This is a genomic window from Leminorella grimontii ATCC 33999 = DSM 5078 (assembly GCF_000439085.1).
In the GTDB taxonomy this organism is placed as follows: domain Bacteria; phylum Pseudomonadota; class Gammaproteobacteria; order Enterobacterales; family Enterobacteriaceae; genus Leminorella; species Leminorella grimontii.
In genome coordinates, this window is sequence record NZ_KE392227.1 from 1 (window position 1) to 115,343 (window position 115,343).

At 54.1% G+C, this 115,343-nt stretch carries 104 protein-coding genes, 2 tRNA genes and 2 pseudogenes (1 of these 108 running past the window's edge); 39 read left to right on the forward strand and 69 right to left on the reverse strand.

Annotated elements, in window-relative coordinates; genetic code table 11:
• From G544_RS21925 to rpsO, 6 genes are all read right to left on the reverse strand, one after another.
• A partial coding sequence (locus G544_RS21925) for a transposase (protein ID WP_170943895.1) occupies nt 1-93 on the reverse strand: 93 nt, incomplete at its 3' end.
• Between the two features lie 200 nt (nt 94-293).
• Nucleotides 294-2,162, reverse strand: a complete 1,869-nt coding sequence (locus tag G544_RS0118880) for a DEAD/DEAH family ATP-dependent RNA helicase (RefSeq protein WP_027276022.1) — start codon at nt 2,160-2,162, stop codon at nt 294-296.
• The gene (gene yrbN / locus G544_RS22795) at nt 2,155-2,232 is read right to left on the reverse strand and encodes a protein YrbN (RefSeq protein ID WP_134389279.1); all 78 of its coding nucleotides are present in this window, start codon (nt 2,230-2,232) and stop codon (nt 2,155-2,157) included. The genes G544_RS0118880 and yrbN overlap by 8 nt, the downstream gene beginning before the upstream one ends.
• 97 nt (nt 2,233-2,329) lie before the next feature.
• Nucleotides 2,330-3,220 carry a lipoprotein NlpI gene (gene nlpI, locus G544_RS0118885; RefSeq protein ID WP_027276023.1) on the reverse strand — a complete coding sequence of 297 codons (891 nt, stop codon included), beginning with the start codon at nt 3,218-3,220 and terminating at the stop codon, nt 2,330-2,332.
• A gap of 159 nt (nt 3,221-3,379) precedes the next feature.
• Nucleotides 3,380-5,491: a polyribonucleotide nucleotidyltransferase gene (gene pnp / locus G544_RS0118890; RefSeq protein ID WP_027276024.1), complete on the reverse strand. Its 2,112-nt coding sequence runs from the start codon at nt 5,489-5,491 to the stop codon at nt 3,380-3,382.
• Between the two features lie 282 nt (nt 5,492-5,773).
• A complete protein-coding gene (gene rpsO, locus G544_RS0118895) occupies nt 5,774-6,043 on the reverse strand; it encodes a 30S ribosomal protein S15 (protein WP_027276025.1) in 270 nt (89 codons plus the stop codon).
• Nucleotides 6,044-6,475: 432 nt separating this feature from the next.
• Here rpsO and G544_RS21100 point away from each other — a divergent pair, with 432 nt between their 5' ends.
• Genes G544_RS21100 through G544_RS0118930 form a run of 7 tightly spaced genes read left to right on the forward strand, consistent with a single transcriptional unit; the run spans nt 6,476 to nt 14,154 of the window.
• Nucleotides 6,476-7,291, forward strand: coding sequence for a BPSS1780 family membrane protein (locus G544_RS21100; protein ID WP_071783431.1), 816 nt, complete (start codon nt 6,476-6,478; stop codon nt 7,289-7,291).
• Nucleotides 7,292-7,341: 50 nt separating this feature from the next.
• Nucleotides 7,342-8,031 carry an RDD family protein gene (locus G544_RS0118905; protein WP_036024658.1) on the forward strand — a complete coding sequence of 230 codons (690 nt, stop codon included), beginning with the start codon at nt 7,342-7,344 and terminating at the stop codon, nt 8,029-8,031.
• Nucleotides 8,028-9,023: a stage II sporulation protein M gene (locus tag G544_RS0118910; protein WP_027276027.1), complete on the forward strand. Its 996-nt coding sequence runs from the start codon at nt 8,028-8,030 to the stop codon at nt 9,021-9,023. The genes G544_RS0118905 and G544_RS0118910 overlap by 4 nt, the downstream gene beginning before the upstream one ends.
• A complete protein-coding gene (locus G544_RS0118915; protein ID WP_027276028.1) occupies nt 9,013-10,536 on the forward strand; it encodes a DUF4129 domain-containing protein in 1,524 nt (507 codons plus the stop codon). The genes G544_RS0118910 and G544_RS0118915 overlap by 11 nt, the downstream gene beginning before the upstream one ends.
• A 3-nt stretch (nt 10,537-10,539) precedes the next feature.
• Complete coding sequence (locus G544_RS0118920) at nt 10,540-11,832, forward strand: DUF4350 domain-containing protein (RefSeq protein WP_027276029.1); 1,293 nt, start codon at nt 10,540-10,542, stop codon at nt 11,830-11,832.
• The gene (locus G544_RS0118925; RefSeq protein WP_051155841.1) at nt 11,822-12,853 is read left to right on the forward strand and encodes an AAA family ATPase; all 1,032 of its coding nucleotides are present in this window, start codon (nt 11,822-11,824) and stop codon (nt 12,851-12,853) included. Before G544_RS0118920 ends, G544_RS0118925 begins: the two co-directional genes overlap by 11 nt.
• Nucleotides 12,850-14,154, forward strand: a complete 1,305-nt coding sequence (locus tag G544_RS0118930) for a DUF58 domain-containing protein (RefSeq protein WP_051155842.1) — start codon at nt 12,850-12,852, stop codon at nt 14,152-14,154. Before G544_RS0118925 ends, G544_RS0118930 begins: the two co-directional genes overlap by 4 nt.
• An 87-nt stretch (nt 14,155-14,241) precedes the next feature.
• Here G544_RS0118930 and truB read toward each other — a convergent pair whose 3' ends face one another.
• The 6 genes from truB to G544_RS0118960 form a co-directional block, all read right to left on the reverse strand.
• Entirely contained in the window at nt 14,242-15,192 is a 951-nt protein-coding gene (gene truB, locus G544_RS0118935) for a tRNA pseudouridine(55) synthase TruB (RefSeq protein WP_027276032.1), read from the reverse strand.
• Complete coding sequence (rbfA, locus tag G544_RS0118940) at nt 15,192-15,593, reverse strand: 30S ribosome-binding factor RbfA (protein ID WP_027276033.1); 402 nt, start codon at nt 15,591-15,593, stop codon at nt 15,192-15,194. The genes truB and rbfA overlap by 1 nt, the downstream gene beginning before the upstream one ends.
• Before the next feature lie 90 nt (nt 15,594-15,683).
• Nucleotides 15,684-18,359, reverse strand: coding sequence for a translation initiation factor IF-2 (gene infB, locus G544_RS0118945; RefSeq protein WP_027276034.1), 2,676 nt, complete (start codon nt 18,357-18,359; stop codon nt 15,684-15,686).
• A 23-nt stretch (nt 18,360-18,382) separates the two neighbouring features.
• The gene (gene nusA, locus G544_RS0118950) at nt 18,383-19,870 is read right to left on the reverse strand and encodes a transcription termination factor NusA (protein ID WP_027276035.1); all 1,488 of its coding nucleotides are present in this window, start codon (nt 19,868-19,870) and stop codon (nt 18,383-18,385) included.
• 19 nt (nt 19,871-19,889) lie between these two features.
• Complete coding sequence (rimP, locus tag G544_RS0118955) at nt 19,890-20,342, reverse strand: ribosome maturation factor RimP (protein WP_027276036.1); 453 nt, start codon at nt 20,340-20,342, stop codon at nt 19,890-19,892.
• A gap of 208 nt (nt 20,343-20,550) precedes the next feature.
• Nucleotides 20,551-20,627: transfer RNA gene (locus tag G544_RS0118960), tRNA-Met, on the reverse strand.
• A gap of 220 nt (nt 20,628-20,847) precedes the next feature.
• Between G544_RS0118960 and G544_RS0118970 the strand changes: the two genes are divergently transcribed.
• Nucleotides 20,848-21,747, forward strand: a complete 900-nt coding sequence (locus G544_RS0118970) for a LysR family transcriptional regulator (protein ID WP_027276037.1) — start codon at nt 20,848-20,850, stop codon at nt 21,745-21,747.
• A gap of 57 nt (nt 21,748-21,804) precedes the next feature.
• Here the strand turns inward: G544_RS0118970 and G544_RS21455 are convergent, their stop codons facing one another.
• The 12 genes from G544_RS21455 to norV all read right to left on the reverse strand — a co-directional run bounded on the left by G544_RS21455 (nt 21,805) and on the right by norV (nt 35,399).
• On the reverse strand, nt 21,805-22,662 hold the full coding sequence (locus G544_RS21455; RefSeq protein WP_051155843.1) for a dimethyl sulfoxide reductase anchor subunit family protein: 858 nt from the start codon (nt 22,660-22,662) through the stop codon (nt 21,805-21,807).
• A 1-nt stretch (nt 22,663) separates the two neighbouring features.
• On the reverse strand, nt 22,664-23,215 hold the full coding sequence (locus tag G544_RS0118980; protein WP_027276038.1) for a DMSO/selenate family reductase complex B subunit: 552 nt from the start codon (nt 23,213-23,215) through the stop codon (nt 22,664-22,666).
• 2 nt (nt 23,216-23,217) lie between these two features.
• Nucleotides 23,218-25,803, reverse strand: coding sequence for a molybdopterin-dependent oxidoreductase (locus tag G544_RS0118985; RefSeq protein WP_027276039.1), 2,586 nt, complete (start codon nt 25,801-25,803; stop codon nt 23,218-23,220).
• A 66-nt stretch (nt 25,804-25,869) separates the two neighbouring features.
• Entirely contained in the window at nt 25,870-26,571 is a 702-nt protein-coding gene (locus G544_RS21110; RefSeq protein ID WP_051155844.1) for a TorD/DmsD family molecular chaperone, read from the reverse strand.
• 11 nt (nt 26,572-26,582) lie between these two features.
• A complete protein-coding gene (locus tag G544_RS0118995) occupies nt 26,583-27,905 on the reverse strand; it encodes a radical SAM protein (RefSeq protein ID WP_027276040.1) in 1,323 nt (440 codons plus the stop codon).
• Between the two features lie 12 nt (nt 27,906-27,917).
• Nucleotides 27,918-28,850, reverse strand: a complete 933-nt coding sequence (locus tag G544_RS0119000; protein ID WP_071783432.1) for a 4Fe-4S binding protein — start codon at nt 28,848-28,850, stop codon at nt 27,918-27,920.
• A 506-nt stretch (nt 28,851-29,356) separates the two neighbouring features.
• Nucleotides 29,357-31,453: a TonB-dependent receptor gene (locus tag G544_RS0119005; protein ID WP_027276042.1), complete on the reverse strand. Its 2,097-nt coding sequence runs from the start codon at nt 31,451-31,453 to the stop codon at nt 29,357-29,359.
• 419 nt (nt 31,454-31,872) lie between these two features.
• The gene (locus G544_RS0119010) at nt 31,873-32,055 is read right to left on the reverse strand and encodes a DUF1869 domain-containing protein (protein WP_027276043.1); all 183 of its coding nucleotides are present in this window, start codon (nt 32,053-32,055) and stop codon (nt 31,873-31,875) included.
• A 2-nt stretch (nt 32,056-32,057) separates the two neighbouring features.
• A complete protein-coding gene (locus G544_RS0119015) occupies nt 32,058-32,411 on the reverse strand; it encodes a TehB family protein (protein ID WP_027276044.1) in 354 nt (117 codons plus the stop codon).
• Nucleotides 32,412-32,442: 31 nt separating this feature from the next.
• On the reverse strand, nt 32,443-32,769 hold the full coding sequence (locus tag G544_RS0119020) for a TehB family protein (RefSeq protein ID WP_027276045.1): 327 nt from the start codon (nt 32,767-32,769) through the stop codon (nt 32,443-32,445).
• A 51-nt stretch (nt 32,770-32,820) separates the two neighbouring features.
• Entirely contained in the window at nt 32,821-33,954 is a 1,134-nt protein-coding gene (gene norW / locus G544_RS0119025; RefSeq protein WP_027276046.1) for an NADH:flavorubredoxin reductase NorW, read from the reverse strand.
• The gene (norV, locus tag G544_RS0119030) at nt 33,951-35,399 is read right to left on the reverse strand and encodes an anaerobic nitric oxide reductase flavorubredoxin (RefSeq protein WP_027276047.1); all 1,449 of its coding nucleotides are present in this window, start codon (nt 35,397-35,399) and stop codon (nt 33,951-33,953) included. Before norV ends, norW begins: the two co-directional genes overlap by 4 nt.
• A gap of 187 nt (nt 35,400-35,586) precedes the next feature.
• Between norV and norR the strand changes: the two genes are divergently transcribed.
• Together norR and G544_RS21115 are read left to right on the forward strand one after the other, a co-directional pair.
• Nucleotides 35,587-37,101: a nitric oxide reductase transcriptional regulator NorR gene (gene norR, locus G544_RS0119035; RefSeq protein WP_027276048.1), complete on the forward strand. Its 1,515-nt coding sequence runs from the start codon at nt 35,587-35,589 to the stop codon at nt 37,099-37,101.
• Between the two features lie 414 nt (nt 37,102-37,515).
• The gene (locus G544_RS21115) at nt 37,516-40,254 is read left to right on the forward strand and encodes an autotransporter outer membrane beta-barrel domain-containing protein (RefSeq protein ID WP_051155845.1); all 2,739 of its coding nucleotides are present in this window, start codon (nt 37,516-37,518) and stop codon (nt 40,252-40,254) included.
• A gap of 87 nt (nt 40,255-40,341) precedes the next feature.
• Here G544_RS21115 and G544_RS0119045 read toward each other — a convergent pair whose 3' ends face one another.
• The gene (locus tag G544_RS0119045; protein WP_027276049.1) at nt 40,342-40,824 is read right to left on the reverse strand and encodes a DUF4822 domain-containing protein; all 483 of its coding nucleotides are present in this window, start codon (nt 40,822-40,824) and stop codon (nt 40,342-40,344) included.
• Nucleotides 40,825-41,096: 272 nt separating this feature from the next.
• On the opposite strand from G544_RS0119045, the gene cptA reads away from it, so the two are divergent.
• Entirely contained in the window at nt 41,097-42,824 is a 1,728-nt protein-coding gene (cptA, locus tag G544_RS0119050; RefSeq protein WP_027276050.1) for a phosphoethanolamine transferase CptA, read from the forward strand.
• A 133-nt stretch (nt 42,825-42,957) separates the two neighbouring features.
• Here the strand turns inward: cptA and cueP are convergent, their stop codons facing one another.
• The 5 genes and pseudogenes from cueP to G544_RS0119075 form a co-directional block, all read right to left on the reverse strand.
• Nucleotides 42,958-43,500, reverse strand: a complete 543-nt coding sequence (gene cueP / locus G544_RS0119055) for a copper-binding periplasmic metallochaperone CueP (RefSeq protein ID WP_027276051.1) — start codon at nt 43,498-43,500, stop codon at nt 42,958-42,960.
• A 395-nt stretch (nt 43,501-43,895) separates the two neighbouring features.
• Nucleotides 43,896-44,057: pseudogene (locus tag G544_RS22295) on the reverse strand (deaminase); the annotation flags it as partial.
• A gap of 1 nt (nt 44,058) precedes the next feature.
• Nucleotides 44,059-44,646 (reverse strand): cytochrome c3 family protein, encoded by a 588-nt coding sequence (locus G544_RS21120; protein WP_036024662.1) that lies wholly within the window; start codon nt 44,644-44,646, stop codon nt 44,059-44,061.
• Nucleotides 44,647-44,660: 14 nt separating this feature from the next.
• On the reverse strand, nt 44,661-45,080 hold the full coding sequence (locus tag G544_RS0119070) for a cytochrome c3 family protein (RefSeq protein ID WP_027276052.1): 420 nt from the start codon (nt 45,078-45,080) through the stop codon (nt 44,661-44,663).
• A 23-nt stretch (nt 45,081-45,103) separates the two neighbouring features.
• A complete protein-coding gene (locus G544_RS0119075; RefSeq protein ID WP_027276053.1) occupies nt 45,104-46,696 on the reverse strand; it encodes an FAD-dependent oxidoreductase in 1,593 nt (530 codons plus the stop codon).
• 178 nt (nt 46,697-46,874) lie between these two features.
• Between G544_RS0119075 and G544_RS0119080 the strand changes: the two genes are divergently transcribed.
• The gene (locus G544_RS0119080) at nt 46,875-48,674 is read left to right on the forward strand and encodes a sensor histidine kinase (protein ID WP_027276054.1); all 1,800 of its coding nucleotides are present in this window, start codon (nt 46,875-46,877) and stop codon (nt 48,672-48,674) included.
• Entirely contained in the window at nt 48,674-49,300 is a 627-nt protein-coding gene (locus G544_RS0119085) for a response regulator transcription factor (RefSeq protein WP_027276055.1), read from the forward strand. Before G544_RS0119080 ends, G544_RS0119085 begins: the two co-directional genes overlap by 1 nt.
• Before the next feature lie 123 nt (nt 49,301-49,423).
• On the opposite strand, the pseudogene G544_RS22550 reads toward G544_RS0119085, so the two are convergent.
• Nucleotides 49,424-49,850 (reverse strand): annotated as a pseudogene (locus tag G544_RS22550) (multidrug ABC transporter permease/ATP-binding protein); the annotation flags it as partial.
• A 342-nt stretch (nt 49,851-50,192) separates the two neighbouring features.
• Between G544_RS22550 and G544_RS0119090 the strand changes: the two are divergent.
• On the forward strand, nt 50,193-51,566 hold the full coding sequence (locus G544_RS0119090; RefSeq protein ID WP_027276056.1) for a diguanylate cyclase: 1,374 nt from the start codon (nt 50,193-50,195) through the stop codon (nt 51,564-51,566).
• Between the two features lie 289 nt (nt 51,567-51,855).
• Here G544_RS0119090 and G544_RS0119095 read toward each other — a convergent pair.
• The 9 genes from G544_RS0119095 to rlmE all read right to left on the reverse strand — a co-directional run bounded on the left by G544_RS0119095 (nt 51,856) and on the right by rlmE (nt 60,401).
• Nucleotides 51,856-51,942 (reverse strand) — tRNA-Leu (locus G544_RS0119095).
• A gap of 42 nt (nt 51,943-51,984) precedes the next feature.
• Nucleotides 51,985-52,317, reverse strand: coding sequence for a preprotein translocase subunit SecG (gene secG / locus G544_RS0119100; protein ID WP_027276057.1), 333 nt, complete (start codon nt 52,315-52,317; stop codon nt 51,985-51,987).
• Nucleotides 52,318-52,611: 294 nt separating this feature from the next.
• Complete coding sequence (locus G544_RS0119105) at nt 52,612-53,256, reverse strand: hypothetical protein (RefSeq protein WP_147654619.1); 645 nt, start codon at nt 53,254-53,256, stop codon at nt 52,612-52,614.
• A gap of 274 nt (nt 53,257-53,530) precedes the next feature.
• Nucleotides 53,531-54,271 carry a glycoside hydrolase family 25 protein gene (locus tag G544_RS0119110; RefSeq protein WP_081650840.1) on the reverse strand — a complete coding sequence of 247 codons (741 nt, stop codon included), beginning with the start codon at nt 54,269-54,271 and terminating at the stop codon, nt 53,531-53,533.
• 73 nt (nt 54,272-54,344) lie between these two features.
• Nucleotides 54,345-55,685 (reverse strand): phosphoglucosamine mutase, encoded by a 1,341-nt coding sequence (gene glmM / locus G544_RS0119115; RefSeq protein ID WP_036024665.1) that lies wholly within the window; start codon nt 55,683-55,685, stop codon nt 54,345-54,347.
• Between the two features lie 9 nt (nt 55,686-55,694).
• Nucleotides 55,695-56,528, reverse strand: coding sequence for a dihydropteroate synthase (folP, locus tag G544_RS0119120; RefSeq protein ID WP_027276061.1), 834 nt, complete (start codon nt 56,526-56,528; stop codon nt 55,695-55,697).
• A gap of 78 nt (nt 56,529-56,606) precedes the next feature.
• Nucleotides 56,607-57,545, reverse strand: coding sequence for a hypothetical protein (locus G544_RS0119125; protein WP_027276062.1), 939 nt, complete (start codon nt 57,543-57,545; stop codon nt 56,607-56,609).
• Nucleotides 57,546-57,766: 221 nt separating this feature from the next.
• Nucleotides 57,767-59,719 carry an ATP-dependent zinc metalloprotease FtsH gene (gene ftsH, locus G544_RS21125; protein WP_071783433.1) on the reverse strand — a complete coding sequence of 651 codons (1,953 nt, stop codon included), beginning with the start codon at nt 59,717-59,719 and terminating at the stop codon, nt 57,767-57,769.
• Between the two features lie 52 nt (nt 59,720-59,771).
• A complete protein-coding gene (gene rlmE / locus G544_RS0119135; RefSeq protein WP_027276063.1) occupies nt 59,772-60,401 on the reverse strand; it encodes a 23S rRNA (uridine(2552)-2'-O)-methyltransferase RlmE in 630 nt (209 codons plus the stop codon).
• 122 nt (nt 60,402-60,523) lie between these two features.
• Between rlmE and yhbY the strand changes: the two genes are divergently transcribed.
• Nucleotides 60,524-60,817, forward strand: coding sequence for a ribosome assembly RNA-binding protein YhbY (gene yhbY / locus G544_RS0119140; protein WP_027276064.1), 294 nt, complete (start codon nt 60,524-60,526; stop codon nt 60,815-60,817).
• Between the two features lie 89 nt (nt 60,818-60,906).
• On the opposite strand, the gene greA is transcribed toward yhbY, so the two are convergent.
• Nucleotides 60,907-61,383, reverse strand: a complete 477-nt coding sequence (gene greA / locus G544_RS0119145; protein WP_027276065.1) for a transcription elongation factor GreA — start codon at nt 61,381-61,383, stop codon at nt 60,907-60,909.
• Between the two features lie 312 nt (nt 61,384-61,695).
• Between greA and dacB the strand changes: the two genes are divergently transcribed.
• Nucleotides 61,696-63,129, forward strand: coding sequence for a serine-type D-Ala-D-Ala carboxypeptidase (gene dacB / locus G544_RS0119150; protein WP_036024667.1), 1,434 nt, complete (start codon nt 61,696-61,698; stop codon nt 63,127-63,129).
• 57 nt (nt 63,130-63,186) lie between these two features.
• Here dacB and cgtA read toward each other — a convergent pair whose 3' ends face one another.
• The 4 genes from cgtA to rplU form a co-directional block, all read right to left on the reverse strand.
• A complete protein-coding gene (gene cgtA, locus G544_RS0119155) occupies nt 63,187-64,371 on the reverse strand; it encodes an Obg family GTPase CgtA (RefSeq protein WP_027276067.1) in 1,185 nt (394 codons plus the stop codon).
• A gap of 100 nt (nt 64,372-64,471) precedes the next feature.
• The gene (locus G544_RS0119160; RefSeq protein WP_027276068.1) at nt 64,472-65,434 is read right to left on the reverse strand and encodes a DMT family transporter; all 963 of its coding nucleotides are present in this window, start codon (nt 65,432-65,434) and stop codon (nt 64,472-64,474) included.
• A gap of 148 nt (nt 65,435-65,582) precedes the next feature.
• Nucleotides 65,583-65,840: a 50S ribosomal protein L27 gene (gene rpmA, locus G544_RS0119165; protein WP_027276069.1), complete on the reverse strand. Its 258-nt coding sequence runs from the start codon at nt 65,838-65,840 to the stop codon at nt 65,583-65,585.
• A gap of 19 nt (nt 65,841-65,859) precedes the next feature.
• Nucleotides 65,860-66,171 (reverse strand): 50S ribosomal protein L21, encoded by a 312-nt coding sequence (gene rplU / locus G544_RS0119170; protein ID WP_027276070.1) that lies wholly within the window; start codon nt 66,169-66,171, stop codon nt 65,860-65,862.
• A gap of 262 nt (nt 66,172-66,433) precedes the next feature.
• Here rplU and ispB point away from each other — a divergent pair, with 262 nt between their 5' ends.
• Nucleotides 66,434-67,405, forward strand: coding sequence for an octaprenyl diphosphate synthase (ispB, locus tag G544_RS0119175; RefSeq protein WP_027276071.1), 972 nt, complete (start codon nt 66,434-66,436; stop codon nt 67,403-67,405).
• A 43-nt stretch (nt 67,406-67,448) separates the two neighbouring features.
• Here ispB and G544_RS21130 read toward each other — a convergent pair whose 3' ends face one another.
• Complete coding sequence (locus G544_RS21130) at nt 67,449-67,835, reverse strand: DNA-binding protein (protein ID WP_051155847.1); 387 nt, start codon at nt 67,833-67,835, stop codon at nt 67,449-67,451.
• A gap of 34 nt (nt 67,836-67,869) precedes the next feature.
• The gene (locus G544_RS0119185; protein WP_027276072.1) at nt 67,870-68,244 is read right to left on the reverse strand and encodes a DNA-binding protein; all 375 of its coding nucleotides are present in this window, start codon (nt 68,242-68,244) and stop codon (nt 67,870-67,872) included.
• A 573-nt stretch (nt 68,245-68,817) separates the two neighbouring features.
• Here G544_RS0119185 and G544_RS0119190 point away from each other — a divergent pair.
• On the forward strand, nt 68,818-69,084 hold the full coding sequence (locus tag G544_RS0119190; protein WP_027276073.1) for a helix-turn-helix domain-containing protein: 267 nt from the start codon (nt 68,818-68,820) through the stop codon (nt 69,082-69,084).
• A gap of 82 nt (nt 69,085-69,166) precedes the next feature.
• On the opposite strand, the gene mdh is transcribed toward G544_RS0119190, so the two are convergent.
• Complete coding sequence (gene mdh / locus G544_RS0119195; RefSeq protein WP_027276074.1) at nt 69,167-70,105, reverse strand: malate dehydrogenase; 939 nt, start codon at nt 70,103-70,105, stop codon at nt 69,167-69,169.
• A gap of 287 nt (nt 70,106-70,392) precedes the next feature.
• On the opposite strand from mdh, the gene argR reads away from it, so the two are divergent.
• Nucleotides 70,393-70,863 carry a transcriptional regulator ArgR gene (argR, locus tag G544_RS0119205; protein WP_027276076.1) on the forward strand — a complete coding sequence of 157 codons (471 nt, stop codon included), beginning with the start codon at nt 70,393-70,395 and terminating at the stop codon, nt 70,861-70,863.
• A gap of 72 nt (nt 70,864-70,935) precedes the next feature.
• Here argR and mpl read toward each other — a convergent pair whose 3' ends face one another.
• Complete coding sequence (gene mpl, locus G544_RS0119210; RefSeq protein WP_027276077.1) at nt 70,936-72,309, reverse strand: UDP-N-acetylmuramate:L-alanyl-gamma-D-glutamyl-meso-diaminopimelate ligase; 1,374 nt, start codon at nt 72,307-72,309, stop codon at nt 70,936-70,938.
• Between the two features lie 249 nt (nt 72,310-72,558).
• Between mpl and fbp the strand changes: the two genes are divergently transcribed.
• The 3 genes from fbp to ppa all read left to right on the forward strand — a co-directional run bounded on the left by fbp (nt 72,559) and on the right by ppa (nt 75,323).
• On the forward strand, nt 72,559-73,566 hold the full coding sequence (gene fbp, locus G544_RS0119215; protein WP_027276078.1) for a class 1 fructose-bisphosphatase: 1,008 nt from the start codon (nt 72,559-72,561) through the stop codon (nt 73,564-73,566).
• Between the two features lie 152 nt (nt 73,567-73,718).
• Nucleotides 73,719-74,465: a sulfite exporter TauE/SafE family protein gene (locus tag G544_RS0119220; RefSeq protein WP_027276079.1), complete on the forward strand. Its 747-nt coding sequence runs from the start codon at nt 73,719-73,721 to the stop codon at nt 74,463-74,465.
• 327 nt (nt 74,466-74,792) lie between these two features.
• On the forward strand, nt 74,793-75,323 hold the full coding sequence (gene ppa / locus G544_RS0119230; RefSeq protein WP_027276080.1) for an inorganic diphosphatase: 531 nt from the start codon (nt 74,793-74,795) through the stop codon (nt 75,321-75,323).
• Nucleotides 75,324-75,409: 86 nt separating this feature from the next.
• Here ppa and G544_RS0119235 read toward each other — a convergent pair whose 3' ends face one another.
• From G544_RS0119235 to tamA, 4 genes are read right to left on the reverse strand one after another with little or no spacing between them, the layout of a single operon-like run.
• On the reverse strand, nt 75,410-75,766 hold the full coding sequence (locus tag G544_RS0119235) for a hypothetical protein (RefSeq protein WP_027276081.1): 357 nt from the start codon (nt 75,764-75,766) through the stop codon (nt 75,410-75,412).
• Nucleotides 75,756-76,106 (reverse strand): gamma-glutamylcyclotransferase family protein, encoded by a 351-nt coding sequence (locus G544_RS0119240; RefSeq protein ID WP_027276082.1) that lies wholly within the window; start codon nt 76,104-76,106, stop codon nt 75,756-75,758. Before G544_RS0119240 ends, G544_RS0119235 begins: the two co-directional genes overlap by 11 nt.
• Nucleotides 76,107-76,108: 2 nt before the next feature.
• Nucleotides 76,109-79,873 carry an autotransporter assembly complex protein TamB gene (gene tamB / locus G544_RS0119245; protein WP_027276083.1) on the reverse strand — a complete coding sequence of 1,255 codons (3,765 nt, stop codon included), beginning with the start codon at nt 79,871-79,873 and terminating at the stop codon, nt 76,109-76,111.
• Nucleotides 79,870-81,621, reverse strand: coding sequence for an autotransporter assembly complex protein TamA (gene tamA / locus G544_RS0119250; protein WP_036024670.1), 1,752 nt, complete (start codon nt 81,619-81,621; stop codon nt 79,870-79,872). The genes tamB and tamA overlap by 4 nt, the downstream gene beginning before the upstream one ends.
• Before the next feature lie 165 nt (nt 81,622-81,786).
• Between tamA and msrA the strand changes: the two genes are divergently transcribed.
• Together msrA and paeA are read left to right on the forward strand one after the other, a co-directional pair.
• Nucleotides 81,787-82,425 carry a peptide-methionine (S)-S-oxide reductase MsrA gene (gene msrA, locus G544_RS0119255; protein ID WP_027276085.1) on the forward strand — a complete coding sequence of 213 codons (639 nt, stop codon included), beginning with the start codon at nt 81,787-81,789 and terminating at the stop codon, nt 82,423-82,425.
• A 214-nt stretch (nt 82,426-82,639) separates the two neighbouring features.
• Nucleotides 82,640-83,977 carry a polyamine export protein PaeA gene (paeA, locus tag G544_RS0119260; RefSeq protein WP_027276086.1) on the forward strand — a complete coding sequence of 446 codons (1,338 nt, stop codon included), beginning with the start codon at nt 82,640-82,642 and terminating at the stop codon, nt 83,975-83,977.
• Nucleotides 83,978-84,065: 88 nt separating this feature from the next.
• Here the strand turns inward: paeA and G544_RS0119265 are convergent, their stop codons facing one another.
• Both G544_RS0119265 and cysQ read right to left on the reverse strand, forming a co-directional pair.
• Complete coding sequence (locus tag G544_RS0119265; protein WP_027276087.1) at nt 84,066-84,272, reverse strand: DUF1107 domain-containing protein; 207 nt, start codon at nt 84,270-84,272, stop codon at nt 84,066-84,068.
• A 243-nt stretch (nt 84,273-84,515) separates the two neighbouring features.
• A complete protein-coding gene (gene cysQ, locus G544_RS0119270; RefSeq protein WP_036024673.1) occupies nt 84,516-85,295 on the reverse strand; it encodes a 3'(2'),5'-bisphosphate nucleotidase CysQ in 780 nt (259 codons plus the stop codon).
• Between the two features lie 321 nt (nt 85,296-85,616).
• Here cysQ and dcuC point away from each other — a divergent pair, with 321 nt between their 5' ends.
• On the forward strand, nt 85,617-86,924 hold the full coding sequence (gene dcuC / locus G544_RS0119275) for a C4-dicarboxylate transporter DcuC (RefSeq protein WP_027276089.1): 1,308 nt from the start codon (nt 85,617-85,619) through the stop codon (nt 86,922-86,924).
• A 55-nt stretch (nt 86,925-86,979) separates the two neighbouring features.
• The gene (locus tag G544_RS0119280) at nt 86,980-88,251 is read left to right on the forward strand and encodes an amidohydrolase (protein ID WP_027276090.1); all 1,272 of its coding nucleotides are present in this window, start codon (nt 86,980-86,982) and stop codon (nt 88,249-88,251) included.
• A 73-nt stretch (nt 88,252-88,324) separates the two neighbouring features.
• Here the strand turns inward: G544_RS0119280 and bamJ are convergent, their stop codons facing one another.
• Both bamJ and G544_RS0119290 read right to left on the reverse strand, forming a co-directional pair.
• Nucleotides 88,325-88,945, reverse strand: coding sequence for a BamJ family beta-barrel-assembly machinery protein (bamJ, locus tag G544_RS0119285; protein WP_027276091.1), 621 nt, complete (start codon nt 88,943-88,945; stop codon nt 88,325-88,327).
• A gap of 85 nt (nt 88,946-89,030) precedes the next feature.
• Nucleotides 89,031-90,245, reverse strand: coding sequence for an MFS transporter (locus G544_RS0119290; RefSeq protein ID WP_027276092.1), 1,215 nt, complete (start codon nt 90,243-90,245; stop codon nt 89,031-89,033).
• Nucleotides 90,246-90,467: 222 nt separating this feature from the next.
• On the opposite strand from G544_RS0119290, the gene G544_RS0119295 reads away from it, so the two are divergent.
• Complete coding sequence (locus tag G544_RS0119295; RefSeq protein WP_051155848.1) at nt 90,468-91,166, forward strand: LysM-like peptidoglycan-binding domain-containing protein; 699 nt, start codon at nt 90,468-90,470, stop codon at nt 91,164-91,166.
• A 6-nt stretch (nt 91,167-91,172) separates the two neighbouring features.
• On the opposite strand, the gene G544_RS0119300 is transcribed toward G544_RS0119295, so the two are convergent.
• The 8 genes from G544_RS0119300 to G544_RS0119335 all read right to left on the reverse strand — a co-directional run bounded on the left by G544_RS0119300 (nt 91,173) and on the right by G544_RS0119335 (nt 95,638).
• Nucleotides 91,173-91,532, reverse strand: coding sequence for a DUF488 domain-containing protein (locus G544_RS0119300; RefSeq protein WP_027276094.1), 360 nt, complete (start codon nt 91,530-91,532; stop codon nt 91,173-91,175).
• Between the two features lie 126 nt (nt 91,533-91,658).
• The gene (gene rplI / locus G544_RS0119305; RefSeq protein WP_027276095.1) at nt 91,659-92,111 is read right to left on the reverse strand and encodes a 50S ribosomal protein L9; all 453 of its coding nucleotides are present in this window, start codon (nt 92,109-92,111) and stop codon (nt 91,659-91,661) included.
• 35 nt (nt 92,112-92,146) lie between these two features.
• The gene (gene rpsR, locus G544_RS0119310; RefSeq protein WP_000135199.1) at nt 92,147-92,374 is read right to left on the reverse strand and encodes a 30S ribosomal protein S18; all 228 of its coding nucleotides are present in this window, start codon (nt 92,372-92,374) and stop codon (nt 92,147-92,149) included.
• Between the two features lie 4 nt (nt 92,375-92,378).
• Entirely contained in the window at nt 92,379-92,699 is a 321-nt protein-coding gene (priB, locus tag G544_RS21135) for a primosomal replication protein N (protein WP_036024676.1), read from the reverse strand.
• Between the two features lie 6 nt (nt 92,700-92,705).
• Complete coding sequence (gene rpsF, locus G544_RS0119320; RefSeq protein WP_027276097.1) at nt 92,706-93,107, reverse strand: 30S ribosomal protein S6; 402 nt, start codon at nt 93,105-93,107, stop codon at nt 92,706-92,708.
• A gap of 192 nt (nt 93,108-93,299) precedes the next feature.
• Nucleotides 93,300-93,704, reverse strand: coding sequence for a RidA family protein (locus tag G544_RS0119325; RefSeq protein WP_027276098.1), 405 nt, complete (start codon nt 93,702-93,704; stop codon nt 93,300-93,302).
• Between the two features lie 116 nt (nt 93,705-93,820).
• Complete coding sequence (locus G544_RS0119330; protein ID WP_027276099.1) at nt 93,821-94,957, reverse strand: threonine synthase; 1,137 nt, start codon at nt 94,955-94,957, stop codon at nt 93,821-93,823.
• Between the two features lie 165 nt (nt 94,958-95,122).
• Nucleotides 95,123-95,638: a YbaK/prolyl-tRNA synthetase associated domain-containing protein gene (locus tag G544_RS0119335; RefSeq protein WP_027276100.1), complete on the reverse strand. Its 516-nt coding sequence runs from the start codon at nt 95,636-95,638 to the stop codon at nt 95,123-95,125.
• 76 nt (nt 95,639-95,714) lie between these two features.
• Here G544_RS0119335 and G544_RS0119340 point away from each other — a divergent pair, with 76 nt between their 5' ends.
• From G544_RS0119340 to G544_RS0119350, 3 genes are all read left to right on the forward strand, one after another.
• On the forward strand, nt 95,715-96,371 hold the full coding sequence (locus tag G544_RS0119340; protein ID WP_051155849.1) for a helix-turn-helix transcriptional regulator: 657 nt from the start codon (nt 95,715-95,717) through the stop codon (nt 96,369-96,371).
• 195 nt (nt 96,372-96,566) lie between these two features.
• Nucleotides 96,567-97,523: an AEC family transporter gene (locus G544_RS0119345; RefSeq protein WP_027276102.1), complete on the forward strand. Its 957-nt coding sequence runs from the start codon at nt 96,567-96,569 to the stop codon at nt 97,521-97,523.
• Between the two features lie 81 nt (nt 97,524-97,604).
• Entirely contained in the window at nt 97,605-98,294 is a 690-nt protein-coding gene (locus tag G544_RS0119350) for a glutathione S-transferase family protein (RefSeq protein ID WP_027276103.1), read from the forward strand.
• Between the two features lie 48 nt (nt 98,295-98,342).
• Here the strand turns inward: G544_RS0119350 and rlmB are convergent, their stop codons facing one another.
• The 3 genes from rlmB to nsrR form a co-directional block, all read right to left on the reverse strand.
• A complete protein-coding gene (rlmB, locus tag G544_RS0119355; RefSeq protein WP_027276104.1) occupies nt 98,343-99,074 on the reverse strand; it encodes a 23S rRNA (guanosine(2251)-2'-O)-methyltransferase RlmB in 732 nt (243 codons plus the stop codon).
• Nucleotides 99,075-99,148: 74 nt separating this feature from the next.
• Nucleotides 99,149-101,572 carry a ribonuclease R gene (gene rnr, locus G544_RS0119360; RefSeq protein WP_027276105.1) on the reverse strand — a complete coding sequence of 808 codons (2,424 nt, stop codon included), beginning with the start codon at nt 101,570-101,572 and terminating at the stop codon, nt 99,149-99,151.
• Between the two features lie 3 nt (nt 101,573-101,575).
• Nucleotides 101,576-102,034, reverse strand: a complete 459-nt coding sequence (gene nsrR, locus G544_RS21140) for a nitric oxide-sensing transcriptional repressor NsrR (protein ID WP_051155850.1) — start codon at nt 102,032-102,034, stop codon at nt 101,576-101,578.
• Nucleotides 102,035-102,597: 563 nt separating this feature from the next.
• Here nsrR and G544_RS21930 point away from each other — a divergent pair.
• The 3 genes from G544_RS21930 (at nt 102,598) to G544_RS0119380 (ending at nt 105,528) form a co-directional block, all read left to right on the forward strand.
• On the forward strand, nt 102,598-102,708 hold the full coding sequence (locus G544_RS21930; protein ID WP_304364268.1) for a RebB family R body protein: 111 nt from the start codon (nt 102,598-102,600) through the stop codon (nt 102,706-102,708).
• Between the two features lie 370 nt (nt 102,709-103,078).
• The gene (locus G544_RS0119375) at nt 103,079-105,268 is read left to right on the forward strand and encodes a hypothetical protein (RefSeq protein ID WP_027276106.1); all 2,190 of its coding nucleotides are present in this window, start codon (nt 103,079-103,081) and stop codon (nt 105,266-105,268) included.
• Nucleotides 105,269-105,324: 56 nt separating this feature from the next.
• The gene (locus G544_RS0119380; RefSeq protein WP_027276107.1) at nt 105,325-105,528 is read left to right on the forward strand and encodes a hypothetical protein; all 204 of its coding nucleotides are present in this window, start codon (nt 105,325-105,327) and stop codon (nt 105,526-105,528) included.
• Between the two features lie 114 nt (nt 105,529-105,642).
• On the opposite strand, the gene G544_RS0119385 is transcribed toward G544_RS0119380, so the two are convergent.
• On the reverse strand, nt 105,643-106,941 hold the full coding sequence (locus G544_RS0119385; RefSeq protein WP_027276108.1) for an adenylosuccinate synthase: 1,299 nt from the start codon (nt 106,939-106,941) through the stop codon (nt 105,643-105,645).
• A gap of 998 nt (nt 106,942-107,939) precedes the next feature.
• Between G544_RS0119385 and G544_RS21145 the strand changes: the two genes are divergently transcribed.
• The 6 genes from G544_RS21145 to G544_RS0119405 form a co-directional block, all read left to right on the forward strand.
• Nucleotides 107,940-108,527, forward strand: coding sequence for a fimbrial protein (locus G544_RS21145; RefSeq protein ID WP_051155851.1), 588 nt, complete (start codon nt 107,940-107,942; stop codon nt 108,525-108,527).
• 89 nt (nt 108,528-108,616) lie between these two features.
• Nucleotides 108,617-111,250 (forward strand): fimbria/pilus outer membrane usher protein, encoded by a 2,634-nt coding sequence (locus tag G544_RS0119395; protein ID WP_051155852.1) that lies wholly within the window; start codon nt 108,617-108,619, stop codon nt 111,248-111,250.
• 25 nt (nt 111,251-111,275) lie between these two features.
• Nucleotides 111,276-112,016: a fimbrial biogenesis chaperone gene (locus G544_RS0119400; RefSeq protein ID WP_036024680.1), complete on the forward strand. Its 741-nt coding sequence runs from the start codon at nt 111,276-111,278 to the stop codon at nt 112,014-112,016.
• The gene (locus G544_RS22300) at nt 112,016-112,273 is read left to right on the forward strand and encodes a hypothetical protein (protein ID WP_134389205.1); all 258 of its coding nucleotides are present in this window, start codon (nt 112,016-112,018) and stop codon (nt 112,271-112,273) included. Before G544_RS0119400 ends, G544_RS22300 begins: the two co-directional genes overlap by 1 nt.
• Before the next feature lie 87 nt (nt 112,274-112,360).
• Nucleotides 112,361-112,549, forward strand: a complete 189-nt coding sequence (locus tag G544_RS22800) for an IS1/IS1595 family N-terminal zinc-binding domain-containing protein (RefSeq protein ID WP_420864727.1) — start codon at nt 112,361-112,363, stop codon at nt 112,547-112,549.
• A gap of 224 nt (nt 112,550-112,773) precedes the next feature.
• On the forward strand, nt 112,774-115,343 hold the start of the coding sequence (locus tag G544_RS0119405) for an autotransporter outer membrane beta-barrel domain-containing protein (protein WP_027276111.1). 3,061 nt of this gene lie beyond the right edge of the window; the window shows 2,570 of its 5,631 coding nt (coding positions 1-2,570); the start codon lies at nt 112,774-112,776; its stop codon lies off the right edge, out of view.

Here is a 115,343-nt window from a genome sequence, read left to right on the forward strand (position 1 = left end):
TCCGTAGAAGGCTTGTCTTCGGTATTTGGGCGCAAATACTATGTGATATTTACAGTTCCATCGGGTATGCGCTAAGCTCTTTTCGTCCCCCATTGGGACCCCCTTTTGATTTCTTGTTTAACTTTTGCAGTTGCCAGACCGCAACATGTTTTAACAAATCAAAAGGGGTTTATATAACTGATTTAAAGCTGAAAGCTTTCCAGAACCCCCAGCCTAGCTGGGGGTTTTCTATATACAAAAAATACCCCGCCTTTCGGGCGGGGTATGGCGTTTACGCATTCGCGATATCGATATTACTCACCGTCAGAGTAAGAACGGCGGCGCGGAGTGCGAGGCGCACTGTCGCGATCCGACGGCTTGCGATCGCGCCCGCCGAAGGAGCGGCGATCGCCGCCTGAAGGACGACGATCGTTAAAACCGCCTTCGCGACCACCTTCACGACGGCCGCTTGGACGACGAGAGTCCCCTGCGGTGGCAGGCCCCATCAGCTGCATATTCAACGGCTTGTTGAGCACGCGCGTTTTGGTGAAGTGCGAAAGCAGCTCGGTCGGCATCCCTCTGGGCAGCTCGATCGTCGAGTGGGTAGCGTACAGCTTGATGTTGCCGATATAGCGGCTGCTGATGTCCCCTTCGTTAGCGATCGCACCGACCAGATGGCGAACTTCAACGCCGTCGTCGCGGCCAACTTCCACGCGGTACATGTCCATTTCGCCAACGTCGCGACGCTCGCGCTTGGGCGCGCTGTCGCGATCGCGTTCGCCACGCTCACGACGACCAAAGCGATCGTTATTGCGATCGTCACGTTCGCGAGGCTCGCGACGCGGACGACGGTCAACAGGCGCTTCCGGCGGCAGAATCAGCGGGCGTTCGCCCTGCGCCATTTTCAGCAGCGCTGCGGCCAGCGTCTCGATATCCTGCTCTTCCGCAGGCTGTAGTTTGGCCAGCAGAGCGCGATACTGATCCAGATCGCTGCTTTCCAGCTGCTGATTGACGCGCGCAGAGAACTTCTCCAGGCGACGCTTGCTCAGAAGCTCGTTGGCCGGCAGATCCACCTCAGGAATGGTAATCTTCATCGTACGCTCGATGTTACGCAGCAGCCGGCGTTCGCGGTTTTCCACAAACAGCAGCGCGCGACCGGCGCGACCGGCACGACCGGTACGGCCAATGCGGTGAACGTAGGATTCAGAATCCATCGGGATATCGTAGTTGACTACCAGGCTAATGCGCTCAACGTCCAAACCGCGAGCGGCGACGTCGGTTGCGATCAGAATATCCAGGCGGCCGTTCTTCAGCCTGTCCAGCGTTTGCTCGCGCAGCGTCTGGTTCATGTCGCCGTTGAGCGCGGCGCTGTTATAGCCGCTGCGCTCCAGCGCTTCGGCCACTTCCAGCGTGGCGTTTTTAGTGCGCACGAAGATGATGGCGGCGTCAAAGTCTTCCGCTTCCAGGAAGCGCACCAGCGCTTCGTTTTTACGCATGCCGTACACCGTCCAGTAGCTCTGGCTGATGTCAGGGCGGGTCACCACGTTAGACTGGATGCGGATCTCCTGCGGATCTTTCATGAAGCGGCGAGTGATGCGGCGAATCGCTTCCGGCATCGTCGCTGAGAACAGCGCGGTCTGATGCTCGGCCGGGATCTGCGCCATGATGGTCTCAACGTCTTCAATAAAGCCCATGCGCAGCATTTCGTCGGCTTCGTCCAGCACCAGCCCTTTCAGTTGGGACAGGTCCAGCGTGCCGCGCTTAAGGTGGTCTAAAAGACGCCCAGGCGTACCAACGACGATCTGCGGCCCCTGACGCAAAGCGCGCAGCTGTACGTCATAGCGCTGGCCGCCGTAAAGCGCAACCACGCGTACGCCGGACAGATGTTTAGCATAGTCGGTGCAGGCTTCCGCCACCTGAACCGCCAGCTCGCGGGTCGGGGCCAGTACAAGCACCTGCGGGCAAGACTGCTTAGGGTCAATGTTGTTTAAAAACGGCAGCGAAAAGGCGGCCGTTTTACCGCTGCCGGTCTGCGCCATGCCAAGCACGTCGCGACCTTCCAGCATGTGAGGAATACAGGCAGCCTGAATGGGGGAAGGTTTCTCAAACCCCAAATCCGCCAGCGCTTTTAATAACGGTTCTGATAAGCCTAAATCGGCAAAAGAGATTTCAATCTCAGACATATAAACAAGCCTCGTTGACAATAGCGGCCAGTCTACATACCTCATTGAAATGATACTCAGTCATTTTCATTTAAAAGTGTGAACCAGCTCAAATTGGATTAAAAAACGAACGGAAACGCCGCCCCGAGCACCATGTGCCGCCAGGCCGCGTTAACGCATTCGCCAGTCTATTTTTTATCCGATTCTGATAGGTCGTCTTGTTCTAACCCTAAAAGGGCTAATTCCAACAGCGCATAGCGGTTCTCAACAAAGTTGTGAACGTTGTTGGCTACCGCCAATTTGAACAACGCAACTGCGTTATTCTCATCCCCCAGACTTAGGTAGTGCTTACCTAAATAGAAGTCAGTTTCACTGAGATGCTCAGCGAGCGAAGTGTTATCCGTCGCTTCTTCCTGCAGGCGAGAGAGTAGCGTTTTTTCGCTAATCTTGCCGAGGTAGAATTCCACTATATTCCAGCCCCACGCTTTTCCGCGCTCAGCGTTGGCGTATCGCTCAGAGAGCGCTTTCATCGCCTTCGATGAGTTCAGTTCCCGCTCGATGAGGTAAAGCCACAGCGTGCGGAAAGGATCGTTGGGGTCGTCATGATAAAACGCCAGCAGATCATCTTGCGCCAACTCGTAACGACCGCCGTAATACAGGGCGATCCCACGGTTTAAACGCGCATAACTGTAAGTTGGATCAAGCTCTAAAACAGAATCAAACGCATCATAGGCGGCGTCGAAATTACCGCCCTGCGTCAGATATATCCCTAAGTAGTTAAACGCCTCTGGAATATCGGGACGAATCAGCAATGCCTGAGAAAAGTCATTGCGCGCCAGAGCCCGAAGGCCCAGGCTGTCAAACAGCACGCCGCGCTCATAAAGCAGCTGCGCGCGCTCGTCGCCCGATAGCACCTGACTCGCAAGGATCTGCTCCATGCGCGCCAGCATCACTTCCTGCTGCAGCGTAGGCTGCAGTGGAATTGCCAAAACGCCATATTTACGCCCTTCAAGGCTGCCGCATCCTGCAAGCAGGAGAGCCGTGGCAACGATGTAGCACCAGCGCAAAAGAGGCTTCATTTCAACTCCCGGAGACAAACATGGGATAGGCATCCTGCCTTCCACTTGCTTTTACACAAGAACACCCTGTCCCAGTCATACAACTCGACGCCCGTTAGCGTTACCGCCAACCGACGCCGCGTCATCATTTTTTGCGGCCCGAAGGCCGCCGCGTTACGACTACTCAGCAGCAGCCGGCGCGTCAGAAGCGGCCATCGCTTCTTTAATGCTCAGGCGAATACGGCCCTGGCGATCGACTTCCATCACCTTGATCTGTACTTCCTGACCCAGCTGCAGATAGTCGGACACTTTCTCTACGCGCTTGTCGGCGATTTGAGAAATGTGAACCAGGCCTTCTTTGCCGCCGACGATGGAAACGAATGCGCCGAAGTCAACGATGCGAGTAACCTTACCGGTATAGATACGGTTAACTTCTACGTCAGCCGTGATCTCTTCGATGCGGCGGATAGCATGCTTCGCCTTGTCGCCGTCGGTCGCCGCGATCTTCACTGTGCCATCGTCTTCGATCTCGATAGTCGTACCGGTTTCTTCCGTCAGCGCGCGGATAACGGCGCCGCCCTTACCGATAACGTCTTTGATCTTCTCAGGATTGATCTTGATAGTGTGGATACGCGGAGCGAACTCGGAAATATCGCCGCGCGGCGCAGAGATAGCCTGCTCCATCACGCTCAGAATGTGCAGACGCGCACCCTTGGCCTGATTCAGCGCGATCTTCATGATTTCGCGAGTGATGCCTTCGATCTTGATATCCATCTGCAGCGCGGAGATACCGTCACGGCTACCGGCAACTTTAAAGTCCATGTCGCCCAGGTGGTCTTCGTCACCCAGAATGTCTGACAGAACGACAAAGTTATCGCCTTCTTTTACCAGACCCATCGCGATACCGGCAACGGCCGCCTTAACGGGAACGCCTGCATCCATCAGCGCCAGAGAGGCGCCGCACACGGAGGCCATGGAAGAAGAACCGTTGGATTCGGTGATTTCAGACACAACGCGTACGGTGTACGGGAACTCTTCCTGACTCGGCATCACGGCCAGAACGCCGCGCTTAGCCAAACGGCCGTGACCAATTTCGCGACGCTTCGGAGAACCCACCATACCGGTTTCCCCTACGGAGTACGGAGGGAAGTTGTAGTGGAACAGGAAGCTGTCGGTGCGTTCGCCGGTCAGTTCGTCGATGTTTTGCGCGTCGCGAGCGGTACCCAGCGTCGCGACGACCAGCGCCTGAGTTTCACCGCGGGTGAACAGCGCAGAACCGTGAGTGCGAGGCAGTACGCCGGTGCGAACGTCCAGGCCGCGGATCATGTCTTTTTCACGACCGTCAATGCGCGGTTCACCGCGAAGCACGCGGCTGCGAACGATGTTTTTCTCAATGCTGCCCAGCATATCGCCGATTTCGTCGCCGTTAAGGGTCGCATCTTCAGCCAACAGCGCCGCAATAACGTCTGCTTTGATAACGTCGATTTGCGCATAGCGCTCTTGCTTGTCGGTAATGCGGTAAGCGTCGCTCAGGCGGCCGTTAGCCAGCGCGTCAACGCGAGCGTACAGCGCCTGGTTGGTTTGCGGCGCCTGCCAGTTCCACTTAGGCTTGCCGGCTTCGGCCACCAGCGCTTTGATATTGTTGATAACGACCTGCTGCTGCTCGTGACCGAACATTACGGCACCCAGCATTTGTTCTTCGCTCAGAAGCGCGGCTTCTGATTCAACCATCAGCACTGCGCTTTCGGTACCGGCAACAACCAGATCCAGCTGGCTTTCTTTCAGCTCGTCCATCGTCGGGTTCAGCACGTAGCTGCCGTTGATGTAGCCAACGCGAGCGGCGCCGATCGGGCCGTTGAACGGAACGCCGGACAGGCTCAGCGCGGCAGAGGCGCCAATCATGGCGACGATGTCAGGGCTAACCTGAGGGTTAACGGATACAACCGTCGCAATAACCTGAACTTCATTCAGGAAGCCGTCGGCGAACAGAGGACGGATTGGGCGGTCGATAAGGCGGGCAATCAGCGTTTCGCCTTCGCTTGGACGACCTTCACGACGGAAGAAGCCGCCAGGGATGCGGCCAGCCGCGTAAGTACGCTCCTGATAGTTAACGGTCAGAGGGAAGAAGTCCTGACCTTCTTTCATTTTTTTCGCCGCTACGACGGTAACAAACACCGCCGTACCTTCGATATTAACCATAACTGCGGCAGTAGCCTGACGGGCCATCATGCCGGTTTCTAACGTAACGGTATGTTGACCGTACTGAAATTGACGAACAATCGGATTTAACAAACTGTGTTCCTTTTTTAATCTGAAGCTCGGAGTTCATTACCTGCGAGCGACTATTAACAACATCTTCCGAGTGCATCCTCACGACTAATGAAAGCGCTATCGCGCCTTTAAAGTACAGTTCTTGAGATAAGGTGGAAGAAACTGACTTAAACAACGCTTTCATTAGCCGCGCAACGCTGCACCGGAAAAACCCAAAATCGAACTATTATGATACTGCTTATTACTATCTAATCATAGAAGAAAGGGGCCAAATCGGCCCCTTTCCCCTGAAACTCGTCGGACTTAGCGACGCAGGCCTAGGCTTGCGATCAGTTGAGCGTAACGAGCGTTGTCTTTACGCTTCAGGTAGTCCAGCAGCTTACGACGCTGAGATACCATACGCAGCAGACCACGACGGCTGTGGTGATCTTTCTTGTGCTCGGCAAAGTGACCCTGCAGGTGGTTAATTTGTGCGGTCAGCAGGGCAACCTGAACTTCCGGTGAACCACTGTCGTTCGCGCCACGACCATACTCTGCAACGATTTTAGCTTTTGCTTCAACGCTTAGAGACATTCTAAACTCCACTTCTATTTTGACTATAAAAAACAGGCGCCGATCTCTAATTCAGCCACCCAATACATAAGCCGACGTATTCTACTCCTCTCCCTTTAAAATCGCAAGTAACAAGCTATTGATGTAAGGAATAAACAGCTAAACAGTTAAAAAATTGCTAAAGGAAGAAGAGTGCTGCGCTAAGCCGTTTTTTCTTAACTTATTAACTATAGACAATATATAAAAACGCGGCGTAAAAGTGGGGAAAAATATCCGTAAACTACTTTCCATTATAAAGAGAAGTCAGTATCATCAACCCTTCGAAGCCCTATGGCAGAAGGATGCCATCTTAATTCAGGCTTCTACCATTGGATAAAATTCAAATAAATAAAGGACGCGGATGAACCACCTTGGTTCCTCCTAATATCTCCCCTAAGGAAAGAGAAACATACCATGACCGATCAACAAGAGCCCCGTAACCCCTATACTCCCCCTGAAGCAAGCGTTAGCGACGTTTCGGTCGTTCTGGACGAAGGCAATGAATCCTTTGTTCCTGGCGGTCAGGCCGTACCCGCTGGCGTTGGCGTAAACTGGATTAGCGACGCTTGGAATCTGATTAAGCCTAAGTTAGGCATGTGGATCCTAATGGGCATCATTCTGCTTGGCATCCTGATGGTTATTCAGTTCATTCCGCTGGTTAGCCTGCTGTCTTCCGTTATCATGCCTATTTTCGTTGGCGGCATTATCACCCTGTGTGAAAAGCAGCGTACAACGGGTGAATTTGACCTCGGCCTGATGTTCTCCGGCTTCCAGAACAACCTTGGTAGCCTGATCGGCGTCGGCGCCGTGATGTTCGGCATCACCATTCTTGCCGTTATCGTTATGTTTATCGTCGGCGGCAGCGCGATGCTGGGCCTGGCGATGGCTGGCAACGGCGGAGATCCGTCAATGGCGCTGGCTGGCGCGAGCGGCGGTATGATGTTCCTTTCTTTCATACTGATGTTCGCTATTATCATGTTCGGCTATGCGCTGACCTGGTTTGCTCCTGCGCTTATCGTTGTTCACAAGCTGCCTTTGGGCCAGGCTCTCTCCATGAGCCTTTCCGCCGTGAAGAAAAACCTGCTGCCTGGCTTGGTGTATTTCATCGTCATCAGCATCATCATGATTGTCGCCTCAATTCCGTTCTTCCTGGGGTTGCTGGTCGCCATGCCGCTGATGCTGGCCACTTACCACTCCAGCTATCGCAGTCTGTTTATCGTTAAAAGCTAATTATTCAGGAACAAAGCCGGGCCTAGCCCGGCTTTTTTAAAGCAATAGTTATGCTTGATACCGTACGTGACGTTACCACGCCTGAGCTGATTGAAATTCAGCTCCATCCTGCGGGCTTTTTGTCCCGCGGCTTCGCCTTTTTTATCGACACGCTTATTCGCTGGGCCATTATCGCCATTTTGTCTATTCCTGCCCTGTTCATGGGTAAAATGGGGATCGGCATCGGCCTTATCGTTTTATTCCTTATTGAATGGTTCTATCCGGTATTCTTTGAGGTGCTGTTTAACGGCAGAACGCCGGGCAAGCGCCTGGCCGGACTCAAGGTTTTACACGACAACGGTACGCCGGTAGGACTCAGCGCGTCGATTATTCGCAACTTTCTGCGCTTCGCCGACTTTCTGCCGCTGTGTTACCTGTTTGGCCTGCTGTCAATGCTTATCAATAAGGAGTTCCGCCGTCTGGGAGACATCGTAGCCGGAACTATTGTTGTCTACAGCGTGCCGCCGACCTCCTATTTCAACGTTCCTCAGGCGCCGCCGCTTCAGCCGGACCTTCCGCTATCCAGAGAAACGCAAAAGGCCGTGGTCTCTTTTGCCGGACGCTCCTCAAGCCTGACCGGGCCGCGTCAGGAGGAGCTCGCATCGCTTCTACCCACGCTTTCCAAGCCGGAGGGCAGTGAGGTTCAGGGAGCAGCCAGGCTGATTGGCATCGCCAACTTTCTAATAGGCCGGAAACCATGAAGCAGACAAGTTTTGAAGCTATTCATGAAGCCGAGTGGGCAGAATTCGAAGGCTGGCTGGCCCGTAAACTGGCAAATGCATCCAGCGCCAACCGCACGGCAACATCGGCGTTTCCCGACTATGACATGCCGTCCCGCTACCGCAATATCTGCCAGCACTTGGCGATTGCCCGCGATCGCGGCTATAGCCTGCTTCTTATCGACCGGCTTCACGCTATGGTGCAGCAGGGGCACGACGTGCTTTATCGCGCCAACAGCGGCATCAGCCAGAGAATGTATGACTATGCCGTCGGCGGATTCGCCGCAGACCTGCGCGCTAACCTGCGCTGGGTAATGCTGTCATTTATGCTGATTGCGCTGCCCTGGATAGCCATGATGGTGATAATCCGAATTTGGCCGGATTTCGTCTTCGTCGTCATGCCTCAGGACACCGTATACTCGCTGGACGCCATGTACAGCGATGAAGACGCGTTTGACTATGGTTCCAGCATCTTCCGAGAAGCGGGCTCCAACTGGATGATGTTCGGCTTTTATATTTACAACAACATCAGCATCGCCTTTCGCGCCTTCGCCGGAGGCGTTTTGGCCGGCATCGGTACGGTGTACACGCTTATATTTAACGGCATTCACATGGGCGCAGCGGAAGCGCGGTTGATTAATATCGGCGCAGGCCGCAACTTCTACTCTTTCGTCAGCGGGCATTCGGCCTTTGAAATAGGCGGCATCATTATTGCCGGCGCCACTGGCCTAAAGCTCGGCTGGAGCCTGATTGCCCCCGGCAGACTAACGCGCCTGGACGCGCTGCGGATAGCCGGGCGCTCGGTGCTTGGGCTTATCTGCGGCAGCGGCGTCATGCTGCTTATCGCCGCCATGATTGAGGCCTTTTGGTCGCCGCACAACTTCCCCTTCGCCTTAAAGATTGGCGTCGGCATTTTCAACCTGCTGCTGATCCTGGCCTACTTTACCTTTACGGGGCGACGTCATGCAGCTTGAAAAACTCGCTATTTCGCTTCGCCCCCGCCACCCGAACGAGGCGATAGACCTGGGCATCCGCATGGCGATGCACTGGTTCAAACCGCTGTACGGCGCCTGGTTTTGCCTGGCCCTGCCGACGGCGCTCCTGCTATTCGTTCTGGGCCGCTGGCTGGACATGAGCTATTGGGCCATCAGCTTTATGATTTGGTGGATAAAGCCCGCGTGGGACAGAATGGCGGTTTTCGTCATGGCTCGCGTCGTCTTTGGCGAAGCGCCTACGCTCTATCAGTGCGTAAAGGCGATCCCCACCCTGCTGTTTAAAACCAAGCTTATTCGCGCCTTAACCTGGGCTCGCTTCACGCCCTATCGCTCTTTGACGCTGCCGATAGACGTTCTGGAGGGCGTTAAAGGGCCGGTAGCCCGCGCGCGCAGGCGAGCCGTCTCAAGCTATATCGGCTTTAACGCCATGGTGCTGACGTTCGCCGGGGTGATAATAGAGACGCTGTTCCCGATTTGCGTTATGGCCCTGTTGGTCATGCTCTCTGTGGACGGCAGCACGCTCGCTCCGGACGTTTCGCTTAATATCTGGGATTATCTGACAAACGATTTTTCTCTCATGGACCTGTGCATCTATTCTCTGGGCATGCTGCTGTGGGAACCTGTCTACGTCACTGCCGGGTTCGCGCTTTATTTAAAGCGCAGAAGCGACATCGAGGCCTGGGATCTGGAGCTGCGCTTTCGCAATATTGAGAAAAAGCACCGCGCAACGCCTACCGCGCTGTTTGGCCTGATATTGGCCGTGGCTTCCGTCGGGCTGTTTGGCTATGCCGACGGCGCCGTCGCGGCAACGACAGCGGACGCTTCGCGCCAACAGGCCATCGAGAAAGCGCCGCAAACGCTGCAGGACATACTCAAACAGCCGGAATACGGCGGCAAAACCACCAAGAGAACGCCCAAGCTGCCTGAGTTTAGCGCTAAAGAAAAAAAGAAGGAAAAGCCGAAAGAGAAGCCCCGTAAGGACTACTCGTCGTCGACCTCCTCCGGCTTTGCCGGCGTTAGTCAGGGCGCACTGTGGATCCTGCTTGCCCTGACGGTAGCCGCGCTGCTTTACGTCATCATCGTGCGCCTGCCGGTGATAAGAGGGCGGTCCAAGGTAGACTACCAGCCGCCGATTCAAATCGCCGGCCTCGACATTCAGCCTGAATCATTACCGAAAAACATCGCTGAAGTGGCGCTGAAGATGATCCGTGAAGGCGATCTTCGCGCGGCGCTCAGCCTGCTGTTTAGAGGCTCGCTGTCGGTACTGGCGCACCGGGACCGCATCGTCTTTCGCTCATCGGATACCGAGCAGGACTGCATTCGGCGCGTCAAGCGCAGCGAACACCCCAGCAGCGAATTCTTTGTCCGACTGACTCGCCTGTGGCTGGCCCAGGCCTACGCCCACAGAGCGCCGGACGTCATGGAATTGGAACGGCTGTGCCTTGAGTGGCCAACGCACTACGATCACCAGTCTCAGTGGGAGGCCAGCTAACCTATGTCCGCTGAAAAAAATCCTGTTGGAAAAAGTAAAGTCGGTGCGTCCCTTGGCGTTATTCTCGCCATCGTGCTGGGATTTCTGGTGACTATCTCCGTACTCCTGTACCAAAAGCTTGAGTGGGTAGAGCAGGAGGTTGACCTTCCTCCCAGCCTCAAGGTGTTGACCAACCGCTACTACACGGCGGAGCAGCTTCTGGTGAAGTCCGACTATAAGGTCCGCCACGCTAACGACGGCTTCGTGTTGGACAAGCTGCCGCCGCAGGCGACGCTGGTGCTGTTCAATACGTCGGTGCTTAAAGACAAAGGCCAGAGAAGCAAGCTTGTCTCTTGGGTAGAAAAAGGCGGCCATCTGGTGCTGTCCCCCCGCGTGGATGAAAACAGCACCGAGCTGTTTGACCTGATATACGTTTACGTCAAGGGCGCCTACTGTGAGGATGACGACAAGTCGTGTCAGCGCAAGCTAAAGGCCAAGCGAGAAGCGCTGGAAGAGAGCGATGCCTCTTCGGATGGCGCATTGGATACGCCGAAAGAAACCAAGCCCGCATCAACCGCCGGCATGACTATCCAATTTGAGGGCGACAGCCTGAACGCCGATCTGGCGAGCACCCAGCGTTTCTACGTAGACAGGGACTCAGAGGAAAGCGTCGTCGAAGCCGACAACAGCGACTGGGAAGTCATCAGTCGGTTTAAGGTTAAAAAGGGCAAGGTAACGATAGTGCCGCTGGAGCTTTTCTCCAACTCCGCCATCAAGCGCTACGACCACGGCAAGCTCTGGCTGCATGTGACGACGCTGCCCGGCAGAGACGACACCGTTTATCTGGTGCGCTATATCTCATTTCCCAACCTGATTCACTGGCTGTCGGACAAAGCGCCGTACACGCTGCTGGCGCTGATACTGTGTATTTTGCTTATCCTTTGGCGACACGTTCCTCGCTTCGGCGCGCTGATTCCAACGCCGCCGCCGGTACGCCCGAGCCTGACGGAGCACCTGAAGGCGGTCGCCGCCTTCCTGCTCAGAAACCGTAACTATAACCGGCTGCTAGGCAACCTTCGGGAAGAAACGCTGCAGCTGTTGCAGCCGCTCAAGATCCACTATCCCGGCAGCCGCAGCGATGCCGAACTGCTTGCGCAGCTCACGCAGTACGACATTGACCTTATCACTCAGGCTTTTGAAACCAACGTTCAACAGCTCAATGAATTTACCCAGCATGCTCAAACGCTTTGCGGGCTTATCGATCGTTTAAACGCACTGCAGCGCAGCGCGAGTAGGAGATTTAACTATGGAATATAGCTCTACCGACAGTTTCTTTAGCGACGCAACGCTTCCTGTAGCTTCCACGCCCGCTGTTCCAACCACGCCGCAGGAAGCGGGCGAAGTCGTACAGCAAATTAAAAGCCAGATCCACCGCGTGTTTGTCGGTCAGGAGCAGGTAGTAGAGCAGATACTCTGCGCACTGCTGGCCGGCGGTCACGTTCTGCTGGAAGGCGTACCCGGACTGGGAAAGACGCTGTTGGCCAAGGCGCTGGCTCAGGCGTGCGGCTGTCAGTCATCGCGCATTCAGTTTACGCCGGACCTGATGCCGGCGGACGTCACCGGCCACATGTTCTACGACACCAAGGCAACGGAGTTCATCATTCGCCGGGGCCCGGTATTCGCAAACCTGGTACTGGCGGACGAAATCAACCGCGCACCGGCAAAAACTCAGGCAGCCCTGCTGGAAGTGATGCAGGAAGGCCAGGTTACCATTGAGGGCGAAACGCTGATGCTTGAGCCGCCTTTCCTGGTTATCGCCACCCAAAACCCGATTGAACAGGACGGCACCTATGCCCTGCCGGAAGCGCAGCTGGACCGTTTCCTCCTGCACGCAGTTATTGACTACCCGACCGAAGCCGAAGAGCGCGATCTGATCGCCGCCATCACCTTTGAGCGCGTCGGCGATCGTCTGGACGTAGAAAATGTCGCCACGGTCGCCAGCCAAGAAGCGATCGTCGCGCTACAGAAAATCACCGCCTCCGTGCGGGTTGACGACAGCGTGCTGGACTACGCGCTGCGCATCGTGCGGGCAACCCGCAACTGGCCGGGCATCGCTACAGGCGCAGGGCCGCGCGGCGGCATCGCGCTTATCCGCATCGCCCGTGCCAGCGCTATCCTTGACGGCCGCGACTTCGTTACGCCGGACGACGTGAAGCAGCGCGCCCTGGCGACGCTCCGCCACCGCATCGCGCTTTCACCGGACGCCGAGATCGAAGGCCTGACGGAAGAGCATATTATTAATCGCCTGCTGGAACAGGTAGAGGCGCCGCGCAGATGATTCTGCCATCCAACCGGCTGCTGACTATCGGCGGGGTCTGGTTTGTTGCCTCCATCCCCGCCGCGATAGCCCCCGCCTTGCTTCCGCTCTGGCTGGCGCTGGGCGTCGCGCTGCTGTTGGTCGTGACGCTGGACGCCGCGCGTCTGGTGCGCCAGCCGCTTCCGGAAATACGGCGAGAAGTCGCGGGCAGCCTGCCACAGGCGGTATGGAGCGACGTAAAGTTATACCTGACGACGAGCGTGCCCGCCGGGCAACGTATCCAAATCAAAGACAGCCCGCCGGAAAAATGCGAATACAACGACGGCACTGTCGATACGCGGTTAATTCCCGGCCAGCAGGCGGAAATCGCCTATAGGATCCGTCCCCTGATGCGAGGTGACCTGTCGTTCGAACAGGCGCACCTGCGCCTTGAGTCGCCCTGGCGCCTCTGGCAGCGACAGGCGTGGATTGGCGAGCGGCAAAAGGTCAGCGTTTACCCCAACTTTGCTCCCATTACCCAGATGGCGCTTCAAACGACCATGACGCAGGTCGGTATGGGATTCCACAAGTTTCGCAAACGCGGTCAGGGCATGGAGTTCGAACAGCTGAGGGAGTATCGCAGCGGCGATTCCCTTCGCCAGATCGACTGGAAGGCCACGACCCGCATGCGCAAAATGATCTCCCGCGAGTATCAAGACGAGCGCAACCAGCGGATTTTCATCATGCTGGACTGCGGCCGCCGCATGGGTGCCGGCGAAGGGGAACTCACCCACTTCGATCACACGCTGGACGCGGTCCTGCTGCTTTCCTACGTCGGGCTGCGCTACGGCGATTCCGTCGGGCTGATGAGCTTTGGCGGACCGGAGAGGCACCTGCCGCCCGTTCGTTCGGTTAACGCCATTAACCGCGTGCTGCACGAAATTTACGATCTGCAGCCCACGCTTTCCAGCAGCGATTTTGAAACTGCGGCGCAGTCGTTGGTCAGCCGCGAACGCAAGCGCTCTCTGGTAGTGCTGTTCACCAATCTGCGCGACGAAGATGAGCAAAGCCTGTTAGGCGCGGTCAGGCTGCTCGGCAAACGCCATTTGGTGTTAGTCGCTAGCCTGCGCGAAGCAGAGTTGGACGAAGCGGCCGGGTTGCCGATAAACAGCGCACAGGACGCGGCTTTGCGCGCTACCGCCGCGAGCTATCAGGCCAGACGCAAAGCGGTGCTGGCGCGCCTGCGCAACGCGGGCGTTCTCTGTCTGGACGTTCAGCCGAAGGAGCTGGCGGTAGAAAGCGTTAACCGCTATTTGGCGATTAAGGCAGCGGGCAGGCTGTAAATGAATCAGCCGTGAGGCGGCCGACATAATTAAAAAGGGGAACGAATCACGTTCCCCTTTTTACATTCCGGCCAGACGCAAGCGGCATCAGTCGTTCATCGCCGGATCGACCACCAGACGGCGCGGCGCGACCATGCCGTCGTCGTTAATCTGCCCTACGCCGATAAACTCTCTTTCTTCACCGACCGTCAGGCGGACCATGCCGCTTTTCGGCGCTTCGGCGACGCGGACGGCCTGGCCCTGTTTAACATAGCCGCCAACGCTCGGCAGCAGGTTAACCTCAGGGAAATCCTCGACCGCAGTGTCCATCGGCAGCAGCAGTGGGTCCAGCAGCTCGGCCAGCGGACGTTCCTCCGTCTGAGCCTGCGCAACCAGCGCTTCAAGCTGCGCCAGCGTCACCATTCTGTCGGCAGGATAGCGGGCCACGTTCAGCCTGCGCAGATAAATCACGTGGGCGCCGCAGCCAAGCATTTCGCCAAGATCGTCAACGATCGTGCGAATGTAGGTGCCCTTGGAGCAGTGCACTTCAAGCTCCAGTTCGTTATCCTGCCAGCGGATGAGCGTCAGCTCATAGACGGTAATATTTCGAGCCTCGCGCTCAATCTCGATGCCCTGACGCGCGTACTCGTACAGCGGCCTACCCTGATGCTTCAGCGCGGAATACATCGAAGGCACCTGTTTTATCTCGCCGCGAAACCCTTCAAGCGCTTCATCCAACCGGGAGGCGTTAAAGGCAATCGGACGTTCTTCGACCACTTCACCGTCGGAATCGGAGGTGTTGGTTCTCTGCCCCAGACGGGCAATCACGCGATAGCGCTTGTCCGCATCCAGCAGGAACTGGGAAAACTTGGTCGCTTCTCCTAGGCAAATCGGCAGCATGCCGGTCGCCAGAGGATCCAGCGCGCCGGTATGCCCCGCCTTATTGGCCTGATAAAGGCGCTTTACCTTTTGAAGAATGTCGTTCGAGCTGGCGCCCGTAGGCTTATCCAGCAGCAGCACGCCGTGAACGTCGCGACCGCGACGGCGAGGACGGCCCATTACGCCTCGCCCTCGTCGCCATCGGCGGCGGCGCGGCGCTCTTTATCATTCTTCACGACGTTGCTGACCAGGTTAGACATCCTCATGCCTTCAACCAGCGAGTTGTCGTAGGCAAAGGTCAGTTCAGGAATAACGCGCAGGCGCATTGCTTTGCCCAGCAAAGAGCGGATAAAGCCGCTGGCGTCAGTCAACCCTTCAAGGCCCGCTTTGATCGACGCTTCGTCGTTATCGTTCAGAAACGTGACGAACACTTTGGCATAGGCTAAATCGCGGGAAACCTCTACGCCGGAAACTGTCGCCATGCCGATGCGCGGATCTTTCACTTCTCGCTGAAGAATGATTGCGATCTCTTTTTGCATCTCTTGCGCAACGCGCTGAGTACGGCTGAATTCTCTCGCCATAATAATTCCTCCAAAAATAAGGGGGCATAACCGCCCCCTAATAATGCAATGTCGGCTCGGCTATGGAAGCCGGGCGCTAGCCTTCGAGCGTTAAGCGATAGTACGCTGAACTTCGATGACTTCAAACACTTCGATGATGTCGCCCACGCGGACGTCATTGTAGTTCTTCACGCCGATACCACATTCCATACCGTTGCGGACTTCGTTAGCGTCATCTTTAAAGCGGCGCAGGGATTCCAGCTCGCCCTCATAGATAACAACGTTGTCGCGCAGTACGCGAATCGGGTTGTGACGCTTCACTACGCCTTCCGTAACCATACAGCCGGCAATAGCGCCAAACTTCGGAGAACGGAATACGTCGCGCACTTCGGCCAGGCCGATAATCTGCTGCTTGTATTCAGGTGACAGCATGCCGCTCATCGCCTGCTTCACTTCATCAATCAAGTCATAGATGACGGAGTAGTAGCGCAGATCCAGGTTTTCGGCCTCGATAACCTTACGCGCAGACGCGTCGGCACGGACGTTAAAGCCCAGAATGATAGCGTTGGACGCCGCGGCCAGCGTAGCGTCGGTTTCAGTGATGCCGCCCACGCCGGAGCCGACAATTTTCACCTTCACTTCATCGGTAGACAGTCGCAGCAGAGATTCAGTGATCGCTTCCGCAGAGCCCTGTACGTCTGCCTTCAGTACGATATTCAGTTCGGCGACGTCGCCTTCTTCCATGTTGGCAAACATGTTCTCCAGCTTGGACTTCTGCTGGCGAGCCAGTTTGACTTCACGGAATTTGCCCTGGCGATACAGCGCCACTTCACGCGCCTTCTTCTCGTCGCGTACGACGGTTGCTTCGTCGCCTGCGGCCGGTACGGCCGACAGCCCGAGAATCTCAACCGGAATAGACGGACCGGCTTCGGTAATTTCTCGACCCAGTTCGTCGCGCATCGCGCGCACTCGACCGTATTCGAACCCGCACAGAACGATATCGCCCTTGTGCAGAGTACCTTCCTGAACCAGTACGGTAGCAACAGGACCGCGCCCCTTATCGAGGAACGACTCAATCACTACGCCGCTGGCCATGCCGTCGCGAACGGCCTTCAGTTCAAGCACTTCAGCCTGCAGCAGAATAGCGTTCAGCAGGTCGTCGATACCCGTTCCGGCTTTGGCCGATACGGGAATAAACTGAGTTTCGCCGCCCCACTCTTCCGGCAGAACGTCGCGCTGAGCCAGCTCGTTTTTAACTCTGTCGAGATCCGCTTCCGGCTTATCGATTTTGTTAACGGCTACGACTAACGGCACCTTGGCCGCCTTGGCGTGCTGGATAGCTTCGATGGTCTGAGGCATCACGCCGTCGTCGGCTGCGACAACCAGAACCACGATATCCGTCGCCTGAGCGCCGCGAGCACGCATAGAGGTAAACGCGGCGTGGCCCGGGGTATCCAGGAAGGTGATCATACCGTTGTCGGTTTCAACGTGGTATGCGCCGATGTGCTGGGTAATACCGCCCGCTTCGCCAGAGGCCACCTTCGTTGAACGAATGTAGTCCAGCAGCGAGGTTTTACCGTGGTCAACGTGACCCATGATGGTAACAACCGGTGCGCGAGGCTCCAGCGCCGCATCGGTATCGCGATCGCTCATCAGCGCTTCTTCCAGCTCGTTTTCACGACGCAGAATCACCTTGTGGCCCATCTCTTCGGCCACCAGCTGCGCGGTTTCCTGATCGATAACCTGGTTGATCGTCGCCATAGCGCCAAGCTTCATCATGGTTTTAATAACCTGAGAGCCCTTGACTGCCATCTTGTTGGCAAGTTCGGCTACCGTAATGGTTTCACCGATGATGACGTCGCGGTTAACGACCTGAGCCGGCTTGTTAAAGCTGTGCTGCAGCGAACTTGGCTTACGCTTGCCCTTACCGCCGCGAGTCGCCGCGCGGGCTTCTTCACGATCGGCCTTGGATTCGGAAAGCTTGTTGCCCTTCTTGGCGCGACCGGACTTGCCGCCGCGTGAACGACGTTCGCCTTCGACCTTACGGTCATTTTCATCTTCCGCTTCGCGCGCGTGGTGAGAGGTCGTCACGTGATAGTCGGTGGTATCCTCTTCCTGTGCGGGAGCTGCCCAGTTGGCCTCATTCTCTGCGGCCATGCGACGAGCCTCTTCCGCTACGCGATGAGCGTCCGCTTCGACCTTACGGCGAGTTTCCTCTTCTACCTTGCGCTTAAGCTCGGCAGCTTCCGCTTCGCGACGAGCCTTTTCGCTCTGTTCAGCTGAAACCTTTTCCGTCTTCGCCGGAGCCGGTTTAGCGTTCGCTACCGCTTTAGCCTTGTCTTCCTCGGATTTTTTCTCTGCCGCTTCGCGCTTGGCTTTTTCTTCCGCTTCGCGCTTAGCCTTCTCTTCGGCTTCACGCTTGGCTTTTTCTTCCGCCTCGCGACGAGCCTGTTCTTCAGCTTCGCGCTTGGCCTGTTCTTCCGCTTCGCGGGCTTCCTGCGAATCACGGTTTACGTAGGTGTGCTTCTTACGCACCTCAATCTGAACGGACTTATTCTTTCCGCCGGTGCTTGGGATGCTCAGCGTGCTGCGCGTTTTGCGCTGCAGCGTCAGCTTGGCCGGCGCGCTACCCTTGTTAAGGTGCGCCAACAGCGTTTCTTTTTCCTGCTGCGTCACAGAGTCTGCGGCAGATTTCTTGATGCCCGCATCAGCAAACTGCTGTAACAGGCGATCTACCGGAGTTTGGATCTCCGCGGCCAGCGATTTTACGGTTACTTCTTCTGACATGCTGTTCCTTCCTGCTACAGTAATTACTCTTCATTGCCAAACCAGCAAATATTGCGCGCGGCCATAATCAGCTCGCCGGCTTTCTCGCTGGTCAGGCCTTCAATATCGGTAAGATCGTCAACGCCCTGCTCGGCAAGCTCTTCAAGATTGCATACGCCCTTGGCGGCAAGCTTGTAGGCAAGTGCGCGATCGAGGCCGGGTAGGCTCAGCAGATCCTCTTCCGGCTTTTTACCACCCAGGCTCTCTTCCTGTGCCAGCGCCAGCGTCGTTAACGCATTCTTGGCGCGTGAACGCAGCGCTTCGACGGTGTCTTCGTCCAGACCGTCGATTTCCATCAGTTCCTTCGCGGGAACGTAAGCCAGCTCTTCCAGCGTTGAGAAGCCTTCCTGCACCAGCACGGCAGCAAAGTCTTCATCAATGTCCAGATATTTGGTAAACGCGTCGATCGCAGCAAAAGCTTCAGCCTGATGCTTGGCCTGCAGATCTTCGGTTGTCATCACGTTCAGCTCCCAGCCGGTCAGCTGAGCGGCCAGGCGAACGTTTTGACCGTTGCGGCCGATGGCCTGCGCCAGGTTGCTGGCTTCGACGGCGATGTCCATCGTGTGCTTGTCTTCGTCAACGACGATGGAGGCAACGTCGGCGGGCGCCATGGCGTTAATCACGAACTGCGCCGGGTTGTCGTCCCAAAGCACGATGTCGATACGCTCGCCGCCCAGCTCGCCGGATACGGCCTGAACGCGCGCGCCGCGCATGCCGACGCAGGCGCCGACCGGGTCGATACGCTTATCGTTGGTCTTCACGGCAATCTTGGCGCGTGAGCCCGGATCGCGAGCGGCAGCCTTGATTTCGATAACTTCTTCGCCGATTTCCGGTACTTCGATACGGAACAGCTCTACCAGCATTTCCGGGCGGGAACGGCTGATAAACAGCTGAGCGCCGCGCGCTTCAGGGCGTACGATATACAGCACGCCGCGCAGGCGGTCGCCAGGGCGGAAGTTTTCACGCGGCAGCATGTCTTCACGGTTAATCACCGCTTCAGCGTTGCTGCCCAGATCGAGAATGATGCTATCGCGGTTGACCTTCTTCACCACGCCGGTGACGATATCGCCTTCGTATTCACGAAACTGCTCCACCACCATGGCGCGCTCGGCTTCACGCACTTTCTGCACGATAACCTGCTTGGCCGTTTGGGTCGTAATGCGGTCGAAGGTGACAGATTCAATCTGGTCTTCAACGTAGTCGCCGAGCTGCATTGCCGGATCTTCGAACTGGGCCGCTTCCAGCGTGATTTCACGCGTAGGTTGAGTGACTTCCTCAACGACCAACCAGCGGCGGAACGTATCGAAATCGCCGGAACGGTGATCGATGCTGACGCGCACGTCGATATCCTGCTCATACTTTTTCTTGGTTGCCGTTGCCAACGCCGTTTCCAGCGCCTCGAAAATCTTCTCACGAGGAAGCGACTTTTCGTTAGAAACCGCCTCGACAACAGCCAGAATCTCTTTATTCATCTAGTTGCCTCATATGAGCTTAAAAGTGGGGAACAATGTTCGCTTTCTGAATATTGCTCAGAGCAAACATCTCATCTTTACCTTCGACGTTCAGAGTGATGGTTTCACCCTCAACGCCTTTAATCGTACCGACCCATCTGCGGCGATTTTGTACGCCCATGCGCAGGGTCAGGCTGACTTCTTCACCGATAAAGCGCTCGTAGTGCGCGGCGGTGAACAGCGGTCTGTCCAAACCGGGGGACGAAACCTCCAGGTTATAGGCCGTCGTGATGGGATCTTCCACGTCCAGCACTGCGCTAACCTGATGGCTGACGTCCGCACAGTCGTCAACGGAAATACCGTTTTCGCTGTCAATATAAATGCGCAGCGTCGACATGCGGCCGCGAATAAATTCAATACCGACCAGCTCAAAGCCCAGTGCTTCAACCGGTGCGCTAATCAGTTCCGTTAACTTTTGCTCTAGCGTGGCCAATCCCACCCCCAAGACATAAAAAAAGGGCCTTATAGCCCAGTGATTTTGCCGTCAAATAACAAAAAACCCCGCTTTACAAGTCGGGGCTTTTTGCAACTGGACCCTGTAAATGACTCAACGCCGTCGCGCTAAATCAGTCTAGTCTCTTTTCAAATAAAAGCAGCGATACGCCAAGAAGTTTATTATTTAAAAAGAGACCAAGGAAAACTGGTTGCGGGGGCCGGATTTGAACCGACGACCTTCGGGTTATGAGCCCGACGAGCTACCGGGCTGCTCCACCCCGCGTCCGAACGATGCGTATAATACGCGACTCGCCTATAAAACGCAAATGTTGATAAAGTCGACTCCCTTTGAAAACGCCCTGAAGAAATATTTGGCATAAAAGAGCGGATAATATTCGTACTGCGACCGGAATGCGTTATACAAGGCCGCGTTCGGCCCGGTTTTCAGCACCGAAGCGTAATGATAGTATGACTTCACCCATCTTTTATTTTTGGCGCCCTCAATGTCCTTTACGCTTCGCCAACTCGAATTTTTCGTTACGCTTGCCGATACGGGGCAAATATCAAAAGCCGCGCTGCGCTGCAACGTGTCGCAGTCGTCAATGACCGTATCTCTCAAAAATCTGGAAGAACAGTGTGAAAGGCAGCTATTTACTCGGCACGCGAAAGGCATTCGATTAACGAGCGAGGGGGAGCGGCTTTTACGCCACGCTCGGCAAATTCTAAATTCGGCCCAGCTGGCCGTAGCGGACGTTCGTATGCCTTCAAACGAGCTGCAAGGCCCGCTTCGCTTGGGCGTTACGGAGACGCTGTCGGCCTACATGCTGCCGACGCTGCTCAGCGACATCGCTGCACGCTTTCCCTCTTTGGAACTTGAGCTGCTGGAGCTACCCTCTACGCCGCTGTTTCAGGCGGTAGAAAACGGCGATGTCGACTTCGCCATTATGCTGATATCCAACATTACGCTGCCCAAGCGCTGCGAAACGGAGATCTTCTTTCGCTCAACCCGCCGCCTGTGGACCTGCGCGGGCCATCCGCTACAGAACGCGCCGACCATTACGCTAAAAGACGTGGCGCAGGAGGACTACCTGCTGCTCGATATGGACGACCATATTCCCATCGTCAACAGCTACTGGGGGAAACAGGGATTGAATCCCAAAGTCAAATTCGAATCGAGATCGATAGAGGCGGTCAGAAGCATGGTCGCGCTGGGCCTTGGCGTCACGATTTTGTCCGACTTCGTTTATCGCGCCTGGTCGCTGGAAGGCAACCGCATTATCCGCCGCGACGTAAGCAACGTCATTCCCTCGATGGATATCGGCGCTGTATGGATGAAGGATCGCCCGCTGTCGGGTCAAGCGAGGATGATGATTGATTTTATACGAGACCAGAGGATTTACTGAATTTAGAAAAAGAATGGGCCGCGCAAGCGGCCCATGAATAACAAAGGGATATAGACCTCAACCGCCTACGCTAAAGAAAGCGTAGCGACCCAGAAGCTCTCCCACAACGGTGACGACCAGCGCCAGAGACAGCAGCCCGCCCGGCAGCGCCTGACGCTTTTTAACGGCGTAGTTAACCGTAAGCAGCAGCGCAACCGCCAGCAGCACGTAGCGCCCTATCGTCAACGCTTCGACGTTTGCCGCAGCCGCTGTGCTGGTAATCCCGACAGACAGGCTGGACGTCAGGCCAGAGGTAGCAACGGCCAGCATTGCAATCACTGCAAGCGTCGCCAGCAAAATCCCCACGATGAACAGGCGAAGCAGCGACACCGTCAGGCCCGCATCGTCGCTTTCAGCCAACCGGCGCAGAGGCGACTGCATGCAGAGCGCGCCAAGCAGGCTACCCATCATGAGCGCCGAGCCGTAGAACCCGGCGTAGGTGCCCCAGCCCTGCCACAGGATAAAGCGGCTGTTGTCGTAAATAGCGGACATCACGAAGATATCCGCGACGCCCGCCAGCGCCGTCAGGGCCAGCAGCGCCGTAGGCACCTTCTTCTTCACCAGCACGACGACCGCCGTTAAAAACAGCAGCGCCATAAACAGCGCGGTGAACAGGATCTCGCGGCTCATCCACGAACTGGCGACGTGGCTTAAGGTATACAGCGCGTGCATCGGGTTGCCCAGGTGGGTCATCGACGCTAAAAGCCCTATAGCCCCAATCACCAGCGCGCACAGAATCGCCGGCCTGGCGACGGCCAGCCGCTTGTCGCCGTCCATCCCGCTAAGGGCGAACGTCTGGCAGTACCAGACGGTGACGACGCACCCTATCGCAAGCTGCATCAGCAGCGTAAAAATAACTAATGGCCATTCATGCATCTCAGTATCTCCGCTGTTTTTTATCGCCAACGACCAGGTTGGGATGGGTAATTGACGAATCGGGCAACCCTTCGATATTGGCGTTGTCTCCGTACTTTTTGCGCAGCTCGCTGATAGGACCGAAGTCCAGCGCCCGCATCGGACAGGCGTCCACGCACGCCGGGTTTTCTCCCTTGGCGCGCAGGCTCAGGCAGGTGTCGCACTTGGTCATCATGCCCAGCGCTTCGTCATACTGAGGCGCTTCATAAGGGCAAGCCCAGGTGCAGTAACGGCAGCCGACGCACAGGCTGTGGTCGACGACGACGACGCCGTCCTCTTCGCGCTTATGCATCGCCTTGGTCGGGCAGTGGCTGACGCAGGCCGGCTCGTCGCAGTGGTTACAGGAAATGGAGAGGTGCCAGCGTCTCGGCTTGGGATAGCTTCCCTCTTCAAAGTCATAAACCCGACGGAAGTTGCGGCCAACTTCAAGGTCATTCTTATCTTTGCAAGCGATGACACAGGTTTTGCAGCCGATGCATTGCGCGGCGTTAAAATAAAATCCGACCTGTTCCATACTTATTGCTCCTCACCAAAAATAATACGCTGCGGTCTCGCTACGTCCGCAATTAGCGCTTCGCCATGCCACTTCTCTACGTTGCACAGCACGGTATTCCAACCGGACGTGCCTAAACCGGTGGCGACCTGCTCGGTAATCGCGTTATCCGCGCCCGCCAGATCGACGCCGTTCTTCTCATCCAGTTCGAACCAGCTACCGTGCGGCAGGGCGACGACGCCGGGCTTGAGCGTTTCCGTTACCCAGGCCGGGCGCAGCGTTTTACCGGAGGCGCTGGTGATAAGCACCGTTTCGCCGTGCTTGATGCCTAAACGAACCGCGTCGGACTTATTAAGGTAGACGGGAGAAGGCCACGCCTCTCGAAGCCACGGAACGTTGTCCAACGTGCTGTGAGAACGCCTCAGGTAGTGAGGGTTATAAACCTGGAAGGGGTATTTGCTTTTGACCTTGCCCTTCCAGTCGGCGAAGCTTGCTTCGTATCCTTTAGCCTTCGGCGTATAGGCAGGGATCGGCGGTACTTCGCTCCAGTTGAATTCCTTACTGGCCTTGGTCAGCGCCGGACAGTAGATTTCAAACTTGCCGCTGCCGGTCTCGCGCGGATGGCCCTCGGGATCGCGCACAAAGTCTTCATAGGCGATGTAACCGTAGTTGTCGCCCTCTTTGCGCATAATCTGATAGCTGCCCTTTTCAAGGAACGCCTTCAGCGTAATTTTGCCCTGCTGCGCACGTCCGGAGACGCCCCATTCGGCCAGATCCTGCTCGGTGATGGTCAACAGCGGCACCTTGGTCTTGCCGTCTTCGTCGATGACGTTGGCGCCCTGCAGCGTGTTGAAGAACTGCTGCTTCTCTGAAATCGGGAAGATTTTATCGACGTCGAGGCCAAGACGCTTGCCGATCTCTTTGGCTACCCACTGGTCGCTTTTCGCTTCATACAAAGGTTGTACGATATTCACCGCCACGATCAGAACTTCGCGGTTGCTCGGATTAAGGATGGTGCCTTCACGCTCCCACTCGGTGGTCACCGGCAGCACAACGTCAGAATACTTGGCGCTGGTGTGCAGTACGTAGGTCGGGGATACGATAAACTCCACCTTCTCTCTAAGCAGTGCGATGCCTTCGGTAATGTTGGCGCGAGTTTGCATCGTGGCATTGAAGGTATGGAACATCATCTGAACGTCGATGCGCTTATCGCCCGCGCCGCGTTGACGGCATACGCCCTCTTTCAGCACTCGGTTGATTTCATTATGGTTAATCGACGTTTTTATCGGATTGGGGAACGACGGTAGGCCGGTGCCTCCGCCGTTTACCAAACGAGGCCCGCCGTTGCCGGCAGCGTAGTGGCAGCTGACGCCGGTCATTCTGCCCGGACGCCCCATGTGGCCGGTCATAAATCCCAGGGTTGAAAACGCATGTACCCAGCCTTCGCCGTCATGAATGCGCGCGGGCGCCCAGCCGGTCAGCATCGCGACGCGCTCGGTGCCGCCGATCTGTCTTGCCAGGCTGCGGATATCTTCAGGCGATACGCCGCAAATTTCAGACGCCCACTCCGGCGTTTTAGGCTCACGGGTGAAAGTGCCCAGCAGATAATCTTTAAAGTTATCGTCCGGATTTGCGCCCGCGGGCATATGGTCTTTATCGAAGCCCACGCAGCAACGGTTCAAGAAGTCCCAGTCGATCAGCGGATTGGTAGTCGGCTCATCTTCTTCCAGCAGGGCGTACATGATGCCCAGCGCCAGCGCGTGGTCCGTTCCCGGGTTGATGGGAACCCACTGCGCGTCAAGCAGTTCACTGGTAGCGGTGTAACTCGGGTCGATGCAGATAAAGCGAGCGCCGGCCTTCCTGGCCTGCAGGTAGTTATAGGACGGGCTGCCCGGGCTGCTCCATGCGGGGTTAGCGCCCCAGAGCACAACCAGCTGCGACTTGCGCAGATCGATACGATCGTTGGCGCCGAACTTGTACCAGCCGTCGTGTACGCCGAGATAGGGGGACGTATACAGCCAGGCGCCCCAGGAGGTGGTTCCCCAGTCGGACGTATAGCCGCCGTAGTTGGCGTAGACGTTAAAATAGTTGGCCCCGCTGCCGCCGGTCAGCCAGATGGATTCGTTGCCGTACTTCTCTTTTATCCGCTTGGTTTCGCTCGCAACGATGTCCAGCGCTTCGTCCCAACTGATGCGAACCCACTGGTCGCGGCCGCGCAGCGATTTATCGCCGCCGCCCGGCGCCCAGTTTTTACGCTTCATCGGATAGCGGATGCGGTCCAAACCAAACACCTGCTTACGCTGAGAGCGCCCGCGCAGACAGCCGCGCTGCTGCGGGGCATCGGCGGAGTCAGTGTGCGTATCGTCCGTTTTTTGCCGTTCAACGACGCCGCCAACCACCAGCGCCTTGTTAAGGCAGCGACCGCCGCAGTTATGCCAGCATGCCGCCGGCTTCCAGACGCCAGCCTTATCCGCCGCCGCAGAAGACGGCGCTGCTGCGGTTTCCGCCCTCAGCCCTCGGCTTAGGGGCAGCGACGCGATTGCCGCTGCGGCAGTGCCCAGCTGTATAAACGTGCGCCTGCTGATACCTGAACGTGATTTATTTGTCATTAGATACTCCTAACATTGCTTATTGCTCGCTATGTTTTCCATCGTCGTTCTCGTTATTGTTTACTATCATCGTTTACCGTCGAGGTCGGCTTCCTTCGCCCAGGCGTCATTAAGCCGCCGGGCGTCGTGCTTTAAGAACGGGGGCAGCAAAAGCGCCACGCCGCGATAAAAATCGGTTTGTGCGTGAGTCTGAATGTTTTGGCAAAACTCATCACAGAACGCCAAAAGATGCTGCGAAAGAAAATCGCACTGCGCGCGCAGGCGCGCGACGGCGCCGTTGAGGGAAACGCCTCTGTGCAAATCTTCGGCAACGCTTTGGCTTTGCTGAAACATAAAGTCCAGCTCATAGCCAATGTGGTCCGCCGCTTCGTTTTCACCTTCTTCCATCATCCAGCCGAAAGACTGATAAACGGCCTTTACCTCACGGGTACAGTGCTGAAAAAGCAGCTTATCCTTTGATACGTAGACCGACTCCCAAGGCGGTGCGGGAGGCGTCTCCGGCCCGATAAACAGGCGGGTGAAGTCCCAGTGCAGGTCTTCAAACGCGGCGTCTCCCGCCGTAAACGCGCTCTGCGACAGCGCGTTTTCTATCATTGTCAGCGCCGCGTTGAATTCCGCATCCGCTACGGGGGGAAACAGCGATTCGAGATCCTGTTCCCGTAAGAAATTCAACAGTTCCGGCGTCGGCTCCTCGATCAGAAGCCGCCGAAGGACGTCATAGCCCATCGGGCGCTGTGTGAGATAGTCGTGAACGTCTGAAGTGTTCATGGTCGTATCCTTTAAATCTCTGAAAATACGAAAGTGGACGGCGTGGCGTACTGCAACTGCACTTCTTTGATATCGAACTCGGTGGCCGAGTACTGCTCGATAACGTTAAGAGAAAGGCAGATTTCTACGTCCAACCGTTCGAGTAAAGCGATAGAAGAGGGATGAAACTGTACGAAGCCGCGCTTAACGTCGCGCCTTATGGGCCGTTTATGTTCGGTAAGAATGGCCGCCACGCCGTCGGCCTGTCGGCCAAAAACCTTGGCGCACTTCAGGAAATAGTCTTTCTCGGAGAAGAAGTAGGTATCGCCGACGTCCGCATCGACGTTTTGCTGATAAACCTGCCCGGTATGCTTATTTTCCAGGGAGCAGTAGTGGACGCCTATCGATAGCCCCTTCTCCAGCGTAAACAGCATGAGCCTGAGCGCCGCGTTTTCGCTATCCGCGATAGCCAGACCGCCGGCGTACCAGTAGTTGTAATACACCTGATACGGCGGCGACTTCAGGGAAAATCCACGTTCACGAAACGCCTGCGCGTTGTTTAACGGAAAGCAGAATTCCAGCAGGTTAATGCCGTCGACGCCAATATCATCAAGCTCGCACAGCAGATCGCGCATTCTGTCGTCGCTGCCGGGGATAATGGGCATCTCCACCATCACCGAAGGGATATGCGCTCTGGCCAATCGAATACGCCTGAGCACCCGCGCCTGCTTTTCTAACGAGTCGTCAATTTTTATGCTGAAGCGGATCTCGTTTAGGCCCGACGCCTTTAGCCGCTCTACCGTTTCAAGATCGAGCGGATCGCCTGCGGTATAAAGGCGGGAATGGATATTCGGAAAGCTGTCGCGCAGGCGGTTAAAAAAGCTTACCGTCGCATCCTTATACAGCAAAGGCTCGCCGCCGGTCAGCGCGCCGTAGCTCAGCACGGCTCCGCTTTCGGCGATGTGCTGGACTTCCTGCTCCGCCTGACGAAAGTGGTTTTGGTAGTAGTCGTAGTCCTGCTGGTTGGGGTTAAAGCAGAAATAGCAGTCGCGATGGCACTTCAAAGAGAGAAAGGTGGTATGACTAGCTTCCCCGGTTCGACAGGCGATGCAGGCATCCGAAATCCAGTTAACGTGAATGCTTTTATCGCCGTTGGCAAAAACGGCGCCCTCGGCGCGCAGCCGTGCCCGAAGCGCTGCGTTCTCACGGGCCGAGGCCTCCGGCATTTCAAAATCAAGGCCGAATTGCTCCACGGCCTTAAGCGTATTCTTTTCGATATCCACATACTGCCTGGCATAGTCGGCAAAGTCGGGATCTTTGATACAGTCAAAGGAATCAAGGTGAATGGCTTTCATTTTATTCCTCCGTCACTGTGGGAAATTGAGGCTGTTCATGCCGATGCGCTGGGTCGAAAAGCGCAGCCGCTCGCGCACGACGCAGGCCGGGCAGAGATGTTCATCGGGGCTCAACGACGGGTAGCGCCGCTGACAGCGCGGGCAGAGCGCCGCATGGAACGCGTACGATGAGACGGCGCTTTCCTTAACGTCCGGCCGAACGCTCAGCGCCTCTTCAGGGCAGCTCGCTTCGCAAAGCCGACACCCGACGCATTTCCCCGTATCGACAGAGAACTGCCGGTCCTGGTAATGAAACACGCCCGCAGGGCATAGCTGCAGGCAGCTGCCGCAAAGGGAGCAGCGCTCGGTAGAGACGTCGATACTGAACTGCTGGTAGGGTTTAAAAACCTCCGCCAGCGAAATATTTTTAGGCAGTTCGTCCTGCTTTAAATATCTCTGGATTAATCCAATGCCGAGTAAACGACGTCGTTTTATTGCGCTATCCTCTCGTTTAAAATAAGAATCATTATTATTTAAGGAGGGAGAAATAATGGAAAATGGCGGCTTGTTTATAGAATGTAAAAACGTGTTGGCTTCTTCGACAATATTCATCCATGACGGATGGCTTTCGTCGAGAATAAGGGTGCGATAGCCTTCATGATAATAAAGCAGCAGCTCTTTTAGCGAAGGAATGGATTCACCGTCCTGATATAAACGCTCATCCTCGGCGCGACGCTGCGGCATTGGCCCTTCTATGGCCATCACCGGACAGGCGAATACGCATCCGCCGCACCGGGTACAGGCTTCCGCCTTCACCGCTACGGTTTCATTTTCCGTAAGAGACAGGGCATGATGTTCACAATAATCAATACACTGCCGACAGGTTGCGCGTTTACTTTTATGCCGAATACAGTCTGATGTGACTAAAACCGTACCGCTTAGAAACGTGTTGATAGCATACTCCACGGCGCTGCTTGGTAATATAAACTGTTATAAAAATAAAAAATAAAAGCTAATTAAAATTAACTTTTTTAACAATGAAGGCGTATAATTAATTATTATGTTATTAAAATGTAACGATGGCTATTTATTACAATAACTCTATCGGGGGAATACTATTCTCGCACTTTTCGTAATGCCAATATAATTTTCACATATTGCATTATTTATTTTATCTATATTGCGATCTGGGTATTTACTTGTAATTGACGGTAAGAAATTATGGCGGCAGGCTGAGGTATAATTCTTCATCGATTAAAAGCTCTGCCTCCTCTTTGAGTAAGCGGCAGAGCCTGAGCGCTTAGAACGAGCGTTGGACGCAGTAGCGATCTGAAAACAATCGCGGAATACAATCCGAGTTCGGATTCATATCTCTCGTATTTTGAGCTACTGTATTAATGACGAATCGCCCCTTTCCAAGCGGGCGATTTTTAACGGCCGGGCGTTAAAAAAACAGAACGCTACACGTCCGCCTAGAAGCCGACGCTAACCGACACCCAGTAGTTACGCCCCGGCATCACGTGGCCCGTAGTGGACTGAGCGGAAGTGAAATAGTCCCCAGCCGTCGTTGTGCCGCTGCCGACCTTATACACATAGGTTTTGGTGAAGTCCTTATCAAACAGGTTATTCACCGCGCCGTTTAGCGTGACGTCTTTAGAGATCTTGTACGATCCGCCCATGTTGAAAACGGTATAGGACTTAAAGTTTTCTCCCAGATTGTCGTGAACCACCTTATTAGCGGCGCTCAGGTTCTCATAGTTCTGAGTAAAGCGCGCCATTTTCCCCCGGTATTCCGCTTTAAACCAGGTGGAAAAACGATCGTTGACGTTCCACTTCAGGTTAGCATTCGCCATATGCTTCGGCGTGTTGGTCAACGGCGCGCCCTGGTTATCGCCGTCCTTCTGCTCGCTGTCGGTATAGGTGTAGTTCAGGTTAAGCATCAGGTCTTTGGTCCACAGCGGAATGCCGGTCGCAAGCTCCAGGCCCTGCGTGGTCGCCTTGCCGACGTTGGTGTAGGTGCTGGTGTTGCTGTCGATAGACTCACTGACTATCTTGTTCTTAAAGCGGTTGTAGAACACGGTCGCATTCGCGCCAAACCCGCTGTCGTGCTCGTAGTAGGCGCCAAATTCGGTGTTAACGCTCTCTTCAGGATCGAGATTCGGATTGCCGATGGTGGTGATCGTCCCCTGCCCCGTCACGCCGCTGATGCCGTTATGTAACTGGGCAAGAGAAGGCGTTTTATAGCCGGTGCTGACGCCGCCTTTGAGGGTCAGCTCATCGAGCGCGTTCCAGACTAAGTACGCGCGCGGGCTGACGTGCCCGCCGAAGGTGTCCTGATATTCATAGCGAGCGCCGTAGGTTAAGGCCAGCGAATCTATAAGGTGCCATTCGTCTTCGCCAAACATCGACCAGGAGTCCTGTTCAAACTTGCTGCCGCCGTTGGCCAGCACGATCCCGTCTTTCATCTGGGCGTTCCAATACTCACCGCCGACGGTGAGCAGATGGCTTTCTCCGACGGGCATCAGCAGGTTGGTATCCACGATGACGTTGGTGTTTTTCAGCAGGCGCTTATCGCCCACCTTGTCAGAACCTGCAGGAACCGACGACTTGGTGATAAGCCGCCCTTTATTTTCCGTTTCGTTATACGAGACGGTGGAATTCCAGGTCGCAAAAGAGAGCTGGTTCGTGCTGCCTAACGTCGCCTTGCGGCGCTGGTAGCGCAGGGTATCCTCATAGCCGCCGGAAGCGCCTATCGTGCCAAGCTGACCGTCGCCGTTGTCGTATTTTTGGTTGGCGATTTCGCCGTCAAGCCAAAGGGAATTATTCTCATCCCACTGCCAGGTCATCTTGGAACCCAGATTGTAATTGTCAGACTTGACCGGGTTAGGCCCGCGGTTGCTCAGCTCCGCGCCGGTCGATGAGGACTCGACGTGAGAAGCGTCGCGACGGAATATCGTGCCGCGCAGGGTAAGCCCCAGCTGGTCTTCCACCAGCGCACCGCCGGAATAAAAGGAGAATTTGGAGCTGTCGCCATAGGCGGTATATTCCTGAAAGGTATGCTCAAGCGTCGCCGAGCCGGACCACTCCTTGGGCGCTTTCTTGGTAATGATGTTAACCACCCCGCCCATCGCGTCAGAACCGTAGAGCGTCGACATCGGTCCCCTGATGACCTCGATACGCTCAATGGCGGATATCGGCGGCATAAAGCTGGTATTCATAGCGCCGAAGCCGTTGGGCGTCACGTCGGAAGTCCCGTTTTGTCGAATGCCGTCGACGAGGATCAGGGTATAGCTGCTGGGCATGCCTCGAATACTGATATCCAGCCCGCCGGTTTTGCCGGTAGTGCTGTTCACGTCAACGCCTTCAACGTCGCTTAACGCTTCGGCCAAATCAGAATAATTACGCTGGCTTAGATCTTCCTGGCTGACGATTGAAACGCTTGCCGCCGCGTCTTTAAGCTTCTGCTCGTACCCGGATGCGGTCACGACCATAACGCTGTTATCGTCAGCAGAAACGGCGGGAGCAGAGGCGATGGCCGTTAACGTTAGGGCCATTGTTTTCTTTAACATTTTTATATTCTCTCGCTGTGGTTGAAAAAGCATTTAATGCAACGCATGTCCATAAGTCCGTCTGATTATATATTTCAGTAAATAAATGTAAATAAAAATCATTACCATTCTCAACTATAATAACTTATAAAATAAAGGGTTTTTACTGGGTGATGTTCATGGATGAGCATAAATACGGTGAAAAAACGCTCTACGGCTCTTTTTTCGCCTTTAAATAAAAGCGTTGCATTCGGTGCTTTTTGAGGGCTGACGTTATTATGAGAAGAATTAACGCCAAGCGAATTTATATGAAAAATCCGACGTCGGCAGATAATGAAAAAGAGAAACTGCGGCTGGGTGCCAGGCAAGAATACGGGGCCGGAGCGGCCCCGCATATGCTGACTAATACGTCAGAGATACGGCTATTTTCAGCGCGGCAATCACCAACCACAAACCTCATTTTCACCTTCCATATCGTAGGCGCGCACCGTATTCACCAGGTCTTTAAGGACGTCGGCGGCCACTTCCGGCACCAAGAGCGCAAGCGGCGTCTCAGTTTTGTAGTCAACGGAAACGCCGCTGTCGTTATTGGTGACTGTCACCGTATAGGTTGATGTGCTCATGGTTACCCCCTGTGAGTATTCACTACTTTTCCAAGGCCTGCGCCGCTGAGATCCGAATCCGGTTGCGCGAAAAAATCGATGTTGAAATAGGTGTCTTCCGTCAGCAGCTCGATTCGGTGCCACTTCTGCGGCGGCGAAATGCCAAAAGAACCGGCCTCAATAACGAGCTCCAGATCCGGCTCCGCCGCATCGGCGTCAGAAAAGCCAAAATACTTCACGGCGCCCCGCATCACAGAAAGCCGCCCATAAACGCCCGCTTTCGTATTGTGATGGGCAAGAAGCGCCTTCGGGACGGTATCTTTATCCCAGAAGGGCGTTGCTCGCGTGTGCATAAAATTTTCAGGAATACGTGTCATAACTTCACCTCCGTTTTAAACGGTTAAAATCTCACGCCGACGTCAAGACTGTCGGGTCGACAAAAAAATCGATGTTGAAACAGGCATCATCCGTTAAAAGCGCAATGCAGTGCCATTTTTCAGGCGGGAATACGCCGAAGCGCCCGGCTTTAATGACCATTTCGCATTCAGGCGTTGCGCACTGCGCGTCTGAATATCCAAGATATTTCACAGCCCCCCGCATCACCGACAGGCGAGGATAAACTCCGGGCCGGGTTCCCTTATCAAGATGGCGCAGGAAAAGCCCCTCGGGCGCCGTCGCTTTATTCCAAAACGGCGTAGAGCGGGTATGAATAAAGTGGCTCGGGATGCGTTCCATAGTGAATCTCCTACGTTTTAGTGAGAAACGGGCGCGGCCTTCATGAGGCATTCAGGCGGGCATCGCCTTCAGTAATGCAAACGCCTCTTTCATGCGATCTTCGCTGACGACAAAGGCGCGAAGCTGACCCTGCGCATCAAGGCCTTTGGCCACCATCCCTTCCAACTCAGCGCTGATTTGCCAGCTCAGGTCGCGGCGGCTGGTTTCTCCCGCCAGATGCAGCGGCATAGCCGGCGTTTTTACCTTCACCAGCATGGCCGGCAGTTTGAGCGGCGCCTCGCCCCCCAGCAAATTCTTCGCCAAATACATTGCGCTAAGCTGAATGGGCTGAAGGAAGGGCAGCACCTGGCCGTTGATTTCCGCACAGTCGCCCAGCGCATAGATATCCGGGCAGCTGGTTTGCAGGAGACTGTTCACGACGATGCCCCGATTTACCTTTACCCCCGCGCCTTGGGCCAAAGCGACCCGCGGGCGCAAACCGGTCGCTGCAATCACGACGTCAACCTCAACGCTGCGGCTGCGGTCAAATGTGGCGACGACGCCGGTTTCCGTTTGCGCTAACGACCGCAGCTGCGAACTGAGCAACAGATGAACGCCCATTTCCGTAAGGCGATGCTGTAAGCGTCCGCTCACTTCCGGCAACATCAGCGATGCCAGAATGCTGGCGGCGCTGTCCACAACGGTCACCGCTTTTCCGGCCCGACAGAAATCCATGGCAAGTTCAGAACCAATCAGCCCGCCGCCGACAATCAGCACCCGCTGCGCATTCAGCAGACGAGACTCGCAGTTGCGGTATTCCGTCTGGCTGTTCAACGTCAATATCAGCTCATGGCCCGGAACCGGCGGCACGCAGGCGCTGGCCCCTGTTGCCAACACCAGCCTGTCGAATTTCCACTTTTGCACCTGCCCTATGACTTCGCGGGCGTCGGCGTCAATTCCCATTACTCGAGTAAAGGGAAAGAGCTGCAGGTTGTACTGTGTGGCGAACTCGTCCGCCGTTTGGCGGGTAAGATCGTCCGCGTGCTGGCCCAGACTGATAACGTGGCTAAGATCGGGCTTGTTGTATTCATCGATGCTGTCGTCGGCGATCACCGTAACGGGGACGTCCGTATCCTGTTTGCGGATATTTTTCACCAGCTGGCGGGCCGCAAAGCCCGAGCCGATAATCACAATGCCGTTGTTCATTTTGCCTCCGAAGCCAGCTCGTCAAAGACCTCTTTTCCCAAAGAACACTCTGGGCACAGGAAGCCGTCCGGCACCTCGCTCCACGGCGTTCCCGGTTCAACGCCCTGCATCGGTTCGCCTTTCGCAGGATCGTAAATCCACTGGCACACGCTACACTGCATGCGGGGCCCTAGCTGAGCCGCGGCGGCGCAGGCACATCCGCCCTGAGATGCGGCTTCGGCCTGCGCATCGGTCGTTTCCTGCAGCGGTGAAAGCGCCCACTGGCGGGCAACCTCTCGGCCGTGCTCCCGGCATACTTCCAGCGTGTCTAAATCCGGGCGCCACTTGGCTTTCAAAGAAATGGTGGTTTCAAAGCCGGCGTCCATCAGGCGAGTCTGGATACGGTCTACCGCGCCGCCGTTCCATCCGTAGCTGCCGAAGGCCGAGGCCTTTTTATTGCGAAAACGCAGGCCGGCCATTTCCTCCAGCATGCCCGCCACTTTAGGCATCATGACGTTGTTCATGGTGGAAGAGCCCACCAGCACGCCCTTAGAGCGAAATACGTTCGTCAGGACGTCGTTCTTGTCACTGCGGGAAATATTAAAGATCTTTACCGCAACGCGCGGATCCACGTCGTTGATCCCCTGCGCAATCGCGTCCGCCATCATGCGCGTATTGTTAGACATGGTGTCGTAGAAAATCGTAATTCGGTCTTCCTGATAGTCGTTCGCCCACTCAAGGTAGCGTTCAACGATCTGTAGCGGATTATCGCGCCACACCACGCCGTGGGACGTTGCAATCATATCGACCGGCACGTTAAGACCGAGCAGCTCGTTCACTTTCGGCGCCACCAGGCGGCTAAACGGCGTCAGGATGTTCGCAAAATAGCGCTGACACTGTTCAAACAGCTCGATCTGATCCACTTCATCGTTGAACAGGCGTTCGTCACAGTAGTGCTGGCCGAAGGCGTCATTACTGAACAGTACGGCGTCGCCCGTAATATAGGTCATCATACTGTCGGGCCAGTGCAGCATCGGCGTTTCAATAAAGATAAGCTTTTTGCCGTTGCCGATATCCAGACTGTCGCCGGTTTTCACGACGTTAAAATTCCACTCCGGGTGGTGGTGGTGGCCGTTAATGGAGTCAATGCCGTTAGCGGTACAGTAAATCGGCGTATTCGGAATGTAGGACATCAACTCCGTCAGCGCGCCGGCATGGTCTTCCTCCGCGTGGTTGATAACGACGTAGTCAATGTCTTCCAGATCGATTTCCGCACGCAGGTTCTGTACGAACTCGCGGCTAAACTTATGGTCGACGGTGTCTATCAGTACGTTCTTTTCTTCACGGATGAGGTAACTGTTGTAGCTGCTGCCCCGCAGGGTCTTATATTCGGTTCCGTGAAAATCACGAACCTCCCAGTCACGCTGTCCGACCCAGTGGATATTGCTTTTTACATGGATAGTCATAACGGCCTCATCAATAATTAAGATTTATGGAACAGATACATGTCTATAATCAACATCCGTGCCAAACTTTTAATTAATTGATTTACATGAATATATTAAGTTTCTGGTCTTTAATGACTGTCAAAATGACTTTTAAGAAAATAGTCAATATGACATTATTGCGGTCATATTGACTATGGAGACATCGATGAGCTTTTCAGTAAACGCACTGGCCAAAATCGCTATTGAGCTGCAAAGCAACGTCGGCCATCAGGACCGCTTTCAGCGCCTGATAACGACGCTGCGCCAAATCCTAGGCTGCGATGCCTCCGCTCTCTTACGCTATGAAGACCGACAGTTTATCCCCCTCGCGATTGACGGGTTGGCAAAGGACGTTCTGGGAAGGCGCTTTATCATTGAACAACATCCACGCCTTGAGGCGATAGCCCGCGCGGGAGATGTCGTACGCTTCCCATCGGACAGCGACCTACCCGACCCTTACGACGGCCTGATCCCTGCACAGGAAAACCTTAAGGTTCACGCCTGCGTAGGCCTGCCCCTGTTTGCCGGACAGAACCTTATCGGCGCGCTGACCCTCGATGGCCTGGAGCCAGAACGGTTTGACGCCTTCAGCGACGAAGAGCTTCGTTTAATCGCCGCATTAACCGCCGGCGCGCTAAACAACGCCCTGTTGATTGAGCAGTTGGAAAATCAGAATTTGCTGCCGGGGCCAACGGCGCCGTCTTTCGGCAGCGGCAGCCATACGGAAACGATCGGCCTGTCGTCCGGCATGATTGATTTGAAAAAACAGATCGATATCGTCGCTGCTTCCGATCTGAACGTATTGATTATCGGCGAGACCGGCACCGGTAAGGAACTGGTCGCTAAATCCATCCACGAGCTGTCTCCTCGAGCAGTAAGCCCTCTGGTCTACCTTAACTGCGCGGCGCTGCCCGAAAGCGTGGCGGAAAGCGAACTGTTCGGCCACGTTAAAGGCGCCTTTACCGGCGCAATAAGCAACCGCAGCGGCAAGTTTGAAATGGCGGACAACGGCACGCTGTTTTTGGATGAAATCGGCGAACTAAGCCTCTCACTTCAGGCTAAGCTGCTGCGCGTACTCCAATATGGCGATATACAGCGCGTCGGTGACGATCGCAGCCTGCGGGTGGACGTTCGGGTGCTGGCAGCGACAAACCGCGACTTAAGAGAAGAGGTTCAGGCAGGCCGATTCCGAGCAGACCTTTATCATCGCCTGAGCGTTTTCCCCTTAATTCTGCCGCCGCTGCGCGAACGCGGAGAAGACGTAATTTTACTGGCAGGATTCTTTTGCGAGCAGTGCCGCGCGCGGCTTGGCCTGTCGCGAGTGGTGCTAAGCCAGACCGCGCGCGCCAAGCTAATCAACTACGACTGGCCCGGCAACGTGCGCGAACTGGAACACGCGGTTTATCGCGCGGTTATTCTTGCCCGAGCAGGAAAACCCAAAGACGAAATATTACTGGAACCGGCTCACTTTACTCTGCAAAACGAACCGACGGCCAGGCCTGAAACCCCTGAAGCTCCGGCGCAGAACGTCAATCTTCGAAACGCAACGGCGGATTTCCAGCGCCGGCTGATTACCGACGCCCTGAAACAGCACGACCAGAACTGGGCGGCCAGTGCGAGGGCGCTGCAGACCGACGTTGCAAACCTGCATCGCCTTGCTAAAAGGTTAGGGCTGAAGTAGAGAAGCTCTCCTCGTTAGCGTGCGATCCCCGTATGAATACCAATCATTTAAGGTGCTGCCTTACAAAGGCGGCGCCGGTTTTATCTCATTTAATAGATCACGTTTCGGTCATCTCCGCTTTTCCTAATGCCTCCTCCCCACCCAATTGCTCTCTGCAAAATTAAAAATGCAATGCATTTAAAAACATAAAATACAAAATAAACAACGCGTTAATTATTAATTAATCTTATAAGGAAAAGCAAAAGAACACTCAAAAAAGTTGTAATATCAAGAGAAACGCCTGCATACTAACCTTGCGCGACAGAGTCGTGAAATCAGCCTTCGATATTAGCAATTAATATACCGAGATCTTAAGGAATTGCGGCGCCCCCACTTTTATCGCCGTCAGGACAAATAAAGGAACTTAATAAGGATATGAAGATAACTAATAATGCGCTAATAAATAGTTCAATATGCACAACGGCATTATTTTTATTCAGCACGACAGCATACGCAGCCTCAATAAACCTTGTTGACGGCCAAGAGCATTACCTCAATAACGAAACCTATACCGACGGCGGACAAGGCAGCGGGGCCCTCAGGGTCTTTGGCCAGGGAACCACCGCGATAGGCGATTCGCTAACGCTTCTACCCACGTCATACAGTTCCGGCGGCGCATACGCGGGAAGCGGCGGAAAAATCGTTCTTACCAACAGTACGGTAACGTCAGACAACGCCAATGACTCCTTCGTTTATGCTCTGTGGGCAAGATGGGACAACGGTAACGCCCAATCCACCATTGAAGCAGCGCAGACAACGGTAACCACCGCCGGCTCAAGCAGCCACGCCGCCGTTGCTCAAAGTGGCGGCTACATAGCGTTACGCGACAGCCATCTGACAACGTCAGGTTCCGGAGCCGCCGGCATTTTCTCTACCGGTTCAGGGACGTATACCGGGCTCCCTTCTTTGGTAGACGCTGACAATGTGACTATCGAAACCACCGGCAGTTTAGGCTTCGGCGCTCAGCTTACCGACGGCGGACGCCTTACCTTCCGCCAAGGAGAAATTAAAACCCAAGGGCAGCAAGGCGTCGGCGTAATGACTTATGGAGCCGGCTCCGAGGCTCGCGTCATCGACAGCAACATTACCACATCGGGCGAGGACAGCGTCGGCATAGCGGCCCAGCTTAATAGCGCCATCACGATGACCGGAGGGAAGATTGAAATACAGGGTGGCGGCGCAACGGCAATCGCACTCGCAAAAACCGGCTCGACGATACGTCTGAGCGCAGTAGACGGCCTCGCTTCACGCGATGCGGCTGTTGGGCTATCGGTGTTGACCGGCGGAACGATGACGGCCTCAGACGGTAGCCGAATTCGGGTCACGGGTGTTGGCAGTACCGCGCTCAGCGTTAAAAACGGCGGAGACATCACCATACGCTCAAGCGCGGTAGAAGCTCTGGGGCAAGGCTCTGTAGGACTCTCCGTTAAAAATGACGACATGACCACGCAGGCTCAGCTTACGCTGACGGACAGCACGCTAAGGGCGGAAAAAGCCGCGTTTGAGATTGAGAGCGGAAACGCAAAACTATCCCTGAATAATGCTTCCGTTGAGGCTCAGTCCGGCATTATTCTCGATCTCGAAGGTAAGGCCCCTGGTACCGCCTCTGCCGTCATCGACAGTGCGGCTTCTCGGCTAAGCGGCGATATTCGAGGCGCATCGCTCGACCTGAACATGAGTTCAGGCTCCGTTTGGGCAGGAAGCGCCCACGGCGACAGCATAAGCGGCCGCTCGCCAAACGTCGTGATAAGCGACAGCCGCTGGAACCTGACCGGTAGCTCTGGCCTGGATAAGCTGACGCTCAACAATTCTACGGTCGATCTTTCCCATGCGCAGTCCGGCAGTGGCTACTCTACGCTGAGCGTCGCCCATCTGAGTGGCAACGGCTCGTTCGTTTTACGTACCGACATTGTCGGTGACGGTATCAACAACGCGGGCGACAGGCTGGTAGTGACGGAAACCAGCGCTGGAAACCACTTATTAACCATAACGAACCGCGGCAGCCTGGCGACCACCGGCAATGAGGTATTAACGGTAGTGGAAACAGCAGACGGCGCCGCAAGCTTCACGTCCACCTCTCAGGTGGAATTGGGAGGCTATCTGTACGACGTGCGCAAGAACGGCAACAGCTGGGAGCTGTACTCTTCCGGCGCTTATATTCCACCAACGGATCCAACTCCGGAGGAAAAGCCAAAACCGCCCGTCACAACAACGGCGGACGCCGGCGGTAACTACCTGAACGTCGGCTATCTGTTGAACTATGCCGAAACCCAGACGCTGATGCAGCGTATGGGCGACCTGCGTCAAAGCGGCGAGCGGGGTAACGCGTGGATGCGCGGGTTCGGCGGTAAGTTCGACGCCTTCGCCAGCGGCAAGCTGAGCGGATTTGACATGACCTATAGCGGAACGCAGCTGGGCTTCGATAAACGCGTTTCCGCCGAAACGCCTCTGTACATCGGCACGTTTATGGGCCTGACCCGCGGTTCACCGGACTACCGTAGCGGAGACGGCACAGTGCAGTCTCACCACGTGGGCCTTTACGCAACCTATATGGCGGATAGCGGTTTCTACATTGACGGCATCGCCAAGCTTTCCCGCCTGAAAAACTCGTTCAGCGTGATGGACAGCCAAAGTAATAAGGTCAGCGGCAGCGGTAGCTCAACGGGCGCCAGCGCTTCGGTAGAAGTCGGGCAGAGGCTCAGTCTTAGCCTGCCGGGCAACGGCTTCTATATTGAGCCACAGGCTCAATTCACCTACGGGCATCAGACCGCAGCGCACATCAACGCCAGCAACGGCCTGAGGATCCGTCTTGGCAGCTACGAGTCAATGATTGGCCGCGTCGGCACGCTGTTTGGCTATGAAACAGCGGTAGGTAATAGCAAAGTTGACGTTTACCTGAAAACGGGGCTAGTCAGAGAGTTCGACGGCAACACGGCCTATAGGCTGAACGGTTCACGCGAAGCGCACGGCTTCAAGGGAAACTGGTGGAACAACGGATTGGGGGTTAGCGCCAGCATAAATGATGCCCATGCGCTTTATGTGGAAGTTGACAGCTCAACGGGCAACCGATTCGACCAGCGTCAAGTTAACGGCGGATACCGCTTTAGTTTCTGACCGTTCCCCGTAATAATCGCCCGTTAAAGCGGGCGATTATCTTTATTCTCAACCTTTAGGCGATGGCGAAACGGCGTTGAGAATCAGTCATTTTTTTACTCTATGAACGATGTCGAAATAGTCGTTTTTATTGCCCTGCTCAGGATAGATCCTGTAAGTATATTCCTCAGGAGTTACCTTGACGTTTTCAACCACGCGGGTAAACAGAACGTCGCCTTTGTCATTCTTTGCCGTCAGTGAACGGCTTTTACCATCGTCGCTGAATGACCAGTCGCCCTGCATCTTAGGCTTGCCGTCAAGGGTGGTCATTTTAAACGTGCCGTCGGGATAGTATTCCGCTACGCCAAAAAAGTTGGTAACCCGCTTGTCTTCCGCGCTTACGCTTTTCTTATCCTGATTCAACGCTTCGGTCGTTACCCAAACCTTACCCACCATAATTTGCTCATAGGAATTTAGCTTGCTCTGCGCGGCCTTTTGCTGGCTCTCTGTCTGAGAGGAAGCAGCATGAACCGTAAAGGCCGTAACGGATGAAATAGCCAACAGCGCAGGGATTAATATCTTTTTCATCATATCTCCTAAGTGGATATACAAAATACACATGCAACGCTTTTATGGTTTAGAGTATATAACCCGCATCAATAATAACAATATCATTACATTCATTTACATTTAAACAACATTATCTTTCTTAAGGTTGTATTAATAATTAGGTTCTAACCTACCGGAGAAAAGCATTTCCTTGGGCATAGCCCCGGCATTAGCTGTAGCTATTCTTTTGCATTCGGGCACTTCGCTGACGCTATTTAGCCTGACAGCCTGATAACCTTAAGGTATTTATATTTATGCTTGCGACATTCAGCGCCAACCCTTTGTTCAGCTGGAGTGCCTTAGGATGGGCGTTGCTCTATTTTTGGTATTTTTCTACCGTCCTACAGATAGTCGTGGTGCTTCGCCGCCAGAGCGGTGGAACCGGTTTTCGCGATTCGCTCCTATACAGCACGCTGTGGTTGATCCCTGCGCTGTTATTTCCTGACTATATGGCGCCGCTGGCAGCGGTCATCGGGGTGATCCTATGGGTCGGCTCCGTTGGCGCGTTGGTCTACTACATGATTTACGGCAGCGAATTCTCGCAGAGCGTGCTGTTTATCATGTTCGAAAGCAATCCGGCGGAAGCCGGCGAGTACTTTAAACAATATTTCCGCTGGCCGATTGTTGTCGTCCTGCTGGCTTATACTGCCGTTGCCGTGTATCTATGGAACCAGCTGGAGCCCATTTATCTCTCTCCCGGCTGGAGAATCGGCGTCAGCCTGCTGATCCTCTACGTGCTGTTTGGTGAGAAACTGCGTCGCAGCCTGCGCGCACGCTGGCCGTGGCGGCGAATTATGGCCCGACTGATGGAGCGCATGGAACCCGCAGCGCCATGGCAGCTGGTTATCGCCTACTGCCAGTACCGCGCACAGCTGGCTAATTTGCAGCAGCAGTTGGACGGCAACAGCGCCATCGCGCCGCTGGAAGATTTGCAGGATAAAAACGGCGACACGCCGCGAACCGTGGTGCTGGTGCTAGGTGAGTCCACCCAGCGCAACCGCATGAGCCTGTACGGCTATCACCGGCAAACCACGCCGGAGCTTGACGCTCTGGCCGCCAGCGATCCGAACCTGACGGTATTTACCGACGTGGTCTCTGCCCGACCGTATACGATTGAGATCATGCAGCAGATCCTCAGCTTTGCCGACGAAGAAAACCCGGATCTCTACCTAACCCAGCCGTCGCTGATGAACATGATGAAGCAGGCCGGCTATACCTCATTCTGGATAACCAACCAGCAGACCATGACCCAGCGTAATACCATGCTGACCGTATTTTCGCGCCAGACCGACCATCAGTATTATCTGAATAACCAGCGGCGCCAAAAAAGCCGGCAATACGATGAAGTGGTGCTGGCCCCGTTTGCCGAAGCGCTAGCGCATCCGGCAGAGAAAAAATTTATCGTGGTGCATCTGCTCGGCACCCATCTCCACTATAAGTACCGCTTTCCGGAAAGTTACGCCCGGTTCAGCGGCAACGAAGGTTTACCGCCCTCCCTTGACGCCGGGCAAATAGAAGCCTGGAACGATTACGACAACGCCAATTTATACAATGACTTTGTGGTTTCAAGCCTGGTAAAAACCTTTCGCGACAGCTCTCCGAACGGCCTGCTGGTGTTCTTTTCCGATCACGGCGAAGAGGTGTTTGATACCCCGCCGCATACCCAACAGGGGCGCGACGAGTACGCGCCGACGCGCCCGATGTATGAAGTGCCGTTTTTTATCTGGCAGTCTCCACAATGGGCGGCCCAGCAGCAGGCTGACCTTAAACAGTTCACCGACCGCAAGCTCAGCCTGACGGAGTTTATTCACGGTTGGTCGGAGCTGGTTGGCGTGAGCTATCGCGGCTGGCAAGCAGATAAAAGTCTGATAAACCCGGCGTGGCAGCCTCGTCCGCGCTGGATTGGCGACCCGTATCAGAAAAATGGCTTGCGGGAGTTCGACAGTTTGCCAAAGACCGTTAAACCTGGAGCTGAGTGTTAAAAGCGCTCAATGTCTAGATTGATAATACGCAATCAAATACCCCCAAGAGCGATGCCGTTGGGGGTTTTTGCTGCCTGTTATTTTGTCACGCGGGTGTTGTCAGAACCTTTTAACGGATAGAGATTGTTGAATATCAGCCAGCGGCCCTTAGCTGTAGGGAGGTCAGACAGGTTTGGCTATCGCTGGCCGTTTGAATAGGAAATGCCGCCACTTTTCCGCCGCGGCTAACTTCAATGACGCCTTCTATATTGCGCGGTAGCCATACGCCGACAAAGCCGTTTTGATAGCTTTTCATTTCCCTATTTACCAACACATTTCCCTGCTTGTCGGTGACTTTTACATTAAACAGCGTGTTCGGCATTTCCCCTTGGCAGCCAGAAAGGCTGTGATTGAAGCAGGGGTGCGTCTGCCGCTCATAGGGGGCAAAAGAGAGGTAAAACTTATCGCCGAGCGGCAAGGTATAGCTTTGATTGCCTGAAGATAATTTCAACGCAGTGCCCGTCACTGAAGCTGAGTACCCCAGAGGGCGGGCCTGAGGATTTTGATCGATAGCATCGATGATTTGCTCAACGGATTTCCCCGCAAGCCCGTGTTCGGCTAAAAACTCAGCCTCGGTGGCCGAAAGAACGCTCCCGCTGAATAAGCTGAAAAATAAAAATAATATCGCCTTTTGCATAATGACCTCTTTAAATAATAGTTAATGACGTGATTATTATTCAAGCCATTATATTAACGTTAAGCCGGCACAATAAACCGCAGTAAATAACGCCCGGCACTCATTCTGATAAACATGTTCAGCCATTTTTTTCTGCTCAAGTTTACCCTTTCGTTTTTTACTGTCGGCAAGTGATTAAAACAATAACGCTGAAAATTGCAATGCAAAAAGGCAAAATTATTATGTTACCGCCGCGCTTTTATAAACAAACCCGACGCCTTACCATCGCAAGAAAATAAGGCCGGGGTATTGGTCGCTATTTCAGAAAAGCCCGCATGTTAGCCATAAATGCGGGCATTCCTGATGCGCTGTATCTGCCTGAGGAAGAGCCAGTTCTTCAGGTGTCCCCACACCATCTACCCCTTATGGAACGTTGCGACGCACGCAACGGCTTCGGCAGAGCAGGAAGCGTCCACCAGCATAAAGCTGACGTCGTCCTGCTCTTTCGGCCATATGCGTTCCCCTTTGTCGTTTAGCGGCAGCACGTCTCCTGTCGCAAAAGAAAGCGCGCACGAAATCCTATTCGCCTTTCTTGCTGAGCAGCTCCTCTAAAAACTTATATTCAGGCTTGGTTTGGTTTAACTCACCGCGAAGCGCGCCGGCGTGACCGACGGTAACGTGGCATGAAACGCACTGAACCGGCGTATCCGTCTGCTGCATGTCTTTATAGTGCTGATGCATTTCTAAAGATTTAGGATTAGAGGCTTCGGCCTTATCCAGCAGTTTGCTGTGACAGCCGAGGCACCCCGAGTCATAAACATAGGCCTCACGCTGTTCTCGGCGGGCTATCCAGTCTATTTTAGACGTATCGGTAAACGCGCTTTTGAAGGCGTCGTTAGCCCCCTGCGCGCCCTTTGAAACCAGATAGTCCAGCGTATTGGTATGCGGAAGATGGCAGTCCACGCATTCTGCGCTAAACCCGTGCGGGTTATTGCCGCCGTGGATATCCTGCCTGAACGTTTTCACCATCGGCTGCATTTCGTGGCAGCTCCCACAGAAGCTTTCGTCGCCGGTATTTCTTACCACTTCAGCGCCAAGCAGGCTTATGCCAATGCCGACCAGGACGGTGACGCAAGCCAGTAAAAAGATAAAGCGTATTCTACTCATGTCATTTTCCTTCTCTATGGCGTTGGCCCAAACCAGTCTCGGGTATTGTCGTGGCAAGTCTCACAGAGATTGCTCGACGGCCTGTGCTCGGCGTGGCACTCGTAGCAGTCCAGGTCGAGCCCATCGTGTAAGGAGCGATGGGGATTGGTTTGGTTGACGTCCATAAATCCGGTGCGCTTGGCGACCTTCTCGGCACTGCCGTGGCAGGTCAGGCAGTCTTTCGTCGCCAGCGGCTTATATTCGGCAACATCCTGCTCTTTATGGCAGGCCGAGCAGGGTAAATTCAGCTTTTGATGATGGGCCTTTAGCGCATACTTGTGCGAATCATCAACCGTACTTTTCGATTCTACCGCCGCGCTCTGCTCCGGCCCTGACAGCGCGTAAGGCGAGAAAAACAGGTAAAGCGCGGCCAGTATTAACGAGAACTTTTTCATTGTTATTTCCTACGGTTAACCGATTATTCCCAAGGGGTTTCCCTGCCGGCGTTTTCTCCGGCAATCATGCCGAAAACGCCGCAGTCTAGGCTGCCGCAGGCGGTAAGGCGGATATACCCGTAGCTCCCCGCAGAGGCTTCGCCACAGACAAAGACGCCGGGAATAGGCTGCTCGGTAACAATATCGAGGGGGCGCGCTTCGGTGTTGATCATCGCTCCGCCCTGGCTGTAGTTGTAGCGGGGGTTCAGCCACATCGCGTAGTACGGGGCTTTACTGATAGACGTCGACGACTTCATTAAGCGCTTAGGCTTGCCAAACTTATCCTTATCGTTAGCCATGTCGCGATTGTATTCGTCGATCGTTTTCTCTAATTCGGCCACGTCCATATTAAAGTTGCTGGCCAACGCCTCAAGCGAGTCAAATTTCCACATCGTGCCCTCAGTGCCGTTTTTTCCTTCAAGAGACAGGGTTAGACGCTGTTTATCGTGGTAATTATCGATCCCGGTTTGGTCATAGATCAGAATGATTTGTTCGCCGTCTATCTTCATGCGTTCTGAGAGTATTTTTAGCCCCAGCCCCTGACGGTCGTTGTTGTTATATTCATCGACGAAGCGCTTACAGGTTCTTGGATTAACCAAAATACCCCATAGAATGTCTTCGGTTGGAATAGGAAAGGCGAATCGAAACAGGGTCATGTGGATAGGCTTAAAGCCCGCTTTAATCATGGCCTTTAGAGCGCCAGCCGTTGCGCCCGGGTTGGCGGTCGAGACGGAGTTATAGAGAGCGCCGACCTCGTCGCCGCGAAACTTACGGTCCTGGTTATAGCCGCCTGTGGCCATAACGAGCCCCCGCTTTACCTTGTAGTAGCGAGGGCTGCCGGTACTGTTAAACGCAGGACTATCGTTTAGACCGAAGTCTTTAACGTCACGGTTAAAGATATAGTTCTCTCTCACCCGTACGCCGATAACCCGCCCTTCATCGTTGCGGATAATCTCTTCCAGCAAAACCTGTTTGCGGATTTCAACATTAGGAAGCTTTTCCTGAACGTACTTTTGCAGGCTTTTTACAATTCCACTGCCGCCGTGAACCGGCCATACGCAGCGGGCACGGGAGTGGCCGCCGAGCGACTTGATGCCCGTTCCATCGCCGATGGACTTATCAAACTCAACGCCGTGATCGCATAAGAAATTAAACAGGGACAGAGTATTCTGGGCAATTGTCCTGGTAAGCTCTACGTGGCTATATCCTCGAGACTCTTTTTCTATATCGGCTAATAAGAGCTCCCATGAGTCATCCGTGACGCCGGCTTCTTTTTGCCACGGCGATCCCACAACGGCCATATTCAGGCCGGATATTAATGACGATCCCCCCAGTCGGGACATCTTATCGGCCAGAACGATTTTCAAATTGGGCGTCGTTTCCGCCGCCTTGATGGCGGCGATAAAGCCGGCCATGCCCGTCCCCAGGACGAGAACGTCCATCTCTTCATCCCAATGGATGCTTGATGCGTTCTCTTTAGCATCGGCACTAAACGGGAGCATTGCCGCCAGCGGCGCAACGGCAGCAGAGGTGAGGCCTAAACGAAGAAACTGACGTCTGGAACTGTTGTTTTTCATATCAATACCTTTTTATAGTTATGACGGCTATTGATACGGTGCAATAACGGCTTTTATTCCTCTATAGTGGTTTACCGCATACCTTTTGGCGGTTTGATATATATCAATACCGGGATCGGCGTTAAGACTAGTGTGTCATTAGTACAAATAGCTAAGCGTGGCGGGCATGGTATTAAAATTGGACAGACTAATCAGGCTAATAATTGGATTATTACTCATCCTGCTCACTGCACCGATACTGAAAGCGGAAACCTACCAACAGCGCTATATCATACGCGTTGGCGTATTATCGTTTGATGACGCCAATAAGGGCGTTTATCGCTGGCAGCCGACGATAGACTATTTGAATCAGCGCTTCCCTCAGTATCAATTTATTCTTATTACTGGCGACATTAAGAGTATCGATCAGCTGGTGGCCAGCGGAACTATCGACTTTGCCATTACTAACGGCGTCAAGTTATTACAGTATCAAAGCGAATATGACGCCGTCCGGATGCTCAGCTTAAATCCTATATACGGTGAGCCTCGATACGCGATAGGCTCTACGGTGATTGCCCGCAGCGATATGCCCGATATGACCCGCTGGGAAGAGATTAAAAACAGGCGCATTGTTATTACAACGCCGCAGGCGTTCGGCGGCTTTCAAATCATCGAGAGAGAGTGGCTAAAAGAGGGAATCGATCCAATAAAGGATTTTACCCGGCTGAGCTTTGTCGGACTGCCGCAGGAAAACTTATTATCTCAATTGGCTAACAATGAAGCAGATATTGCCGTACTGCCAACCTGCGTATTGGAACTGGCGATTAAATCAGGCCGCTTTGACGCCGGCCAGTTTAAGGTGATTAAAGCCTATCCGCAGACGGCGTTGCCCTGCCTTAGCTCAACCCCGCTTTACCCTCACTGGACGCTTTCCCGAATGCAGCACGTTCACGAACAGCTGGCTCGGGAAATCGCCCAGGCGCTGTTATCAATAAAGCCCGACGATATGCCCGCTCTTCAGGGAGAATATCGAGGATGGACCGTACCCATTAACGACAAAAGCGTTGTTGAACTCATGCAAGACATTGGGCTATCGGACAGTGGCGGCCATCTTAAGGTACTATGGCAAAAGTATCGGGGATGGCTGTTCATCGTTATGGGATACGGGCTGCTACTGGTCGGCTACCATTTGCGGGTTAACTATCTGGTCAAGACCAGAACGCGCAAGCTGCAGCAAATGATGGAACTAAATCAGGCGTCCTCAGAATGGCTCCGCACTCAGCAGGAACAGTTCTATTCCGCCCAGAGGATTTTGCTGTCGGGCGAGATGGCGGCAGGGATGGCCCACGAGCTCAACCAGCCACTCATGGCGATTAATAACTACGTTGTCGGATGCAGGATGCGCTTGCAGCAGCGACCTTTGGATATTGCCGCCCTAGACAACGCGCTTGAACAGGCCATTCGGCAAACGGCAAACGCGAAGAGCGTGATTCAACACGTTCGATTTTTTATTAAGCGCCACCCGGAAAAGCAGGAAGAAATTTGTTTAAACCTGGTTATTGCCAACGCGCTGTCACTGTTTTCAAACGAGCTAAAGCGCGGCGGCATTACGGTTGCCGCACCAGAAGCGCCGGAAGTCGTGATTCTCGCCGATGAGATTCTTATCCAGCAGGTCTTGGTTAACCTCATTCGCAACGCGCTGGACGCGATTAAGCTGCGGGAACCTCTGGTACGCGATCCCCAGATTACCTTTGAAATCGTCCCGTCGTCTTCTAAAGCCACGCTGAAAATTCGCGATAACGGCGTTGGGCTAACCGAGACGCAAATAGAGCGACTGTTCGTTCCGTTTGTCACCAGTAAGGACAGCGGCCTCGGCTTAGGAATGGCGATTTGCAAGCGTATTATCGAGGCCCACGGCGGGCGCATCTGGGCCGAAAGCCAGCCGGTCGGCGCCTGTATCTGCATTACGCTGCCGCGGATAAACGGAGTAACGCAATAATGTTAAAAGCGATCTATTTAGTTGATGACGATCCCGCGATTCGGGATTCCCTTATCTGGCTGTTAGAGGCGGCGGGCATCAGGTTGATTAGCTTTTCATCCGCCGATGCCTTTTTACAGCAGGTCGACGTCACCCTGCCCGGCTGCGTACTGTTAGATATTTGCATGCCGGGAATGACGGGCGTGGAACTGCAGGAGCAGCTAATGCGTCAGGACAATGTGCTGAGCGTTATTTTTCTCACCGGCCACGCGGACGTGCCTACCGCCAGCAAAATCTTTAAAAACGGCGCGTTTGACCTACTGGAAAAGCCGGTGGATATCGATGAACTGCTCCGGGTTATCCGCCAGGCGCTGATAAACAGCCAGAGGAAGTTTGAGTGGTTTGAGAAACACTATCAGCTGCGCAACGCGTGGGAGCAGCTAACGGAAAGAGAGAAACAGATCCTTGCGCTGGTATTGGAGGGGCTTTCAAATAAGGTTATCGCTGACCGCCTCTATCTGGCGCTGCGTACAGTGGAAATCCACCGTCATAATATGATGAAAAAGATGGGAAGCGATTCGCCTATTCAGCTGGCTCATGCGTTATCGAAGTATATGGACGTTAATAGTTTCACCGATAGAGAATAAAGCGTCCCCCACCAGAGCCTACGCTATTCCGTTGACGAGCTCGGGGCGTCAAGCCATCGCTCACGCCTATTATTCATCTAATGCCGTTTCCAATTGCTGATCACGATACATATTCCGATATCACCCGGCCGGCGGCACCAGCGCCGCATAGGCGCCTTGCTGGGCTATGCGCCCCTCCTGCAAAACCAAAATTTCATTGGCATACCGCAAGCCGGAGAGGCGATGTGTACAGAGAATCAACGTTCGCCCCTTCCCCCACTGGCGCAAACTCTGCAAAATACGACGTTCAGTACGGTCACCTACTGCAAAAAGCGCTGAATCGAGAATCACTATTAACTAACAGGGCTAGAGCGATGGCAATTCGCTGTTTCTGAGCGCCGGATAACATAACGCCGCGTACGCCGACTTCGGCTTGGTACCCCTGCGAAAAACTCAAGATGTCTTCATGTATACAGGCCAATGTGGCCGCCTGCTCAATTTTATTTTGCTTGGCCTGCGGATACCCTAGCGCAATATTTTCGGCAATCGAAGCAGAAAAAATGTCAGGCGAACCTTATGTTCATCATCTCATTCAGCTAAGACCGGAGAGATAAACCCTAATCCGTTGTCCAAACGTAGCATCATCGGATGGCGGAAGATCTCTAGCTGTAAATGGCACTTTTATGAGGGGCGATTACAATTACAGGGAGCAGAACCTCTGCGGCGGTTCATGATCGGAGTGATCCAGGACGTGATTGTTTCCTCGAGTTACGGCCCTTATTTACCGGGTGGCGTCCTAAAAGAAAAGTGCCAAATATTTTGAGTAAGCAGCCAATCATCTGGATTGTTAATCCCCGTAAGCGCTCAGTCCGCCGAGTATCTTTGCCCAATCTTTATTGTATAAGGGTGCAATATGAAAACTTACCTCAGTAAAATGAAGCAGGAATGGGCTGAGCTGATTGAGAGTACCTCTCCAGAGGTTCTGTCACTTGCGGCTAAGATTGCGCGTGAACACGCTGTGCCACTGAGTCAAACATTCTATGAAATTATGCTTGACGATCCTGAAGCGGAAGTCTTTCTGACAAATGAGCAGGTAGAGAAATATCTCAAACCGGCGCTGGCCGAATGGACGGAAAATGTGCTTACCTGTACTCAGGATAACATTGATCAGATGATATCCGTACAGCAGCATGTCGGAGAGGTGCATGCCCGGATAGGAATACCCGTACAGCTTGTTGAGATGGGCGCACGAACGCTGAAAAAACTGCTCTTTCCCCTTATACAGACTATGGAGTATGACTGTACTGACCGCGATCGGGTGGCACTGTGCCGCTTTGCAGTAGTCAGTATCGACCTTGCTATGGAAATCATGTCACGGGTATTTTCATTCAGTGACAATAGCGCTTCCCGAGAAGATGAGAACTACCGGATTTTTTCACTACTTGAAAACGCAGAGGAAGAGAAAGAGCGCCAAAGCGCCAGTCTTCTCTCTTGGGAGAATGACCTGATTTACAGAATTATGGTAGATACCGACATGGAAAGCGTACGACCACTGAGCAGGGCTGATTTTGGTCTGTGGTTTAATCATAAGGGGCGCCACTATTTCAGCGGACTACCGGAAACGGGCTACATTGCCAAGCAGCTGCAGGAACTGGATGAACTGGTCATCCGTACTCAGAACACACCCAAAGCGCTTGCCCGACGCGAGCAGCGGGTAAGCCTGTTGCTTCAGGTGAAAAGTGCACTGCTTCAGATAAGTATTTTTTTAAAAGCCCTGTTTGATGAGGTATCAAGGCATGAAGTGGGAATGGATGTTCTCACCCGGTTGCTAAACCGCCGTTTTCTTCCAACCATATTCAAACGTGAAATTGCCCAAGCAAACAGAAACGGAACCTCTCTGTCGGTTCTGATTATTGATGTAGATAAATTCAAACAGATCAACGACAGCTACGGGCATCAGATTGGGGATGAGATCCTTTGTAAGGTCTCACAGGTTTTCTATAATAATGTTCGCAGCAGTGACTATGTTTTCAGGTATGGTGGCGATGAGTTTCTCATTGTGTTGACTGAAGCATCGAAACATGAAGTCCGGCAGGTTGCAGAACGAATCCGTGCGATGGTCAGTAAACAAACGGTAATGGCCCCTAACGGGCAGCGCATCGTGCTGTCTCTGTCCATCGGTGGTGCAATGTTCAGTGGTCACCCCGATTACGAACGTCTGATTCAAGCGGCCGACGAGGCGCTGTATCGGGCCAAAACGCTTGGGCGTAACCGGGTAGAAATGTAAGAGTTGGGGTGAACAAAAGGAGCCTCCCATTGCCATCAGATAGCTTTACTGGCTTATTACCTGATTTGACAGTTCTTACCTTAACATCCGTGAGTGCTATAGGGTTTCCTCCATCCGCTGGCGCAGGGTTTACCTTTACGAAGGTTGTACCAACATTTACCAACAAGGGTTAATTGATGTCGATTGAATTGTGCTGACGTCAGGAAAGGATAAATCGAGGGAAAAGCCAGTAATTACGCGGATTTCAGATACAAAAATGGACGTCGGTTGACGTCCATTTTTTAAATATTGGTACCGAGGACGGGACTTGAACCCGTAAGCCCTAATGAGCACTACCACCTCAAGGTAGCGTGTCTACCAATTCCACCACCTCGGCACGGACCGACGGGATTAACCCATCGGTTTAAAACTCGTTCCCTTATTTAGGGATATCGCTGCTCGGCGTATTTGGCTTCACCGGAGCGGTTTGTTCAACCTTAACCGGTGCGCTCAGATCGTCGAATTCGCCGACTTTCTTTTCCTGACGGCTGCTCAGGTTACCCAGCGCCAGACTGATAATGAAAAACAGCGTGGCCAGAATCGCCGTAGTACGGGTCATGAAGTTGCCTGAACCGCCGGAACCAAACAGCGTTGCGGAAGCTCCGGAACCGAAAGAGGCACCCATGTTGGCCCCTTTGCCCTGCTGCAGCATAACCATACCGATCAGACCGATGGCCACCAGCAGGAAAATAATAAGAAGCGCTTCGTACATATTCTTGCCTGTAATCCTTGCGGGATACCCCGTCGTAAAGCTTGCTGGTTCAAAAGAGGGAGAAACTAACGATTTTCTCAACCTAACCAGAGCGGGTGTGAATACTAACGAAAGCCACAAAGAGGTGCAAGCGCATTTTTATTCATCGTGCGCATTTGTAGAAAAAACCAGCGTTTCCGGCGTGCTCTTGCGGCTTATCTTGATCATTATAAGGGAAAGTCCCCGGTCTTATCCATCTCTAATATAGGCGAGTGCCGCCATTCTTCTCTTTGCGGAAAATGGCGGATTTAGCGCCTACGCCCCATAGTAATCGATGGTTCTTTCCTGCGTAAAACGGTTCTCCTGTGGCCCCCACTCGGCGTGTAGCCAGTTAGCGTGGTGATCGTAGCGACTATAGTGCTTTTCACTCCGCCTTTTATGCTTCGCGTAAAACTTAGCCTCGGCAATAATTCGCTGAAGAATATTATTCTCGTTGTAGTCAAAGTAGTAAGAGGACTCATAGCTGCTGTCGCGAGAAAGAGAATCGCTTCTGGCCAGTAACCCGTTGGGATTATAGTGATAGCGTTTTACCGTATACCCTTCAGAATACTCTTTTTCCACCTGCGATTTTTCGATGACTTCGGTCAGTTGCCCTTCGATGTTGTAAATAAACTGCCTCATCCATCCGCTGTTCATAAGTTCGCTTTTAACGATACGACCCTGTCCGTCCTGCTGGTAGCGCACGACGACGTTTCCTACGCTGCTCAGCTGGCCGTTTATTATCCAGTTAATGCTCTTCACCCAGCCCTGACTGTCTTTATAAACATAAGTGACGGACTCGCCGCGGCGGTTCTTTTCGCGCCGCTTAACCCGTACGACGTCGCCTTCGGGGCTGTAGTCAATCTCGCTGGAAATAATCCGCTCGCCGTTACGAAAGGTCACTTCTTTCAGCTTTTTCACGCGAAGCGGCGCAGGAGAAAAAGCGTGAGCCGAGTTTTCGGTTAACGCCAGATTAAAGGAAAAAATAGCTTTGTCTTTTGAGCTAAGCGGAGTGCTGGCATAGGAAAGACAAGAAAAAGCGAACAGGCATATGAGTAAAAAATAATGGGTAAAAAACGCCCTCATCGTCACCACCACACCCTATATGTTATTGCTAAATTCCATTCGGGCAGGATTTTAGCACCATAAAACAGTGTGGAACAACAATTATTGCCCACATGAACGATTGCCTATATTAATTATTTATAAGCGTTTCAAATTTATCTTTTTTTCCGTTAAAAACGTTGAAATCAACAAACGTTTCTATGCCTTCCAGCTTCCCGCGGTTGGCGTATTGCCAAAATAACCAGTCCCTGTTATCAGGCTGGAGCCCAGGCTTGCGATAAACGTCCCGTAGCCAAATCGCGCTTTTCGGCATTTTGTCTATCAGGAAGTCATCATAAAACTCTCTGGTTACATACAGGATAGGCCTCTGCCCATACGCCTTTTCAAGCCGATCGGACAACACCTCAACCTCTTTAAGCACCTCCAACCTGCCGGAGGTTAACTGACAATTGCCGCCGTACTCGAGATCGATAACCGGAGGCAGAGTCCCCTTTTCAACCGGCACAGAGGAAATAAAGTTATCGGCCTGTTCATCTCCGCTGCTGCAAAAGGTAAAAAAGTGGTAAGCGCCGACGACAAATCCCCTTTGACGGGCGTCCTTCCAATTAAGGTGGAAGCGTTTGTCTTTAAAATTTCCCCCTTCCGTCGCTTTGATAAAAATAAACTGGATCTCGGCAGTATTAAGCCTGTCCCAATCGATCTCTTTTTGATGATGGGAGATATCGATTCCCTGAATAGGGAACTCTTCCCGGGATGGGTAGTTAAAGCGGATAACCCCCTGATAGAGGGCAAAAACCATAAAAGCGGCAAGCGCCGCTATGCTGCATGCTATTGCGAGTAAAAGCCTTATGCGCATAATATCCCTGTTCATTCATCCCTGTCGTATGCGAAGTAAAAGGGCGGATAAATCCGCCCCGCTTTTCCTCATTGGCCCGTTAACGCCGCTAGCCTGCGGCTTTAACTGCATCGGCAATGCGATTTGCCAACGCCAGAACCTGCTGTTCGTCTTCACCTTCGACCATCACGCGGATCAGAGGTTCAGTGCCGGATTTCCGCAGCAGAACTCGACCGCGTCCCGCCAGAGCCTCCTCCGCTTCCAACGTAGCCTGCTTCACACTCTCCGTCGCCAGCGGATCGTGCTGCCCAGAGAAGCGAACGTTAACCAGAATTTGCGGCAGCAGCTTCATTCCGCTGCACAGGTCGTGCAGGCTCATCTGGTTGCGCACGACGGCGGCCAGAACCTGCAGGCCCGCAACGATCCCGTCTCCGGTCGTGGTCTTATCCAACAGGATAACGTGCCCGGAGTTTTCCGCGCCGATGGTCCAGCCTAATTCGTTCATTTTCTCCAGAACGTAGCGGTCGCCCACTTTCGCTCTGGCAAACGGGATGCCCAGCTGCTTAAGCGCCAGCTCCAATCCCATGTTGCTCATCAGGGTGCCAACGGCGCCCCCTTTAAGCTGCCCTTTGCGCAGCGCTTCGCGGGCGATGATGTACATGATTTGGTCGCCGTCGACCCGGTTGCCGAGGTGATCCACCATAATGACGCGGTCGCCGTCGCCGTCAAAGGCGATGCCCAGATCGGCCTTCTCGGTGAGAACGCGCTCTTGCAGCGCACGCACGTCGGTTGCGCCGCACTGCTCATTGATGTTCATGCCGTCCGGCTCGCAGCCGATGGTGATAACCGTCGCTCCCAGCTCGCGCAGCACGCTGGGAGCGATGTGGTAAGTCGCGCCGTTTGCACAGTCAACAACGACTTTAAGGGAACTCAAGCTCAGTTCGCTCGGAAAGCCGCCCTTACAGAACTCGATATAGCGCCCGGCGGCGTCGTTTATCCGGCTGGCCTTACCCAGCTCGGCAGACGTCACGCAGGTCAGCGGTTTTTCCATCTCGGCTTCAATGGCTTCTTCAACCGCGTCGGGTAGCTTGGTGCCGTCTATCGAGAAGAACTTGATGCCGTTGTCGTCAAAGGGGTTATGAGACGCAGAAATTACGATACCGGCCTCTGCGCGGAACGTCCTCGTCAGATAGGCCACCGCCGGCGTCGGCATGGGGCCGGTAAATGAAGCCGACAGCCCTGCGGCCGCCAAACCGGCTTCAAGCGCGGATTCCAACATATAGCCGGAAATACGGGTATCTTTACCAATAATTATCTTTCGCGAGCCGTGGCGAGCCAATACCTTACCTGCGGCCCAGCCCAGCTTGAGAACGAAGTCAGGCGTAATCGGATGCTCACCCACCTTGCCGCGGATGCCGTCAGTACCAAAATATTTACGTGTGCTGCTCATGATGTTTTTTTATCCCCTTGCGCCAAGCGTAGCTTCCACAATTCGCATTGCTTCCACCGTTTCTTTAACGTCGTGTACGCGAATAATTTGCGCCCCCTGCATTGCAGCGATAGTCGCGCAGGCGATGCTTCCAACCAGCCGTTCTGAGGGCGGTACGTTCAACAATTGCCCAATCATTGACTTACGCGACATTCCGATCAGCAGCGGCAGTCCGAAACGGTGAAATTTGGACAGGTGAGCCAGCAGCTGATAGTTATGTCGCAAATTTTTACCGAAACCAAAGCCGGGATCGAGCACTATTTTTTTTCGTTCAATACCGGCCTGTTCACAACGCGCGATCTGCTCGGCCAGAAAGGCGTCAACTTCAGCAACGACGTCATGATAGTGCGGTTCCTGCTGCATCGTTCGCGGCATACCCTGCATGTGCATCAAGCACACGGGCAACCCGCACTCGGCCGCAGCCTCCAGAGCTCCGGGCTCCTGAAGCGCGCGAATATCATTAATAAGATGAGCACCCGCTCGGGCGGATTCACGCATCACTTCCGCCTTGGAGGTATCAACGGAGATCCAAACGTCAAAATTACGGGCAATGGCTTCAGTTACTGGAATCACTCGTTCCAGCTCTTCCTCAACCGATACGTCAGCAGCGCCCGGGCGGGTAGACTCGCCGCCAATATCGATAAGCGTCGCGCCTGCCTGAATCATCTCGTTAGCGTGGCGCAGCGCGCTGTCAATCTGGCTATAGCGTCCGCCGTCGGAAAAGGAATCCGGCGTAACGTTAAGGATCCCCATGACTTGAGGATAATTGAGATCCAGCGTGAGCCCTCGGCTTTCTAACTTCATGATGATTCTTCAACCTCTCATCGCGTCAAAAAAATAATACGCGCCGCCGGTATCCCTCAACGACGGCATAACCCGGCCTTATTTATTTACCGTCAGGCCATGAGCAATTTGGCGAAACTCCGGCAAAAACTGCTCGCTAAGCTCGCTCTTCACAATCCCTTTAATGACGTAATATCCATCGGAGGAAACGATGATGGCCTGATAGACCTTAACCGGCTTATGGTTACGCGCATCCTCCGCATTAGCCTGAAGCTCCACGGCATCCAAACCGCCTATTTTCAGGCTTTTTACGCTGTCTTTCACGACTTCCGCTTCAATTAGCGACGAAGTGCTTTTTAAATGCTTTTCGGCAAATGAGGCCAAGTCGCCGATTTCAACGTTATTAAACGACGGGGCTATAACCAGCAACGGCTCTGCGCTTTCCGACGGGAAGGGGTCACCAGGACGCGTCATGGCAAGCGCGCTGTTCATACGCTTGGTTATCTTAAGGTTTTCCGTTTCTTTTACCGTATAGCTCAGGCCGTCCAGACTTACCTTATTTCTCGCCTCGTCTTGAACTTCCAGACTTAGCAAGGCGTCTTTAATCTTTGCGCCTTCAGTGCTTTCATTCGCTGCCTGATAGGTTCCAACCATCATCAGCGAACCCTTACCGTCGCCCTGCAGCAGGATCCACTTATGGTAGTCCACGCTGCCGTCGCTTTGCGCTATCTTATACAGCCACAGCTTTTTCCCCTGACGCTCCGCCTGCTCTGAACCCAAAACGCGAACACCCTTTACGGTCAGCAAGTCGGGAATGAATCCGTGCTGCACTTCTTCCAGCGGGGATGACATTTCGGTCGCCATAATGGAAGCGCCGCTCTTTTCATTGAAATAGCCAGAAAACTGCTTTGACTGAGCAAAGCCTTCAGGCGGATTAATCGACGCGGCAACGCCAGGGATTTTTTCTATCGCCTGAGCGCCACTTGCCAGGCCAAAAAGGGAAAACAGCAGTGCCGTTGCTAAACGATGCATCTTCATAGCGCAATATAACTCCGTGATGTAATTAAACGTCCCTGGGCGCAAACAGCATCGTAGTAAAATCATCCTTTTCTATCGATGTCACTTATCAACAAACGTCGCGATACGGCCCAATATCCGGACGTCACAATATCATATTGCGCCCCTTGTCGCTGCCGTTTCTTGACGTAAAAAAACGGCCCTCCGTTTGGAGGGCCGCTTAGCGTTAAACAACGTTTTAATTACATCGCCGGCTTGTCGCTGGGTTCGTTTTTATTGAACTCGGGCGACGACGGCTTTTCTTCTGAAGCCGGAGGCGGATTTTGCGCGCTGCCGGCCGGCGGCTGCTTCATGCCGCTGCTCTGGGTATCATCCCATCCGGCAGGAGCGCGAACTTCGCGGCGCGCCATCAGGTCGTCGATTTGCGGAGCGTCAATCGTCTCGTACTTCATCAGCGCGTCTTTCATGGCGTGCATGATGTCCATGTTCTCTTCCAAAATCACCCTTGCGCGCTGGTAGTTGCGCTCAATAATGGCCTTCACTTCCTGGTCGATAATGCGCGCCGTTTCGTCAGACATGTGCTTGCTCTTCGAGACGGAGCGCCCCAAGAACACCTCGCCCTCTTCTTCCGCGTACAGCAAAGGCCCCAGCTTCTCGGAGAAGCCCCACTGGGTCACCATGTTGCGAGCGATAGAGGTCGCCACTTTAATGTCGTTAGAAGCGCCGGTAGAAACCTTTTCCGAACCGTAAATCAGCTCTTCGGCCAAACGACCGCCGTACAGCGTTGAAATACGGCTTTCCAGCTTCTGGCGGTTTTCGCTGATGGCGTCGCCTTCCGGCAGGAAGAACGTCACGCCCAGCGCGCGGCCGCGAGGAATAATCGTGACTTTATGCACCGGATCGTGCTCCGGCACCAGACGACCGATAATCGCGTGGCCCGCTTCGTGATAGGCGGTAGACTCTTTCTGCTCTTCCGTCATCACCAGAGAACGGCGCTCGGCGCCCATCATGATCTTGTCTTTGGCCTTTTCAAACTCCACCATCGACACTACGCGCTTTTTCGTGCGAGCGGCGAACAAGGCGGCTTCGTTGACCAGGTTAGCCAGATCCGCGCCGGAGAAGCCCGGCGTACCGCGAGCGATAACGGATTCGTCTACGTCAGGCGAAACCGGCACGCGGCGCATGTGCACCTTCAAAATCTGAGCGCGACCGCGAACGTCCGGCAGGCCAACGACGACCTGACGGTCAAAGCGGCCAGGGCGCAGCAGCGCGGGGTCAAGCACGTCAGGGCGGTTAGTTGCAGCGATAACGATAACGCCTTCGTTGCCTTCAAAACCGTCCATTTCAACCAGCATCTGGTTCAGCGTCTGCTCACGTTCATCGTGACCACCGCCTAGACCGGCGCCGCGTTGACGGCCAACGGCATCGATTTCATCGATAAAGATAATGCACGGGGCCGCCTTCTTGGCCTGTTCAAACATGTCGCGAACGCGAGATGCGCCCACGCCGACGAACATTTCAACGAAGTCGGAACCGGAGATAGTGAAGAAAGGCACCTTCGCTTCGCCAGCGATAGCCTTCGCCAGCAGCGTTTTACCGGTACCCGGAGGCCCTACCATCAGTATGCCTTTCGGGATCTTGCCGCCCAGCTTCTGGAAGCGGCTCGGCTCGCGCAGAAACTCAACCAGTTCGCTTACGTCTTCTTTCGCTTCGTCGCAGCCCGCCACGTCGGCAAACGTGGTCTTGATCTGCTCTTCGGTCAACATGCGCGCCTTGCTCTTGCCGAACGACATGGCGCCTTTACCGCCGCCGCCCTGCATTTGGCGCATAAAGAATATCCAGACGCCGATAAGCAACAGCATCGGGAACCAGGAAATAAAGACCTGCTGCAGGAAGCCCTGCTGCTCCGGTGGCTCACCAACAGTCTTCACGTTATTTTTCAATAACATGCTAAGCAACAGAGGATCTTCCGTCGGCATATAGGTCGTACGCGCGGCGTCGTCCATCATCTTGTACTTGACTTCACGCCCGCTGATTCTGGCCTCTTTCACCTGCTTATTGCTGACCTGTGTCATAAATTCGGAATAGTCAGTACGGCTTCCGCCGGGCTCACTGGTTCCGAAACTCTGGAACACCGTCATCAGGACAACAGCAATGACCAGCCAGAGAATTAGGTTTTTCGCCATATCACTCAAGGAATTAACCTCATATTACAATGGTGTTAACGTAACAATACGCGTTAGGGTACTATAGTTTGCGCCCAGTCGCTACAATGTATACTTCACGCGAACGAGCCCGAGAAGCATCAGGTTTACGAATCTTTACTTTTGTAAACATTGAACGGATTTCACGTAGGTATTCGTCGAACCCTTCCCCTTGGAAAACTTTAGCGACAAAGCTGCCCCCTGGCGCCAGTACGTCTTTACACATCTCCAGCGCCAGCTCCACCAGATACATCGCTCTGGGGATATCAACCGCAGGCGTACCGCTCATGTTGGGCGCCATGTCGGACATCACAACCTGAACTTTGCTTTCCCCGACTCTTTCCAACAGCGCCTTGATCACCATCTCATCACGAAAGTCGCCCTGAAGGAAATCAACTCCGACGATAGGATCCATAGGCAAAATGTCACAGGCGATGATACGCCCCTGATTGCCGATTTGCGTTACCGCATACTGCGACCACCCGCCGGGCGCGGCGCCCAAATCGACGACGGTCATACCGGGTTTAAACAATTTATCGGTCTGCTGTATTTCGTCGAGCTTAAACCATGCGCGAGAGCGAAGCCCTTTTTTCTGCGCCTGCTGGACGTATTTGTCGCTAAAGTGTTCCTGTAGCCAGCGCGTTGAGCTGGCTGAACGCTTTTTATTACCCATTCGGTATTCCAACTGTACTAATATTAGGGTGTATTTCAGCTTCACGCCAAGTTGGTGCTAAGTATTAGATGGCGGTAGAATATGCCGTTTTCAACCCTTAACCGCAAATTGACATTAAGACAATGAACCTATCTAACAAACAAAAGCAGCACCTGAAGAGCCTGGCTCATCCACTAAAGCCAGTCGTCATGATCGGCGCAAACGGCCTGACAGAGGGCGTTCTTGCTGAAATCGAACAGGCGCTAGAGCACCACGAGCTGCTCAAAGTCAAGATTTCAACCGAAGAGCGTGAAACCAAAATGCTGATTGTCGACGCTATCGTTCGAGAAACCAAAGCGTGCAACGTGCAGGTTATCGGTAGCATGCTGGTGCTTTACAAGCCGAGTAAAGACAAGAAAATCGCACTTCCTCGATAAACTCGAAGGAAAAAGGTGATGCACGGCTGTCACCTTTTTCACTTCTTTACACTTGGTCAAATAAAGACCGCCCCGCCTTGGCGTAGCGTTTAGACGTACTCAACGCTAAGAATTTCAAACTCAATATCGCCGCCGGGCGCCTTAACGATAACGACGTCGTCGGCCTCTTTGCCAATCAAACCGCGCGCCATCGGCGAGTTGACGGAGATCAGATTCTGTTTGAAATCAGCCTCGTCGTCACCGACGATGCGATATACCACTTCTTCTTCCGTATCCAGATTCATCACCTTTACCGTCGCACCGAAAATTACGCGGCCGTTATTGGCCATCTTGGTAACGTCGATAATCTGAGCGTGGGAAAGCTTGGCCTCAATCTCCTGGATCCTGCCTTCACAAAATCCCTGCTGTTCGCGCGCCGCATGATATTCCGCATTCTCTTTCAAATCACCGTGAGCTCTGGCTTCAGCGATATCTGAAATAATTTTAGGTCGACGTACGTTTTTCAAATACTCCAGCTCTTCACGCAGCCTTTCTGCGCCAAGCAGCGTCATCGGAATTTGTCGCATACTACTATCCTTCTAAAGCCGCCGAGTCGTTGTGTTCGGCAACCGTTTAAAGCCTTATCATCGGACCGCCGCCTGTGCGCTTTAAGAGCAAAAACGGCCCGACCCGGTTAAATTTCCAGGCCAAACGGCGATCATGGGAAGCCGCTATTTTACCTGAGACTTCCCCCGGGGTCATCGTTTAGTTTTCTCATCTTCTGCCTACGGCCTTTTGCCAAATGGCAACTGCGGTATAAATTAGCCGGTTAAAGCGTGATACACTTTAACCGTTTTTTCGCCTTTTTCTATTTGCAGGTATGCAGGTAATTACCCACTATGCGTTTATTGAAAATTTTCGGCGCCGCACTTTGTGCTCTCAGCGCCGCTGCCCAAGCCGCTGAAGTCGATAAGTACACCGGCCTGCTGCCGGAAGGCGCGTCTCTCTCTCTTATGGTGCAAAAAGTGGGCGCACGGTCCACCGTTCTTGACTATCAGGATAAGCAGCTTACGCTGCCCGCCAGTACGCAAAAGGTCGTCACGGCGCTGGCTGCGCTGCTCCAGCTTGGGCCGGACTTCCGCTTCACTACGACGATTGAAGGAGGTGGAGCGATAAATAACGGCGCGCTCAACGGGGACCTGATCGTGCGCTTTAGCGGCGACCCGACGCTCACTCGCCAGCAGCTACGAACGATGATCCAAAGCCTCAAACAGCAAGGCGTGCGCAAAGTATCCGGCGGGCTGACTATCGATACTTCCGTATTCGCCAGCCACGACAAAGCGCCGGGCTGGTCCTGGAACGATATGACTCAGTGCTTTAGCGCCCCGGCCTCCGCAGCCATTATCGATAAAAACTGCTTCTCCGTTGCGCTACAGACCGCCAAACAGTCGGGCGGAACGGCCACGGTTCAGGTCGCCTCTTATTACCCGGTACAGGTCATAAGCCAGGTGAAAACCTATCCGCGCAACGCGCCCGAAGGCCGCTTTTGCGAATTTGACGTTACGGCAGGAGAAAACCAGCGCTATACCTTGACCGGCTGCCTGACGCCGCAGGAAAAGCCCATTACCCTTTCCTTCTCCATTCAAGACGGAAGCGACTACGCGGCAAAAATAATAAAAAGCGAGCTGAGCCAGGCCGGCATTCAAATTGGCAACGCTGTACGCTATCAGACTACGCTGACCAAGCCAGGCCGCGTTCTGGCCCAAACTCAGTCGGCTCCGCTGCACGACCTGCTGAAAATAATGCTTAAAAATTCTGATAATACGATCGCCGATACGGTCTTTCGCACTATGGGCTACAGGCAGTACGGCGTGCCGGGAACCTGGCGTTCCGGCTCCAACGCAGTAAGACAGGTTCTGCTTAAGCAGGCGGGGATCAATCTTGGCAACACGGTCATGGCAGACGGTTCCGGACTCTCGCGCCATAATTTGATTGCAGCCGATACCATGATGCAGATCCTTCAGTACATCGCGCAACACGACCAGCAGTTGGACTTTATCTCCATGCTGCCCACCTCCGGGCAAGACGGCACGCTTCGGGCGCGCAGCGGCTTTAAAGAAGCCGGCCTTACCGGAAAGGTCTCGGCCAAGACGGGGGCGCTACAGGGCGTTTACAACCTCGCAGGCTTTATGACGACCGCCAGCGGAGAGAGGGTCGCTTTCGTTCAGTTTCTATCCGGCTATGCGATGACACCGCAGGAGCGAGGAAACGGTAAAAAGACGCTATCTGGCTTTGAAAGCACGCTCTATCGGGATATTTACAACGCGAACTAGCAATAAATGAAAGAAAAAAGCCGCGAATAGTTTCGCGGCTTTTTCGTTTCGGAAAGATTAACGCTCGTAAATAATCTCTACGCCATCGTCATCTTCTTCGTCCCAGTCGTCGTCATCCCAGTCATCATCGTCGTCAACAACGTGTGCCTCTGGATTATTCAACTGGTCGCGATGATAATCGTCCCACATGAACTCGGCCTTCTCCGGCCCGGACTCTTCTTCTTCAAGCGCTTTAGGGTTCGCGTTCAGGAACGCCATGACGTCCCAGCAGAGCGCCGTTACCCCTTCGCGATTAGCAGCGGAAATCAGGTAATACTTATCTTCCCACCCCAGCGCATCGGCAATCGCCTTCGCGCTGGCTTCCGCCTCGTCCTTATCAAGCAGGTCAACCTTGTTGAACACCAGCCAGCACGGCTTTTGCGCCAGCTTTTCGCTGTACTGCTGCAGCTCATTGAGGATGATGTGCGCATTCTCAATCGGATCGGACTCATCAACTGGCGCAATGTCGATAAGGTGAAGCAGCACGCGGCAGCGTTCCAGATGCTTAAGGAAGCGGATCCCCAGCCCTGCGCCGTCGGATGCGCCTTCAATCAGGCCGGGAATATCGGCGACAACGAAGCTTTGTTCGTTATCCATCCGAACGACGCCCAGGCTCGGCACCAGCGTAGTAAACGGATAGTCGGCCACTTTCGGCTTAGCGGCAGAAACGGCGCGAATAAAGGTAGATTTACCCGCGTTCGGCAGGCCCAGCATGCCGACGTCCGCAAGCAGCATCAGCTCAAGCAGCAGCTCACGCTTGTCCCCCGGCGTGCCGTTGGTTTTTTGGCGAGGCGTACGGTTAACCGACGACTTAAAGCGCAGGTTGCCCAAGCCGTGGAAACCGCCTTTGGCCACCATCAGCTTTTGCCCATGGCGGGTCAAGTCGCCCAGCACCTCTCCCGTTCCCTGATCCAGAACGCGCGTACCGACCGGCACCTTAATGGTGATGTCCTGACCGCGACGACCGGTACAGGCCTTACTTTGGCCGTTCTGCCCACGCTCGGCGCGGAAGCTTTTTTCAAAGCGATAGTCGATCAGCGTATTGAGGTTTTCATCGGCGACCATAAACACGTCACCGCCGTCACCGCCGTCACCGCCGTCCGGGCCGCCCTTAGGAATATATTTTTCTCGGCGAAAGCTCACACAGCCGTTGCCGCCGTCGCCAGCCTCAACTCGGATAGCGGCTTCATCAACGAATTTCATTCTTACTCTCCACTCATTCGCCCGACGCCGTCGGGTCGCTTACTGTCAGTTTATCCTATTTATACGCTGCCGCACGCTATCGCGGGCGCAATAGATAAACCTACTTGATAGATAGGCCCGGCTTCTTATCCGAGCGGCGGGGAAACAGACGATGCCCCGCGGCAGAAAACATTGCGCCCAGCACCACAATAACGGCGCCGCTATAGCCCATAAAATTCAACACCATCATAGAGAACGTTTCCGGCCACATTAGCGCTAACAGATCGGAAAACAGCAGCGTAAACAGCGGCGTTAGCGTAATCAGCGCGCTAACCTGAGCGGCCTGCCAGCGTGCCATGGCTTCTCCCAGCGCGCCGTAGGCTACCAGCGTGTTCAAACCACAAAACGCCAGGCACGCAAGCTGCCAGGCGTTCAGATTAAAAATTTCTGACGGCGCCGCCAATGGCGTAACAAAAACGGCGCTTAACACATACAGCAAAAACAGAATTTGAGACGCAGAAAGCCTACGCTGCAGCACCTTCTGCGCAACGGCGTAGGCAATCCAAACCAGAGACGCGCAAACGCCGAGCAGCACGCCCATGGTGTAATCCGTCAGGCGCGTAAAAATCTCAACCAGATTAGTGTTAAAAAACATCACGATGCCGATCACTAGCGTAACCGCACCGATAATCTGCGTAATTCGCATCGTCTCTTTTAATATCAGCACGCTGGCAAACAGCATACCGATTGGCGAAAGCTGGCCAATAACCTGAGAAGCGGTCGGCGTCAGATACTGAAGCGCAGAGCTGAAAAAGATAAAGTTTCCCGCCAGCCCCAGTGCGGCTATCAGCAGAACGATAAGCCAGCGCGGGCGACGAAAAAGCCCTAATCTGGGCAGCTTACGCTGAAACGCCAGCACCAGCCCAAGCCCTACCGATGAAATAACGAATCGATACCAAACCAGCGTGTATGGCGTCATGTCAGGAAAAACCTGCTTCATCGCAATCGGCACGGCGCCCCACAACACGGCGGTGATTAAGGCGAACGTAACGCCTAATGCCATACTCTGCTTAACCTGAGACATTGCCCAACAGCTCCGGAATAAAAAACGATGCGCTATCCGTCAGCCTTGATGCCAAGCTGACGTTTTTTTCAACTAAGGGTAACATAAACCGCAAATAAAAAGCCCCGCAATCACATTGCAGGGCCTTAAGTCTGTAAAGCTCGAAAACTTATTCAGCGACAATGCTGATGAATTTACGGTTTTTCGGGCCTTTTACTTCAAACTTGACTTTGCCGTCGATCAAAGCATACAGAGTATGGTCACGACCGCAGCCAACGTTGGTGCCAGCGTGGAACTTGGTGCCACGTTGACGAACCAGAATGTTGCCAGCCAGAATAGACTCACCGCCGAAGCGCTTTACGCCAAGACGTTTGCTTTCAGAATCGCGGCCGTTTCGTGAGGAACCGCCAGCCTTTTTATGTGCCATTTATCCGCTCTCCTATACCTTAAGCGCTGATACCAGTGATTTTAACATCAGTAAACCACTGACGGTGGCCCTGTTGCTTACGGTAGTGCTTACGGCGACGGAACTTAACGATCTTAACTTTCTCGCCACGACCGTGCGCCACAACTTCTGCCTTAATCTTGCTGCCGTCTACGAACGGAACGCCGATTTTAACGTCATCGCCATTCGCAACCATCATCACCTGATCAAACTCGATAGTTTCACCAGTTGCGATGTCCAGCTTTTCCAAGCGAACGGTTTGACCTTCGCTTACTCGGTGTTGTTTGCCACCACTTTGGAAAACCGCGTACATATTAACTCCGCTTTCCGCGCACTTACCGCCAAATCTATAAAATGTGCAAAGCGCGCTATAAAATATTCACAATAGGGCGCGAATTCTACGCAAAAATCCGACCGTTGACAAGCTAAGAATCAGAGAAGAAATACAAGAAAATGATCGAGCGCTTTTTATGGCGTTCATCTATGCTAATTTTCGAGTACAATCACCCGGGTTACGGTTCTGTAAACAGAGGCGGGACGGCGCCGATTTAAAACGATAAAACAACAAACACACTATGAATATTGAACAGATTACGCAGTTAGCGGAAAAGGACATGGCCGCGGTGAACGCCGCGATACTCGCGCAGTTGAACTCTGACGTTGTACTCATCAACCAGTTGGGGCACTACATTATCAGCGGCGGCGGAAAACGCATTCGTCCCACGATCGCCGTTTTGGCGGCCCGAGCGCTGAACTATGAGGGTGATGGACACATTACTTCAGCCGCGCTGATTGAGTTCATCCATACTGCAACGCTATTACATGACGACGTTGTGGACGAATCGGATCTTCGCCGAGGAAAAGCGACGGCCAACGCCGCATTTGGCAACGCCGCCAGCGTACTGGTCGGCGACTTCATCTATACCCGCTCTTTTCAGATGATGACCAGCCTCGGCTCGCTCGAGATTCTTAAGCTCATGTCGGCCGCAACTAACGTGATCGCAGAAGGTGAAGTCATGCAGTTAATTAACTGCAACGATCCCGACATCACTGAAGAAAACTACATGCAGGTAATTTACAGCAAAACCGCTCGTTTATTTGAAGCGGCTGCGCAGGCGTCTGCCATTCTGGCTAACGCTACGCCAGAACAGGAAAAGGCGCTGCAGGAGTACGGTCGCTATATTGGCACCGCTTTCCAACTGATAGACGACCTGCTGGACTACAGTGCGGACGGTGTTCGTTTGGGGAAAAACCTGGGTGACGATCTGAACGAAGGCAAGCCCACTCTGCCGCTGCTGCACGCCATGCACAACGGAACGCCGGAGCGCGCAGCGCAAATCCGCGGCGCAATTGAGCAGGGCAACGGTCGCCACCTGCTGGAAGAGGTGCTGGAAACGATGCGTCAGTGCGGCTCGCTTGACTACACTCAGCGGCGCGCCGAAGAAGAGGCCAACAAGGCTATCGCCGCGCTGGCCTGCCTGCCGGATACGCCTTATAAAACCGCGCTCGAATCCTTAGCGCGACTGTCCGTACATCGCGATACTTAATCCATTCGCTTCAATACTAAACGGGCGCCAAGCGCCCGTTTTTTTATGCCTCAACCACGTCGTTATCTATTAAGGCAACGCTGTCCGGGGTATTCACCTTGTCCATAAGCCCGGCAATCCCTCTGCGCATAAGCAGAGAAACTATTTTATCCCGCTCCTGCGACGTTAGCTGGTTATACGCCGTTACCCAGATAGTAAAAGGCTCGTCGGTTTGAGTGTTGTACAGCGCACTGTCTTCCATTGCGCGAAGAACGTGCTGCACGCCGACAGGTATGCTGTCTATGTGATACTCCACCGCCTTGCCCTGTACGCCAAGACGACGTCGACGAATCCACAGCTCTCTTTTAGCCTTTTGGTTAATTCCCTGAGCAGTGCCTGGAAGACCGCCAATGCCAACCAGCTCTTTTGCTGAAAACCATTCTTTTTTCATATGTCATCCGTTACAAAAGCCTGAGTGATTAAACCTATACTACTTCTGCCATATCCGTAGATACGCCAATCCTTTCCATAAGCCCCGTAATGCCGTCACGGACAATAAGGGAAACAAGACGCTCTCTTTCCGTCACCGTAAGCTGGTTATAGGCAGTAACCCAAACGGCAAAAGGATCGTTGGCCGGCGCGTTCACGGTATACTTCCCACCGTCTTCATTAGCCAATAAAACGACCTTCGCCTTATCCGGAACGCTATCAATATGGTATTCAAGCGCTTTACCCTGAACGCCGGTTCGTTTTCGGCTTTTCCACTTTTCGCGTCTCGCTTTCTGATTAATTCCCTGAACCGTAGTGGGCAGCCCCCCTACGCTGGTTAATTCATGCGTTGAGAACCATTCCTTTTTCATATAAAGACCCCTACCTAGATCTTAATACCTGCACATAAACATTAACCCTTCGTCAATGTTTATCGTTTCCATAAAATAGATTTATGTCTCGCGTAGACAACAATCTCATCCGGCTATATTCATTATATTTAAATTGGTAACAAGTTTATGTTAGTTAATTTAATAAAAAAACCTAAATATTTAAAATATACCCTGTCTTTTAAGACAGTAAGACCGGTGAGAAAACCTGCCCAATGCGTTAATCACCTTACATCAAGGTATTGATAATAAATATATTTCATTATTGAAAAGCGTAAAGATTGATAAGAAGAAAGGCCCAAATTCACTTTCTTAAAAATAAATTAATAATAGAATTTTTAAGCAAAAATCTTATAATAAAATGACTAATGAGAATGAATAATTTAAAAATAATTATAAAATTCAATATATATAGCATTTCATAGCGAGCCAAAATTGTTCAGAAAAAATTAAAAATCATCATTATTAAGAAAATATTTTCTATTACCCGTTTATGTAATCGACTTAAATCCTATTTATCAAATTTATGTAAAACATCTAAAAAGGAGGGAACGAATGGACGAAAGGAAAGAAGACTGGCACTCTGCTGATATTATTGCCGCCCTGCGTAAACGAGGGACGACGCTAGCCGCGCTGTCGCGTCAATCGGGATTAAGCTCATCAACGCTGGCAAACGCTCTCGTTCGTTCATGGCCAAAAGGCGAGTGGATCATCGCAGAAACGCTGGGGGTCCACCCAAGCGAAATCTGGCCTAGCCGCTATTTCGACCCCATAACCCATCAGCTCAAGGCTAACCGCACAAGGCGACAAAGCGACGACTAGCCGCATCTTATCCAATAGAAAGGATAATAAAAAACCGCTGTAGGCCTTCACCAACAGCGGCTTTCATCAAACGCGCACGGGATTATCCCTGAATAAATTTCTCGCCCAGTTCAATATCCTTGTGCAGCACGTCCAGCATGCCTTCCAGCGCTTTTTGCTCATATGCGCTCAGCGTGCCGATATCTTTAATACTCTCAATGCCGTCTTTACCCAGCACTAAAGGTTGTGCAAAGAAGCGGGCGTACTTGCCGTCGCCTTCAACATAGGCACACTCGACGACATTCTTCTCGCCCTGCATCGCGCGAACCAGAGAAAGCGCGAAGCGCGCGGCCGCCTGAGCCATAGAAAGCGTAGCTGACCCGCCGCCGGCTTTGGCTTCTACTACTTCGGTGCCAGCGTTCTGGATGCGCTTGGTGAGAGATTCAACTTCTGCATCAGTAAAGCTTACGCCCGGGATCTGAGAAAGCAGAGGCAGAATAGTAACGCCAGAGTGGCCGCCAATTACGGGGACAACAACGTCCTGCGGCTGCTTGCCTTTCAGAGCGGCAACGAAAGTGCTGGAACGGATGATGTCCAGCGTCGTCACGCCAAACAGCTTGCTCTTATCGTAAACGCCGGCCTTCTTCAGGACTTCTGCCGCGATAGCGACCGTCGTGTTGACCGGGTTGGTGATAACGCCGATGCAGGCTTTCGGGCACGTCTCGGCGACTTGCTGAATCAGGTTGCGGATGATGCCCGCGTTGATGTTAAACAGGTCTGAACGATCCATGCCGGGCTTACGGGCAACGCCCGCAGAGATAAGAACGATGTCAGCACCTTTCAGGGCAGGGCGCGCGTCTTCTCCGCTAAAGCCAACAATCTCAACCGCCGTAGGAATATGGCTCAAATCGACGGCAACGCCCGGAGTGACTGGCGCAATGTCGTAAAGAGCAAGCTCGGAATTAGCGGGCATTTGCGTTTTTAACAGCAGGGCCAAAGCTTGGCCAATGCCACCGGCTGCACCGAGAACGGTAATTTTCATTCTGAACTCCTTTTTGTATCTATCTTTGATGTATCGAGCAAAACATAGAGTGAAGCTTAGAGGATTGTGAGCACAATCACCAATCCTTAGAGTAAAGTTTGAGATATGCTGCAAAAAATAGTCGATTAAAAACTTTTTGTTCATCAAAATGAACAATTAAGAACATTTTGGTCGTAAGCCAAGAGAGAAAAAACGTCGTTATCACAAGAACAGGCAAAGGTTTTTTGAGTCCTGCTCCATTTTTATTCATAATGACATTATGATTATTTAAAAACTGACGGTACACCATGCGAAATCCAACAAAGCAAGAAGATCTGGTTAAGGCGTTCAAAGCCCTGCTAAAAGAGGAAAAGCTCAGCTCGCAGAGCGAAATCGTGCAGGCCTTGCAGGACGAAGGGTTTGAAAACATTAACCAGTCGAAGGTTTCACGGATGCTGACCAAGTTTGGCGCAGTGCGAATTCGCAACGCCAAAATGGAAATGGTTTACTGCCTGCCGACGGAGCTGGGCGTTCCTACCGCCACCAGCCCGCTGAAAAATCTGGTGCTCGACGTCGACTACAATGACTCGCTGGTCGTTATCCACACCAGTCCCGGCGCGGCTCAGCTGCTGGCTCGCCTGCTTGACTCAATGGGAAAATCGGAAGGGATCCTCGGCACGATTGCCGGTGACGACACGATTTTCACCACCCCGGCCAGAGGTTTTAGCGTCAAGCAGCTGTATGAAGCGATTCTAGAGCTGTTTGAGCAAGAGCTGTAGTTCGTTTTCAGCTCTCCGGCCAAAAAAATGCCGTACATAGATAGTACGGCATTTTCTTATCCAAACTTGCTATCAGTACGATGCCAGAGCCTTTTTCTCCAGCGCTTCCAGCAATTTGCCGTGGATACCGCCAAAGCCGCCGTTGCTCATAACCAGAATATTATCGCCCGGCTGTGCGCTGTTGACGATCATGCTGACCAGCATATCTACGTCGCCCGTCCAGTGCGCGGGCTGAATGCAGGCGTCGGTCACGTCGGAAACCTGCCACGCCAGCGTCGGCGGCTGCAGAATAAACACCTCATCGGCACGGCCGAAAGCCGGCGCCAGTTCGTCCTTACTGACGCCCATCTTCATCGTATTGGAACGCGGCTCCAGAACGGCCAAAATGCGCGCGGTACCGCCAACCTTGCTGCGAAGCGCTGCCAGCGTGGCGAGAATCGCGGTCGGGTGATGGGCGAAGTCATCGTAGACTGAAACGCCGTTCACTTCGCCCTTAAACTCCAGACGACGGCGAGCGTTGATAAATCCGCCCAGGGCGCGGCAGGCATCCTCCGGCTTCACGCCGACGTGGCGCGCTGCGGCTACCGCCATCAGACCGTTGTGCATATTGTGTTCGCCGACTAACGACCAGTTAACTTCGCCGACCACTTGGTCGTCGAACAGCACTTCAAACTGCCCGGCGTCCGCCGTCAACTTATTGGCAGACCAGCGCTGGCCGACGCCGCTGGTCTCCAGCTCGCTCCAACAGCCCATGCTCAGCACCTGCTTTAGATTGGCGTCGTTCTCGGGTAGGATGATTTTTCCCTTGCCCGGCACCAGGCGAACCAAATGGTGGAACTGCTTTTGGATAGCGTGCAGATCTTCAAAAATATCCGCATGGTCAAACTCCAGATTGTTCAGCACCAGCGTACGCGGGCAGTAATGAACGAACTTGGAGCGTTTATCAAAGAACGCCGTATCGTATTCATCCGCCTCGATAACGAAGAAGGGGCTGTCTCCCAAACGGGCCGACACGTCAAAATTCCCCGGCACGCCGCCGATGACAAAGCCGGGATTGTAGCCGCAGCTTTCCAAAATCCAGGTCACCATGCCCGAGGTCGTGGTTTTCCCATGAGTACCGGCAATGGCGATAACCCAGCGCTCGCGCAGGACGTTATCATGCAGCCACTGCGGCCCGGAGGCGTAAGGTATCCCCTCTTCCAACACCGTTTCAACGCAAGGGTTGCCTCTTCCCATCGCGTTACCCACGATGACAAGGTCAGGGCGCGGCGTAAGCTGAGAGGGATCGTAGCCTTGAATCAGGTCGATGCCCTGCTTTTCCAGCAGCGTGCTCATTGGCGGATAAACGTTGGCATCTGAACCGGTGACCTGATGTCCCAGCGACCGGGCCAGCATGGCGATGCCGCCCATAAACGTCCCGCAAATACCAAGAATATGAATATGCATTATATTTCCAACGGTTGATGTATCGAGTTAGCTCTCATTCTAACGCCTAAGTTCGGGCGTAACAAAGGGAATAGCCTATCAATTTTCTTAACGTTTGGTTAAAATCTCCATGCTGTGTCCCTCAATTATCCATATGCGTCAACCCCGTACCAAAAGCGTGTGATGACGTAGAGCACAGCCTAATTTATCGCGAGACGGCGCGTAGGCATACTGCGGCCGTCATCCCTTTGCTCGATTCAGGAACCGTTCATGAAAACGTTAGGCGAATTTATCGTCGAAAAGCAACAAGACTTTCCCCACGCGACGGGCGAACTGACTTCACTGCTCTCCGCCATTAAGCTCGGCGCAAAAATTATTCACCGCGACATCAACAAGGCCGGTCTGGTTGATATTCTCGGCACCAACGGCGTTTCCAACGTTCAGGGCGAAGTTCAGATGAAGCTGGATCTGTACGCCAACGAGAAGCTCAAAGCGGCCCTGAAGGCGCGTGGAGAAGTTGCCGGCATCGCCTCGGAAGAAGAAGACAACATCGTCGTCTTTGAAGGCGAACGGGCCACTAACGCCAAGTACGTTGTGCTGATGGACCCTCTGGACGGTTCTTCTAACATTGACGTTAACGTTTCTGTTGGTACGATTTTCTCAATTTATCGTCGCATCACGCCAATCGGCCAGCCCATTACCGAAGCTGACTTCCTGCAGCCCGGCAATCGCCAGGTCGCTGCGGGCTACGTGGTGTACGGTTCATCCACCATGTTGGTTTATACCACCGGCGTCGGCGTTCACGCCTTTACCTACGACTCATCCATCGGCGTTTTCTGCCTGTCTCACGAGAAGGTGCGCTTCCCGGCTACGGGCAACATGTACTCCATCAACGAAGGCAACTACATCAAGTTTCCTCAGGGCGTGAAAAAGTACATCAAATATTGCCAAGAGCAGGACGAAGCCACTAAGCGCCCGTATACGTCGCGCTATATCGGTTCTCTGGTCGCCGACTTCCACCGTAACCTGCTTAAGGGCGGCATCTATATTTATCCAAGCACCGCGTCGCACCCGAAGGGCAAGCTTCGCCTGCTGTATGAATGCAACCCGATGGCGTTTTTAGCCGAGCAGGCCGGCGGTCGCGCCAGCGACGGCTTCCGCCGCATTCTGGACATTGAGCCGGAAACGCTGCACCAGCGGATGCCGCTGTTCGTCGGCACGGAGTCAATGGTGAAAGAAGCCGAACGCTTTATGCACGACTATCCCGATGAGCCATAGTCGATAGCGTATCGATAAAGCATCACGAGAGGGCGACATCGCCCTCTTTTTTATTTCTTTTTCTTCCCGCATTCGCGTTTACATTTCAACGCACCTCTCCTACGCTTTCTTAAAATATTTCGAATAAAATAAATAGACGGAAAGGGATCACGATGCTGGAACACCTTCAGTGGTTGGACGTCCTGATAATGACCGTCGGAATAACGATTACCTACGTTATTTTCGGCATTACCGGATTCGGTACGGCGCTTATCGCCAGTTCGCTGCTGGCCTTCTTCATTCCAGTCGATAAAATCGTTCCGATGCTGGCGCTGCTTGACTGTTCAGCGGCGGCAGCCAACGTGATGAGAGATCGCCGCAGCGCCGTCATGTCAGAGGTTAAACGCGTTGTTCCGCTAATGATCTTAGGCAGCCTGGTCGGCGCTTCCGTTCTGCTCTATAGCGATCCCCAGCGGCTTTTAGTCTATCTGGCGGCGTTTGTTATCGCCTACTCGCTGTATTCTCTCAGCGGCTTTAAGCCCGACGCCGAGTTCACGCCGCGCGCCGTTTATCCCTTCGGCTTTATCGGCGGCATTTTCAGCGCGCTGTTTGGCAGCGGCGGATTTATCTATGCGATTTACCTGTCGGGAAGGCTTAAGGACAACAACAGTATTCGCGTTACGCAAAGCACGCTTATTGGCTTTAGCACGCTGACGCGCATCGTCATTTTTCTGCTGGCGGGCGTATATGCCGACCTTTCGCTGCTGCTGTTGGTTCTCATCCTTCTGCCGGGCATGCTGCTCGGCGTCTATATTGGGCGACGCATCACGCTTGCGCTGTCTCGAGAGAGTTTTCTCAAGATAGTTAATCTCGTCGTTTTGCTTTCAGGCATATCTTTACTGATTAAGGCATTCTCTTAGCGATGATATTGTTTACAATTTAAAAACATTTATAATAAAAAGTATTCACACTACGAGATAGGGGAATCGCAATGAACGGTTCGTTCAACAAAGGCGTCATCGCCCTGATTTCACTCTGCGCCCTTTCCGGCGTCGGCGGCGTTATTATCGCCGGGTTACTGATTTACACCCGAGCCATTTCCTAGAAACGACTAATGCAATCTGTATTAGGCTAAAAAGCCCTCGTCGACCGCCCTTTGCCTGCAAAAAATTGCGGATTCCCGTTTAGACTCGGCTATAATGAGGGCACTTTTCACACTTACGCTATTGAACAAAAGGAAAGAGCTGATGGGCCTTAATTCCGTTCCGGCAGGAAAAGATCTGCCAGAAGACATTTATGTAGTCATTGAAATTCCGGCCAATGCCGACCCGATCAAGTACGAAGTGGATAAAGAAAGCGGCGCCGTTTTCGTTGACCGCTTTATGTCGACCGCCATGTTCTACCCTTGTAACTACGGCTACATCAACCACACCCTCTCTTTAGACGGAGATCCGGTTGACGTGCTGGTCCCGACCCCGTATCCGTTACAGCCTGGCGTCGTTATTCGCTGCCGCCCGGTTGGCGTGCTGAAAATGACCGACGAAGCGGGCGAAGACGCCAAGCTGGTCGCCGTACCGCACAGCAAGCTGTCCAAAGATTACGACCACATCAAGGACGTAAACGACCTGCCTGAGCTGCTGCGCGCTCAAATCGCCCACTTCTTTGAACACTACAAAGATCTGGAAAAAGGCAAGTGGGTTAAGGTCGAAGGCTGGGATAACGCCGCTGCAGCGAAAGCTGAAATCATCGCTTCCTACGAGCGCGCTCAGAAGAAGTAATCCGCGTTCAGCAGGCTTATAAACGCAAAACCCCCGCGAAAATTCGCGGGGGTTCTTTTTGCATTAAGGAAAAATGCCGTAGCCTATTAACGCTTTTTACGGCCTCTTTTATTGCCTTCTGGCGCCATCGGCTGGCTGGCCTCTTCCAAAAGCTTCAGGCCAACCATTCGCTCCCTCAGAGCACCAAATTCATCAGGAGAAAGCCCTTTAACCGTCAGTAACAGCGAGTGAAACCAGGGGTTTTCATGAGAGCTGTCGATATCCATCTCATAGTTAACACCGCCGCAGCTTCCTCCGCTGTCCCACACGGCCTGAGCGATGTCCTCTTCGGAAGCATCAAAATTGCCCGGTCCATAAATTCGCTCTATTGAAGAGAGGGGGATGCACAACGTATAGCCGTCGTCATCAGCCCCCTTACGTTGAATAGGTCGGCTATTTCCCATCGTTTTTACGGTTTACCCAGTCGCCGCTGTCAATGCGCTTTAGTCCCTCTACCGAATGCAGGTAAAGGTACATCCACGCGCTGCCGTAGGGCGTCTGAACCAGCTCGCGCCTGTAGTCGCGAGTATCGTGCTTGAGATCGTCAAGCTCCGCCAAGATGGCGGAATCAATGCGGTAGACTTCACAGTCGATTTCACCAGAGCCCTTGATGACGGCAGGGTAATGCCCCAAATCGTACAGCTCGTAGCCCGCAATGCGATAATCTCCCAGCCACTGGGCGTTGGTCATCCAGTGGCTATTGCCCTGCCCTTTCCTTAAACTTCCATAAACAATGATTCGCATAATCAAAACTCAAACTGATAGAGCACGTCCAGCGCCTGATCGATACCGGATACCGCCTCCAGATAGAGCCGCGGCATCAGTCTATAGCGCAGCGTCAGCGTCGCCAGCGAATCAAAAATACCTACGCCGTACTTCACCTGTAACCCCGGCATGATGTAGCCGCTGACCACGACGGAAGAGCTGTCGCCTACGCCCTGCGTATCCAAAGACAGGTTCTTAACGCCAAAGGCCTCACCGATTTGACCAACCAGTTTACCGCTCTTGGCGACGCCCATCCCGATAAGCATTGAGGTCATCATATCACTGTCACCACCGCTGCTGTCCAGCCCCTGCCCGCGCAGAAGGTAGGAAAGCGCTTCCTGCTGGGACATTGCAGGATCGGAGAAGATCTCCACCTTGGGTTCAGTCGCAAGGCCGGTAACCCTGACGCCGGCGGTGACGTCATTTTCCGTCGAATCCGGATTTCGAATCGCTTCCAGATTCAGCGACGGCTGATCCGGCGGCCCGGCAAACTGAATCACGCCCTTGCGTACGATAAGATCCTGCCCGTAGGCGTGAAACTGACCGCTGGGAATATTAACCTGCCCGTTAAGCCCCAGCCCCTTCTTATCCTGCACGACCTTCAGGTCCCCCTGCAGGCGCGCCTTCAGCCCGAAGGCGTTGATAGACACGTTGTTTCCGATGTTGATAGTCAGGTTGCTGCTGATGGGAATCGACGCCGTTTTAGGCTCGATAGGCTTAAGCGAGCGATCCAGCATGACTTCGTCTGAAGAAACGCCGGTGGCGCTGGCGGGAACTTCCTCTACCACGATCCGCGCCCACGGAATGCTTACCGAACCGTTCAGCGTCAGAAGGTTAGGAGAAGCCTCAAAAACGATATCCGGAGAAACGTCCAGCGCCACTGTCGGCGGCATAGCAATACGGATCCTGTCGCCCTTGGCGGTAATCGCCGCGCGCCAGGCGTCCGGATTACGCCAGTCTGCGTTGCCCCCCAGCGTCAGCGAACCTTTTTCCGTCTGGATAGCGCCGTTCAGGTCCGAGCGGGTGCCGCTAAAGTTCATCGCTAGCCGCCCCTCCGTCACGACCAGCGGCGCCCACTGGGTATTGAGCCTAAGCCTTTCCAGCGCCAGCTGCCCCAGAATGCGGGGGCTTTGCGCCGTCCCGGCAATCTTCAGATCGGCGTTAAGTGCGCCTTCCGCCCGCTCTTTTTTACCCAGAACCGGTTTAAGCAGATCCAACGAAACGCCGTCAATTTTTATCAGGCCCGACAGCCCGCGGCTGCCCTGCGGATCGCTCACCTGCACCTTCCCGCTCAGGCTGCCGTTATTGGCTATTTTCATCAGCCAGCTAAGCTCGGCCCGGTTGCCTCTGGCCTGCGCGTCAAGCGTCAGCGTGTCGAGCGCTATCGGCATCCAGCGCCCGGACACCATCTGATTCACCGTCACGCCGTTGCCGCGAAGCGCGACCGTTGCCTGCGGCATACCGCCGCCGGCGCTCCAGCTTACGTCAGCATTGCCGGTAAAGACGCCCTTAGCCTTGGTTTCTCCCCCAAGCATCGGCGCCAGCATGGCCAAATCGAACCGATTAAGCACAATGCTGGCTTTGCCGCTGGGGCCAGCTTCAATCGTTTTGGGAATACAGACTTCGGCGTTAGGGTTCCGCCAACAGTGGCTACCGACGGAGACCGTTTGCTGAAGGTTGCGGTAGCCCAAAGCAACGTCCTGAGACGGGCGCCACTCTCCTACCGGCGTATTAAATCGCGTATTGCTTAGCGTACCTTTCCAACTTTCGGAAGCGCGATCGAAGCTGCCGCTCAGCGCCAGCCCGCCGGAAACGGGTTCACCGCTAATATCCAGGCGCAGCTGGTGCCGGCTCTCGTTGCCGTCCGCGTCCAGCACCAGCTGGGAGATGTGCATATCCCCCTGCCTTAGCTCCTTCACCTTCAGCGAAAGCGTTCCCTTAATCTGGGAAGCTGAAGTGACGTCGCCGTTAAGCGCAACGTTGCCAACCTGCATATCCTGCCAGCCTAGGCCGTTTGCCGTCAGATCCGCCAGCAGCTGAGGGGCTTTTGCATTTCCCCTAAGGCGCAGGCTGCCCTTGGCCGTACCGCTCAGCCCCGGCAGCATGCCGGTCAGCTTCGGCGCGTTGATATCGGCATCAAGGTTCCAATCCTTGGCCAGAGAGCCTTTCGCCTTCACGCTGTTAGGACCAAGCGACAGCGTGAAACCGGGGATAGTCCACTGGCCCGAATCGTTGCCCTTCAGCGCCCCTTGGACGCTTAGGCGATTTTGCTTCACCAGGCCGTTTAAATCGATCTCAGGCACGTCCAGCTGCCAACTTCCGCCGTAGAGGCTGCCCTTGGTAGAAACTTTACCGTTAAGCGTTGCCGGCCACTCAGGCCACTGCTTCGCCGTATTGATGCCGTCAACGTTGAGCTGCGCGCGCCAGCTTACCGCGTTGCTCCAGTCAACAACGCCGTTCACCTCCGCCTTTCCCTGTAGTGCGCTCAGGCGCAGGCGGGAAAGCGTAAACGCCCCCTCATTTCCCTTACCGTCGAGCAGAAGCTCAGCGGGAGGAATATCGGTCCCTTCCACCGAAGCACGCAGTGAAAGAGCGTAGTCCAAGGCCGATCCCGTCAGGCGCAGGCGCGTATTGTTAACCCGATAGTCGCCTTTTCCACTCAAAGGCCACTGCACGCGCGGGCTCTCAAGGGTTAGCGCCACCGGCAGACCGGCCGTCGACAGCGAGGTTTGTGCCGTGAGCGTCGCGCCAATCGGCCCTGAAGCGTTAAGGTCTACCGTTAGCTGTCCCGTTACCTCGCCGCCCAACAGCAGCTTGAGCTTTTCCCCCCGAAGAGTCGGTTCATTAACCGTCGCGTTTAGCGTCAGGTTCACCGGCCAGCGTTCGCTCATGGTCGCGTCGCCGGTTAAGGCAATAATGCCTTCGGGCGCGTTAACCTTTAGCGAGAGGATCTGGACGTGCGCCTCTTTGGTTTCCGCGCTAAGCTCAAGGCGGTCGATTTGCAACGGCGCGCCACCGGTCAAGCGCAGGTCTTCGCCCGTCAGGCTCGCCAGCGTGAAGTCCATCGGCAGGATCACTTCCGGCAGCGACGCCAGCAGAGGCTGGCTAAACAGCGCCTTCAGCGCTTCGCCGGTTGTCTGAACAGGCTGAGTCGGCGGCGCCGGCGCCTCTTGCGGCGCAGGCGGCAGATTAACCGTCAGCCGGCGCACGTTGGTCGGTCGAATATTGATTTGGCGATTTTGCCAGCTCGCCTCTGTGCGAAACTCGCCCAGCGCGATGGTCATATCGTCAACGGCGACGTTGACGTTGGTCAGCCTAAGCAGGCTAAGTTCAATTGGATACGGCGTCTGAATGTCCGTTATTGGCCCGCCGGAATTGGTATCAGCTTCCGGCGTTTCCGATGCAGGAATGCTGGCGGTATCAATTTTTACGTTTGCGCCGTCGGCCGTGACTGCGTTAACGCAAATGCGCCCGTCGGTAATACAGCCGAAGTTGATAGAGAGATGGAACGTATTGACGCCGACGGCCACGCCCGGCATTTCATAGCCAACGTTTGACAGCGTCAGGTCGCGAAGCCCACCCTTAACGTCGCCGATAGACAGGCCGGGCACCACTTTAGGCAGCTGCCCTAACGTAAACTGTAGGCCCGTTTGCGTACCCAGCAGGAAGGCCAATGCGGCCACCAGCAGAATAACAAGCAGCAGTAGGCCAATCAGCGTTCGCTTTATCCATTTTTTTACGTTCATAGCTCTGGCCCTAATCCGATGTAAAACTGCATGCCGTGCTCGTCCTTATCGCCGATCGGCGCAGCGATATCAAACTTGATGGGACCTATCGGTGAAGCCCAGCGCACGCCAACGCCGGCCCCTTTCTTAAATTCGTAGTCGTCGAGCTTGTTGACCGCGTCGCCGCCGTCAGCGAACGCGGCCGCCCACCAGTTGCCGGTCACGTTGTACTGATATTCCAAAGAGCCGGTAGCAAGCTTTGAGGCGCCGGTCAGCTTGCCGTCGCTGTCTTCAGGCGAAATAGACTTGTACTTATAGCCGCGGATGCTGCGGTCGCCGCCGGCGAAGAAGCGCAGAGAGGGAGGAACTTTGGTGAAGTCGCCGGTTTCAATCCAACCGAGGTTACCTCGAGCGATAAAGCGGTGGCTGTCGTTCTCGCCCAGAGAGCGGATCCAGACGTTTTGCGCCTGCGCCACGACAAAGTTAACGTCAGATCCCCAGGCGGTGTCCGACACGTCGACGGAGTAGCGCTGGCTGTCTCCCCAAGAGGGCATCAGGCCGCCGCGTTGCCGAGTACGGTTCATGCTTACGCCCGGATACAGCAGCATGGTGGTATTGGTGACTTCCCCCTGGGTAAAGTTATCCAGGCTCCAGCGCATGTTGACGGAACGCTGCCAGCCGCTGGAGAGATCCCAATAGCGCGCCACGTTTAACGTACCAGAGCTGGACTTGGTGTCGTTTTGGTCCTCGTGCTTATAGCCGGCCTGCAGCAGATAGTACTGCTCAAGCGGGCTTTTCAGCAGGGGAATTTTGTAGGAGAAGTCGAGGCTTTGTTCCGGCGCGGAAAGGTTAACGCTGGACTCAAGGCTATGCCCCTTATCGTTAATCCACGGCTTCTTCCAAGTGGCCTTCACTCTGGGACCGATATCGGTCGAATAGCCGCCCCCCAGTTCAATGGTGTTTTGGCTGCGCGGCGTCAGCACGCCCTCCAGCGGCAGCAGCTTATCGCCGTAAACGTGTTCAAAGTCCGGCGAAACCACCACGCTGTTAAACCAGTTCGTTGAAGACAGGCGGCGGTTCAGTTCCGACAGCTGGGCGGAGGTGTAATACTCCCCTTCTTTAAACGGGATCAGGTTTTGCAGGTACTCATCGCGAATTTGCGAACCGGTAAACGCCACTTTACCGAAGCGATAGCGCTCGCCGCTGTCGAAGTCGATGTCCCAAAAGGCCTGATGTAAATCCTGCGCTACGCCGAGCTGGCTGTGTTCGATGCTGGCGTCAAAGTAGCCTCGCCGAATGGCTAAACCGGTCAACGAACCCTTAAAACTGTCGTAAGCGCCGTGATCGAGAATGGTGCCTTTAGCCGGTACGCCGGTTTTTAACAGTTCGATATAGGCCTCATCCTTTAGCGCCTGGCCGGTAATGTCGACGTGGGTTTCTTCAATACGCACCGGTTCGCCGGGGGTTACCGTCGCCGTCAGCACCGGCTTGGTTCCCAGCGTCGGCTGGCGCACGTCAAACTGAATTTCCGGCTGGTAATAGCCCTTGGCCCGCAGCCCTTTTTTTATCGCCTCTTCTACCTGACGAGTAAAGCGCGGGCTGTCCGACATTTCGCTCTCAGGGATAGCCGACAGCAGCGCCTCTACGTTTTCCTTCAGCTCTCCGCTCAGCCCCTCCACCGCCAGACCAACCTCAGCCGCCTTGCTTGATAACGTTAAAATCAAGGGTGATAGCAGCAGGAATAAGAATCTGTATCGGGATCGTGGCACGCGAACTCCTAAAATAATCCGTTAGGTCGACTACAATAATTAACCAGTAGGCAATAAGGGTCAAACTGTGACGTTCTGTTAAGGCTTTGTCATATATTGTCGACAAAGATGTCGGTAGATACAACACGCTTAACCCTATCTTGACAAAAACATTGGGAGTTTTTTATGACAACGGTAAATTCCGACGCATTTACACAGCCGGAAAACCCACTGGAGGGTCGTTCACAGCCGATGCCGGTCAGCGCGAAACACAGAGTGCTGCATACGCCGATGAAAGACGCTCCGGACGGTACGGACGTCGCCATCTTTGCGATGGGGTGCTTTTGGGGCGTTGAGCGCCTGTTTTGGCAGCAGCACGGCGTTTACAGCACGGCCGCAGGCTACAGCGGCGGCGTTACGCCCAACCCTAACTATCGGGAAGTGTGCAGCGGCAAGACGGGCCATGCTGAAGTCGTTAAGGTCGTCTTCGATCCCAAAGTGCTGCCCTACTCCCGGCTTCTACAGCTGTTTTGGGAGAATCACGATCCCGCCCAAGGGATGCGTCAGGGCAACGATATCGGCACACAGTATCGCTCGGCGATCTATGCCGTTACGCAGGAGCAGTTGGAGCAGGCAAGGGCCAGCAGGGCCGCGTTTATCTCAGCGATGCGCAAGGAAGGAGATCTTCGCTCTGTCACGACGGAAATCGTCATGGCTAAGCCCTTTTATTTTGCAGAAGAAGATCACCAGCAGTATCTGGACAAAAATCCCAACGGCTACTGTAATCTCGGCGGCATCGGCGTCTGCCTTCCACCCGCGCCTTAGGCTGCGTCCGCCATTGCCCGCAATGGCGGAATACTGCCTGTCTCCCCACTTCCCTAATGGGGCAATTTAAAGAAATATGATAAGCGTTAGCCAGCTGTTATAATCATATATCAATGCGGCTAAGGAAGCGTTATTCCCGCAGGCCCGCCGCCCTTTGGCTCCTTTGGAGCATTCAACATTAGATCCCATTTCCAGCATAATTGCGGATAATTTTATGTTAAACAGTTTATTACTGATCGTTTTGCTGATCGCCATCAGTGCGTTTTTCTCGGTCTCGGAGATTGCCCTCGCCGCGTCAAGAAAGATAAAGCTGAAAATGATGGCGGACGAAGGCAACGTTAACGCCCAGCGCGTGCTGGAGCTTCAGGAAACGCCCGGCGTTTTTTTCACTATCGTTCAAATCGGCGTTAACGCCGTCGCCATTCTCGGCGGTATCGTCGGCGATGCCGTGTTTTCTCCCTATCTGTCGGCATTTTTCAGCCGCTTTATGCAACCGGAGCTGGCGGAGCAGATTGGCTTTATTATCTCGTTTTCCATCGTTACTTCGCTGTTCATCCTGTTTGCCGACCTGACGCCGAAACGCATTGGCATGACATCTCCGGAGGCGGTCGCCGTTCGGATTATCAATCCAATGCGCTTGTGTATTGTCCTGTTCCGGCCGCTGGTTTGGCTGTTTAACGGCATGGCGACGCTGATCTTCCGCCTGTTCAAGCTGCCGCTGGTGCGCAACGACAGCATTACCTCAGACGACGTCTATGCCGTTTTCGAAGCCGGCGCGCTGACCGGCGCCCTGCGCAAGCAGGAACACGAGCTGATTGAAAACGTTTTTGAACTGGAATCGCGCAACGTGCCCTCCGTCATGACGCCGCGCGAACAGGTCATCTTCTTTCAGCTCGACGAGCAGGAAGATAATATCAAAGACAAAATCGCCAACTATCCTCATTCCAAGTTTTTAGTTTGTAGCGATTCTATCGACCACGTAGTGGGTTACGTTGACTCAAAAGATCTCTTAATCCGCGTATTAAAGAACGAAAATCTAGCCCTGAAGGGCGGCGTGCAGATCCACTCGCCGCTGATTATTCCTGATACGCTGACGCTGTCAGAAGCGCTGGAAAGCTTTCGCAGCGCCGGTGAAGACTTCGCGGTGATCCTCAACGAATATGCGCTGGTCGTCGGCATTATCACGCTCAAAGACGTGATGACGACGCTGATGGGCGACCTTATGGGGCCTGGCCAAGAAGAACAGATCGTGGCGCGCGATGAGAACTCCTGGCTGGTTGAAGGCGTGACGCCGATTGAAGACGTTATGCGCGCGCTGTCGATTGACGATTTTCCGCAGTCCGAGAACTACGAAACCATCGGCGGCTTTATGATGTACATGCTAAGAAAGATCCCTAAGCGTACGGATTCAGTGAAATTTGCCGGCTATAAGTTTGAAGTGGTGGACATCGACAGCTACAAGATTGATCAGCTGTTAGTCACACGTATTGATAGCTCGCCCTCGCAAGAGAACGCCAAGAGCGCAGAAGAAGCGGAAGACCTTAAGCAGTAATTCCGTGGATTAAATACGCAAAAAGGCCATCTTTCGATGGCCTATCAGATCTAAGTCACGCGGTATTCATTATCCGCAGTCGGGAAAATCAGGCGAATTCGGCGCGCAGCTCCAGAACTTCCCGGTTAACCTCAGACATCACGTTAAAATGAATTTTGTCACACACTTTTGGAAGCAGAATTTTCCCCATGTCAAACTCGAATGCACCAATGCCTTTGATGTAGAATCTGCCACGGAAGAGCGTCTTCACATATAGCGCAATCCGCTGTGGATTGTAGCTAGGGAAGATTTTCATTTCATGTCCTCCATCGTTATTACAAGACCAACGCTTATAGCTCGGCCACATAAATAACCATTTAGCGTGGCGCCCGCTATTCTTCTAGTAAACACTACTCCCTGTAATACGCCTAGCCTCTTTAATCTTATTTACACTCAGCGTATAAGCGTAAAAAAGGCGTCGAATCAATATAACTATAGGATACATGCCTATAATAATCGAATAAACGCCTAGAAAATGTGATGTCAGAGCTATTTATGACTAAGCCTTCCAAGGAAGATCTTCGTTAGACGAAACGTAAAAACCGGGATTGAGGAAAGACTCCGCCGGCGCATAACTAAGCGGAATATCCTGCCAATTATTCACCTGAAGGCCCACGGCTCGCACAACCGCATGGCCCGCCGCGGTATCCCATACGTTCGTCGGTCCAAAGCGAGGATAAAGCTGCGCGCTGCCTTCGGCAACCAGGCAAAATTTCAGAGACGATCCTACCGCCGTCGTTTCATAGTCGCCCAGCCGTTCTAAAAAGGCCGTCAGCTTCGTATCCCGATGTGAACGGCTGCACACCACCATCGGCGGAGTACCTGCCTGCGGCCGAATCCCTTGGCGCAACCCGCCCTCTTCCTTCCAGGCGCGTTGCCCCTCCGCCGCGTAGAGGACGTCCAGCGCGGGAGCATAAACGACGCCCATCACCGGCTCGCCTCCTTCTATCAGAGCGATATTGACGGTGAACTCATCGTTATGGGCAAGGAATTCTTTCGTTCCGTCCAGCGGATCGACCAGCCAGTAGCTGCTCCAATTTTTTCTGATTTCCCACGACTGGGGCGACTCTTCCGACAGCACGGGAATATTCGGCGTCAGCAAAGACAGCCCCGCCATAATAATGCCGTGAGCCGCCAAATCGGCCGCAGTAACCGGCGAACTGTCGGATTTTACGACCAGGTCGGTAGGCCTATCGCCTTGATAAACGGCCATAATCGCCTCGCCCGCCCGTCGCGACAGCGAACAGATAGCTTCCAGCGTTGGAGATAAATGCGGCATACCTATGCCCTCTCAGTCATAACTCATTGCCTTTCAGGGTAGCGTTTTTTTCCACAATAGCCAGCATCACCGTCCCATATCGCCGATCTTCGGGATGTGTACGCCCAAAAAACAGCCAAAGAGGCCATAAGGTGATCGACTTAACAAACTGTATATATTTTTATTGTTTGTATAAGCGCTCAGGCATATAACACCGCCAGACTCTTTTTAAATTTTATTCAGGGCGAGGCGGATCTACCGGCGGCCTTCCGGCTCAAACGGGCTCTCGGGTAGCCGGTCAATAACCGCTTACTGCATGAATGCTTACACAGTGAGAACTCTATGATTACAGAAATCATTGCTCTGGCGGTTGTCGTGATTACCGTCTATTTGCTGATAAAACAGTATGAAACGCGCATGGTGTTGGTAGGCTCAGGCCTAATCATGTGCATCGTTGCGCTTAATCCAATGGCCGGTTTTGACGCGTTTGCCAAAAGCATGACCTCCGCCAGCCTGATTCAGGCGATTTGCGCCAGCATGGGCTTCGCCTACGTGATGAAGTACACCACCTGTGACATGCATCTGGTTAAGGCGCTGACCGGCATGATGAGCCGACTGGGGTTCTTTCTCATACCCGCCGCCGTTGCCATAACCTACTTTATCAACATCGCCATTCCCTCTGCGGCAGGCTGTGCGGCAGCGGTTGGCGCCACGCTTATTCCGCTGCTTATCGGCTCGCGCGTACACCCGGCCATTGCGGGCGCGGCGATTTTAACCGGCACCATCGGCTCCCTGCTAAGCCCAGGCCTGTCCCATAACGCCTTTGTCGCCAATCTGTATAACGAAATCATGGCGGGCAACGAAGGCTATACCAAAATAGAGGTTATGGACCTGATTAAATATCATGCGCCTTACAGTATCGCGCTTGGCGCCATCGGGGCCGTGTCTCTTTCTGTTGTCGCGCTGGTACGAAAAGAGTTCCGCGTTCAGCCCGTTGAGGGCTCAGCCTCCGTTGAACAAGGGGAGAAAAAAGAAGAAGTCCGCACCAACTTCGTTTATGCAACCGCGCCGTTCGTTCCGCTTATTCTTCTGATGATTTCCAGCACCACCACCTGGTTTGGCAGCGTGAAGATGACCGTTCCGGCGGCGATGCTGATTGGCGTTATCTACGCCCTTGTCATTACGCGCCGAAGCCCTACCACCATGACGAAAGAGTTCTTCAAAGGCATGGGCGGCGCCTACGGCGACGTGCTGGGTATCATTATCGCAGCGTCCGTATTTGCAGCCGGCCTGAACGCTTCCGGCCTTATTGAGAGCTTTATCTACTTCCTGACCCACCATCCGGAGATGGCCCGCTGGGGCGGCACCCTCGGCCCGTTCCTGATGGGCGTATTGACCGGCTCCGGCGACGCCGCGTCGCTCGCCTTTAACGACACCGTCACCCGCCACGCCATGGAGTTCGGCTACACCATCCCCGATCTGGGCATGGCCGCAACCATGGGAGGCGCAATGGGGCGCTCGATGTCGCCCGTTTCCGGCGTCGCCATCGTATGCGCCGGCGTTGCGATGGTTAACCCGATTGAGCTCGTCAAGCGCACCGCGCCGGGCGTCATCGTCTCACTCATTTTTATCGCGCTGATCCTGCTGTAAGCCTGACCTACAGCGCGCTGAATAGCAGATTTACTAACAGATAAGGAAACTCACTATGTCAAACGTTGATTTAACACAGCTGATCGACTGGCGGCGCGAATTTCACCGCTGCCCGGAGTTCGGCTGGTCCGAATTCACAACCACCGCGCGCCTGATAACGACGCTGCGCGCGATGGGGCTGGAGGTGCTTGCCGGGCCGAAAATTATTAACCGAGACTTCATTTATGGACGTACGCCAGCGCTGGTTGAATCCGGGCTTGCGCGGGCAAAGGCCAACGGCGTCGACGATGCGCTTCTGGCGGAAATGGACGGGCTCACCGGCTGCGTCGCCATTTTCGACAGCGGAAAGCCTGGGCCAACGGTGGCGCTACGCTTTGACATCGACTGCGTCTACGTACAGGAAACCGCAGGGGATGAACATATACCAAACCGCGACGGCTTTGCGTCTAAAAACCCCGGAATGATGCACGCCTGCGGCCACGACGGACACGCGTCCATCGGGCTTGGCATCGCCAAATGGCTGGTCGAAAATGGAAGTCGGCTTACCGGCAAAGTGAAGATAATATTTCAGCCGGCGGAAGAGGGAATGCGCGGCGGCCGTCCGGTCGCGGAGAGTGGCATCGTTGACGACGCCAACTATTTCCTCGGTATGCACTTAGGCTTTATCGCCAAGTCCGGCGAAATCGTCGTTAACCCTAACAACTTCCTTTGCACCACCAAGGTCGACTTCCGCTTCTACGGCGCACCGGCCCACGCCGGCGCAGAGCCGCACGTGGGTATCAACGCGCTGGCGGGCGCCTGCCACGCGGCAACCCAAATGCTCGGCATCTCCCGTCACGGCAAGGGCATGTCGCGCGTTAACGTTGGCGTTATCAGGGCGGGCGAAGGCCGCAACGTTATCCCTTCTTACGGCGAACTGCAGGCCGAAGTGCGCGGAGAGAACGAAGAGATTAATACCTTTATGGCGCAGCAGATGCACCGCATCGCCGAAGGCACCGCGCACAGCTTCAACCTGCGGCTTGAAAGTGAGATCATGGGCGAAGGCGTCGATCTGACTAACGATAAAGAATTGGTCGAGCTGCTGACCGACATCGTCAAACGCAACCCCGAGCTGACCGCCGTTCAGCAGCGCTCGTTCGGCGGCAGCGAAGACGCCACCACCATTGCCAAACGCGTTCAGCGCAACGGCGGCAAGTCGATTTACTTTATCGTCGGCGCCGATCTGAAAGCGGGCCACCATCAGGCGGAATTCGACTTCGATGAGAAGCAGCTAAAAACGGCAGTGGATCTGTTTATTGGCAGCCTGCAGGCGCTGATGGCCAAGTAGCGCTGGCGCGCCGGGCACAAAAATGCCGCTCATTAGAGCGGCATTTTTATTTATCAAAACGTTATCAACGCAATTACAGGATATCCAGCAGCTCAACGTCAAACACCAGCGTGCTGAACGGCGGAATCGACGCGCCCGCGCCGCGCTCGCCGTAGGCCAGATGGTGAGGGATGGTCAAACGCCATTTTGAGCCTACCGGCATCAGCGTCAGCGCCTCAATCCAGCCAGCGATCACGCCGCTGACGGGGAATTCCGCCGGCTCACCGCGCTTCACTGAGCTATCGAAAACCGTGCCGTCGATCAGTTGGCCTGTGTAGTGAACCCGCACGCGATCCTGACGAGACGGAATGGCGCCTTCGCCCTGATGCAGAACTTCAAACTGCAGGCCGGACTCCGTCGAGGTCACTTCGCTGCGCTTGGCATTCTCTTCCAGGTAGCGCACGCCCTCTCCCGCCATTTTTTCCTGCTGTTCGCGGCGAGCACTGTCTGCGCGTTCGTGAATTTCGCGCAGCGCGCGATGCACAACGTCAACCGGTACGGAGGGCTGATTACCCTGCAGGGCGTCGGTCAATCCGGCAACCAGCGCTTCCGGCACCAGCCCTTCCAGACCGGACTCCAGCAGCTGCTGACCCACCTGTAAGCCGATACCGTAACTGGCCTGCGCTTCAATGCTGTCAAAAGAGGGCTTCGTCATGGTTTTTCCTTAGCGTGTTTGTTTTATCTGTTAAAGGTTTCGCAGCATATCACAGGAGATTCGGTAGAAAAAAGCGCTCTGCGGATTAACCGGCCGTATCGCGATACGCCAATGCTTCCCGTTCAAGTCGGCCTTTGCTCGTCAGCCATACAATAAGCGCTAAGACGCTAAGCACGGCGCCCGAAGCGCACACGTAGCGCCATTGCCCATATTGATAGGCCACCGCGGAAATCAGCGAGCCCAGCGCGCCGCCGATAAAGTAGCTGGTCATATAGCCCGCCGTCAGGCGGCTTCTGGCTTCCGGCATCATTCGGTAAATCATTGACTGATTGGTGACGTGCACGCCCTGAACGGCAAAGTCCAGCGCGATAACGCCGACCAACAGCGCACCCAGCGAGTATTCTCCCCAAACGATGGGCAGCCAGGCCAATAAGAGCAGAACCAACCCCTGGGTTGTCGTTCGCGCCCCTTTTCCCTTATCCGCCAGCTGGCCCGCGCCGCTGGCCGCCAAAGCGCCCGCCGCACCGACCAAACCAAACAGACCGATAGCGGCTTCGGAATACCCATAGGGAGGGGAAGCCAGCAAAAACGCCATCGACGTCCAGAGAATGCTGAAATTGGCAAATGAGAGCGCGCCGAGCAGGGCTCGGGTTCGCAGCGTCACGTTGCGGCTAAACAACACCAGAATAGAGCCTAATAGCTGAGGATAGTTTAGGCCTACGGGCTGCTTATAGTACGGCAGCGCGCGCCACAGAATCAGCGCCATCAAAATGGTTAGCGAGGAAGCCAACCAGTATACCGTTCGCCAGCCGCCCAGCGACGCCAGCGCGCCGGCAACGGTTCGCGCCAGCAAAATGCCGAGCAGCAGGCCGCTCATAATAATGCCGACCGCCTTTCCCCGCTTCGCCGGTTCCGCCAGCGTCGCGGCAAAAGGCACCAGCATCTGAGCTACAACGGAAAACAGCCCGGTCAGCGCCGTTCCCACGATAATGCCGGCAACCGTATCAGACATCGCGGTGATAAGCATACCGACCGCGGCCAAAAGCGTCATGCCGACAATCATCCCCCGCCGTTCAAACATATCTCCCAGCGGCACGATAAACATCAGCCCAACCGCATAGCCCAACTGCGCCGCCGTGACGATAAATCCAGCCCGGCTGACGGACAGGTCAAACGCGCTGGCGATAGTCTCTAGCAGCGGCTGGGCATAGTAATTACTGGCGACTACCAGCCCGGTGGCAATCGACATGATGACGATAAGCGTCGGCGTTAGCGCCGGATCCTGCGCGGTTTTTGTCATTGAGTCCTAATGGGGAGTTAAATGTGTGGTGAAAGATATTTTAGTCGCAGTGTGGAAAAAATTGCAGATAAAAACCAGCGCGTCTTAAAGTAAAAACGGTTATCGCTCCAATTATTCACAGGATATTTGATAGAAATATGGGTAAAATCATATTATTGATGAGTGGCCTATTGTCGTTTCAACGTAAACGGATACGCGTGGCGCGAGCGATGAGGAGGAGTTATGCAGGCAAATAACGGCAGACAGCGGCGGCCTCTGGGCGGTAATTCCTGCAAAGCCGCGCTCTTGGCGCTATGGAACCTGCCCGACCGCTTTCACTGGATGTCTCCGCTGCCCAGCGCGCACCGTAAGGGCGTACTTCTTGCCGCGCTGCTTATGCTCGTCGCGTTTCTTTGGCCAGCGGAAGACAAATCGCCCGGCGCGCTGTCCTCTTCGGCACAAGAACAAACCTCTGCCCCCCTAACGCCGGACGTTTCCTCTCCGTCGTCGACGGGTGCGTCCGCGCCTCAGGAAAACGTCGCACCGCCACCGTTGGTCGAATCAGGCGCTCCGTCTCCACAGGCCCCCTCACAGCCTCAGGAAGCTATAGCCGCACCCGCCGAGCCTACTATTGAAACGGCGCAAGCGCCGGCGCAGCCTGAAACGCCGCCTACCGAAGAAGTCTGGAAAGAGTTCACCATCCAGCGCGGCCACACGCTGGCTCAGGTGTTCAGAGATAACCATTTAGTCGTTAACGACGCATACCTGTTGGCGCAGGTAGAGGGACCGGGAAAGCCGGTTAACGCGCTGAGGATTGGCCAGAAGGTGCGCATTCGCGTCGCTGAAGGCAATCAGGTCACCGGACTGGAGGTTGAGCTTACGCCAACCCAGTCGGCGCTGTTTACGCGCCAAAGCAACGGCCGCTTTTTACGCGTTCACTAAGAGGCGCTAGGCCTTGAGCCTGTTCAACAAAAAATCGCGCAGCACCACGCCCTGATTGTGTTCAAGGTCCCGACTGCCAAACATCAGCGTCACGGTTTCCCCCTGCTTTAACAGCGCGAGCAGCGGCGCCCAGGCGTCCTGACGATTCAGCTCATCCACGTAGTCCCGGCAAAACGCCTGCCACTGGGTCGGATCGGCGTGGAAGCGTTTGCGCAGCTCGGTGCTGGGCGCCGCTTCTTTTAGCCAGACGACGCCCTTCAAGCGCTCTTTACTGATGCCTCTGGGCCACAGGCGGTCGGTCAAAAAACTGTTTTTATCGGGATTTTGCGGCGCGTCATAGACCCGCACCAGTCGAATATCGGCCATTTTCTTTCCCTCAGCGAACGACAAAAGTCGCCGACATTATCGGCAGGCAACGAAAAAAATTGCAACCGTATAAAAACAAAAACGCCGGCGAATGCCGGCGTTTTTAACGGGTTAGAAAACTAATAATTAGTCTTCTGCAACCACAACTACGTTCAGCTTAGCAAACACTTCGCCGTGCAGTTGGAAATCAACGTCGTGATCGCCCAGCGTACGGATAACGCCGTTAGGCAGACGCACTTCGCTCTTGGCCACTTCAACGCCGGCTGCGGTTACCGCATCAGCGATATCGCGAGTACCGATAGAACCAAACAGCTTGCCTTCATCGCCTGCTTTAGAAGCGACGGTGACGCTGCCCAGCTCAACGATCTTGGCGGCGCGAGCTTCAGCGGCGGCCAGAACGTCAGCCAGTTTGGCTTCCAGCTCTGCGCGACGCGCTTCGAAGAACTCAACGTTTTTCTTGGTTGCCGGAACCGCCTTACCCTGCGGTACCAGATAGTTACGGGCATAGCCCGCTTTTACGTTAACTTGATCACCCAGGCTGCCCAGGTTAGCTACTTTATCAAGCAGAATAACTTGCATTACCGTATCCTCTTTAAGTTCTTGGACCGAAACCGTTACTGATGGCGATCAGTGTACGGTAACAAAGACAGGTAACGCGCGCGCTTGATAGCGCGAGCCAGCTGGCGCTGGTATTTTGCACGAGTACCGGTGATACGGCTCGGGACAATTTTCCCGCTCTCGGTGATATAGTTTTTCAGCGTTGCGATATCTTTATAGTCGATCTCTTGAACGCCTTCCGCGGTAAAACGGCAGAACTTGCGACGACGGAAATAACGTGCCATATGGCTACTCTCCAGAATCTATCAATTCAATCTGCTCGGCATGTAACACCAGTTTATTAAGACCGTTACGCCCCTGATGGGTGCTGATAAAACCGGTTACTTTCAGGCGACTGCCGACCGTTATACTGTGAGTTAAGGCTTGTGACTGCTGTCCGCTGACGACGACGGGCATTCTACACCACGCCTGCCTTGCAAATCCGGCTTCCTGCTGCCCAGAACGATGTTCTAACACGAACTGGCAGTGGGGTACGCCGGAAGGACTAACCTTACGCAGCGGCGCCTTGCACACGGTGCCAGACAGCGCTAGCCGGTTAACAGTCAACACGAGCTATTACTCTTCAGAATCCCCAGCATCGTCTGAGTCATCATCAGTGGTTTCTTCAGCGTAGTCTTCGCGGCGATCGCGACGATCTTCTTTAGCCTTAACCATTGGAGATGCTTCAGTCACGGCATGCTTGGTGCGCATAACCATGCTGCGGATAACGGCATCGTTGAAACGGAAGTTGGTTTCCAGTTCATCGATCGTTTCCTGCGGTGCTTCAACGTTCAGCAGAACGTAGTGGGCTTTGTGCAGCTTGTTGATTGGGTAAGCCAGTTGACGGCGGCCCCAGTCTTCCAAGCGGTGAATTTCGCCGCCTGCTGCTTTGATTGCACCGGTGTAACGTTCGATCATACCCGGAACTTGTTCGCTCTGGTCAGGATGGACCATAAAGACGATTTCGTAATGACGCATCAATAGCTCCTTACGGATTATTCAGCCTCCTGTCAGGGTCAGCCGTGGCCCATGGAAGCAAGGAACGTGTTTAGTGTGACGGCTGAAAAATTGACGCGCAATTGTACGTTTATCACGGGGGAACTTCAAGGACTGTATGCGCCTTTATGCCTTATTCCATGAAGTTTCCCGTAAACGGCGTCAAGGCCCTGCCTAAATACCGGCCACCGCCTCAACTTCCAACGCCGAGCCGAAGTGCAGCTCGCTAACCCCGGCCACGATGCGCGCCGGGCGATGCCCACCAATCCACTCGGCGTAAATCCGGTTAAACTCCGGCCACTGCGCCATGTCGGTAATAAAAATGCGCACCTGAATCAGCCTGTCTCGGCCGCTTCCCGCCGCGCGCAGCGTGGCGTCAATATTGAATAACACCTGATTCGCCTGCTCGGCAAACGGCCTGTCGGCTAAAACGTTGCCATCTGGATCCACCGGCAGCTGCCCGGACAGATATACCGTATTGCCGTGCACGCAGGCGTGCGAATAGTGGCCGCCCGGCGTGGAAAGCTCAGGGCTGTTTATGCAACTCACCGCTCCGCCCCGCTCATCTTCTATCTTCATTTAATTACCTGCTTTTCTATCTCTGTGGCTTAAGTTCCTGCAACAGTGCTCTACACTCACCTATTGGCGCGGAGCTCTCTTCCATTTTCTACGAATGCAAAAACCGCCTTTACCCATTATGCAGAAAAAATATCGCCCATCAGGTTGCCCGCCTTAAGGCCGGTCCCCGTCAGGATAACCACCGTGGTTTCCCCCGGCTTGATAACGCCGCGCGCAACGAAGGCGTCAACCGCCGCTGCGGCCTGAGCGCTGGTCGGTTCGGCGTACAGCCCCATCCCCGTCAGCTTTCTTACCGCCGCCACGATGTCGGACTCGGTCAGCGCCACCGTATCGCCGCCGGAACGGCGAATGGCCGCCAGCACTTCTTGCAAACGGACAGGGCTTCTGATCGCGGTGCCTTCGGCGATGGTCTTGTCATACACTGTTTCTACCAGCGTGTCGCTGTTGGCCTGGAAGGTCGCGTGGATCGGCGCGCAGTTGGCCGGCTGGGCTATCAGAAGCTTAGGCAGCTTTTTGATTTGGCCGGCGGCCAGCAGTTCGCAAAAGCCGATATCGCAGCCCAGCACGTTGCTGCCGGCGCCGGTGGGGATAATCACGTTATCGGGCGCCTTAAAGCCCAGCTCTTCCCACAGCTCGTAGGCCAGAGACTTGGTACCCTGTAAAAAGAAGGGATGCCAGTTGTGGCTTGCGTAGAAGGTGGTTTCCGACTGGCGTAGGGCTTCGTTTTCGGTATCCTGACGGCTGCCCGGTACGCCCTGTACTTCGGCGCCAAAAGAGCGGCTTTGCAGCAGCTTGGCCGGGGAAGTCGAGTCCGGAGCCAGAATGCGCGCCTTGATGCCCGCTGCCGCACAGGAGGCGGCAATCGCCGCGCCGCCGTTGCCGGAGCTGTCTTCAATCAGCGATTCAACGCCAAGCTGCTTTAAGAAAGAAACCATCACCGACGCGCCGCGATCTTTAAAGCTGCTGGTAGGGTTAAACCACTCCAGCTTGAACATCACGTCGACGCCGCCCCAGCGCTTGGCCACCAGAGGAGTACAGCCCTCGCCGAGCGAAATCGGGCGAGCGATTTCCACCGGCAGCGCGGCGCGATAGCGCCAGATGGAGCGCTCGCGGGTATCGATATCGTCGCGCGTAATGCCCGGCAGCGGCGTTATCATCAGCGGCGCTCGCTTCTCCGAGCACCAGCGGAGTTCATTAATGTCGTAGGAAAGGCCGTTACGCGCATCGACGTAGCGGGGGGCTGCGTTCTTCATCCGTCGTTCTCCCATGGTCCGATAAGAGGAAATAATTACTGTCGGCTACGGTTATACACCGAGGAACAAACACAAACAATAAAGAATTATACAAACTGTTAAGTAAGGGTTCTTTATTCACGCCACAATGCCACCGCATTAACCCGCCAACGTCTTGGCCTGAGCCTATTCAGGCTCACTTTCCTCAGAAAACTCACACAGCTCCGGCGAAACGATCCTCGCGTAATCCTTTACGTTTAGTAAAACGGAGCGCTCAAGGGAACCGGCGTTGAACACCATTTCCTCTTCCTGCTCGAACAGTTTCGGGTCACACACCAGCTTAAGGTCCGGATGGAAGCTAAAGGGCGGGATGGCGCCAAACACGCACTGGGTTAGCTCCATCACCTCTTTGGGGCTCGCAAGGGAAGCGCGCGTGCCGCCGAGCTGGCGGGCGACCAGACTCAAGTTGGCCTTGCGGTGCGCGGGCAATACGGCCAGCACGTGCTGCTTCACGCCGTTGCCCTTAACGTGACACACCAGCGCCTTCGCACCCTGCTCGATTTTCGTTCCCCGCGCCTTCGCCGCGTCGGCGGAGCGCCCGGCGGTTTCGTGTTCGATGACGCGATAGCGCGCGTCGTTGCTGTCTAAAAGCGATATCAGTTGTTCAAAGATAGTGGCAGACACGGCGGTACGCTCCTTCATTACGTTTTTTTGCTAACGGGACATGCTGTTTATCATACTGTACAATTAACGACAAATAGTAAAACGGGTAGCGACGATGACATCAAAAAAGAAACCACAGGCGCCGACCGAAGGCGAAAACGAATTGCTGCTGCGTGAAGCAAAAAAAATCGCCGCCGCGCTGGGGAAAATGTTCGCCCCCGGCTGTGAAGTGGTGGTGCACGACCTGACGCACCCTGAGCACGCCGTCGTCGCGATTGAAAACCCGCTGTCGGGCCGCAAGGTGGGTTCCCCCGCCACCGAGCTGGGGCTGGCGCGCATTCAGGACGCCGAGTTTCCCGACATCGTACAAAACTACCGCAACCACTTCCCCGACGGGCGAGAAGCGAAAAGCACGTCGATCGGCCTTAGAAACAGCAAAGGGGAGTTTGTCGCCGCGCTGTGCCTGAATCTGGACGTCTCCCTGTTCTCGACCATGCAGCGCGTATTGGAGCAGCTCACTGCGATCGAAAGCCCGCAGGCGCCGATGAACGAGTCCCTTAAAACCTGGAAGCTCGACGACATCCGTACCGAAATCAACAACTACGCCGCTAGGCTAAACGCGCAGCCGCGGGCGCTCACCACGGCGCAGCGGCAAAAGCTTATCCGCTCGCTGTCTGAACAGGGGCTGCTGCAACTCAGGGGCGCGGCTACCGTCGCGGCGGATACGCTGGGCATATCGCGAGTATCGATTTATAACGCGTTGAAAAACTGAGCTGGGCCGCTTTAGCCTGAAAACAAAAGCGTGCTGCAATATCATGAAGACTCAGCGTTATTTGACGCAGCGGCCGGAAAATAAAGCACGACTTTCTAAAAAGCCCGCCCGCTATTGACGTTTTTTAGCCACTCCGTATAGTTCGGAGAATCTGGCGGAGAACGCCACACACTTTTCTAAAGATCGGGCAGGTTCATGCAAAGCTTCTTACTCCCTCTCTGGCATCAAATCGTGCTTTCTGCGCCGCTGTTTATTCTCGCGATACTCGGCTATGGACTGATCCGCTGGGGCAAGTGGAGTAAAGTTGCCGCCGACGGGCTTACCCGCTTCGTCTTCTCCGTCGCCCTGCCCGCCATGCTGTTTCGCATGATGTGCAGCTTCTCCAAGCAGCCACCGGTCGATGCTCGCCTGCTGGTGGCCTTTTTCGGCAGCTGCCTTATCGTTTTCGTCATCGGCCGGGTTTTAGCGTCGAAAGCGCTTAAGCTCGACGGCACCTCCGGCTCGGTGTTTGCCTTAGGCGGGATCTTCTCAAACAACGTCATGCTCGGCATTCCGGTCGCGACCGTCGCATTAGGGGAAGCCTCCCTGCCGTCGGTCGCGCTGGTGCTGGTGTTTAACGGCCTCATTCTTTGGACGCTGGTCACCGTATCGGTGGAGTGGTCGCGAAACGGCTCGCTGTCGATTAAAGGCTTTGCCAATACCGCCAAGAACGTGCTGAAAAACCCGCTGATTATCGGCATCATCTCCGGCACGCTGTTTAGCCTCACCGGCTACGATCTGCCGGAATTTATCGATAAGCCCATCGGCATGCTCGGCCAAATCGCCGCCCCGATGTCGCTGGTCGCGCTGGGGATGGGGCTTGCCGAATATCGCATCCGCGACGGCTGGCAGATAAGCTCTATCGTCTGCGTTCTCAAACTGGTAGTTCAGCCGATGGTCGTTTGGGGGCTTGCCGTCGCCCTCGGCCTGCCGCCGATGGAAACTCAGGTTGTGGTTCTCTTAGGCTCGATGGCGGTCGGCGTTAACGTCTATCTGATGGCGCGTCAGTTTAACGTCATCGTCGGCCCGGCGGCGTCCAGCATGGTCATTTCCACCGTGCTGTCGGCCATCACTACGCCGCTGATCCTGACGCTTATCGGCGTTCGCGTTTGACGGTAGGAAAATACCGCCGAGAATCAATCCTGTCCTACACTTTAAGCTGTGTTTGTTCACTTCAGCAGGAAGGAGTATCGCGTGTATCAACTTTATATCGCCAATAAGAACTACTCGTCGTGGTCATTACGCCCTTGGGTGCTGATGAGCCAGCTCGGCATCCCCTTCGAAGAAACGCTGATTCCGTTTTCTTCCGCTCCGGGAGAAAACTGGGAGCATTACCGCGAATTTTCTCCCAACGGCAAAGTCCCCTGTTTGGTCGACAACAAAATCGCCGTCTGGGATTCATTGGCCATCGTTGAATATTTGGCGGAATCCCACCCTGAAGTCTGGCCGCAGGAGCGTCAGCCCAGAGCCTGGGCCCGCAGCGCCTGCGCTGAAATGCATTCGGGCTTTACCTCCCTGCGCAGCACCTGCCCAATGAACGTCGGCGTGCGCCTTCGCCTGCACCAATTGCCGGACGCGCTGGTGAAGGATTTAGATCGCCTCTGTGAACTGTGGGAATCGGGGCTTGAACAGTTCGGCGGGCCGTTCCTGGCCGGGCACGCCTTCACCGCCGTCGATGCGTTCTTTGTGCCCGTTGCCTTCCGCATTCAGAGCTACGGCCTTCAGCTGACGCCCGAAGCAAAAGAGTACGCCCAGCGATTGCTGAACCTACAGTCGGTCATGATGTGGGAAGAGGAAGCGCTGAAAGAAACCTGGCGGGATAAATCACACGATGAGGAAACGCTGGCCGTTGGCGTGCTGCTACAAGACTTGCGCAGCGCCTGATGGCAAAACGCCCGCAAAAAATGCGGGCGTTTATAGTGAAACGTATTGTTATCCGCGCTGGCGTACGATCTCAAACAGGCAAATGCCGGTGGCGACAGAGACGTTTAGCGACGACACGCTGCCCGCCATCGGAATGCTGACCAGCTCGTCACAGTGCTCACGCGTCAACCTGCGCATGCCTTCGCCCTCGGCGCCCATCACCAGCGCAACCGGCCCCTTAAACGTCGACTGATACAGCGTATGGTCGGCCTCGCCGGCGGTACCGACGATCCAAACCTGTTGCTCCTGCAGGTAGCGCAGGGTGCGGGCCAGATTGGTGACGCGAATAAGCGGAACGGTCTCTGCCGCGCCGCAGGCAACCTTCTTGGCCGTCGCGTTAAGCTGGGCCGAGCGATCGCGAGGAACAATCACCGCGTGCACGCCCGCCGCGTCGGCGCTGCGCAGGCAGGCCCCCAGATTGTGGGGATCCGTTACGCCGTCCAGCACCAGCAGGAACGGAGAATCCAGCGCTTCAAGCAGGTCCGGCAGATCGTTTTCCTGATACTGACGCCCCTCCTTCACTCTGGCGATAATGCCCTGATGGACGGCGCCTTCGGTTTTGGCGTCCAGCCACTGGCGGTTGGCGACCTGAACGGAAATGCCGTTTTGCTCAATGGCCTTCACCAGCGGCGCCAGGCGGCGATCGTCGCGCCCTTTTAAAATAAACACTTCGATAAAGCGCTGCGGATCTCGCTCCAGCAGCGACTCGACGGCGTGAATGCCGTAAATGATTTCACTCATAGCGTACTTCGTATCCTGACGATAGCGTAGGGCGGCCTCTGCGCCGCCCCGTGTGATTTAACAAGGAATGCGGATTAACGTTCTGCAGCCTTCTTCGCCCGCTTGCTCTTCAGCGCGGCCGTAATCTTTTTGGTCTTGGCCGACGGCTTCTTGCCCTTTCCCTTCGAGGCCTTATCCGAACCGGCTTCGTCGTTTTTGACCTTCGGCTTTCTCGGCGGCTTTACCCGCACGCCGGTATCGGAGGCGTAGCCCTCGGACTTGCTGCGTCTGGCTGACCGCTTCGCCTTCTCTTTTTCGGTTTTGCCTTCGCCGCGCGGGCGACGCTCGCTGGAAACCAGCGCAAAGTCGATTTTCCGCTCGTCCATATGCACCGCATCAACGCGGATTTCAACCTTATCGCCCAGGCGGAAGGTCTGACCGGAAGACTCGCCAATCAGCCGCTGGCCGACGTTATCGAACCGATAGTAGTCGTTCTCCAGCGTAGAGACGTGCACCAGCCCGTCGATATAGAGATCGTCAAGGCGCACAAAGAAGCCAAAGGCGGTCACGCTGGATATCGTGCCTTTAAACGCTTCGCCGACGTGATCCTGCATAAAGTCGCACTTCAGCCAGTCCGCCACGTCGCGGGTCGCTTCATCGGCGCGACGCTCGGTCAACGAACAGTGTTCGCCGAGCTGCAGCATGTCTTCCATCGCATAGTGCCAGCCGCCGCTGGAGGTCATTCCGCCCTTGCTTCCCGCCAACAGATACTTGATGGCGCGGTGCAGCGACAGGTCGGGATAACGGCGGATTGGCGAAGTAAAGTGCGCGTAGGCGTCCAGCGCCAGGCCGAAGTGACCGCGGTTTTCCGGATCGTACACCGCCTGCTTCATCGAGCGCAGCAGCATGGTTTGCAGCATTTCGCGATCGGGCCTGTCCGCTACGGCGTCCATCAGCTTGGCGTAGTCCTTGGGCGCAGGCTCGAGGCCGCCGCCCAGCGTCAACCCAAGTTCGCCCAAGACGCTTCGAAGCGACGTCAGGTTTTCGCCTTTGGGCTTATCGTGAATGCGGAACAGCGCCGGTTCCTCCGCCCGCTCGACAAAGCGCGCGGCGGAAATATTGGCCAAAATCATGCATTCTTCGATGATCTTATGGGCATCATTACGCACCAACGGCTCGATGCGTTCGATGCGCCGCTCTGCGTTAAAAATAAACTTCGGCTCTTCCGTTTCAAACGAGATGCCGCCCCGCTGCTCGCGGGCGCCGTCCAGCACGCGGTAGAGCTTATGCAGCTCTTCCAGCATCGGCACCAGCGGCGCATAGTGTTCGCGAAGCTCCTGGTCGCCGTCGAGCAGATGGGCCACTTTGGTGTAGGTCAGGCGCGCATGGGAGCTCATCACCGCTTCATAGAACTTGAACGAACTCAGGCGACCGGCCTTGGAAATGGTCATCTCGCATACCATGCACAGGCGATCTACCTGCGGGTTCAGCGAGCACAGCCCGTTGGACAGCACCTCCGGCAGCATTGGGATCACCTGCGACGGGAAGTAAACCGAGTTGCCTCGGCTGCGCGCTTCGGCGTCCAGCGCGGTGCCGGGGCGCACGTAGTAGCTTACGTCGGCGATGGCCACCCACAGGCGCCAGCCGCCGCCGCGATTTTTCTCGCAGCATACCGCGTCGTCAAAGTCACGAGCGTCCTCACCGTCGATAGTCACTAACGGCAGGTCGCGAAGGTCAACGCGCCCCTTTATTGCTTTTTCCGGCACGGTTTCCTTCAGGCCGTTGATTTCATTGAGCACGGATTCAGGCCAGACGTAAGGGATCTCATGGGTTCTGAGCGCGATGTCCACCGCCATGGAGGTGCCCATCTTGTCGCCGAGCACTTCAACGATCTTACCGATGGCCTTGGTGCGCCGCGTCGGACGCTGAGTGAGCTCAACGACCACCACGTAGCCCATTCTGGCGCCCATGATGCTTTCCGGCGGGATCAAAATATCGAAGTTCAGGCGGCTGTCGTCAGGGACGACGAAGCCCACGCCTGAATCGGTAAAGTAGCGGCCGACGATCTGCGCGCTGCGCGGCTCAAGCACTCGAACGACGCGCGCCTCGCGGCGGCCTCGGCGATCGAGGTCCATTGGCTGAGCCAAAATGACGTCGCCGTGCATCGCCATCTTCATCTGTTCAGGGGAAAGGTAAAGGTCGTCCTTGTTGCCCTCCACCCGCAAAAATCCGTAACCGTCACGGTGGCCAATCACCAGGCCCTTCACCATATCCAACCGCTCAGGCAGCGCATAACACTGGCGCCTTGTGAACACCAACTGCCCGTCGCGTTCCATCGCCCGCAGGCGGCGGCGCAGCGCTTCCTGCTGCTCTTCGCTTTTTAGTTCCAACGCCTCTACCAGCTCATCGCGGCTGGCGGGCGCCTGCCGTTTTGACAGCAGGTCGAGAATGTATTCGCGGCTGGGGATGGGGTCATCGTACTTCTCCATTTCGCGAGCCAGGAAAGGATCTTTATTCATGACTTACCCTTTTACTTTCATTGATAACGCGGCGGGATGCGGCGTAAACAGCAGCGTTTGCAGAGACTCGTTCGAGTCCACCATGTCCGCCAGCGTGTAGTTATCCAATTCATGCAGAAACGACTTAATGGCCTTGTCCAGCGCCAGCTTCAGGCGACAGGCCGGCGTGATGTGGCAAAACTCTGCGCTACAGTTAACCAGAGAAAGCGGTTCCATCGCCCTGACGACGTCGCCAATGCGGATATCCCCAGCGGGCTTCCCCAAGCGGATCCCGCCGTTTTTACCGCGCACTGCGTCCACCAGGCCAACGCGGCTGAGCTGGTTAATAATTTTTACCATGTGATTGCGGGAAACCCCGTAAACGTCGGTTACCTGGGATATGCTGGTCAACTCGCCTTTCGGCAGAGAGGCCATATAAATCAACGCCCGCAAGCCGTAGTCGGTAAAACTGGTTAACTGCACAAGTACCTCTTAAATCGTCATATACTGCTCTTATAGTAAACGATCGGCCCCAAAGCCGGTAACGTTAATCGCAAAAATCTGGCGTATTAGAGAATTTAAGCGGCTTCCGGCAATGGATCTCTGCGCCAGCATCGGTACAGAATCCGCCTCTTCTCGACGATAGTGTTAGGACGTAAAAAGCCCATTATGGAACGTTATTAAATAACCGCGCTAACGGTGCTCGTTTCATCATATGAAAAATATTATTAATAACGAGAAAAGATAAATAAAAAGCCGAAGCAGGCGGAAGGCTATTCGTTTATGCTATTTTGATAACCGTATTTCGCGTTAGGCAAAGATTTTTAGCGTCTATACCGAATCCGATAGATACACCACTTTCTCAAAAAGCCTTATAATCTCTCAGTTTTTATTAACGCACCAAAACTACCTCCTGCTTTTTATAGCGAATATTCAAGGCGCCTTCTTTTCCATTTTTCCCATCCCAGCGACTTCTATTAGAAAGGACGCAACGCGCTTTCACAGCCTCGCGGTTGCCGCGTTCACCATAGCGAAGATAAAAGGCGCTGGGTGAAGTGCCAGCGATGGCAATGGGCAACCTGCTCCAGACCATGGCGCACTCCATCAGCACCCTGTTTGAAAACGCCATCGCCGCCCAACATCAAAATAAACGCTGATAGCAAAAAATCGTCGATAAATATGGAAATTTATATTTCCACTCCACGCTAAAAATCGTTATTTATAGATATCAAATATTGCCAAACCTGGATGTGAATCAAATTATAAAAAATAAACACACGTCCAATGCGGACCTAAAGCCTTCCGAGATATAAACCACCTATTGTTTTTATTAAATACAGCAAAAAAACATTACATAAATAGTTCCATTTCATGGCCTTTCTTAAAAAACAAATAAGAACACTCATATCTCATTTCAACAAAAAATAAAAATGTTGTCTATGATTAGACTATCGGCACCATAAATCCATATTAAAGAAATAAATTGATAAGTACTAAAGCCGCTTTTTTCTCAGGAAGGAGATTTTTATGGCCTACTTTAGCTATGATGGCGACAAGACCCCGTTTACCCACTACCCGTTCGATTTCTACAGCCGCTTTTTGGGCATCCTGCCGTTGGAAAGTGAATATTCATTACCGAAAGAGATGAAATTCATCGTCGATCCGAACGATAAAAACAGGTTCATTACCCTAAAACAGGCGTCGCCAATCTCGCTGCTTTGGCTCATGCTCTATAGCAGTACCAAGTGGGACATCCCAGCCATATTTAGGCAAAAGGATGAGGCCCAAATTGAAGCGCTTGAAACCGAGGCGCACTATAAGCTTTTTATGCTTGCTCTAAAGCGTATGGAAGAGAAAAACCCCTTTTCTCAAGCTGACTACGCCCACTACCTGCGAGGTGAATGCGCGGCGGAAAGCATTTACTTTGCCAGCGTACTGCTGTTGACCAATATAGGGATATATAAGCGTTACCCTATAGATTCGGCGGATATTTATAAAGTCACTCGACGGCTGTTAGAGAACGGGGTGCTAAAAACGCCAAACAATACGCTGCTCGTCCGCTATTTCAATAACAAAATATACAACGCCAACAGGTACATTCCGTCTGACGACGCTCTATGGGCCAGAGAAGCCGTACTCAACGCCGAGTTTAAAGACGCGTTTTACGCCATGGCGCTGGAATACATCAAGGCCAGCGGCGTGCAGTATGCCCAAATCGCCGCCGACGTTGACGACGTCAACGGACTGGATAATCTCATACGCCTGAACGATGGATACGGATATGAAAACTACAGGCTTCTAGTCCATACATCATCCAGCAGCCTGGATAAACAAGGCTTCGACGGCGATGTGAATAGAATCCGCGTTTTGTTCAAAGAAAAAAGAGAAAAAGAGAAAGCGACAACCCGGCTTGTCGGTCTGGATCTGTTAAGCATGGAGCACTGCCGGCGCTTTTTTGACTTCCTTTTGGACAGCAGCGCGCCAGAAAAATTTGCCCCGCTCAATGCACAAACCACCGTCCTTCATATCCACGGCGACGCAGGCTGCGGCAAAGCGGACAATAACCGTTCGCTGTGCGGCTACTACTTTCGCAACCGTATCGACCAAGAAAAAGACGACCAGTTTTACAAGCAGTTGTACCGATACCTTGCCAAAAGCTATCACAACGCCCAGCGGTTTAACGCGCTCAATAGCACCACGGGTATAAAGCAGGAACTACCGCTCTCCGGCCTGTTTGACGAACTGTTTCACTACAACAGCCTGACGATGGAAAGCCTGCGGCTGTTGCACTTTGACATCACCGGCCCCGCTGGCCAAGGCCAGATAGCCTACGAAACCAAACGCAATATTGCGAGCCTGATTGAAACATTGGATAAAAAGCCCACCTCAGACGCTGAAACCTATTACGCCGCGCTGACCCAAAAGAGCGTCCCGTTTTCCATATGCATCGGCCGCGCCTGTCAGGCGCGAAGCTTCCTGTCGAAAAAATACCCAAAAATCCATTTCGACACAGGTCTGGGTAGCCGCCCTGCGGTCGGTGCAGCGGGCGGTTGCAGCTCGGCGAAAATTTACCATTTAGATCAAGGATTTCTACATTTAGACGGGTTAGTGGATACAAACGAACTGCAACCCGTGATGAACGCCGTAGCTTACGCCGAAGAATCGGCTTTTAGCCCCCTCGCGCTGCAAAAAATAGGCGCGTTTACTGACGCTTTCAACGCGATGAGCGAAGGCGAAATTGAAAAAGGAATTAGAGAATATATAAATACATATCAATATGATACGGAAATTATGCTCTGTCAGGTCCCTGCGATGAAGGACATCCTTAAGGAAATCAAAAAACTGGACGACAAAATTCCCTCCTGCGGGCGAAAAGGTATCTTCCTCGCCGCATTCGCTCTCCTGCACAACTGGCGCTCGCTGATACTCGGCGCATACGGGCAGGGCGTTGCCCATACCGATATCCAGAAGGAGTCGGCGAGAATGGCGCTGCTTCAAACCTATAGCATTCTTCACGCCGAAGTCCCCGGACTGGTAGAAGCGCTGCTGCCGAAAGTAAGCCAACTCATCGCCGCGGCGGCGAGCGCCAGTTGGGAAAGATCGATTGGGAAAATTAACCACCGGGAACAGCGCTCAAATCTGGCACTCGTCAAGTTTGAAGGGGTCAGAGCCCCCGAGTCCATCGTGTATATAAAAACCGAATCAGGTAAGCAATAAACACAGGCAATGCGTTTAGTTTAAAGACGCTATCGATAACTCAAAAGGAGAAGATGATGACAAACAAACCCGACGACCTGGCGGCGATCGCTCAGATATTTGACAACGCCCACTTTGACGGGGAATCGCCGAGCCAAAAGGCGATTGCCGACCTGCAGAGGCGCCAAAACCAGTTAATTGACATCATGGATTACGTCGTGAAGGAGCTAAAAGAAAACCGGACGCAGATGAATAAAAAGATAGAAGATATTCTCAAGTAGCTAGATAAATAGCATTAATACCAAATGGATGTAATACACATCTAACAAGCAGATAATTATAAAAACAGGGAACATTCGTTCCCTGTTTTCCGTGTGATTTAAAGACGTTTACCGTTAAGCGTCAAACGGATCGCGCAGGATCATCGTCTCGGAGCGGTCAGGGCCGGTAGAGATGATGTCAATTGGCGTACCGGTCAGCTCTTCAACGCGCTTGATGTAGTTACGAGCGGCCTGAGGAAGCAGGTTTACGTCCTTCACGCCGAAGGTGCTTTCAGACCAGCCAGGCAGAGTTTCATAAACAGGCTCGATGCCTTCCCATGCGTCTGCATCCAGCGGCGTAGTGTCGACAACGCGGCCGTCCGGCATACGATAGCCGACGCAAACCTTAACTTCTTTCAGGCCGTCCAGCACGTCAAGCTTGGTCATACAGAAACCGGACAGCGAGTTCAGCTGTACGGCGCGGCGAACGGCAACCGCATCCAGCCAGCCGGTGCGACGGCGACGGCCGGTCGTGGCGCCAAATTCGTTGCCCTTCTGGCACAGGTATTCGCCCACGTCGTCAAACAGTTCCGTCGGGAACGGACCGCCGCCAACGCGCGTTGAGTAGGCCTTCACGATGCCCAGCACGTAATCAATGTAGCGAGGGCCAAGGCCGGAACCGGTAGCCACGCCACCGGCGGTGGTGTTGGAAGAGGTTACGTAAGGGAAAGAGCCATGGTCGATGTCCAACAGCGTGCCCTGCGCGCCTTCAAACATCATCAGCTCGCCCTTCTGACGGGCGCGTTCCAACAGATCGGAAACGTCAACCACCATGGAGGTCAGCACGTCGGCAATCGCCATCACGTCGTCCAGCACTTTTTGATAGTCAACCGCTTCGGCTTTGTAATAGTGCACCAGCTGGAAGTTATGGTAGTCCATCACTTCCTTCAGCTTGGCCGCGAAACGCTCTTTATTGAACAGATCGCTGACGCGCAGCGCACGGCGAGCCGCCTTATCTTCATAGGCCGGACCGATGCCGCGACCGGTCGTTCCGATAGCATTAGCTCCACGAGCCTTCTCGCGAGCGATATCCAAAGCAGAATGGTAAGGCAGAATCAGCGGGCAAGCGCCGGACAGGAGCAGGCGCTCACGTACCGGAATGCCGCGCGCTTCAAGCTCACGCATCTCTTTCATTAACGCATCGGGAGAAAGCACGACCCCGTTACCAATCACGCTGATAACGTTTTCACGCAAGATACCGGAAGGAATTAAATGAAGTACGGTTTTTTCACCGTTGATTACAAGAGTGTGGCCCGCGTTATGCCCGCCTTGGTAGCGAACAACATACTTAGCCCGTTCTGTCAGCAGGTCTACGACCTTGCCCTTGCCTTCGTCACCCCATTGAGTGCCTAGTACGACAACGTTTTTACCCATCTCACTATTCACCAAGTCAGTTAAAAAAGAATCTTACCATTACATTTTTTTACTTTCAGCAGTTTTTAACACATTTCGCGAAAGCCAAACCAGCGCCGCCTTCCTGACAAGGCACAAAAAATGACACTTCCTTGCCTTAGAGCAAGCTATTCTTCGTCCGTTTTACTATCTGTATGAATATTATTCATCAATAAATCGCTGCCATAAGAAGCATGAATGACGTTGGCTATCGGATAGCCGCAGCGCTCGACGCTCCGGCCCCAAAACCAGGCATTGCAAAAGGCCGGTGGAGAAAACCGTATGAATATGGCTTTATTCCAAAGAATATTTTTCTTTATTAAATATTTCACCCATAAAATAATACAGTAATTCATTAACCCACCTAATTATTAATAACACAAAATTTACATATTTTAAGAATACAAAACACCCATCAAGAACATGAGAAATTATCTCACCCCTCCCAATTACAAGAATGATTAAACACTCATACATTTGTTAAAAAAAATATTAAACCAAATTAAAAAGATAATTCATCAATTAATGATCGATAAAACATAAATAAAAAGATTTAAATTCTGTAAATTTAGCATAAAACCAGAATATAAAACTATTAAAAACAACATTTGTGAATATTAAAACCAATCATATCATATTGATTAGATTTTTAGATCGTGATTAAATGAAAAACATAAGAGCAGGGTGAATTCAATAATTTTTATAATTTTCAATTAAATAAAATACAAAAACACCCATTGCGCAAGAAAAAACACGTAATAAATACGATATTTCAGCATTAAAAACGGTAAGCCATTTTTTATAACGAACCCTGAAGACCCATCCGTTTAACGGGCTATTTAAACTTAATCTTGTGGTTATATCACTTAACCGACAGGAGCGGCTAGCTTTTCTTAAATGGATTTTTACAGGTGTATTTCCGACATTTGTCGGTCATAAAAAAAGTAAGTCAGTCAATCACTAACTAAATGGAGTTTACAATGAAACTAAATAAGAGCCTTCTGGCCCTTACGGCCGCTTTAGCGCTGGGCAGCACTGCAGTTCAAGCCGCTGACGGCACCATCACTTTCAACGGCCTGGTTACCGCTTCAGCCTGTACGGCAATCACTTCAGTTACCGCTGACAGCGTCGTTACCGGTTCTCCGATTAACGCTACGCTGACTCTGCCAAACGTTACGGCAACTACGCTGAACGCCGCAGCTGGCACCTATGCTGGCCAAACGCCGTTCTCTATTCAACTGGCAGGTTGTGAAGCGACTGCCGCGCTGAACAACGTTCGCGCCGTGTTCACTTCATCCTCATCTCCGGCCGGTGATGCCTACGTAATGGCTAACGTTGCCGCCACATCTCCGGCTGCCGACGTTGCCGTTGCCATCATGCAGCCTAACGGCACTACTCAAATCGACCTGAACGGCGGTCCGGCTAAAGATCCGGGTCTGGCTCTGCCGGCTATCGGCTCTGCGGGTCCTTTGACGCTGAACTATAAGGCGGCATACAAGTCTCTGAGCACCGCAGTTACCGCTGGTAACGTACAAGGCGTAGCTGACTTCGTTATCTCCTATTTCTAATAGGTCCCTCTTGGCTACGGCAGCTTTTGCCGTAGCCAATTTTCATATGGAAACGGATATTCCAGCTTATAGTAAAAACGGTGGATGCAATGAAAAGGACGTCAAATACTCGGGCTATAAAAAATAAAACCGCTGGGCAATGGAAAATCCAACCTAAACTATCGTCGCTTTTTATCTGCATACTGGCCTCTTTATCAGCCAGCGCCATCGCTGCGGGCAACGACGCCGAGTTTGAAGAACTATTTCTTCGCAAAGACAAAAACGGCGCATCGCCGAGCGTGTTTCTATATAAAAACGCCATTACTCCTGGCCTAAAAACGATTGATATCGTCGTTAACGATCGTCTGGTTGACAGATTTGAAGTGAATTTTGTTGAAGATAATGAAAAAAGAATTGTACTTCCCTGCCTTAACCAAAATTTACTGAATGCCGCAGGCGTAAAGACTGAAATTTATAACGACTGGCTAACCGAATTAAAAGCAAAAGACGGAAAAGCAGAACCGAACGCCGTTTGTGAAAACCTGCGGGAACGCATTCCTGCATCCAATCTCTATTACGACGACGCAAAGCAGACGCTCAGGCTCACGCTACCGCAGGAAGCGGTAAACAGCGAGCGTTTCCAGATGATCTCCCCTAAAGAGTGGGACGACGGCACGCCGTCTTTACGGACCGCCTACAACGGCTACGTTTACAGCTCCAGGCAAAAAAATAGCGGCCCCGACAACGATAAAACAACCACCGACAGCAGCTTTGTCAGTCTTAACAGCGTGGCGACGGCGGGCCCCTGGAGGCTCTACAGCTTTGACACCTTCAATAAAGAGTCAGGGAAAGGCTGGGAAACCAACCATGACCGCCTTTACGTAGAGCGCAACATCGTCGCCCTGCGCTCCAAGGTTACCGCGGGCGATATCTACACCTACACGCCAAGCAGCATCATGGGCGTCATCCCCTTACGAGGAATAACCCTTTCAACCAACGAAAGGATGATGCTGGAATCCCAGTTTACCTACGCGCCGGTCATCCGCGGCACGGCCAGAACCAACGCGCGCCTGACCGTTCGCCAACGCGGCAACATTATCTACAGCAAGACGCTGACGCCGGGCAACTTCGCCATTGATGATATCTACAGCGGCCAGGTCGGCGCAGATCTGGACGTCACGGTGGAAGAAACGGACGGCACGGTGCAAAACTTTAAGGTGCCCTACACCGCCCTGCCCAACATGATCCGCCCCGGAGCCATGCGCTACAGCGCCTCATTTGGCGAGTACCGCGACGATTCGCTGTCGAGCAACCCGATGGTCGGCGCCTTCAGCCTGGAGCGCGGCTTTGAGGCCTTTACGCTCAACGGCAGCGCGCTGGGTTCGGATAAATACCAGTCGCTAGCAATGGGCGTCGCATGGAACGCCGGCGACATCGGCGCATTCTCACTCGACCTCGCCCAGGCCCGCTATAAGCAAAGCTGGGATCTGCCGAACGATGGAGAAGAAACCCGCAACGGCAGCGCCGTTCGCCTGCTCTACGCCAAGCAGTTCGACACCTCGGACACCGGTCTGCGCATACTCGGCTACCAGTACCGTTCCGAACGCTTTTTGGAATTCTCGGAATTCATCAGCCGCAGCGGCTACGACGGCAGCGATCCGTTCGAGCAGGGCGACAGCCTGTGGAACAAGCGCCGCAGAAGCCGCATCGAGGTCAACGTCAACCAGGGTATGAACGAGTACGGCAACCTGTTTGTCACCTTCAGCCAGGACCGCTACTACGGTACGAGCGAAAAAAGCACCTCCGCCTCAGCGGGCTACGGCATGCAAATCGGCAAAGCCTCCGCCAGCCTGATGTACACCTATAACAAAAACGGCGGCGACAGCTACGACAACCAAATTGGCCTAAGCGTCAGCATGCCGCTGAGCTGGGGCGAACAGGACAGACACCGCGGCTCGCTGAACTACAACCTGACCCGCAATAAGGACAACCAGTACAACCAGTCAATGGGCTTTGCCGGCAGCCTGCCGGACAACACGCTGTCCTATTCGGCCAACGTACAGCGCGACCACAGAGGCGACTTTTCCGAGTCGGCATCGCTTGGCTATAACGCCAGCTACGCCAATATGAATACGTCCATTAGCCACAGCAAGTACAGCGATCAGCTTTCGTTTGGCGCTGCGGGCGGCGTCGTACTGTACAAAGGCGGCGTCGTTCTGTCACAGCAGTTGGGCGACACCATCGCCATTATCGAAACGCCGGACGCCCCCGGTATTCGCGTCGCCAGCAATAGCAACGTGAAAACCGATCTCTGGGGCCGGGCCGTCGTGACCTACCTCTCACCCTACCGCTACAACACTATCTCGCTTGACGTGAAGGATACGGAAGGCGTCGAGCTGAAAGAATCGGCGCGCAAGGTTGTTCCGACCGAAGGCGCTGCGGTGTTGCTGAAGTTTGTCACCCGAGTGGGGCGCAGGGCTATCGTCATCATCAAAAGCGACAGGGATATCCCGGTTGGCGCCTACGTTACGGCGCAGGACCAAACGGAAGAGGCAGGCATCGTCGGCAATAACGGCATCGCCTATCTGACCGGTCTGGATGCGCGTAAAGACGAAGTATTAACCGTTAGCTGGGGCAGCGATGACTCACAGCAGTGTCGCTTTACGCTACCGCGTTTACCTGAGGATGCAAAAGACGCACAGGCCGAACAGTGGCACAAAAAAGTAACGGTTAACTGTAAGTAACAACAAGAACTGAAAGGAAATAGACATGTTTAACGCCATCAGAAAGAGCATCCTGACCTCCGCATTGATCGCAGGTTGCCTTATTCCCTTGGTCGCCTCATCGGCAGTTCGCCCGCAGCTTACGCGCATCGTTGCCTATGCGCAGGATAAAGAAACGCCGGTAGAAATTATCAACGACAGCGAAGAAACGTATCTGGTCCAGTCTTGGCTGGAAGATCTGAACGGCAGCGACAGCAACATTCCGCTGGTTCTAACGCCGCCGGTGATAAAGCTGGGCGGCAAAACGGAAGGCAAGCTGCGCCTGGTGGTTCTCCCGGCAGAAATCCCACAGGACAGAGAGTCCGTCTATTGGCTCTCCTTACAGGAAATTCCGCCGAAGGCTAAAAGCGAAGAGGCTGAAAACAAGCTGGTTATCGCTATCCGCAGTCGGCTGAAGGTGTTCGTACGCCCGCAGGGGCTTAACGAAAAAGGCGCATCGCAGGCGGTAAAATCCCTGCGCTGGGAAGTCGAGCGTGAAGGCGGAAAAGTTTGGCTGAAGGCCGTGAATCCGTCCTCCTACTACATCAGCTTTGGCAAGCTGGAGCTTAAAGTCGGCGGCGGCAAAAGCGTGACGCTGGAAGACAAAATCAACATGCCATCCCCGATGGGCAGCCAGCGCTATCTGGTGCCTAAGGCTTTCGTCGGCAAATCCGCTACGCTGACCTACAGCGCCGTTAACGATTACGGCGGCGCGGGTGATGAGCTGTCACAGAAGGTAAGTTTCTAATGTTGAACAGTAGTAAAAGGCGTCAGCGGCGTATAAACGGTCTTCGTCCCCTTTTGGGGATGGGGCTGCTTTTATGCGCAGGCGGAGTAAATGCCACTACGCTTAACTTTTCTCCTATTTGGAGCAGTTCATCACAAATAGCGGCGAACTGTTCTTTTAGCTATCCGACGCTACTGCGCTCGGACATAAAAAAGTCGGGCAGCACCTACACCGGCCAGGTGACCGGGAGAGTCAATATGTTTGTCACCTACCACTAAATTGCCACACCTAAAAGCGGCTAAACGGATTATTAGCACACGCTATTCATAACGAATAGGGATTTTAGAAATATAACGGAGGATATTATGTTTAATAGAAAAGTACATTGCAGACATTGCGGAAGTAGTGAAGGGATCATAAAGCACGGTTCAGGAAAGACGGGATACCAGCGTTACAGGTGCATGACCTGCATGCGCACCTTCCAGGCGAAGTATATTTATAACATCAGCTCATTTAGAGAAAAGAAAAGCGCTTCACTGGCAGCAATGTCTTAATGATTAAAGCACCTTCGTCACTGGGTAACGTTTTATAAAGCCAGAAAGCAAACGATGGAATAAATAATAAGGGGCCAAGGATAAATCTAAAAAGAACAATAAATACGCTACGTTAATCTTTTATTAACGAAAACATTCAGCTTACTAAAACGCTTGTTAATAAAACAACGAGCTGGCCTTCCTTTGTCTCTTTTGGCCAGCTTGTGAAGTTTAAAGGAACAGATATGAAATATGGAAAATTCCCCGAACAGAGAAAAGCGATAGAGCCTCCCTCTGGCGTGAGTAAAGGGCTCAAAGCCCGAAACGCCCTTCGCCCAAGCGCGCTGGTAGCCGCAGTGGCTATGGCGCTGGGGTCAGGCAGCGCCTGGGCCGATAACTGTTCATCGTCGTCATCCATCACTTCCAGCGGCATTACCTGCACCTCCGCAACGGACGCCGCTGAGCTGACCGTGACGGGCGCCACGGTAAACGCCGCCGGAACGGGGATTCTGGTTTCCAGTACGAACGGCGGCACGTCCAGCCTGACGCTAACCGACAGCAGCATTACCGCGAATCCGAGTACGGCCATGGGCGGTATTCTGGTCTACGGCAACGTCAGCGACAACAGCATCACGCTTAACGGCAACAACACGCTGAACTTTGGTCCCAACGCCGATACGGCAGTGCAGGCCGGCGCGGGCACCGGCAACAGCACCGTCACGGTCAACGGCACGCTGAACCTGACAAACGCAGGCGCCAGCAATACGGCCGACGGCCTTGAAGCAAGCTCCACGGCGGGCAACGTCACCATTAACCACCACGGTAACGGCACGATTGACGTCGCCGGCGGGCACGCGCTGTTCGCCATCACCGGCGGCACAGGCATAGCCACCATCGTCGCCGACGGCGGCGCGGTGCTAAAAACGACCGGAAGCAACAGTTCAACGATCCAGGGCATCAGCAATACGCTGGTCAGCATTCAGTCCAACGCCGACATTCATGCCGCCGGTCAGGGTTCAATCGGCATCGAAGCCCAGACGGGCCTTGCCGGGCAGGCCTCAATAACCAATGGCGGTACGGTCAACGCAGCGGCGACCGGCATCCAGATATTCACCAACGGCGGCGATGCGGTCATCAATAACAGCGGCAACGTATCCGGCGGCGCTGGGCAGTATCTGGCCGACGGTATTCACGTCAACTCAGGCGCGCATAGCACCATCAACGATCTTAACGGCAGCACCATTACCGCAACGCAGGGCGGCATATCTTCCCGCACGCGCGGCCAGGACACCAACACCATCGTTAACAGCAACTCGCGCATTATCGTTGATGATTCTGCGCTTCTTGCCGCCACGCCAAGCCATAGCCTGATAGGCATCGACAACTTCCTCGAAACGGCTAACCTCAATTCCTTAGGCAACGCGGTTGTTGTCTATGACGGCACCAGTAGCGGCGGGATTACCCTTACCGGCAATCACGCAACGACGGATTCCCTGATTGGCATTCGCTCCTACGTCGAGCAGGGCAACCTCGGCCACGCCGATATTACCGCTTCTGGCGATATCACCGTCAGCAAGCTTTCCGGCAGCGCTTCCGGCTATTTTGTCTACGGTATAGAGGCGATATCCCGAGGCGAGGGAAATTCGCTGATTAAATATAACGGCGGTACGCTGACCGTTACCGATAGCGTCACCAGCGGCTCGGGCACGACCGGCTTTGGCCTGGTCTCATGGTCCGACGGCGGCAGCGCGTCGGTCTCTACGGGAGTGGGTACGTCGGTTAATACGATAGGTGAAAGCGTTACGGCGATACACGTCTCAGCGGGAACCGACGGAGACGCCGTCGCCATAACCAACTCCACCATATCTACCAATGGGGACACCGCCCACGGCGTTAGCGTAGCCAGCAATTTAGGCAATGCAACCATCGTGAATACCGGCGATATCTCCCTATCCGGCGAGTTTGCTGACGGCCTGCTGGCGCAGGTCAGCGCTGCCGCGGGCTTAGGAAAAGTCAGCGTCGGCAATCAGGGCGACATCACGTCTCTAGCTGGCAGCGGCATCAACGCTTATAACGCCGGAACGGGCGACGTGCTCATTGCTAACGAGGGCGATATCACGGCTGGCGTTCACGCCATTGCCGCAGGTTCAGCGTCCGGTAAAGTCGAAGTATCCAATAGCGGCGCTCTCCACGGAACCGGCGTCAACTATGCGGGCATCTACATTAACGCCGGCGGCGTTTCACTGCTCGACAACGCCGGGGATATCACTACCGATGCAGGCACCGGCATTTTCGCCATGGGACAGGACGCTATTACTATCATCCATCGGGAAGGCGCGAAAATCACCTCAAACGTTCAGGATGGGCTGACGACGGCGGCGATGGGCTACGGTTCTGCTATCCACACGGGCATTACCAATACCGCATCAACCGGAGACGTTAACGTTTACGCGTACGGCGATGCAGAAACCTTTGGCAGCGTCCTCCCCGCCTATGCGATTTATGCGGATAACCACGGCAGCGGCAACGTGCTGATCGACGCCAAAGGCCAAGTCATCAACCACAACACCGTGGCGGACAGCGCCGCGCTGCGCGCCCATAGCCACAATGCGGCTGGCGACGTTGCCATTCGGTATGAAAACGATACCGACGCGCTTTCCATCTCAACCGTTGCCGATCGCGGCCACGGCATCCACGCCAGCAGCAGCGGCGGAGATACGACTATCAACGTGGTTAAAGCGAACCTCATTCAGACGGCGGGTGAAGCCGCACACGGCATCGTGGCTTCGGCTACGGGAGCGGGGAAAGTCAACGT

Excerpts from the sequence above, each read along its gene's own strand:
- G544_RS0118880 (WP_027276022.1), bottom strand. The coding sequence starts at position 2,162 with ATGTCTGAGATTGAAATCTCTTTTGCCGATTTAGGCTTATCAGAACCG.
- yrbN (WP_134389279.1), bottom strand. The coding sequence starts at position 2,232 with ATGAAAATGACTGAGTATCATTTCAATGAGGTATGTAGACTGGCCGCT.
- nlpI (WP_027276023.1), bottom strand. The coding sequence starts at position 3,220 with ATGAAGCCTCTTTTGCGCTGGTGCTACATCGTTGCCACGGCTCTCCTG.
- rpsO (WP_027276025.1), bottom strand. The coding sequence starts at position 6,043 with ATGTCTCTAAGCGTTGAAGCAAAAGCTAAAATCGTTGCAGAGTATGGT.
- G544_RS21100 (WP_071783431.1), top strand. The coding sequence starts at position 6,476 with ATGACCGATCAACAAGAGCCCCGTAACCCCTATACTCCCCCTGAAGCA.
- G544_RS0118905 (WP_036024658.1), top strand. The coding sequence starts at position 7,342 with ATGCTTGATACCGTACGTGACGTTACCACGCCTGAGCTGATTGAAATT.
- G544_RS0118910 (WP_027276027.1), top strand. The coding sequence starts at position 8,028 with ATGAAGCAGACAAGTTTTGAAGCTATTCATGAAGCCGAGTGGGCAGAA.
- G544_RS0118915 (WP_027276028.1), top strand. The coding sequence starts at position 9,013 with ATGCAGCTTGAAAAACTCGCTATTTCGCTTCGCCCCCGCCACCCGAAC.
- G544_RS0118920 (WP_027276029.1), top strand. The coding sequence starts at position 10,540 with ATGTCCGCTGAAAAAAATCCTGTTGGAAAAAGTAAAGTCGGTGCGTCC.
- G544_RS0118925 (WP_051155841.1), top strand. The coding sequence starts at position 11,822 with ATGGAATATAGCTCTACCGACAGTTTCTTTAGCGACGCAACGCTTCCT.
- G544_RS0118930 (WP_051155842.1), top strand. The coding sequence starts at position 12,850 with ATGATTCTGCCATCCAACCGGCTGCTGACTATCGGCGGGGTCTGGTTT.
- truB (WP_027276032.1), bottom strand. The coding sequence starts at position 15,192 with ATGGGCCGTCCTCGCCGTCGCGGTCGCGACGTTCACGGCGTGCTGCTG.
- rbfA (WP_027276033.1), bottom strand. The coding sequence starts at position 15,593 with ATGGCGAGAGAATTCAGCCGTACTCAGCGCGTTGCGCAAGAGATGCAA.
- infB (WP_027276034.1), bottom strand. The coding sequence starts at position 18,359 with ATGTCAGAAGAAGTAACCGTAAAATCGCTGGCCGCGGAGATCCAAACT.
- nusA (WP_027276035.1), bottom strand. The coding sequence starts at position 19,870 with ATGAATAAAGAGATTCTGGCTGTTGTCGAGGCGGTTTCTAACGAAAAG.
- G544_RS0118970 (WP_027276037.1), top strand. The coding sequence starts at position 20,848 with ATGTCCTTTACGCTTCGCCAACTCGAATTTTTCGTTACGCTTGCCGAT.
- G544_RS21455 (WP_051155843.1), bottom strand. The coding sequence starts at position 22,662 with ATGCATGAATGGCCATTAGTTATTTTTACGCTGCTGATGCAGCTTGCG.
- G544_RS0118980 (WP_027276038.1), bottom strand. The coding sequence starts at position 23,215 with ATGGAACAGGTCGGATTTTATTTTAACGCCGCGCAATGCATCGGCTGC.
- G544_RS0118985 (WP_027276039.1), bottom strand. The coding sequence starts at position 25,803 with ATGACAAATAAATCACGTTCAGGTATCAGCAGGCGCACGTTTATACAG.
- G544_RS21110 (WP_051155844.1), bottom strand. The coding sequence starts at position 26,571 with ATGAACACTTCAGACGTTCACGACTATCTCACACAGCGCCCGATGGGC.
- G544_RS0118995 (WP_027276040.1), bottom strand. The coding sequence starts at position 27,905 with ATGAAAGCCATTCACCTTGATTCCTTTGACTGTATCAAAGATCCCGAC.
- G544_RS0119005 (WP_027276042.1), bottom strand. The coding sequence starts at position 31,453 with ATGTTAAAGAAAACAATGGCCCTAACGTTAACGGCCATCGCCTCTGCT.
- G544_RS0119010 (WP_027276043.1), bottom strand. The coding sequence starts at position 32,055 with ATGAGCACATCAACCTATACGGTGACAGTCACCAATAACGACAGCGGC.
- G544_RS0119015 (WP_027276044.1), bottom strand. The coding sequence starts at position 32,411 with ATGACACGTATTCCTGAAAATTTTATGCACACGCGAGCAACGCCCTTC.
- G544_RS0119020 (WP_027276045.1), bottom strand. The coding sequence starts at position 32,769 with ATGGAACGCATCCCGAGCCACTTTATTCATACCCGCTCTACGCCGTTT.
- norW (WP_027276046.1), bottom strand. The coding sequence starts at position 33,954 with ATGAACAACGGCATTGTGATTATCGGCTCGGGCTTTGCGGCCCGCCAG.
- norV (WP_027276047.1), bottom strand. The coding sequence starts at position 35,399 with ATGACTATCCATGTAAAAAGCAATATCCACTGGGTCGGACAGCGTGAC.
- norR (WP_027276048.1), top strand. The coding sequence starts at position 35,587 with ATGAGCTTTTCAGTAAACGCACTGGCCAAAATCGCTATTGAGCTGCAA.
- G544_RS21115 (WP_051155845.1), top strand. The coding sequence starts at position 37,516 with ATGAAGATAACTAATAATGCGCTAATAAATAGTTCAATATGCACAACG.
- G544_RS0119045 (WP_027276049.1), bottom strand. The coding sequence starts at position 40,824 with ATGATGAAAAAGATATTAATCCCTGCGCTGTTGGCTATTTCATCCGTT.
- cptA (WP_027276050.1), top strand. The coding sequence starts at position 41,097 with ATGCTTGCGACATTCAGCGCCAACCCTTTGTTCAGCTGGAGTGCCTTA.
- cueP (WP_027276051.1), bottom strand. The coding sequence starts at position 43,500 with ATGCAAAAGGCGATATTATTTTTATTTTTCAGCTTATTCAGCGGGAGC.
- G544_RS21120 (WP_036024662.1), bottom strand. The coding sequence starts at position 44,646 with ATGAGTAGAATACGCTTTATCTTTTTACTGGCTTGCGTCACCGTCCTG.
- G544_RS0119070 (WP_027276052.1), bottom strand. The coding sequence starts at position 45,080 with ATGAAAAAGTTCTCGTTAATACTGGCCGCGCTTTACCTGTTTTTCTCG.
- G544_RS0119075 (WP_027276053.1), bottom strand. The coding sequence starts at position 46,696 with ATGAAAAACAACAGTTCCAGACGTCAGTTTCTTCGTTTAGGCCTCACC.
- G544_RS0119085 (WP_027276055.1), top strand. The coding sequence starts at position 48,674 with ATGTTAAAAGCGATCTATTTAGTTGATGACGATCCCGCGATTCGGGAT.
- G544_RS0119090 (WP_027276056.1), top strand. The coding sequence starts at position 50,193 with ATGAAAACTTACCTCAGTAAAATGAAGCAGGAATGGGCTGAGCTGATT.
- secG (WP_027276057.1), bottom strand. The coding sequence starts at position 52,317 with ATGTACGAAGCGCTTCTTATTATTTTCCTGCTGGTGGCCATCGGTCTG.
- G544_RS0119110 (WP_081650840.1), bottom strand. The coding sequence starts at position 54,271 with ATGAACAGGGATATTATGCGCATAAGGCTTTTACTCGCAATAGCATGC.
- glmM (WP_036024665.1), bottom strand. The coding sequence starts at position 55,685 with ATGAGCAGCACACGTAAATATTTTGGTACTGACGGCATCCGCGGCAAG.
- folP (WP_027276061.1), bottom strand. The coding sequence starts at position 56,528 with ATGAAGTTAGAAAGCCGAGGGCTCACGCTGGATCTCAATTATCCTCAA.
- G544_RS0119125 (WP_027276062.1), bottom strand. The coding sequence starts at position 57,545 with ATGAAGATGCATCGTTTAGCAACGGCACTGCTGTTTTCCCTTTTTGGC.
- rlmE (WP_027276063.1), bottom strand. The coding sequence starts at position 60,401 with ATGGGTAATAAAAAGCGTTCAGCCAGCTCAACGCGCTGGCTACAGGAA.
- yhbY (WP_027276064.1), top strand. The coding sequence starts at position 60,524 with ATGAACCTATCTAACAAACAAAAGCAGCACCTGAAGAGCCTGGCTCAT.
- greA (WP_027276065.1), bottom strand. The coding sequence starts at position 61,383 with ATGCGACAAATTCCGATGACGCTGCTTGGCGCAGAAAGGCTGCGTGAA.
- dacB (WP_036024667.1), top strand. The coding sequence starts at position 61,696 with ATGCGTTTATTGAAAATTTTCGGCGCCGCACTTTGTGCTCTCAGCGCC.
- cgtA (WP_027276067.1), bottom strand. The coding sequence starts at position 64,371 with ATGAAATTCGTTGATGAAGCCGCTATCCGAGTTGAGGCTGGCGACGGC.
- G544_RS0119160 (WP_027276068.1), bottom strand. The coding sequence starts at position 65,434 with ATGTCTCAGGTTAAGCAGAGTATGGCATTAGGCGTTACGTTCGCCTTA.
- rpmA (WP_027276069.1), bottom strand. The coding sequence starts at position 65,840 with ATGGCACATAAAAAGGCTGGCGGTTCCTCACGAAACGGCCGCGATTCT.
- rplU (WP_027276070.1), bottom strand. The coding sequence starts at position 66,171 with ATGTACGCGGTTTTCCAAAGTGGTGGCAAACAACACCGAGTAAGCGAA.
- ispB (WP_027276071.1), top strand. The coding sequence starts at position 66,434 with ATGAATATTGAACAGATTACGCAGTTAGCGGAAAAGGACATGGCCGCG.
- G544_RS21130 (WP_051155847.1), bottom strand. The coding sequence starts at position 67,835 with ATGAAAAAAGAATGGTTTTCAGCAAAAGAGCTGGTTGGCATTGGCGGT.
- G544_RS0119185 (WP_027276072.1), bottom strand. The coding sequence starts at position 68,244 with ATGAAAAAGGAATGGTTCTCAACGCATGAATTAACCAGCGTAGGGGGG.
- G544_RS0119190 (WP_027276073.1), top strand. The coding sequence starts at position 68,818 with ATGGACGAAAGGAAAGAAGACTGGCACTCTGCTGATATTATTGCCGCC.
- mdh (WP_027276074.1), bottom strand. The coding sequence starts at position 70,105 with ATGAAAATTACCGTTCTCGGTGCAGCCGGTGGCATTGGCCAAGCTTTG.
- argR (WP_027276076.1), top strand. The coding sequence starts at position 70,393 with ATGCGAAATCCAACAAAGCAAGAAGATCTGGTTAAGGCGTTCAAAGCC.
- mpl (WP_027276077.1), bottom strand. The coding sequence starts at position 72,309 with ATGCATATTCATATTCTTGGTATTTGCGGGACGTTTATGGGCGGCATC.
- fbp (WP_027276078.1), top strand. The coding sequence starts at position 72,559 with ATGAAAACGTTAGGCGAATTTATCGTCGAAAAGCAACAAGACTTTCCC.
- G544_RS0119220 (WP_027276079.1), top strand. The coding sequence starts at position 73,719 with ATGCTGGAACACCTTCAGTGGTTGGACGTCCTGATAATGACCGTCGGA.
- ppa (WP_027276080.1), top strand. The coding sequence starts at position 74,793 with ATGGGCCTTAATTCCGTTCCGGCAGGAAAAGATCTGCCAGAAGACATT.
- G544_RS0119235 (WP_027276081.1), bottom strand. The coding sequence starts at position 75,766 with ATGGGAAATAGCCGACCTATTCAACGTAAGGGGGCTGATGACGACGGC.
- G544_RS0119240 (WP_027276082.1), bottom strand. The coding sequence starts at position 76,106 with ATGCGAATCATTGTTTATGGAAGTTTAAGGAAAGGGCAGGGCAATAGC.
- tamB (WP_027276083.1), bottom strand. The coding sequence starts at position 79,873 with ATGAACGTAAAAAAATGGATAAAGCGAACGCTGATTGGCCTACTGCTG.
- msrA (WP_027276085.1), top strand. The coding sequence starts at position 81,787 with ATGACAACGGTAAATTCCGACGCATTTACACAGCCGGAAAACCCACTG.
- paeA (WP_027276086.1), top strand. The coding sequence starts at position 82,640 with ATGTTAAACAGTTTATTACTGATCGTTTTGCTGATCGCCATCAGTGCG.
- G544_RS0119265 (WP_027276087.1), bottom strand. The coding sequence starts at position 84,272 with ATGAAAATCTTCCCTAGCTACAATCCACAGCGGATTGCGCTATATGTG.
- cysQ (WP_036024673.1), bottom strand. The coding sequence starts at position 85,295 with ATGCCGCATTTATCTCCAACGCTGGAAGCTATCTGTTCGCTGTCGCGA.
- dcuC (WP_027276089.1), top strand. The coding sequence starts at position 85,617 with ATGATTACAGAAATCATTGCTCTGGCGGTTGTCGTGATTACCGTCTAT.
- G544_RS0119280 (WP_027276090.1), top strand. The coding sequence starts at position 86,980 with ATGTCAAACGTTGATTTAACACAGCTGATCGACTGGCGGCGCGAATTT.
- bamJ (WP_027276091.1), bottom strand. The coding sequence starts at position 88,945 with ATGACGAAGCCCTCTTTTGACAGCATTGAAGCGCAGGCCAGTTACGGT.
- G544_RS0119290 (WP_027276092.1), bottom strand. The coding sequence starts at position 90,245 with ATGACAAAAACCGCGCAGGATCCGGCGCTAACGCCGACGCTTATCGTC.
- G544_RS0119295 (WP_051155848.1), top strand. The coding sequence starts at position 90,468 with ATGCAGGCAAATAACGGCAGACAGCGGCGGCCTCTGGGCGGTAATTCC.
- G544_RS0119300 (WP_027276094.1), bottom strand. The coding sequence starts at position 91,532 with ATGGCCGATATTCGACTGGTGCGGGTCTATGACGCGCCGCAAAATCCC.
- rplI (WP_027276095.1), bottom strand. The coding sequence starts at position 92,111 with ATGCAAGTTATTCTGCTTGATAAAGTAGCTAACCTGGGCAGCCTGGGT.
- rpsR (WP_000135199.1), bottom strand. The coding sequence starts at position 92,374 with ATGGCACGTTATTTCCGTCGTCGCAAGTTCTGCCGTTTTACCGCGGAA.
- rpsF (WP_027276097.1), bottom strand. The coding sequence starts at position 93,107 with ATGCGTCATTACGAAATCGTCTTTATGGTCCATCCTGACCAGAGCGAA.
- G544_RS0119325 (WP_027276098.1), bottom strand. The coding sequence starts at position 93,704 with ATGAAGATAGAAGATGAGCGGGGCGGAGCGGTGAGTTGCATAAACAGC.
- G544_RS0119330 (WP_027276099.1), bottom strand. The coding sequence starts at position 94,957 with ATGAAGAACGCAGCCCCCCGCTACGTCGATGCGCGTAACGGCCTTTCC.
- G544_RS0119335 (WP_027276100.1), bottom strand. The coding sequence starts at position 95,638 with ATGAAGGAGCGTACCGCCGTGTCTGCCACTATCTTTGAACAACTGATA.
- G544_RS0119340 (WP_051155849.1), top strand. The coding sequence starts at position 95,715 with ATGACATCAAAAAAGAAACCACAGGCGCCGACCGAAGGCGAAAACGAA.
- G544_RS0119345 (WP_027276102.1), top strand. The coding sequence starts at position 96,567 with ATGCAAAGCTTCTTACTCCCTCTCTGGCATCAAATCGTGCTTTCTGCG.
- rlmB (WP_027276104.1), bottom strand. The coding sequence starts at position 99,074 with ATGAGTGAAATCATTTACGGCATTCACGCCGTCGAGTCGCTGCTGGAG.
- rnr (WP_027276105.1), bottom strand. The coding sequence starts at position 101,572 with ATGAATAAAGATCCTTTCCTGGCTCGCGAAATGGAGAAGTACGATGAC.
- G544_RS0119375 (WP_027276106.1), top strand. The coding sequence starts at position 103,079 with ATGGCCTACTTTAGCTATGATGGCGACAAGACCCCGTTTACCCACTAC.
- G544_RS0119380 (WP_027276107.1), top strand. The coding sequence starts at position 105,325 with ATGACAAACAAACCCGACGACCTGGCGGCGATCGCTCAGATATTTGAC.
- G544_RS0119385 (WP_027276108.1), bottom strand. The coding sequence starts at position 106,941 with ATGGGTAAAAACGTTGTCGTACTAGGCACTCAATGGGGTGACGAAGGC.
- G544_RS21145 (WP_051155851.1), top strand. The coding sequence starts at position 107,940 with ATGAAACTAAATAAGAGCCTTCTGGCCCTTACGGCCGCTTTAGCGCTG.
- G544_RS0119395 (WP_051155852.1), top strand. The coding sequence starts at position 108,617 with ATGAAAAGGACGTCAAATACTCGGGCTATAAAAAATAAAACCGCTGGG.
- G544_RS0119400 (WP_036024680.1), top strand. The coding sequence starts at position 111,276 with ATGTTTAACGCCATCAGAAAGAGCATCCTGACCTCCGCATTGATCGCA.
- G544_RS22300 (WP_134389205.1), top strand. The coding sequence starts at position 112,016 with ATGTTGAACAGTAGTAAAAGGCGTCAGCGGCGTATAAACGGTCTTCGT.
- G544_RS22800 (WP_420864727.1), top strand. The coding sequence starts at position 112,361 with ATGTTTAATAGAAAAGTACATTGCAGACATTGCGGAAGTAGTGAAGGG.